The 115,343-nt window shown below is 71.7% G+C and carries 100 protein-coding genes and 3 pseudogenes (2 of these 103 cut by a window edge); 38 read left to right on the plus strand and 65 right to left on the minus strand.

Going from position 1 to position 115,343, the window contains the following annotated elements; all coding sequences use genetic code 11:
* Positions 1-428, plus strand: the 3' end of a protein-coding gene (locus tag ADK66_RS32275; RefSeq protein ID WP_231639999.1) for a MerR family transcriptional regulator. It extends 664 nt beyond the left edge of the window; the window shows 428 of its 1,092 coding nt (coding positions 665-1,092); its start codon lies beyond the left edge, outside the window; its stop codon occupies positions 426-428.
* A gap of 32 nt (positions 429-460) precedes the next feature.
* Here ADK66_RS32275 and ADK66_RS10865 read toward each other — a convergent pair whose 3' ends face one another.
* The 9 genes from ADK66_RS10865 to ADK66_RS10905 all read right to left on the minus strand — a co-directional run bounded on the left by ADK66_RS10865 (position 461) and on the right by ADK66_RS10905 (position 9,920).
* The gene (locus tag ADK66_RS10865) at positions 461-1,720 is read right to left on the minus strand and encodes an MFS transporter (RefSeq protein WP_053654012.1); all 1,260 of its coding nucleotides are present in this window, start codon (positions 1,718-1,720) and stop codon (positions 461-463) included.
* A gap of 143 nt (positions 1,721-1,863) precedes the next feature.
* Positions 1,864-2,739: a zinc metalloprotease HtpX gene (htpX, locus tag ADK66_RS10870; RefSeq protein ID WP_053654964.1), complete on the minus strand. Its 876-nt coding sequence runs from the start codon at positions 2,737-2,739 to the stop codon at positions 1,864-1,866.
* Between the two features lie 125 nt (positions 2,740-2,864).
* Complete coding sequence (locus tag ADK66_RS10875) at positions 2,865-4,346, minus strand: NADH-quinone oxidoreductase subunit N (RefSeq protein WP_053654014.1); 1,482 nt, start codon at positions 4,344-4,346, stop codon at positions 2,865-2,867.
* A 55-nt stretch (positions 4,347-4,401) separates the two neighbouring features.
* Positions 4,402-5,910, minus strand: coding sequence for a NuoM family protein (locus ADK66_RS10880; protein WP_053654016.1), 1,509 nt, complete (start codon positions 5,908-5,910; stop codon positions 4,402-4,404).
* On the minus strand, positions 5,907-7,832 hold the full coding sequence (locus ADK66_RS10885) for an NADH-quinone oxidoreductase subunit L (RefSeq protein ID WP_053654018.1): 1,926 nt from the start codon (positions 7,830-7,832) through the stop codon (positions 5,907-5,909). The genes ADK66_RS10880 and ADK66_RS10885 overlap by 4 nt, the downstream gene beginning before the upstream one ends.
* Entirely contained in the window at positions 7,829-8,200 is a 372-nt protein-coding gene (nuoK, locus tag ADK66_RS10890; RefSeq protein ID WP_053654020.1) for an NADH-quinone oxidoreductase subunit NuoK, read from the minus strand. Before nuoK ends, ADK66_RS10885 begins: the two co-directional genes overlap by 4 nt.
* Positions 8,197-8,766 (minus strand): NADH-quinone oxidoreductase subunit J, encoded by a 570-nt coding sequence (locus ADK66_RS10895; RefSeq protein WP_053654022.1) that lies wholly within the window; start codon positions 8,764-8,766, stop codon positions 8,197-8,199. The genes nuoK and ADK66_RS10895 overlap by 4 nt, the downstream gene beginning before the upstream one ends.
* A gap of 37 nt (positions 8,767-8,803) precedes the next feature.
* Positions 8,804-9,403 (minus strand): NADH-quinone oxidoreductase subunit I, encoded by a 600-nt coding sequence (locus ADK66_RS10900; RefSeq protein ID WP_369814776.1) that lies wholly within the window; start codon positions 9,401-9,403, stop codon positions 8,804-8,806.
* Between the two features lie 85 nt (positions 9,404-9,488).
* Positions 9,489-9,920 (minus strand): ester cyclase, encoded by a 432-nt coding sequence (locus ADK66_RS10905; protein WP_053654026.1) that lies wholly within the window; start codon positions 9,918-9,920, stop codon positions 9,489-9,491.
* Between the two features lie 86 nt (positions 9,921-10,006).
* Here ADK66_RS10905 and ADK66_RS10910 point away from each other — a divergent pair, with 86 nt between their 5' ends.
* The gene (locus ADK66_RS10910) at positions 10,007-11,026 is read left to right on the plus strand and encodes a glutathione S-transferase family protein (protein ID WP_053654028.1); all 1,020 of its coding nucleotides are present in this window, start codon (positions 10,007-10,009) and stop codon (positions 11,024-11,026) included.
* Between the two features lie 120 nt (positions 11,027-11,146).
* Here ADK66_RS10910 and nuoH read toward each other — a convergent pair whose 3' ends face one another.
* Positions 11,147-12,109: an NADH-quinone oxidoreductase subunit NuoH gene (gene nuoH, locus ADK66_RS10915; protein WP_053654030.1), complete on the minus strand. Its 963-nt coding sequence runs from the start codon at positions 12,107-12,109 to the stop codon at positions 11,147-11,149.
* Positions 12,110-12,345: 236 nt separating this feature from the next.
* Positions 12,346-12,942 (minus strand): annotated as a pseudogene (locus ADK66_RS10920) (NADH-quinone oxidoreductase subunit C); the annotation flags it as partial.
* Between the two features lie 117 nt (positions 12,943-13,059).
* Between ADK66_RS10920 and ADK66_RS10925 the strand changes: the two are divergent.
* Positions 13,060-14,106, plus strand: coding sequence for a glucose 1-dehydrogenase (locus ADK66_RS10925; RefSeq protein ID WP_197281483.1), 1,047 nt, complete (start codon positions 13,060-13,062; stop codon positions 14,104-14,106).
* 15 nt (positions 14,107-14,121) lie between these two features.
* On the opposite strand, the gene ADK66_RS10930 is transcribed toward ADK66_RS10925, so the two are convergent.
* Positions 14,122-15,438: a DUF2252 domain-containing protein gene (locus ADK66_RS10930; protein WP_053654037.1), complete on the minus strand. Its 1,317-nt coding sequence runs from the start codon at positions 15,436-15,438 to the stop codon at positions 14,122-14,124.
* A 36-nt stretch (positions 15,439-15,474) separates the two neighbouring features.
* Positions 15,475-16,056 (minus strand): NADH-quinone oxidoreductase subunit B, encoded by a 582-nt coding sequence (locus ADK66_RS10935; RefSeq protein ID WP_053654965.1) that lies wholly within the window; start codon positions 16,054-16,056, stop codon positions 15,475-15,477.
* A 199-nt stretch (positions 16,057-16,255) separates the two neighbouring features.
* On the opposite strand from ADK66_RS10935, the gene ADK66_RS10940 reads away from it, so the two are divergent.
* Positions 16,256-16,807: a SigE family RNA polymerase sigma factor gene (locus tag ADK66_RS10940; RefSeq protein WP_053654039.1), complete on the plus strand. Its 552-nt coding sequence runs from the start codon at positions 16,256-16,258 to the stop codon at positions 16,805-16,807.
* Positions 16,800-18,005, plus strand: a complete 1,206-nt coding sequence (locus tag ADK66_RS10945; protein ID WP_053654041.1) for a hypothetical protein — start codon at positions 16,800-16,802, stop codon at positions 18,003-18,005. The genes ADK66_RS10940 and ADK66_RS10945 overlap by 8 nt, the downstream gene beginning before the upstream one ends.
* Positions 18,006-18,048: 43 nt before the next feature.
* Here ADK66_RS10945 and ADK66_RS10950 read toward each other — a convergent pair whose 3' ends face one another.
* Genes ADK66_RS10950 through ADK66_RS10960 form a run of 3 tightly spaced genes read right to left on the minus strand, consistent with a single transcriptional unit; the run spans position 18,049 to position 21,389 of the window.
* Positions 18,049-19,605: an aminotransferase class V-fold PLP-dependent enzyme gene (locus ADK66_RS10950; RefSeq protein WP_053654043.1), complete on the minus strand. Its 1,557-nt coding sequence runs from the start codon at positions 19,603-19,605 to the stop codon at positions 18,049-18,051.
* Between the two features lie 21 nt (positions 19,606-19,626).
* Entirely contained in the window at positions 19,627-21,042 is a 1,416-nt protein-coding gene (locus ADK66_RS10955) for an MFS transporter (RefSeq protein ID WP_053654045.1), read from the minus strand.
* 32 nt (positions 21,043-21,074) lie between these two features.
* Positions 21,075-21,389, minus strand: a complete 315-nt coding sequence (locus tag ADK66_RS10960) for an MGMT family protein (RefSeq protein ID WP_053654047.1) — start codon at positions 21,387-21,389, stop codon at positions 21,075-21,077.
* 61 nt (positions 21,390-21,450) lie between these two features.
* Between ADK66_RS10960 and proB the strand changes: the two genes are divergently transcribed.
* On the plus strand, positions 21,451-22,560 hold the full coding sequence (gene proB / locus ADK66_RS10965; RefSeq protein ID WP_197281484.1) for a glutamate 5-kinase: 1,110 nt from the start codon (positions 21,451-21,453) through the stop codon (positions 22,558-22,560).
* A 29-nt stretch (positions 22,561-22,589) separates the two neighbouring features.
* On the plus strand, positions 22,590-23,867 hold the full coding sequence (locus ADK66_RS10970; RefSeq protein ID WP_255353028.1) for a glutamate-5-semialdehyde dehydrogenase: 1,278 nt from the start codon (positions 22,590-22,592) through the stop codon (positions 23,865-23,867).
* Positions 23,868-23,876: 9 nt separating this feature from the next.
* On the opposite strand, the gene ADK66_RS10975 is transcribed toward ADK66_RS10970, so the two are convergent.
* The 6 genes and pseudogenes from ADK66_RS10975 to ADK66_RS11000 form a co-directional block, all read right to left on the minus strand.
* Positions 23,877-24,917 carry a prenyltransferase/squalene oxidase repeat-containing protein gene (locus ADK66_RS10975; protein ID WP_369814777.1) on the minus strand — a complete coding sequence of 347 codons (1,041 nt, stop codon included), beginning with the start codon at positions 24,915-24,917 and terminating at the stop codon, positions 23,877-23,879.
* A gap of 200 nt (positions 24,918-25,117) precedes the next feature.
* The gene (gene moeZ, locus ADK66_RS10980) at positions 25,118-26,299 is read right to left on the minus strand and encodes an adenylyltransferase/sulfurtransferase MoeZ (RefSeq protein ID WP_053654053.1); all 1,182 of its coding nucleotides are present in this window, start codon (positions 26,297-26,299) and stop codon (positions 25,118-25,120) included.
* Between the two features lie 122 nt (positions 26,300-26,421).
* Positions 26,422-27,249: a DUF3152 domain-containing protein gene (locus ADK66_RS10985; RefSeq protein WP_053654055.1), complete on the minus strand. Its 828-nt coding sequence runs from the start codon at positions 27,247-27,249 to the stop codon at positions 26,422-26,424.
* Positions 27,250-27,352: 103 nt separating this feature from the next.
* Positions 27,353-28,192, minus strand: a complete 840-nt coding sequence (locus ADK66_RS10990) for a DUF3152 domain-containing protein (RefSeq protein WP_053654056.1) — start codon at positions 28,190-28,192, stop codon at positions 27,353-27,355.
* Between the two features lie 5 nt (positions 28,193-28,197).
* On the minus strand, positions 28,198-29,172 hold the full coding sequence (locus ADK66_RS10995) for an alpha/beta fold hydrolase (protein ID WP_053654058.1): 975 nt from the start codon (positions 29,170-29,172) through the stop codon (positions 28,198-28,200).
* Between the two features lie 23 nt (positions 29,173-29,195).
* A pseudogene (locus ADK66_RS11000) lies at positions 29,196-30,893 on the minus strand (hypothetical protein); the annotation flags it as partial.
* Positions 30,894-31,125: 232 nt separating this feature from the next.
* Here ADK66_RS11000 and ADK66_RS31850 point away from each other — a divergent pair.
* The 6 genes from ADK66_RS31850 to ADK66_RS11020 all read left to right on the plus strand — a co-directional run bounded on the left by ADK66_RS31850 (position 31,126) and on the right by ADK66_RS11020 (position 37,174).
* Positions 31,126-31,695 (plus strand): hypothetical protein, encoded by a 570-nt coding sequence (locus ADK66_RS31850; protein ID WP_167942858.1) that lies wholly within the window; start codon positions 31,126-31,128, stop codon positions 31,693-31,695.
* Positions 31,696-31,814: 119 nt separating this feature from the next.
* Positions 31,815-32,069 carry a hypothetical protein gene (locus ADK66_RS31855; RefSeq protein ID WP_167942857.1) on the plus strand — a complete coding sequence of 85 codons (255 nt, stop codon included), beginning with the start codon at positions 31,815-31,817 and terminating at the stop codon, positions 32,067-32,069.
* Between the two features lie 747 nt (positions 32,070-32,816).
* A complete protein-coding gene (locus ADK66_RS11005) occupies positions 32,817-33,455 on the plus strand; it encodes a TetR/AcrR family transcriptional regulator (RefSeq protein WP_053654060.1) in 639 nt (212 codons plus the stop codon).
* Between the two features lie 64 nt (positions 33,456-33,519).
* Entirely contained in the window at positions 33,520-33,747 is a 228-nt protein-coding gene (locus tag ADK66_RS11010; RefSeq protein ID WP_053654062.1) for a DUF3107 domain-containing protein, read from the plus strand.
* Between the two features lie 490 nt (positions 33,748-34,237).
* The gene (locus ADK66_RS11015; protein WP_197281485.1) at positions 34,238-35,923 is read left to right on the plus strand and encodes a DEAD/DEAH box helicase; all 1,686 of its coding nucleotides are present in this window, start codon (positions 34,238-34,240) and stop codon (positions 35,921-35,923) included.
* Positions 35,924-36,010: 87 nt separating this feature from the next.
* Positions 36,011-37,174, plus strand: coding sequence for an SAM-dependent methyltransferase (locus ADK66_RS11020; RefSeq protein ID WP_053654064.1), 1,164 nt, complete (start codon positions 36,011-36,013; stop codon positions 37,172-37,174).
* A 13-nt stretch (positions 37,175-37,187) separates the two neighbouring features.
* Here the strand turns inward: ADK66_RS11020 and ADK66_RS11025 are convergent, their stop codons facing one another.
* On the minus strand, positions 37,188-37,592 hold the full coding sequence (locus ADK66_RS11025) for a hypothetical protein (RefSeq protein ID WP_231640001.1): 405 nt from the start codon (positions 37,590-37,592) through the stop codon (positions 37,188-37,190).
* A gap of 279 nt (positions 37,593-37,871) precedes the next feature.
* Between ADK66_RS11025 and ADK66_RS11030 the strand changes: the two genes are divergently transcribed.
* A complete protein-coding gene (locus ADK66_RS11030) occupies positions 37,872-38,288 on the plus strand; it encodes a helix-turn-helix domain-containing protein (protein WP_053654068.1) in 417 nt (138 codons plus the stop codon).
* A gap of 17 nt (positions 38,289-38,305) precedes the next feature.
* Here the strand turns inward: ADK66_RS11030 and ADK66_RS11035 are convergent, their stop codons facing one another.
* From ADK66_RS11035 to ADK66_RS11045, 3 genes are all read right to left on the minus strand, one after another.
* The gene (locus ADK66_RS11035) at positions 38,306-39,244 is read right to left on the minus strand and encodes a hypothetical protein (RefSeq protein WP_053654071.1); all 939 of its coding nucleotides are present in this window, start codon (positions 39,242-39,244) and stop codon (positions 38,306-38,308) included.
* A gap of 196 nt (positions 39,245-39,440) precedes the next feature.
* Entirely contained in the window at positions 39,441-41,585 is a 2,145-nt protein-coding gene (locus tag ADK66_RS11040) for an ATP-dependent DNA helicase RecQ (protein WP_053654073.1), read from the minus strand.
* A 56-nt stretch (positions 41,586-41,641) separates the two neighbouring features.
* Positions 41,642-43,333 (minus strand): AfsR/SARP family transcriptional regulator, encoded by a 1,692-nt coding sequence (locus ADK66_RS11045; protein ID WP_053654075.1) that lies wholly within the window; start codon positions 43,331-43,333, stop codon positions 41,642-41,644.
* 143 nt (positions 43,334-43,476) lie between these two features.
* Here ADK66_RS11045 and ADK66_RS11050 point away from each other — a divergent pair, with 143 nt between their 5' ends.
* The gene (locus tag ADK66_RS11050; RefSeq protein WP_053654077.1) at positions 43,477-44,286 is read left to right on the plus strand and encodes a hypothetical protein; all 810 of its coding nucleotides are present in this window, start codon (positions 43,477-43,479) and stop codon (positions 44,284-44,286) included.
* Between the two features lie 70 nt (positions 44,287-44,356).
* Here the strand turns inward: ADK66_RS11050 and ADK66_RS11055 are convergent, their stop codons facing one another.
* The 6 genes from ADK66_RS11055 to ADK66_RS11080 form a co-directional block, all read right to left on the minus strand.
* Positions 44,357-45,103 (minus strand): SDR family NAD(P)-dependent oxidoreductase, encoded by a 747-nt coding sequence (locus ADK66_RS11055; protein WP_053654079.1) that lies wholly within the window; start codon positions 45,101-45,103, stop codon positions 44,357-44,359.
* A 98-nt stretch (positions 45,104-45,201) separates the two neighbouring features.
* The gene (locus tag ADK66_RS11060) at positions 45,202-46,299 is read right to left on the minus strand and encodes a branched-chain amino acid ABC transporter permease (RefSeq protein ID WP_053654081.1); all 1,098 of its coding nucleotides are present in this window, start codon (positions 46,297-46,299) and stop codon (positions 45,202-45,204) included.
* Entirely contained in the window at positions 46,296-47,186 is an 891-nt protein-coding gene (locus ADK66_RS11065) for a branched-chain amino acid ABC transporter permease (RefSeq protein WP_053654083.1), read from the minus strand. Before ADK66_RS11065 ends, ADK66_RS11060 begins: the two co-directional genes overlap by 4 nt.
* The gene (locus ADK66_RS11070) at positions 47,186-47,956 is read right to left on the minus strand and encodes an ABC transporter ATP-binding protein (RefSeq protein WP_157552402.1); all 771 of its coding nucleotides are present in this window, start codon (positions 47,954-47,956) and stop codon (positions 47,186-47,188) included. The genes ADK66_RS11065 and ADK66_RS11070 overlap by 1 nt, the downstream gene beginning before the upstream one ends.
* Positions 47,956-48,699: an ABC transporter ATP-binding protein gene (locus tag ADK66_RS11075; RefSeq protein ID WP_053654088.1), complete on the minus strand. Its 744-nt coding sequence runs from the start codon at positions 48,697-48,699 to the stop codon at positions 47,956-47,958. The genes ADK66_RS11070 and ADK66_RS11075 overlap by 1 nt, the downstream gene beginning before the upstream one ends.
* Positions 48,700-48,702: 3 nt before the next feature.
* A complete protein-coding gene (locus tag ADK66_RS11080) occupies positions 48,703-49,902 on the minus strand; it encodes a substrate-binding domain-containing protein (RefSeq protein ID WP_053654090.1) in 1,200 nt (399 codons plus the stop codon).
* A 335-nt stretch (positions 49,903-50,237) separates the two neighbouring features.
* Here ADK66_RS11080 and ADK66_RS11085 point away from each other — a divergent pair, with 335 nt between their 5' ends.
* Both ADK66_RS11085 and ADK66_RS11090 read left to right on the plus strand, forming a co-directional pair.
* Entirely contained in the window at positions 50,238-51,572 is a 1,335-nt protein-coding gene (locus tag ADK66_RS11085) for a TrkH family potassium uptake protein (RefSeq protein WP_053654091.1), read from the plus strand.
* 17 nt (positions 51,573-51,589) lie between these two features.
* Complete coding sequence (locus tag ADK66_RS11090) at positions 51,590-52,258, plus strand: TrkA family potassium uptake protein (RefSeq protein WP_053654971.1); 669 nt, start codon at positions 51,590-51,592, stop codon at positions 52,256-52,258.
* A 47-nt stretch (positions 52,259-52,305) separates the two neighbouring features.
* On the opposite strand, the gene ADK66_RS11095 is transcribed toward ADK66_RS11090, so the two are convergent.
* From ADK66_RS11095 to ADK66_RS11125, 7 genes are all read right to left on the minus strand, one after another.
* On the minus strand, positions 52,306-53,931 hold the full coding sequence (locus tag ADK66_RS11095) for a serine/threonine-protein kinase (RefSeq protein WP_053654093.1): 1,626 nt from the start codon (positions 53,929-53,931) through the stop codon (positions 52,306-52,308).
* Positions 53,932-54,002: 71 nt separating this feature from the next.
* Positions 54,003-55,565 carry a fused MFS/spermidine synthase gene (locus ADK66_RS11100; RefSeq protein ID WP_053654095.1) on the minus strand — a complete coding sequence of 521 codons (1,563 nt, stop codon included), beginning with the start codon at positions 55,563-55,565 and terminating at the stop codon, positions 54,003-54,005.
* A 36-nt stretch (positions 55,566-55,601) separates the two neighbouring features.
* The gene (locus ADK66_RS11105; protein ID WP_369814783.1) at positions 55,602-56,576 is read right to left on the minus strand and encodes a coiled-coil domain-containing protein; all 975 of its coding nucleotides are present in this window, start codon (positions 56,574-56,576) and stop codon (positions 55,602-55,604) included.
* A 226-nt stretch (positions 56,577-56,802) separates the two neighbouring features.
* On the minus strand, positions 56,803-57,612 hold the full coding sequence (locus ADK66_RS11110) for an inositol monophosphatase (protein ID WP_053654100.1): 810 nt from the start codon (positions 57,610-57,612) through the stop codon (positions 56,803-56,805).
* Positions 57,605-58,057 carry a response regulator gene (locus ADK66_RS11115; RefSeq protein ID WP_053654102.1) on the minus strand — a complete coding sequence of 151 codons (453 nt, stop codon included), beginning with the start codon at positions 58,055-58,057 and terminating at the stop codon, positions 57,605-57,607. Before ADK66_RS11115 ends, ADK66_RS11110 begins: the two co-directional genes overlap by 8 nt.
* The gene (locus ADK66_RS11120; protein WP_231640002.1) at positions 58,054-59,796 is read right to left on the minus strand and encodes an ATP-binding protein; all 1,743 of its coding nucleotides are present in this window, start codon (positions 59,794-59,796) and stop codon (positions 58,054-58,056) included. Before ADK66_RS11120 ends, ADK66_RS11115 begins: the two co-directional genes overlap by 4 nt.
* Before the next feature lie 5 nt (positions 59,797-59,801).
* Positions 59,802-61,001 carry a PP2C family protein-serine/threonine phosphatase gene (locus ADK66_RS11125; protein ID WP_231640003.1) on the minus strand — a complete coding sequence of 400 codons (1,200 nt, stop codon included), beginning with the start codon at positions 60,999-61,001 and terminating at the stop codon, positions 59,802-59,804.
* A gap of 277 nt (positions 61,002-61,278) precedes the next feature.
* On the opposite strand from ADK66_RS11125, the gene ADK66_RS11130 reads away from it, so the two are divergent.
* Positions 61,279-63,699 (plus strand): M28 family peptidase, encoded by a 2,421-nt coding sequence (locus ADK66_RS11130; RefSeq protein ID WP_053654106.1) that lies wholly within the window; start codon positions 61,279-61,281, stop codon positions 63,697-63,699.
* A gap of 46 nt (positions 63,700-63,745) precedes the next feature.
* Here ADK66_RS11130 and ADK66_RS11135 read toward each other — a convergent pair whose 3' ends face one another.
* Together ADK66_RS11135 and ADK66_RS11140 are read right to left on the minus strand one after the other, a co-directional pair.
* On the minus strand, positions 63,746-64,687 hold the full coding sequence (locus ADK66_RS11135) for a threonine/serine dehydratase (RefSeq protein WP_053654108.1): 942 nt from the start codon (positions 64,685-64,687) through the stop codon (positions 63,746-63,748).
* A 40-nt stretch (positions 64,688-64,727) separates the two neighbouring features.
* Positions 64,728-65,747, minus strand: coding sequence for a hypothetical protein (locus ADK66_RS11140; protein WP_053654975.1), 1,020 nt, complete (start codon positions 65,745-65,747; stop codon positions 64,728-64,730).
* Positions 65,748-65,925: 178 nt separating this feature from the next.
* Here ADK66_RS11140 and ADK66_RS11145 point away from each other — a divergent pair, with 178 nt between their 5' ends.
* Positions 65,926-66,285, plus strand: a complete 360-nt coding sequence (locus tag ADK66_RS11145) for a hypothetical protein (RefSeq protein WP_053654110.1) — start codon at positions 65,926-65,928, stop codon at positions 66,283-66,285.
* Between the two features lie 79 nt (positions 66,286-66,364).
* Here the strand turns inward: ADK66_RS11145 and ADK66_RS11150 are convergent, their stop codons facing one another.
* On the minus strand, positions 66,365-67,942 hold the full coding sequence (locus ADK66_RS11150) for an ATP-binding protein (protein WP_231640004.1): 1,578 nt from the start codon (positions 67,940-67,942) through the stop codon (positions 66,365-66,367).
* Here ADK66_RS11150 and ADK66_RS11155 point away from each other — a divergent pair.
* Positions 67,923-68,372, plus strand: coding sequence for a GNAT family N-acetyltransferase (locus tag ADK66_RS11155; RefSeq protein WP_082377423.1), 450 nt, complete (start codon positions 67,923-67,925; stop codon positions 68,370-68,372). The genes ADK66_RS11150 and ADK66_RS11155 overlap by 20 nt on opposite strands.
* A gap of 24 nt (positions 68,373-68,396) precedes the next feature.
* On the opposite strand, the gene ADK66_RS11160 is transcribed toward ADK66_RS11155, so the two are convergent.
* The 3 genes from ADK66_RS11160 to ADK66_RS11170 all read right to left on the minus strand — a co-directional run bounded on the left by ADK66_RS11160 (position 68,397) and on the right by ADK66_RS11170 (position 69,998).
* A complete protein-coding gene (locus ADK66_RS11160; protein ID WP_007465523.1) occupies positions 68,397-68,651 on the minus strand; it encodes a Smr/MutS family protein in 255 nt (84 codons plus the stop codon).
* A 118-nt stretch (positions 68,652-68,769) separates the two neighbouring features.
* A complete protein-coding gene (locus ADK66_RS11165) occupies positions 68,770-69,138 on the minus strand; it encodes a M48 family metallopeptidase (RefSeq protein WP_053654116.1) in 369 nt (122 codons plus the stop codon).
* Positions 69,139-69,227: 89 nt separating this feature from the next.
* Positions 69,228-69,998, minus strand: coding sequence for an ROK family protein (locus ADK66_RS11170; protein WP_053654118.1), 771 nt, complete (start codon positions 69,996-69,998; stop codon positions 69,228-69,230).
* Between the two features lie 62 nt (positions 69,999-70,060).
* On the opposite strand from ADK66_RS11170, the gene ADK66_RS11175 reads away from it, so the two are divergent.
* The 3 genes from ADK66_RS11175 (at position 70,061) to ADK66_RS11185 (ending at position 73,303) form a co-directional block, all read left to right on the plus strand.
* A complete protein-coding gene (locus ADK66_RS11175) occupies positions 70,061-71,698 on the plus strand; it encodes an ABC-F family ATP-binding cassette domain-containing protein (protein ID WP_053654121.1) in 1,638 nt (545 codons plus the stop codon).
* Positions 71,699-71,736: 38 nt separating this feature from the next.
* Positions 71,737-72,057 (plus strand): hypothetical protein, encoded by a 321-nt coding sequence (locus ADK66_RS11180; protein ID WP_053654123.1) that lies wholly within the window; start codon positions 71,737-71,739, stop codon positions 72,055-72,057.
* Between the two features lie 520 nt (positions 72,058-72,577).
* The gene (locus ADK66_RS11185) at positions 72,578-73,303 is read left to right on the plus strand and encodes a methyltransferase domain-containing protein (protein ID WP_053654125.1); all 726 of its coding nucleotides are present in this window, start codon (positions 72,578-72,580) and stop codon (positions 73,301-73,303) included.
* 31 nt (positions 73,304-73,334) lie between these two features.
* Here the strand turns inward: ADK66_RS11185 and ADK66_RS11190 are convergent, their stop codons facing one another.
* Positions 73,335-74,372 (minus strand): LacI family DNA-binding transcriptional regulator, encoded by a 1,038-nt coding sequence (locus ADK66_RS11190; protein ID WP_053654128.1) that lies wholly within the window; start codon positions 74,370-74,372, stop codon positions 73,335-73,337.
* Between the two features lie 144 nt (positions 74,373-74,516).
* On the opposite strand from ADK66_RS11190, the gene ADK66_RS11195 reads away from it, so the two are divergent.
* The 5 genes from ADK66_RS11195 to ADK66_RS11215 are packed head-to-tail and all read left to right on the plus strand — an operon-like array spanning position 74,517 to position 80,284.
* Positions 74,517-76,031, plus strand: a complete 1,515-nt coding sequence (locus ADK66_RS11195) for an alpha-N-arabinofuranosidase (RefSeq protein ID WP_053654977.1) — start codon at positions 74,517-74,519, stop codon at positions 76,029-76,031.
* A gap of 59 nt (positions 76,032-76,090) precedes the next feature.
* Entirely contained in the window at positions 76,091-77,425 is a 1,335-nt protein-coding gene (locus ADK66_RS11200) for an ABC transporter substrate-binding protein (protein ID WP_053654130.1), read from the plus strand.
* A gap of 6 nt (positions 77,426-77,431) precedes the next feature.
* Positions 77,432-78,397, plus strand: a complete 966-nt coding sequence (locus ADK66_RS11205) for a carbohydrate ABC transporter permease (RefSeq protein WP_053654132.1) — start codon at positions 77,432-77,434, stop codon at positions 78,395-78,397.
* A 10-nt stretch (positions 78,398-78,407) separates the two neighbouring features.
* Positions 78,408-79,262 (plus strand): carbohydrate ABC transporter permease, encoded by an 855-nt coding sequence (locus tag ADK66_RS11210; RefSeq protein ID WP_197281487.1) that lies wholly within the window; start codon positions 78,408-78,410, stop codon positions 79,260-79,262.
* Entirely contained in the window at positions 79,259-80,284 is a 1,026-nt protein-coding gene (locus ADK66_RS11215) for a glycoside hydrolase family 43 protein (RefSeq protein WP_053654134.1), read from the plus strand. Before ADK66_RS11210 ends, ADK66_RS11215 begins: the two co-directional genes overlap by 4 nt.
* Positions 80,285-80,339: 55 nt before the next feature.
* On the opposite strand, the gene ADK66_RS11220 is transcribed toward ADK66_RS11215, so the two are convergent.
* Positions 80,340-81,836, minus strand: coding sequence for an amino acid permease (locus ADK66_RS11220; protein ID WP_053654136.1), 1,497 nt, complete (start codon positions 81,834-81,836; stop codon positions 80,340-80,342).
* A gap of 302 nt (positions 81,837-82,138) precedes the next feature.
* Between ADK66_RS11220 and ADK66_RS11225 the strand changes: the two genes are divergently transcribed.
* Together ADK66_RS11225 and ADK66_RS11230 are read left to right on the plus strand one after the other, a co-directional pair.
* A complete protein-coding gene (locus tag ADK66_RS11225; RefSeq protein WP_053654139.1) occupies positions 82,139-83,797 on the plus strand; it encodes a glycoside hydrolase family 10 protein in 1,659 nt (552 codons plus the stop codon).
* A 177-nt stretch (positions 83,798-83,974) separates the two neighbouring features.
* Positions 83,975-84,511: a phospholipase gene (locus ADK66_RS11230; RefSeq protein WP_053654141.1), complete on the plus strand. Its 537-nt coding sequence runs from the start codon at positions 83,975-83,977 to the stop codon at positions 84,509-84,511.
* Between the two features lie 97 nt (positions 84,512-84,608).
* Here the strand turns inward: ADK66_RS11230 and ADK66_RS11235 are convergent, their stop codons facing one another.
* Complete coding sequence (locus ADK66_RS11235; protein WP_053654143.1) at positions 84,609-87,452, minus strand: adenylate/guanylate cyclase domain-containing protein; 2,844 nt, start codon at positions 87,450-87,452, stop codon at positions 84,609-84,611.
* Between the two features lie 150 nt (positions 87,453-87,602).
* Entirely contained in the window at positions 87,603-87,824 is a 222-nt protein-coding gene (locus tag ADK66_RS11240; protein ID WP_053654145.1) for a zinc ribbon domain-containing protein, read from the minus strand.
* 56 nt (positions 87,825-87,880) lie between these two features.
* Between ADK66_RS11240 and ADK66_RS11245 the strand changes: the two genes are divergently transcribed.
* The 3 genes from ADK66_RS11245 (at position 87,881) to ADK66_RS11255 (ending at position 93,729) form a co-directional block, all read left to right on the plus strand.
* On the plus strand, positions 87,881-89,269 hold the full coding sequence (locus tag ADK66_RS11245; RefSeq protein WP_053654147.1) for a lytic transglycosylase domain-containing protein: 1,389 nt from the start codon (positions 87,881-87,883) through the stop codon (positions 89,267-89,269).
* A gap of 72 nt (positions 89,270-89,341) precedes the next feature.
* Positions 89,342-90,358: a GNAT family N-acetyltransferase gene (locus tag ADK66_RS11250; RefSeq protein ID WP_053654149.1), complete on the plus strand. Its 1,017-nt coding sequence runs from the start codon at positions 89,342-89,344 to the stop codon at positions 90,356-90,358.
* A 92-nt stretch (positions 90,359-90,450) separates the two neighbouring features.
* Positions 90,451-93,729, plus strand: a complete 3,279-nt coding sequence (locus ADK66_RS11255; protein WP_053654151.1) for a lamin tail domain-containing protein — start codon at positions 90,451-90,453, stop codon at positions 93,727-93,729.
* Positions 93,730-93,794: 65 nt separating this feature from the next.
* On the opposite strand, the gene ADK66_RS11260 is transcribed toward ADK66_RS11255, so the two are convergent.
* The 6 genes from ADK66_RS11260 to ADK66_RS11285 form a co-directional block, all read right to left on the minus strand.
* Positions 93,795-94,310 (minus strand): helix-turn-helix transcriptional regulator, encoded by a 516-nt coding sequence (locus ADK66_RS11260; protein WP_053654153.1) that lies wholly within the window; start codon positions 94,308-94,310, stop codon positions 93,795-93,797.
* Positions 94,311-94,855: 545 nt separating this feature from the next.
* The gene (gene hemB, locus ADK66_RS11265) at positions 94,856-95,839 is read right to left on the minus strand and encodes a porphobilinogen synthase (protein ID WP_053654155.1); all 984 of its coding nucleotides are present in this window, start codon (positions 95,837-95,839) and stop codon (positions 94,856-94,858) included.
* Between the two features lie 19 nt (positions 95,840-95,858).
* Positions 95,859-97,439 carry a uroporphyrinogen-III synthase gene (locus ADK66_RS11270; protein WP_053654157.1) on the minus strand — a complete coding sequence of 527 codons (1,581 nt, stop codon included), beginning with the start codon at positions 97,437-97,439 and terminating at the stop codon, positions 95,859-95,861.
* Entirely contained in the window at positions 97,436-98,404 is a 969-nt protein-coding gene (hemC, locus tag ADK66_RS11275; RefSeq protein WP_053654160.1) for a hydroxymethylbilane synthase, read from the minus strand. Before hemC ends, ADK66_RS11270 begins: the two co-directional genes overlap by 4 nt.
* Entirely contained in the window at positions 98,401-99,798 is a 1,398-nt protein-coding gene (locus ADK66_RS11280) for a glutamyl-tRNA reductase (RefSeq protein WP_053654162.1), read from the minus strand. The genes hemC and ADK66_RS11280 overlap by 4 nt, the downstream gene beginning before the upstream one ends.
* Complete coding sequence (locus ADK66_RS11285; RefSeq protein WP_053654163.1) at positions 99,795-100,565, minus strand: redox-sensing transcriptional repressor Rex; 771 nt, start codon at positions 100,563-100,565, stop codon at positions 99,795-99,797. Before ADK66_RS11285 ends, ADK66_RS11280 begins: the two co-directional genes overlap by 4 nt.
* Before the next feature lie 451 nt (positions 100,566-101,016).
* Here ADK66_RS11285 and ADK66_RS11290 point away from each other — a divergent pair, with 451 nt between their 5' ends.
* Positions 101,017-102,321 carry a sensor histidine kinase gene (locus tag ADK66_RS11290; protein ID WP_053654166.1) on the plus strand — a complete coding sequence of 435 codons (1,305 nt, stop codon included), beginning with the start codon at positions 101,017-101,019 and terminating at the stop codon, positions 102,319-102,321.
* Between the two features lie 50 nt (positions 102,322-102,371).
* The gene (locus ADK66_RS11295; protein ID WP_053654167.1) at positions 102,372-103,025 is read left to right on the plus strand and encodes a response regulator transcription factor; all 654 of its coding nucleotides are present in this window, start codon (positions 102,372-102,374) and stop codon (positions 103,023-103,025) included.
* On the opposite strand, the gene ADK66_RS11300 is transcribed toward ADK66_RS11295, so the two are convergent.
* The 3 genes from ADK66_RS11300 to ADK66_RS11310 are packed head-to-tail and all read right to left on the minus strand — an operon-like array spanning position 103,006 to position 105,636.
* Positions 103,006-103,671 (minus strand): HAD family hydrolase, encoded by a 666-nt coding sequence (locus ADK66_RS11300; RefSeq protein WP_053654169.1) that lies wholly within the window; start codon positions 103,669-103,671, stop codon positions 103,006-103,008. The two genes, ADK66_RS11295 and ADK66_RS11300, sit on opposite strands and share 20 nt — an antisense overlap.
* Positions 103,672-103,691: 20 nt before the next feature.
* Entirely contained in the window at positions 103,692-103,946 is a 255-nt protein-coding gene (locus tag ADK66_RS11305) for a glutaredoxin family protein (protein ID WP_053654171.1), read from the minus strand.
* Entirely contained in the window at positions 103,936-105,636 is a 1,701-nt protein-coding gene (locus ADK66_RS11310) for an AMP-binding protein (protein WP_082377424.1), read from the minus strand. Before ADK66_RS11310 ends, ADK66_RS11305 begins: the two co-directional genes overlap by 11 nt.
* Positions 105,637-106,208: 572 nt before the next feature.
* On the opposite strand from ADK66_RS11310, the gene ADK66_RS11315 reads away from it, so the two are divergent.
* The 3 genes from ADK66_RS11315 to ADK66_RS11325 all read left to right on the plus strand — a co-directional run bounded on the left by ADK66_RS11315 (position 106,209) and on the right by ADK66_RS11325 (position 109,350).
* Positions 106,209-107,171, plus strand: coding sequence for an ECF subfamily RNA polymerase sigma factor, BldN family (locus ADK66_RS11315; RefSeq protein ID WP_053654173.1), 963 nt, complete (start codon positions 106,209-106,211; stop codon positions 107,169-107,171).
* Between the two features lie 279 nt (positions 107,172-107,450).
* Complete coding sequence (locus ADK66_RS11320) at positions 107,451-108,341, plus strand: DUF5667 domain-containing protein (RefSeq protein ID WP_369814778.1); 891 nt, start codon at positions 107,451-107,453, stop codon at positions 108,339-108,341.
* Positions 108,342-108,474: 133 nt separating this feature from the next.
* On the plus strand, positions 108,475-109,350 hold the full coding sequence (locus tag ADK66_RS11325; RefSeq protein ID WP_053654175.1) for an HAD family phosphatase: 876 nt from the start codon (positions 108,475-108,477) through the stop codon (positions 109,348-109,350).
* 9 nt (positions 109,351-109,359) lie between these two features.
* Here ADK66_RS11325 and ADK66_RS11330 read toward each other — a convergent pair whose 3' ends face one another.
* From ADK66_RS11330 to ADK66_RS11355, 7 genes and pseudogenes are all read right to left on the minus strand, one after another.
* Positions 109,360-110,169, minus strand: a complete 810-nt coding sequence (locus ADK66_RS11330) for a lysophospholipid acyltransferase family protein (RefSeq protein WP_053654985.1) — start codon at positions 110,167-110,169, stop codon at positions 109,360-109,362.
* A 245-nt stretch (positions 110,170-110,414) separates the two neighbouring features.
* Positions 110,415-111,491 carry an NAD-dependent epimerase/dehydratase family protein gene (locus tag ADK66_RS11335; RefSeq protein ID WP_053654992.1) on the minus strand — a complete coding sequence of 359 codons (1,077 nt, stop codon included), beginning with the start codon at positions 111,489-111,491 and terminating at the stop codon, positions 110,415-110,417.
* A 121-nt stretch (positions 111,492-111,612) separates the two neighbouring features.
* Complete coding sequence (locus tag ADK66_RS30710; RefSeq protein ID WP_007465623.1) at positions 111,613-111,714, minus strand: 30S ribosomal protein bS22; 102 nt, start codon at positions 111,712-111,714, stop codon at positions 111,613-111,615.
* 306 nt (positions 111,715-112,020) lie between these two features.
* The gene (locus tag ADK66_RS11340; RefSeq protein WP_007465625.1) at positions 112,021-112,230 is read right to left on the minus strand and encodes a helix-turn-helix domain-containing protein; all 210 of its coding nucleotides are present in this window, start codon (positions 112,228-112,230) and stop codon (positions 112,021-112,023) included.
* Between the two features lie 206 nt (positions 112,231-112,436).
* A complete protein-coding gene (locus ADK66_RS11345) occupies positions 112,437-113,621 on the minus strand; it encodes an ABC transporter permease (protein WP_053654177.1) in 1,185 nt (394 codons plus the stop codon).
* A gap of 119 nt (positions 113,622-113,740) precedes the next feature.
* Positions 113,741-114,616 (minus strand): annotated as a pseudogene (locus tag ADK66_RS11350) (ABC transporter ATP-binding protein); the annotation flags it as partial.
* Positions 114,613-115,343 carry the 3' portion of an efflux RND transporter periplasmic adaptor subunit gene (locus tag ADK66_RS11355; protein WP_053654178.1) on the minus strand. 652 nt of this gene lie beyond the right edge of the window, so 731 of the gene's 1,383 nt are visible here — the last part of the coding sequence; the start codon falls outside the window, past its right edge; the stop codon is at positions 114,613-114,615. The pseudogene ADK66_RS11350 and the gene ADK66_RS11355, both read right to left, overlap by 4 nt.

The raw sequence follows: 115,343 nt of genomic DNA on the forward strand, positions 1-115,343 counted from the left end.
GCCCACGCGACGGGTTGCGCAGTGGACAACTCGCGGACGCTGCCGGGGTGAATCCGCAGACCTTGCGCTACTACGAGCGTCGTGGGCTGCTCGCCGCGCCCAGGCGCTCGCCGGGCGGGCATCGGCTCTACCCTGCGGAGTCGGTCACCCGGATCCGGGTCATCAAGACCGCACAGCGTCTCGGCTTCACCCTCGACGAGGTGACTGACCTGCTCGGCGCGGGCCGGCGTCCCCACGCACGTACCGGCCTGTCGGCCCGGGCCACGGCGAAGCTGGCCGAGGTGGAACGCAGGCTTGCCGACCTCACCGCCGTCCGGGACTCCCTGCTGGCGGCGATCTCGGCCGGCTGTGACGATCTGGTCGCCTGCGCGGGCAGCGCCTGCTGTCCGCTGCCCTTCGCTGAGGCTCAGCCAGCCCCGCGTGGGTGAGGTCGACGACCACAACAAGAGCCGGCACACGGTCAGACGGTGATCGGCTCTTCGACGCGTACCGTCGCGGTTTCCGCTCGGGCGATGGGCCCGGCGGGCAGTGCGGCTACCACGGCCGCGACGGCGACCGCCGCACCGGCGAACACGAAGGCCCACGGCACCCCACCGGCGTGATCCACGATCAGGCCGGCTCCCGCGCCGCCGACGGCGCTCGTCGCCACGGCCACGGTGACCACCCAGGTGTACGCCTCGTTCAGCATGCCCGTCGGGGCGATCCGGCCGACAAGTGTGTTCTCCAGGGTCAGCGCGGGTGCGATGGTGGCCCCACCGATGACAAGCGCGACGCCCAGCGCCAGGGGCGTGGGCATCAGCGCGAACACCACGAACGAGCCGGCCACCGCGGCGAGCAGCAGCGCGAACTGTCGGGTCATGTTCGCCGCCGGCCGGCGGACACCGAACCAGAATCCGCCGATCGCGCTGCCGACACCCCAGACCGCCAGCAGGATCCCGGCGAGGCTCTCCGGGTCGTCGGCGGTGGAGTTGCCGGCGTACGCGGGGACTGTCACACCTGCGGCGCCGAACGCGATGCCGAGGCCTGCCACGCAGACCAGCAGTGCCGGGAAGCCGGCTACACGCAGCGGGCCGAGCCCTCGGGCATGGTGCTCACGCGGGTGCGGTCGCCAGCCGCGCATGACCCGACCGAGGGCCACGGCGGTCGTGCCGACAAGGGTGACCACTGCCGCTCCGATCAGCGCGGCGGCGGCGTCGGCGAAGATGACGAAGCCGGCCACGAGCAGCGGCCCGAGCACGAAGACGATCTCGAAGAGCGAGGTCTCGGCGGCCAGTGCGGTGTTGCGCAGGGCGTATCGGCCGGAGTTGAGGCTTGTCAGCTCGTTCCAGGCCCCGCGGATGGCGGCGCTGAGCGGCGGGTACGTCGCACCGGCGACGCCGGCCGCCAGGTAGATGACCGGCAGGCCGTCGTCGCCCGCCCGGCTGGCCAGCAGCAGCCCGGTGAGCGCCAGCGGGTGGGCGACGGCGGTGACCAGCAGGACGGGGGTCGGGCCGACCCGGTCGGCGATCCGCCCGGCCACGGGGCTGAGCGCAGCGCCGGAGACGGCGTAGATCCCGCCCGCCGCGGCGGCGAGGGCGTACCGCCCGGTCACCTGCTCGACCACAAGCAGCAGCGCCAGCGGGGTCATGCCGATCCCGAGCCGCCCGATGATGCCGGCGACCAGCAGCATGGGAGCACCGGGAATCCGCCAGACGCCCAGGTACTGACGCAGCGCTGCCACCGTGGAACCTCCGAGATTGTAATGAGCGTGAGCCGTTACGACCCTAACGCCGCCGATCGGTGGGCTGGTACCGGATATCGGCCGCGACACAGCTCCGCCCGCACCCGGTGATGGGTGCGGGCGGAGTGTCGAACGTCAGCGGGTCAGCGCTGGAACTGCACAGGCCCCGAGTTGGCGGCCATCTTCTCCAGCCGGGCGACCCGGTCCTCCATCTTCGGGTGGGTGGCGAAGAGCGCCGAGACACCACCACCCCGGAACGGGTTGGCGATCATGAGGTGTGCGGTGCTGGTGAGCTGCCCCTGGGCCGGCAGCGGTCGACGCCGCGCCACCGCATCGATCTTGCGCAGGGCGCTGGCCAGCGCCAGCGGGTCACGGCTCAGCGCCGCACCCGAGGCGTCCGCCTGGAACTCGCGGCTCCGGCTGATCGCCAGCTGGATGATGCTTGCCGCGATCGGGCCCAGGATCAGGGTGAGCAGCAGCACAGCCGGGTTGGGCCTGTCCTCGTCGTCCCCGCCGCCCAGCGGGAGGAAGAACGCGAGGTTCGCCAGCAGCGTGATGATGCTGGCCAGGCCCGCCGCCACACTGGAGATCAGGATGTCCCGGTTGTAGACGTGTGACAGCTCGTGCCCGATCACACCGCGCAGCTCGCGGTAGTCGAGGATCTCCGTGATGCCCTGGGTGACGCAGACAGCGGCGTTCTGCGGGTTACGACCCGTGGCGAACGCGTTGGGCTGTGCCGTGGGGCTGATGTAGAGACGCGGCATCGGCTGCTTTGCCTCCGCCGCCAGCTCCCGCACCATCCGGTACAGCTCGGGGAACTGTGCCTCGCTGACCGGTTGCGCCCCCATCGAGCGCAGTGCGATCTTGTCGGAGTAGAAGTAGGAAACGCCGTTCATGACGAGCGAAACGACGACAGCGATGACCAGGCCGCCACTGCCGCCGAACCAGTAGCCCACCACGAGGATCAGCGAGGTGAGCAGGCCGAGCAGCGCGGCGGTCTTCAGACGGTTGTGGTGCACGATCTCTCCTTCGGTGCACGGATCGCCGGGATCCGTCGACCGGTTCAACAACCCGGTACCCACCAACCATCCATCTCAACGCTGAGAGTTCACTGAGACATGCCCAGGTCGGAGCAGGTTTCGGGTCAGCGACCGGCCAGGTCGAGCACCAACTGAGGGGCGAAGCCGAGCACCACGGCGGCCACCGTCGCCACCGCCAGCACCACGCCCACCACGGGTACGGCCGCCACGCCGCTCGGACCCGCGGGTGCGGCCAGGCGCGGCGGCGCCCAGAGCGCGGCGGTCACCCGCAGGTAGTACGCCAACCCGATCACCGCGTTCACCGCCACCACGAGCGCCAGCCACGCGCCGCCGCCGTCCAGCAGCGACCGGACCACAGTCACCTTCGCGAACAACCCGGCCAGCCCTGGCGGTAGGCCGGCCAGACCCACAAGCGCGAGACCGAGAGCAGCGCCCCGCCACGGGTGCCGGCGGGCCGCCCCGCGCAGATCCTCAAGCGTGCCGCCGTCCGCCCCCACCGGGCGCAACGCGACCACCCCGGCGAACGCCGCCAGCTCCAACACCACGAAGAAGACCGCGTACGCCATCGCGGCGGCGTACGCGGCGGACCGGGCCTCGTCCGTGCGGCCGGCGACCAGGGCCAACGCGCCGAGCGGGGCGAGGATGTAGCCGGCCTGGGCCACCGACGACCAGGCGAGGAGCCGGACGGTACGCCGCTGGCGCAGCGCCACCAGGTTGCCGACGGTCATCGTGAGCACCGCCAACAGGGCGAGCACCGGGCCGGTCTGGTCCGCCGGCAACGCCCGCTGCACCACTGCCAGCAGCGCCACCAGGCCACCCAGCTTCGACGCCGTCGACAGGTACGCGGCCACCGGCAGCGGCGCCCCGTCGTACGTTGCCGGCGCCCATGCGTGGAACGGCACCGCCGCCACCTTGAACGCCAGCCCCAGCAGCAGCAACGCCACGGCCGCGGTGGTCAGCGGCAGGTCCCGCAACTCCTGCCGCTCGGCGAGCAACGCGCCGAGCCGGTCCAGGTGCAGCCCGCCGGTCACCGCGTACAGCAGGGCCGCACCGAGCAGGGTGAGGGTGGTGGCCACCACACTGACAACGAAGAACGTCACCGCCGCCTCGGCACTGGCGAGGCTCCCCCGACGCAGGCCGACAAGCACGTACAGCGGCAGGGTCAGCGTCTCCAGTGCCACGATCAGGGTGATCAGGTCACCGGCAGCGCCGAGCACCACGCCGCCGGTCATCGAGCAGGCGAGCAGGAAGCAGAACTCCCCCACCGGCGACCGCCCGGCCCGAAGCGCCGGCACCGACAACCCGAGCACCGCAAGGGTGAGCAGCGCCACCACCGCGCCGACCAGAGCCGCCCGCCCGCCGAAGATCCAGGAGCAGTCGGCGCCGACGCAGAACGTCCGCCGCGGCTCCCCCGCGCCGACCAGAGCGGAGCCGACGGCGGTGCCTGCCGCGCCGAGCGCTGCCACCACCATCGTCGCCCGTGGCCGGGCCAGCAGCAGATCGGTGAGGAGGACGAGCACGGCGGTGCCGGCCGCCAGGTACGCCGGCAGCAGCGCCACGCTGTCCACGCTCTGCACCATGGTCACTGAGCCACCTTCGTTCGCGACTGCGGGGCTCGCAAACCCGGCTCACTCCTCGCGCTCACGGAGCCACCACCGCGATCAGCGCGTCGACCGGCGCCTCGGCGACGCCCAGGACCAGCGCCGGGACCAGCCCGATGGCAAGCGCGAGCAGCACCAGCGGCGCCCACGCTGTCACCTCAGCGCCAGCGAGGCCGGGGCCGGCCCGACCCACCGCCGGGCTCGGCCGGCCGTGGGTGACCTGACGCAACAACCGCAGGAAGTACGCGGCAGTGAGCGCGCCACCGACCGCCGCCAGCACCCCGAGGGTGGTCCACAGCGGTCCGCCCACCTGCACCGCCGCGACCACAGCGAACGCCTCCCCCCAGAAGCCGGCCAGCCCGGGCAGGCCGAGCGACGCGACCGCCGCGAACGCGAGCAGACCGGCCAGGCGGGGCGCGGTCTCCCGCAGCCCGGACAGGTCGGCGAGAGTGCCAGTGCCGGTACGGTCCTTCACCGCCCCGGCCAGGAAGAACAGCAGGCCGGTGATCACCCCGTGCGCGATGTTGCCGATCAGCGCCGCCTGGATGCCAGTGGCCGTCAACGTGGCGACGCCCAGCAGCACGAAACCCATGTGCCCCACGCTGGAGTACGCGATGAGCCGCTTCACATCGGTCTGGGCCAGGCAGACGAGCGAACCGATCAGGATGGCGGCGACGGCAAGCACGCCCAGCGCCGGCGCCGCCCACCGCGCACCCTCCGGTGCCACCCCCACCGCCACCCGGATCAGGCCGTAGGTGCCCATCTTGAGCAGCACCCCGGCCAGCACGACGCTGCCCACAGTCGGCGCCTGCGTGTGCGCGTCGGGCAGCCAGGAGTGCAGCGGCCAGAGCGGGCTCTTCACAGCGAACGCCAACGCGAGCAGCGTGAACGCGGCCAACTGGGTGCCCCGGGACAGCCCGCCGCCACCGGTCAACGCCACCACGTCGGCGGTGCCGGCGGCGGCGACCACGACGTACACGCCGACCAGCAGCAGCACCGACCCGAACAGCGTGTAGAGCGCGAACTTACGGGCTGCCCGCCGCCGGTCCGCGCCGCCCCAGCCGGCGATGATCGCGTACATCGGCAGGAGGACGACCTCGAAGAACAGGAAGAACAACACCAGGTCCAGGGCGAGGAACGTGCCCAGGATGCCCACCTCGACCACCAGCAGCAACGCCACGAGCGCCCGGCCGCTGCCGCCGTCGGGCACCCGCCACATCGTGTACGCGCAGCACAGCACTGTGAGCAGCGCCGTCAACACCACGAGCGGCCAGGAGATCCCGTCGACGCCGATGTGGAAGCGCAGGTCCAGGCCGGGCACCCAGGGCAGGTCCACCTGATGCCACGGGCGCACCGCGGGCGTGCCCGCCGACCAGGCGAACCACCCCCGGCCCCCGAACACCAGCGGCACCGCGGCCAGCAGTGTCAGCGCCGCCGCGACCGTACCCACCAGCCGGGCCGCCCGGTCCCGGGGCGTCGCCGCCACCGCGACCGCGCCGAGCGCCGGCACCACGAGCACCGCAACAAGCAACACCTGGCCAATGCTCATCGGGTAACCCCCATCAGGGCCGCCGCCAGGCCGATCAGCAGCGCACCGGCAAGCACCCCGGCGGCCGCTCGGGGCAACGCCGCGCGGTGCAATGCGGCCAGCCCGGCACCCAGCCCGGACGCGGCCCGCCCACTGCCCTCGACAGCGCCGTCCACTACCGACTCGTCACCGGTACGCGCGGCGCGCGCCAGCGCCCGGACCGGACGTACGACAAGGGTGTGCTGGACGTCGTCGAGCCGGAACGCGCTGGCGAAGACCGGCCGCAGCGGACCCAGCGCGCCCGCCGGGTCGGCTGTGGTGTCCCGCCGCCAGCCCAGCCACACCAGCCCCGCCCCGACCAGCAGCAGCGCCAGCGGCAGCAACAGCCCCGGCCCGATGTGGACCAGACCGTCCTCGGCGCCGGCCACCGGCACCGTGGCGAACCGCAGCCGGTCGGCGAACGCCCCGACGAACCCGGCGAGGCCGAGCAGCGCGGCCGGCACGGCCAGCAGCAGCACCGGCCACCGCATGACGGCCGGCGGATCGTGCGGCTGGACCAGCGGCAGCCGGGGAGCGCCGAAGAAGGCTCGCAGCAGCAGTCGGCCGGCGTACCAGGCGGTGATCGCCACGCCCACGAGCCCGGCGAGCCAGACCAGCCAGCCCACCCACGACGGCGCCGGGCCGGTGCCCTCCAGCGCGGCCGACTCGGCGACCGCAAGCACGCCGTCCTTGCTCCAGAAGCCGGCCAGCGGAGGCACCCCGGCCAGCGCGCCCAGGCCCACCACGGTGCACCAGAACGTCACAGGCATGCTGCGGCGCAGCCCACCCATCTCCGACATGAGGGTGCTGCCCACCGCGTGGATCACCGCGCCGGCCGCGAGGAACAGCAACGCCTTGAACGCCGCGTGCGTGAGCAGGTGGAACAGCGCCGCCGACGGCGAACCGACAGCCAGCGCGCCAGTCATGTAACCCAGTTGGGAGACCGTCGACCAGGCCAGCACCCGTTTGATGTCGTCCTGCGCGGTGGCTGCCAGCGCGCCGAGCAGCAGTGTGATCGAACCGATCACGCCGAGCACTGTCAGCGTCACGGGCGCGGCGGTGAACAGCGGGTAGAGCCGGGTCACCGCGTACACCCCGGCGGCGACCATCGTCGCGGCGTGGATCAGCGCGGAGATCGGCGTCGGACCGGCCATCGCGTCCGGCAGCCAGGTGTGCAGCGGGAACTGGGCGCTCTTGCCGGCCACCCCGGCCAGCAGCAGCAGACCGGCGGCGGTCACTGTCACGCCGGAGTGGTCGTGGGCGAGCACGTCGGCGATCCGGAAACTGCCCGCCGACACGCCGAGCAGCGCGATGCCGAGCAGGAAGCCCACATCGCCGACCCGGGTCACCAGGAACGCCTTCATGGCGGCGGCCGGCGCGCCGGGCAGTCGCCGGTCATGGGCGATGAGCAGGTACGAGCAGAGGCCCATCACCTCCCAGCCGACAAGCAGCATCACCAGGTCCCCCGCGACCACCACAAGCAACATGGCGGCGGTGAAGAGACTGATCTGCGCGGCGTACGGCGGGTAGCGGTGGTCGACGTCGACGTCGTCGTGTGGACCGCGCCGCAGGTAGCCGATCGAGTAGACCTGCACTGCCAGCGCGACGGCTGTGACAGCGACGGCGACGAGCGCGGCGGCGCCGTCCAGCCGTACGCCGAGGGTCACCGTCAACCCGCCGAGGTCGATCCAGGTCGTCGACGTCTCCGTCGGAGAGTCGACTGTGACAAGCAGCGCGACGGCAAGCGCCAGCGCGCCGGCAGCACCGGCGACCCCGAGCGCCACTGCCACCCGCCGCGCCCGGTCGCCTCCGCCCGGGTCGCGCGGGGCCGGCGGCAGCAACAGCCCGACCAGACCCGCCACCAGCGGTACGGCGGGCAGCAACGCCCCGAGCAGCCCGCTCACCTGCCCACCTCCGGGCCTGCGGTCGCCGGCTCCCGCCCAGCGCCGACCTCCGGCGGGTCAGCGGGCTCGGTCAGCGGCACCTCGTCCACCGCCACTGTCGCCCGCAGCCGGTAGAGCTGAAGGACGATCGCCAACCCCACTCCGATCTCCGCGGCGGCGAGAACGATGACGAACAACGCGAAGACCTGACCCGAGTGCGGCAGCACCGCGCGGGCAGTCGTGTCGGCGGTGACGAGGATGAGGTTCACCGCGTTGAGCATCAGCTCCACCGACATCAGCACCAGCACGGCGTTGCGACGGCGGAGTACGCCGTACACGCCGAGGCCGAAGAGCAGCGCGGCGGTGACGTACGGGATGACCGGCCTCACCGGCGACCCCCGGAGTCCACCTCGGCCGCCGTGCGGGTCGGCGTACCCGTGCCGTCGCCGCGCGGGGCCGCCCGGCCGATGTCCGGCCGGGACAGCACCACAGCGCCGACGAGAGCGGACAGCAGCAGCACGGACAGCACCTCGAACGGCAGCACCCACGCCCCGAAGATCTGCTCGCCGAGCCGTTCGGCAGTACCAGTGTCGGGAAACTCGACAGTGCTCCACCGGTACGCGTCGACGAGCAGGACGCTCAGGCCCAGGCCGGCGCCACCGCCGATCAGCGCGGCCGGCCAGCCGGGCCGGTCCAGATCGTCGGACGCGCCGATCGGAGCCCGGGTCAGCATCACCGCGAACAGCAGCAGCACCACCACCGCGCCCACGTAGATCAGCACCTGCACCCAGGCGACCAGCTCGGCACCGAGCACCAGGTAGTCGCCGGCCAGCGCGCCCAGACACACCACAAGGTAGAGCCCGGCCCGCACCAGGTGTTTCGTGGTCACCACCAGCACCCCGGCACCGACCGCGACCGCGCCCAGGGCGAGCAGCAGCACGTCCGCCCCGGTCACCGGGCCACCCTCCTGCCGCCATACCCCGTCTGCGGTGTCACGACGCGGAACCCGGCTCGGGGCGTACGGCGGAAGGGGCCGGACGCACGGCGGCCTTGCGGGCCGCCGCGGTCTCCTCCTTGGCGGGCTCGCCGTTGGGGTCGTGCGCGGGCGGCGGCGGAACCGTTGCCATCCACTGGCCGAGGTGGTCCTTGTCGTGCAGCAGGTCCTTGATGTCGTACTCGGCGTACTCGAACTCCGGCGACCAGTAGAGCGCGTCGAACGGGCAGACCTCGATGCAGATGCCGCAGTACATGCAGAGCGAGAAGTCGATGTCGAACTTGTCGAGCACGTTGCGCTGGCGGGGGCGGGCGGCGCCGGGCACCGCCACCTCCTCCTTGTGGGAGTCGATGTAGATGCACCAGTCCGGACACTCGCGGGCGCAGAGCATGCAGACCGTGCAGTTCTCCTCCGACAGGGCGATCACTCCACGCGAGCGGGGCGGCAGCTCGGGGGCGACGTCGGGGTACTGCTGGGTGGTCGAGCGGCTGGTCATCGTCTTGAAGGTGACCGCCAGCCCCTTTACCAGGCCCGCGCCGGGCATGCCGCGCTCGCTGGCGCCACCGGCCGGGTCGCCGTGCTCGCTGGGGTCGGTCATGTCGACCATCCTGCCCTGTGGCCCGGGCGCGCGCGACCACCCCCCGCAGGTCTGCGGCGGGACTGTGGCCGACGCCGAGAGCGGCTCACACCCCGGGGGCGGTGAGCCCGCCGATCGGCGGCAGCATCTCGACGCCGAGTTGCTGGAGCAGTTGGAACAGCTCGGTGCAGCTCCACACCTCGACGATCCGGCCCGTCGCGTCGAACCGCAGGAACGTCGCGCCCGAGTAGCTGACCACCTGACCGGTCGGAGGCACCGGCCCGAACTGGCCCGCGTGGGTGCCGGCCGCCCGCCAGTGCACGGCCACCCGCTCGCCGGCGGCCACCACGTCCACGATCTTGTAACGCAGGTCCGGGAAGGCCGCCCGCCGCTCGTGATGCCAGGCCAGCGTCGCCTCCGGCCCGGTGCCGCCCAGCCCGGGGCACTCGTCGGCGATCAACTCGTACGCCGATTCCTCCTGGCGGGCGTTCCACACGTCGGCGACGAAGCGGCGCGCGGCCGCCTCCACATCCGTCATGACGGCAGGGTAGCCGGGCTCACCGCATCGGCAGGTTGGAGATCCGTAAGGATAGGGACAGACACTGACCTGACCAGGAGGGTGACGTGGGCGAGGAAGCAGGCGGCAAATACGTCGAGCCGGGCGGCGAGTTCACCCGGGACCAGCGCTACATCGCCACCCGGATCACCATGGACGGGCGGGACGGCTACCCGGTCGAGCCGGGCAGGTACCGGTTGGCGGTCAGCCGCGCCTGCCCGTGGGCCAACCGCCTGATCATCGTGCGGCGGCTGCTCGGCCTGGAGGACGCCATCTCGATGGCGGTTGCCGGCCCGACCCACGACGCCCGCAGTTGGACCTTCGACCTCGACCCGGGCGGGCGGGACCCGGTGCTCGGCATCGAACGCATCCAGGAGGCGTACTTCAAGCGCTTCCCCGGCTACGAGCGGGGCATCACGGTGCCGGCGATCGTCGACGTGCCGACCGGGCAGGTGGTGACGAACGACTACGCGCAGATGAGCCTCGACCTGTCCACCGAGTGGACCGCGTACCACCGCGACGGCGCACCGCAGCTCTATCCCGAGCACCTGCGGGCGCAGATCGACGAGGTGAACGACGTGGTGTTCGCCGACGTCAACAACGGTGTCTACAGGTGTGGCTTCGCCGGCAACCAGGAGGCGTACGACAAGGCGTACCACAGGCTCTTCGACCGGCTGGACTGGTTGACCGCGCGGCTGACCGACCAGCGCTATCTGGTCGGCGACACCATCACCGAGGCCGACGTGCGGTTGTTCACCACACTGGTTCGCTTCGACCCGGTCTACCACGGCCACTTCAAGTGCAACAGGCAGAAGCTGAGCGAGATGCCTGTGCTGTGGGCGTACGCCCGGGACCTGTTCCAGACCCCCGGGTTCGGCGACACCATCGACTTCGACCACATCAAGAGGCACTACTACGAGGTGCACAGGGACATCAACCCGACCGGCGTCGTGCCGCTCGGTCCTGACCTGTCCAACTGGCTCACCCCGCACGGTCGGGAAGCCCTCGGTGGCCGCCCCTTCGGCGACGGCACCCCACCTCCACCCCCCGCCGAGCCGGTAGACCCGGCACACACCCCGCTGCGCTGAGCCACCCCGGGCCCCCGACCCCGCCACCCCCGGGATCTTGCACTTTGTGACGCCGGTATGCCCGGTTAGCCACGTTCGTCGGGGCAGAAAGTGCAAGGTCGGCGCGGTGGGGGGCGGGCTCTACAGGGCGACGCGGACCGCTGCCGTGAGGACCAGTTGCGCCAGGGCGGCCGGCACCAGCACCAGCCAGCAGAGCCGCTGGAGCTGGTCCTCACGCAGACGCGGGTAGGACACCCGCAGCCAGATGATCACGAACGCGACGGCGAACACCTTGAGCAGGGTCCAGAGCCAGCCCAGCTGATCGTCGGCGAACGGGCCCTGCCAGCCGCCGAGGAACAGCACCGTGGTCAGCGCGGCGATCACCACGATGCCCACGTACTCGGCGAGCAGGAAGAACGCGAAGCGCAGACCCGTGTACTCGGTCATGTAGCCGAACACCAGCTCCGAGTCGGCCACCGGCATGTCGAACGGCGGCCGGCGGATCTCGGCCAGCCCGGCCACGAAGAAAATGATCATCGCGGGTGCCTGCCAGATGAGCCACCACGGCTGCCACGCCTCGACGATCCCCGACAAGCTGAGCGTGCCCGCAGCCATCGCCACCGACGCCGCCGCCAGCACCAGCGGCAACTCGTAGCCGAGCAACTGGGCGGCACCGCGCAGCCCACCGAGCAGGCTGTACTTGTTTGCCGACGCCCACGCCGACATGAGCACCGCCACCACACCCACGCCGACGACGGCCAGCACGAAGAACAGGCCGATGTCCAACGGTTGCCCGACAAGGTCGTTCGGGCCGAGCGGGATGACAAGCAGCACCAGCAGGTAGGGCACGAGCGCCACCGCCGGCGCCAGCCGGAACACCGCCCGGTCCGCCTCGCGCGGTGTGATGTCCTCCTTCTGGACGAACTTGACGCCGTCGGCCACGAGCTGCGCCCAGCCGTGGAAGCCGCCCGCGTACATCGGGCCCAGGCGACCCTGCATGTGCGCCATCACCTTGTGCTCGGCCTGACCGACGAGCAGCGGCAGCGTGAGGAACGCGACCACCACACCGCCGATCCGGAGCACCAACTCCACCCAGAGCGGCATCAGGGCGTACCCCCGTCTTGGTCGCCCGTCGCGGGCCGGCCGGCCGGGCCGGCGTCGGGCGCGGGCTCATCGGTCCGAGCCGGGCCGTCGGCGGGCGCGGCCTTGTCGGTCCGAGCCGGGCCGTCGGCGGTGCCGGCGACCCGGGGAGTACGCGCCGGACGGGCCCCCGGTGCCGGACGGGCGGGACGCTCACCGGCCGGACGCGCCGGGGTGCCACCTCGCGGCCCCTCCCCCATGCCGCCCGCACCCGCGGGCGTGGGAACCGTCCCCCACTCGCCCGGGGCGGGCACGCCCGGCGGGCGGATCGGTCGACGGCCACCGCCTGCTTCCGACTCGCCCGGTTCCTTCGCGCCCGGCCAGGGCTTTGCCACCCGCGAGGCGAGTACGAACTCCTTGCGCAGCGGATGGCCCTCGAACTCCGGCGGCAGCAGCAGCGGTCGCAGCTCCCCGTGGCCGTCGAAGCCGATGCCGAACATCTCGTGGGTCTCCCGCTCGTGCCACGCGGCACCCGGGTAGACGTCGACCACCGAGGCCACAGTCGGCGCGCCGCGCGGCAACCGGGTGCGCAGCAGCACGCCGTGCCGCAGCCGCGTCGACCAGAGGTGAACCACCACGTCGAAGCCCTCGGCCAGCTCGTCCACCGCCGACAGCCAGTCGAAGTAGTCGCAGGCCAGCTCGGTGTCGTCGCGTGCCGCGCGCACCGCGGCCGACCAGCTCGACGGGGGGACGTCGACGGTGGCCCGGGCGTACTGCTGCCCGCCGGAGACCGACGGGGTCGCCTCGACCGGCGCGAGCAGCGCGACCAGCCGAGCGCCGACCTCTTCGGGAGTCATGCCGCTGATCCTAGGGCGTCGGTCCGGCACTGGCCCGGCCCGCGCCGCACCACAAGCGCCCCGGCGATCTGCAGGCTTTGCCGGGCGATGCGACGACCGACGGGGAAAGATGAGGGTGTGCGCGCTGTGACTGTGGAACCCGGAGTCGCCAACTCGCTGAGTCTCATCCAGGATCAGCCGGAGCCGGCGCCCGAAGAGGGCGCGGTCCTCGTCGAGGCGCTGTCGGTAGGCATCTGCGGCACCGACCACGAGATCATCGCCGGCCTGTACGGCGAGGCGCCGCCCGGCGCGGACCGGCTGGTCATCGGGCACGAGTCGTTGGGCCGGGTGCTGGAGGACCCGACAGGCACCCTGCAGCCCGGCGACCTGGTGGCCGGGATCGTCAGGCATCCCGATCCGGTCCCCTGCTCCAACTGCGCGGCCGGCGAGTGGGACATGTGCCGCAACGGCCTGTTCACCGAGCACGGCATCAAGGCGCTGGCCGGCTTCGCCCGCGACCGGTGGCGGATCCAACCCCACTTCGCCGTCAAGCTCGATCCGGCGCTGTCCAGCGTCGGCGTGCTGTTGGAACCCACGAGCGTCGTGGCCAAGGCGTGGGACCACATCGAGCGCATCGGGCACCGGGCCGAGTGGCAGCCGCAAACCGTCCTGGTGACCGGGGCCGGGCCGATCGGGTTGCTGGCCGCTCTGCTCGCCACCCAGCGCGGCTTCACCGTCCACGTGCTGGACCGGACGACCGGCGGGCCGAAGCCGGAGCTGGTCGCCGCGCTCGGCGCCACCTACCACACGGTGTCGGTGAACGACCTTCAAGTCGAGCCGGACGTCGTGGTCGAGTGCACCGGCGCACCCACCGTGGTCCTCGACGTGATGTGCAAGGCCGCCCCGACCGGCATCGTCTGCCTTGCCGGGGTGTCCAGTGGTGGTCGGCGCATCAACTTCGACGCGGGCGCCCTCAACCGGGAGTTGGTGCTGGAGAACAACGTGGTGTTCGGCTCCGTCAACGCCAACCGCCGGCACTGGGACCTCGCCGCGCAGGCGCTCGCCCAGGCCGACCAGAACTGGCTCAGCTCGCTGATCACCCGGCGGATGCCTGTGGAGAGGTACGCCGAGGCGTACACCGCCGGGCCGGACGACATCAAGGTGGTGCTGGACTTCGCCTCCTGAACGGCGGGCTGCCGCTCAGATGCCGGGCAGCCGACCGTTGCGGAACAGGTCCACGAAGAGCTGGTGATCCTGCCGGGCACGCACCCCGTACGCGTGCGCGAAGTCCACCAGGTGGGTGACGAACCCCGACTCGTCGGAGCCCACCGCCGCCACGATCGCCTCCTCGGTGGAGTAGTCCACCAGGTCGTGACTGGACTCGTCGTCGGCGACCGAATGCATCCGGGCCACCGCCCGGCCCAGGTCGGCAAGGATCCCGGTCAACTCCTCCGGCTCGTTGACGTCCGCCCAGTCAAGGTCGGCGGCGTACGGGGAGACCTCCGCGACGAGCTGGCCCACCCCGTCCAGCTCGGTGAAGCCCAGCCACGGGTCGGCGTGCGCCTGCAACGCCCGCTGCGACTCGGCGGTCCGGTGCCCCTGGTGCCGGAAGTAGTTCCGCACCGACTCGTCGGTGCTGTACCGGGCCACCGCCGGCACCTGCGCCTGCTTCATGTAGATCACGACGTCGTTCTCCAGCGCCTGGGTGTGCCCCTCCAGCAGCAGGTTGTACGACGGCAGCCCGGCCGACCCGATGCCGACACCCTTGCGCAGCACCACGTCCTTGATCTGTGCGGCAAGCGGGCGGGGCCGGGTCGACGTGGCGGGCAGGGTGCCCAGGTACTCCTGGAAGGCCGCCACGACCTTGCCCCGGGTGTCGCCGTCGACCTCGAAGACCCCGTCGCCGATCGAGAACCGCCGCTCGTAGTTGTCGACGGTGGTCTGCGTGGCCAGCAGGTCGACCCGCGTGTTGAGCCGGGCCTGCTGGAGCACCCGACGCAGCACACCGTCGGCGTTGTCCAGGGTGATCGAGCCGATCGCGTCGTCCCCGCCGTCGGCGATCGCCCGCAGCTCGGTCAGGTACGACCCGGCGAAGCCGGCCACCAGCTCACCGATCACCGCATCCGAGAGCGCCTTGCTGTAGCCCAGCAGCGCCACGCTCGCCGCGAACCGCCGCAGGTCCCAGGTGAACGGCCCCACGTACGCCTCGTCGAAGTCGTTGACGTTGAACACGAGCTGCCCGGAGGCGTTCATGTAGGTTCCGAAGTTCTCCGCGTGCAGGTCACCGTGGATCCACACCCGGCCGGTCCGCTCGTCCAGGAACCGGTCGTCGGCGAAGTCGCCGCGCTGGTCGGCGTAGAACAGCGCGGCGCTGCCCCGGTAGAAGGCGAACGGTGACGCGGCCATCTTGCGGAACTTGCGGCGGAAGGCGGCCGGGTCCATCGCCATCGACGCGCCGAACTCCTCGGTGAGCACGTCGATGATGTGGGCGGATCGCTTGTCCACGGAGTTGCTCATGCTGCGCAGGCTAGCCCCGCCCAGCCACCCTTGGCGTCAATCAGCCGCTGGTGGGCGTACCGGCGGGGCGGTGAGCGAGTCGACGGAGCGCGGCGCGGCGGCTTCGCGGGGTGCGGTGTCCAGTGGCGCGGCGAGCAGGTCTGGGCGGGACACGCCGCCGATACCGGCCTGCTCGGCGGCGATCTTCTCCTGAAGGCGCAGGATGCCGTGCAGCAGCGCCTCCGGCCGGGGCGGGCAGCCGGGCACGTACACGTCGACGGGGATGATCTGGTCGACGCCCTTTGTCACCGAGTAGGAATCCCAGTAGGGACCGCCGCAGTTGGAGCAGGCGCCGAACGAGATGACGTACTTCGGCTCGGGCATCTGGTCGTAGAGCCGCTTGATCGCCGGAGCCATCTTGTCGGTCACCGTGCCGGACACCACCATGAGGTCGGCCTGCCGGGGGCCGTGGGCGAACGGGATCACCCCGAGGCGCATGAAGTCGTGCCGGCCCATGCTGGTGGCGATGAACTCGATGGCGCAGCAGGCCAGGCCGAAGTTGAACACCCAGAGCGAGTAGCGTCGCCCCCAGTTCAGCACGAACCGGATCGGCTCGCCGAGCACTGCCGGTAGCTGCACGACCGCCTCCCTCATGTCCTCACGGACAGTCAACCACAGCTCGGGCCCCGGACCCCCGGGGGCGCTGTCGGCACCGGCCGATGGTCGGAACAGTCGGGTTCGCGGCAGGAAACCACGCAACCACACCCGCTGCTGTGGAGTGTTACCGGCGCCTAGGGCATCGGCCCGACGGCTACGGGGAGGGGCAGTGACAGCAACGATGGGAGCCCGTGCCAACGAACCACCTGCGGCGTTGACCGCCAGCAGGCTGGACGCGGTGACGATCACCTTTGACGACTTCTACCACGCGCACTTCCGGAGCGTCACCACACAGCTGTGCGCGTACACGGGGGATCTGGGCCACGCGCAGGACCTGACCCAGGAGGCGTTCTGCCGGGCGTTGGCCCGCTGGGACCGCCTCGTCCGCTACGACGATCCGGTGGCCTGGGTGCGGCGGGTCGCCTGGAACCTGGCCCGCAGCCGCTGGCGCCGCCTGCGTACCGCCCGGGACCACCTCATGCGGCAGCGACGGGTCGAAGCCGAGGTGGACGGCCCTACGCCGGACCGGGTAGCCATCGACGCGGCGCTTGCGAAGCTCCCCGCCAACCATCGGCGGGCCGTCATCCTGCACTACCTGGCCGACCTGTCGGTCAACCAGATCGCTCTTCAGGAAGGGGTGGCCGAGGGCACCGTCAAGTCCTGGCTGCACCGTGGCCGGACAGCCCTGGCCGGACTGCTCGACGAGAACACCGAGGGGGTGTCCGATGTCTGATCTCGAACCCCGACTGCGTGAGCGGTTCACCGCGTACCGCGTCGATGTCACCACCCAGGTCGCCGGTCCCGGCCCCGACCAGGCCCGGCGCACCCTGCGTCGACGTCGGCAGACGAGGGCGGTGGCCGTTGCCGCCGCAGCCGTCGTCCTGGTGCTGGCGCCTGTCGTCGCGAACGCCGCGCTCAACAGTGAGCGGAGGACACCGGCCCCGGCGGAGACGGTGAGTCCGACGGACCCGCCGACGACCGGGCCGCTGCCGACGCCATCGATCACCGGGACACCGAGCGCGACACCGTCGACGGCTCCCAGCGCGCCGGACGGCCGGATCAGCCGGGCGCAACTGCTCGCCGCCCGCGTCGACCTGCCGAAATGGCCGTCGGAGACACCCGAGCGATGCATCACCTCGGACGTGCGGCTCCGGGGCGACGCGAAGCCGACCGACGTTCCATGGTTGAGCGGCGTCGCGATCAAGCACGGAGACCTCGACGGCGACGGCGCCGACGAGACGGTAGCCCTCATCGGCTGCCGTGGGTACGGCGAGACATGGGCGAAGCAGGTAGTCGCCTTCGACCGGGATCGGGACGGCCGGATCGTGACGATGGGCCGGGTGGTACGCACCGGCGACGGCTTCGACGACATCCTCGGCACGGAGATCGCCTCCGGGGCGGTGCAGGTGCGGGTGGGCGACATCCAGCCGTGTTGCAGCACCCCCAAACACCTGGTGCGGGAGCAGGTGCGGACGTACCGGTGGACCGGGGAGGAGTTCCGCCAGACCGACGGCCCCACGAAGTTCGGCAAGGATCCCCGCCTCACCGACCTGCGGTTGACCATGAACCACGAGTTCGTCGACGCACCGGGTGGTCGCAAGTTGACCACCGTCCTCACGGTCACCAACGCGGGGCCGGTCGACGCTCCGAAGATCCAGTTCAACGGCCTCGACGTGGGTGAGCCGGCGGGTGGTGACTGGTCCAGGTGCGACCGGGACGCGGCGGCGGCGGATGACAACCTGTCGTGCCGGCTACCGGGGGTGCCGGCCGGTGAGTCGCGGCGCTACACATTCGTCTACCTGGTGCCCGACCGCTCGGGTGCCGACGCGAGGGCCCGGAGCTTCTTCGTCTTCCACTACGACGACCAGGGTCGGGAGTGGCCCGACCTCAAGAAGGACGACAACAGCGCGAGACTGCCCGGCCAGCTCTGAAACGCCGGTGCCCCACCTCGCCAGGGTGGGGCACCGCTCGATTTCAGTCGGCCGAACCCCAGTCCGGGCGTTGCAGCAGGCCGACGAACTCGACGAGCAGCCGCTCGCGGAGCGCCGGGGGCGCGGCGTCGAGCAGCGTGTTCACCAGCGCCATCCGCTCCGGCAGCGGCCCAGAGCCCGGCCCGCTGCCCGCGCCCGGCCCGTTGCCCGCGCCCGACTCGTTGCCCGCGCCCGGTCCGCCCAGGCCCAGTCCGGCGGCCAGGCCGACGACCAGTTCCGGGGTCAACGCCTCCGGGGTCAGGGCGCCGACCAGGGCTGCCAACTCGGCCGGCAGCCGCACCGGGCCGGCCGCCCGCGCCGCCGCCACGGCTTCGGCGAGGTCCGGGCCGAACTCGGCCACCCGGGGGGCCACAGCGGCCGTCACCGTGAGGTGCACGCTTGCCGGCAGGCCGGCGTACGACAGTTGGGGTTGGGTGTGCCAACCACGCTCGGTCAACTCGTCGACCAGGACGAACAGGTCAGGCCCGCCCTCGGTGGCGGTGAAGCAGACCACTGTGGACTCCGGCTCGGCCATCAGCCGCAGGCCGTCGACGGCGCGGACGGCGTCGGCGAGGCTGGCGACAGCGTCCCGGGTGACGGTGGCCAACCGCAGGTAGCCGGCGTCGCCGATGTGCCGCAGGGTCGCGTACGCGGCGGCGATCGGCCCGCCCGAACGGGTGGACGCGATCACCGGATTGATCATCGTGTAGCCGGGCCAGTCCGCGTACGCGAAGTACTGCGGAGCGCGTAGCGCGGCATTCCGGTGCAGCAGCACCGACACGCCCTTCGGGGCGTACGCGTACTTGTGCAGGTCCACCGAGATCGAGGTGACACCGGGTACCGCGAAGTCGAACGCCGGCACCGGCTCACCGAGGCGGCGCAGGTACGGCAGGGTCCAGCCACCGAAGCAGGCGTCGACGTGGCAGCGCACCCCGGCGTCGGCGGCCACTGCGGCGATCTCGGCGACCGGATCCACCACCCCGTGCGCGTACGACGGCGCGGAGCAGGCCACAAGCACCGTCTCCGGGCGGATCGCGGCGGCCATCGCGGCCGGATCGGGGCGCAGCGTGGCCACCGGTACCGGCACCACGTCCAGCGCCACCCGCAGGTAGTGAGCCGCCTTGGCGAACGCGGCGTGCGCGGTCGACGGCACCACGATCCGAGGTGCGGTGATCTCCGGGTGCGCGTCCCGGGCCGTCTTGACGGCGAGGATCAGCGACTCGGTGCCGCCACTGGTGACGCTGCCGACCACGTCCGGCGCTGTCGTTCCCGGCCCACCACCGAGCACCCGCCCGGCGGCGCCGACCAACGCGTTCTCCATGGCCAGCAGGGACGGGAACGCGGTCGGGTCGAGCCCGTTGACGTGCGCGCTCTCCCGGTGCGCGGCGGCGGCCAGCTCGTCCAGCCCCGGCACGGCCGGGTCGTAGACGTAGGCGAACAACCGCCCCCCGTGCGTAGGCCGATCAGCAGTACGCAACCGACGAACCGAAGCCAAAACGTCCTCAGCAGCCACCCCGTCAGGCGACAGTGCCCCGCCCGCAACCCTGCTCTCGTCGATCATGGAGTCGTGGTGCCTTTCTTGTCATCGTTTACCGCTTTCATCCCCCACCACAACTCCATGATCGACGCCTTCGTGGGGAATGGCGGCGGCTAGGACTTCGGCAGTCAGGTTGTAGCGGCGTAGGAGCAGGAGAGGTGGGGCTATCAGTAGTGCTGGCAGGACTGTGAAGCCGAGCAGGACGCCGAGCCTCGCTGTGTCGGACTGGCTCGCCGCCGTGCCGGTGTCGGACGAGACGTAGCCGGAGAGCTGGAGCACCAGCCCGTAGATGCCGGGGCCGAGGGCCAGACCGAAGGTCTCCCCGGCGGTCCAGAGGCCGGTGAAGACGCCAGCCTGTCGCCGGCCGGTCCGCGCCGTGTCGTACGCGATGCAGTCCGGCAGCATGGCCAGCGCGAACACCTGCTGACCCGCGTACCCGACGCCGATCACCGCGACCACAAGGTAGACGGCGACCGCTGGCAGCACCGGTGCGGCGACCAGGCCGAGCGCCCCCGCGGCGAGGATCAGCGCGGCGGCGACCAGCGCTGCCCGCTTGCCCACCCGGGCGCCGACGCGGGACCAGAGCGGCATCACCAGCAGCGCCGGCCCGACGAAGCAGACGAACAGCAGGGTCGGCCCGCTCCGCTCGTCGCGCAGGATCTGCCCGGCGAAGTAGTTGACCCCAGCGAGGATCGTCGCCACCCCGGCGGACTGCACAACGAAGCAGATCAGCAACGCCCGGAACGGTCGATTGGCGCCGGCCACGGCTAGCTGGGCGCGCAGTGTCGGCTCGCTCGCCCCCACCACACCGCTCGGCGCGGACCGGGTGCCGAGGAACGCGCCGACCGCGCCGACGGCGATGAGCACCGCCACGAACAGGCCCATCCACCGGTGCCCGGGCACACCGTCGCCACCGGCGGTCACCACAAGCGGGGCCACCGCGCCGGAGACCAGGATGGCGAGCGCCAGTACGGCGATCCGCCAGGTCATCAGCCTGGTGCGCTCGGTGTAGTCGTCGGTCATCTCGGCCGGCATCGCCACGTACGGCACCTGGAAGAAGGCGAACGCGGTGGCCGTGGCCAGGAAGGCGAGCGCCACGTACGCCACGGCGGCCGGGCCGTTGCCGAACGGTGCGGCGAAGATGCCCGCGAACAGCACGGCGAGCGCGAGGCCTGCCACGAGCAGGTACGGCCGGCGGGCGCCCCAGCGCGACCGGGTGCGGTCGGAGATCCGTCCGGCGACCGGGTTGACCAGGACATCCCACGCCTTGGGCAGCAGCACCAGCAGGGCGGCCAGGCCGGCGGCCACACCCAGTGTGTCGGTCAGGTACGGCAGCAGCAGCAGACCGGGCACGGTGCCGAACGCGCCGGTGGCAAGCGATCCGAGCGCATATCCGGCGTGCACCGGACGAGGCAGCGGACCTGCGGCGGGCGGGCTTGCGTCACCCGGCGGCTGGTTCATGGGGCCGAATGTTACTCACGTTATGGCGCGCGTCACATCCCCTCATCCGGCGACCAGCCCGCCGCCGCGATGTCCACACCTTCGCCGCGCAACGGCACCCCCTCGGCCCGCAGCCGCGCCCGCGCCTCCCGCTCGTGCCCCGGCGGCAACCGACCGGACGAGGTCACCACACGGTGCCAGGGCACCGAGCCACCGTGCCGGGCCATGATGTTGCCCACCAGCCGGGCCGAGGCTCGCCCCGACCGCTCGGCCAGGGCGTCGGCGACCGCCCCGTACGACATCACCCGACCCTGCGGGATCCGCTCAACCAGGTCGAGCACCGCCTCGACGTACTCGTCAGGTGTCACAATCGGCCACCATATGGGAAGGCCGCCGGGCGACGCTGCCCTGACCACGCAGAATGGGCGGGTGCGTGACGCAGTCACGGCGGCCCGGCGGGTCGTCGTCAAGATCGGTTCCTCCTCGTTGACCACCGCCACGGGCGGGCTGGCCGACGAGCGCGTCGACGCGTTGGTCGACTCCCTCGGCGGGCTGGCCGCCCAGGGCCGCGAGGTGGTGCTCGTCTCCTCGGGCGCGATCGCCGCCGGCCTCGTCCCGCTCGGGCTGACCCGACGCCCGCGCGACCTGGCCACCCAGCAGGCCGCCGCCAGCGTCGGCCAGGGCCTGCTGATCGGCCGGTACGCCGCCAGTTTCGCCCGCCACGGCCTGACCGTCGGGCAGGTGCTGCTCACCGTCGACGACGTGACCCGGCGGGCGCACTACCGCAACGCGTACCGCACGCTGCGCAAGCTGCTCGACCTGCACGCGGTGCCGATCGTCAACGAGAACGACACTGTCGCCACCGACGAGATCAGGTTCGGCGACAACGACCGGCTGGCCGCGCTTGTGGCCGCGCTTGTGCACGCCGACCTGCTGGTGCTCCTCTCCGACGTGGACGCGCTCTGGACCGGCGACCCGGCCCGCCCGCAGTCGACGCGGATCGCGGAGGTCCGCGGCGACGAGGACCTCGCCGGCATCACCATCGGTGGCGCCGGCCGGTCCGGGGTCGGCACCGGCGGCATGGTGACGAAGGTCGAGGCGGCCCGGATCGCCACCGGCTTCGGCATTCCGGTGGTGCTCACCTCCGCCGACCTGGCCGGACCGGTGCTGGCCGGCGAACCGGTCGGCACGCTGTTCCATCCGCAGCGCCAGCGCCCGACGGCCCGGCTGTTCTGGCTTGCCCACGCCACCTCGCCACGCGGCCGGCTGCACCTCGACCCGGGTGCGGTGGCCGCCGTCGTCGGGCGACGCAAGTCGCTGCTGCCCGCCGGCATCACCGCCGTGGACGGCACGTTCACCGCCGGCGACCCGGTCGACCTTGTCGACACCGCTGGCGCTCCGGTCGCCCGTGGGCTGGTCAACTACGACGCGGTGGAGTTGCCCGGGCTGCTCGGTCGCTCCACCTCCGAACTCGCCGCGGCGCTCGGCCCGGCCTACGAACGGGAGGTCGTCCACCGCGACGACCTCGTACTGCTGTAAGCAAGGGCACCTTGTTAACGCCTGGCGTTGTGAAGGGGCCCCTTCCTAACACCGAGGAGTGCAGAATGAGCGTCGCCGAGCAGGCTCGACGGGCGCGGGACGCCGCCGCGACCTTGGCAGTGGCCACCCGTACCGCCAAGGACGCCGCGCTTGTCGCGATGGCCGACGCGCTTGTCGCGCGTACACCGGAGATCCTGACCGCGAACGAGGCGGACCTCGCGGCCGGCCGCGACGCCGGGCTGAGCGCGGCCGTGTTGGACCGGCTCGCGCTCGACGCGGGCCGGGTGGCCGGCATCGCGGACGCGCTGCGCCAGATGGCCGCGCTGCCCGACCCGGTCGGCGAGGTGGTCCGGGGCTCGACACTGCCCAACGGCCTGGAGCTGCGCCAGATCCGGGTGCCGTTCGGGGTGGTCGGCATCATCTACGAGGCGCGCCCCAACGTCACAGTGGACGCCGCCGGCATCTGCCTGAAGTCCGGCAACGCCGCCCTTCTGCGCGGGTCGTCGTCGGCCGCGCACTCAAACGCCGCGCTGGTGGCAGTGCTGCGGGACGCGGTCGCCGGTGCGGGGCTGCCGGCCGACGCCGTGCAACTGCTCGACGCCAGCTCCCGCGAGTCGGTCAAGGAGCTGATGCGCGCCCGAGGGCTCGTCGACGTGTTGATCCCGCGCGGTGGCGCCTCGCTGATCCGCACTGTGGTCGAGGAGTCGACCGTGCCGGTGATCGAGACCGGGGTGGGCAACTGTCACGTCTACGTCGACGCCGCAGCGGACGTCTCGCAGGCCGTGGCCGTGACGCTGAACGCCAAGACCCAGCGGCTGTCCACCTGCAACACCGCCGAGTCGCTGCTGGTGCACGCCGACGTCGCCGACGCGTTCCTGCCGCCGATGCTCGCCGCGTTCGCCGAGGCCGGGGTGACGGTGCACGGCTCCCCCGAGGTAGCCGCGTACTCCCCGGCGGTGGTCCCGGCCACCGAGGAGGACTACGCCGCCGAATACCTGTCGGCCGACATCTCCGTCGCGGTGGTCGACTCGCTGGACGCGGCGGTCGCGCACATCCGCACGTACGGCACCGGGCACACCGAGGCGATCCTCACCGACTCGGCGAACGCCGCCCGCGACTTCGTGGCCCGTGTCGACGCGGCGGCGGTGATGGTGAACGCCTCCACCCGGTTCACCGACGGGGGCGAGTTCGGCTTCGGCGCGGAGATCGGCATCTCGACGCAGAAGCTGCACGCCCGTGGCCCGATGGGGCTGCCGGAGCTGACAAGCACCAAGTACGTCGTCACCGGCAACGGCCACCTGCGCTGACGCGGCGGCTCAACCGGCGGTCTCGGCCAGCCCCGGCGGCGCGGTCTCCTGCCAAACGGGCGGCACGGCAGCCTGGCGGGCCGGCGGCACCGCAGCCGGACGGACGGGCGGCACGCCTGTCTGATGGACAGGCGGCACCGCAGCCGGGCGGGCCGGTGGCCTGGCCTCCGGACGGACGGGTGGCCCGCCGGCCTGGAGGGCGGGCCGCTTCTGGCCGGGCACCGTCGCCGGACGGCAGGCCCGGATCGCCGACAGCGTCGAGTGCACGTCGAACTGGTGGCCGTCCTCGCTCTCCCAACCGCCGTCGCTGCGCTGGGTCTCGGCCAGTCGCCGCAGGGCGCGGACCATGATCCAGTCCTGGAGGTCGATGCCGACCCGGCGCAGCGTGGCCGCCAGCCAGGCGACGTCGCCCGGGGACATCTTCGGCATCCGTTCGGCGAGCACCACCTGGATCCGCGCGGACTCCTGGAACATGTCCTGCCGGTGCAGGACGGCAGCGCTCAGCCACCCGGCGGCGAGGAACGACGGCCAACTGCCGTCCGGTCGCAGCCGCGCGGCGATCGAGTGGGCCGCCGCCTGCACCACCCCGGCGTACGCCCCGCCGACTCGGTGATCGAGCGGGCCGGAGGCTCGGGCGTCCAGGCCGGCGACAGTGAGCCAGAACCCGGCGTTACTGGTGAGGAAGAGCTTGGCCTCCGGGTCGCCGGGGCGGGCCCACTCCGGCGCCGAACCGGCAAGCGAGGCGTCCTCGTCCCAGCCGCCGTCGGCCTGCTGCCGGGACGCCAGCCAGTCGAGGGCGCGGCGTGCGGCGGGACGGGCGAGCGCGCCCAGGTCGTCCAACTCGGCGAGCCGGAAGCAGGTGGCGTCGACCGAGGCGATCTCGCCGCCCCACGTCGCGGGCCATCCGCCGTCGGGCGACTGGCCGATCTCAGCGGTGTCCAACACCTCCGGAGGCGGGGGTGTGCCGTTGCGCAGCCAGGAGAGGCGGGCACGCTCCACCGCATCCCCATGCGCCACGACGAACCCGATCGCGGCATTCAAGTCGACCACGGCAGAGACGCTACCTGCGCAGACGTGATACCGCCTCGGGGAATCGGCCAGGCCGGTATGGCTGCGACGCTCCGGTCACAGGGCTGCTCGGAGCGCTTTCGCGTCGATTTGCCGCACTGTCGACGGGCTTGCCGTGCGGGCGCTCGTCGTACCGGGGGCGGCTCGGGGCGCGGCGTGCACCGCAGCCCCGAGCCGGCCGGTCAGTACGCGGGCAGCGACGGGTCGATCTGCTTGATCCAGGACAGCACGCCGCCCTGCACGTGCACGGCGTCACGGAACCCGGCCGCCTTGAGCGCGGCGAGAGCCTCCGCCGAGCGGACACCGGACTTGCAGTGCAGCACGACCTGCCGGTCCTGCGGCAGCTTCACGAGGGCCTCACCGGAGAGGATCTCGCCCTTGGGGATCAGGGTGGAGCCGGGGATCCGGACGATCTCGTACTCGGCCGGCTCGCGCACGTCGACGAGGAAGATGTCCTTGCCGGCGTCCTGCCACTCCTTGAGCTCCAGGGCGGTGATCGTCGAGTCGAGGGTGGCCTCCTGGGCCTCCTCGGAGACCGCGCCGCAGAAGTCCTCGTAGTCCTCCAGCAGGTCGGTGACCGTCGGGTTCTCGCCGCAGAGCACGCAGTTCGGGTCCTTGCGGACCTTGATCTTGCGGTACTCCATCTCCAGGGCGTCGTAGACCATCAGGCGGCCGACAAGCGGCTCGCCGACGCCGGCGAGCAGCTTGATCGCCTCGTTGACCTGGATCGACCCGATCGACGCGCAGAGCACCCCGAGCACGCCGCCCTCGGCGCAGGACGGGACCATGCCCGGCGGCGGGGGCTCCGGGTAGAGGCACCGGTAGCAGGGGCCGTGCTCGGCCCAGAACACCGACGCCTGGCCGTCGAACCGGTAGATCGAGCCCCAGACGTACGGCTTGCCGAGCAGCACCGCCGCGTCGTTGACCATGTAACGGGTGGCGAAGTTGTCGGTGCCGTCCACGATCAGGTCGTACTGGGCGAAGATCTCGCGGACGTTCTCCCGGTCCAGGGCGGTGTTGTGGATCTCCACGTTGACCAGCGGGTTGATCTCGCGGATCGACGCGGCGGCGGACTCGGCCTTGGACCGGCCGATGTCGGACACGCCGTGGATGATCTGACGCTGGAGGTTCGACTCGTCGACGGTGTCGAAGTCGATGATGCCGAGGGTGCCGACACCCGCGGCAGCGAGGTACATGAGGGCGGGCGAGCCGAGGCCACCGGCGCCGACACAGAGCACCCGGGCGTTCTTCAGCCGCTTCTGCCCGGTCACCCCGACGTCCGGGATGATCAGGTGGCGTGAGTAGCGGCGGATCTCGTCAACGGTCAGCTCGGCGGCGGGTTCGACGAGCGGGGGCAACGGCACGGTGGACTCCCCGGGATCGGCGGTGCGAACCGCGCCATTGTTGCTCGCCGGAGCCCGTGTCGGCCATGAGGGAGGACACTGGCCCGCGATGCGGGAGCGGGAATAACGACGACCGGGGTCGATCAGGGCACGATGTCGCCCGAATAGCGGCGGCCGTCCAGGTACGGCCAGGCGTTCGCCACACAGCCCTGCAGCCCGTACGTCTGCTGCTGCATCACCGGCGCGGGCTCCCCCGGGCCGGGGCACGCCTCGTGCTCCTCACCGAACTCGTGGCCAACCTCGTGGTTGATCACATATGTGCGATACGTCTCCAGCGGTGCCCCGTAGTCAGGCACCGCCTCCTGCCAGCGGGCGAGGTTGATGATGACCTGGCCCGGCAGCCGACAGGACGTGTAGCGCTCGGTGGTCAACCCGCCCTCGGCGCACATCCGCTCGGAGGTGACAGGCGTGGCCAGGTAGATGGTGAAGTCGGCGGCTCCGGCGTCGGCGACCCGCTGGATCCGCAGCTCACCGGAGGCGATCCAGCTGCGTGGGTCGGTGAGCACCGCGTCCACCCGGGCGGCGAACGCAGCGGCGTCCTGGCCGGTCCCGCGCTCCACGACCACCCGGTAGCGGCGCAACGGCCCGTCCTTGCCGTGCACGGGGGTCTCACCGTCGGCGGCTGTGAACCGGCCCGCGCCGACCGACGGATACCCGGTGGGCTCCGGGTGCGCGCCCAGCCCGCCACCGTGCCCCATCCCGCCCTGGGTGGTGGCCGGCGCCTCGACCGGGTCTTCACCGCCGCGGCTCACTGTCACGCCGATGGCGGTGGCGAGCAGGAGTACGCCGAGAAGCAGGCTGCGGCGTCGCCGCCGTCGCATCCGGACGAGCGTGGGACGCGCGCCCTCGTACGCCGGCTGGTCCGCTGGGTCGTGCGGCTCGGGCGGGCCGTAAGGGGCAGACGGCATCATGGTGTCAGCCTGCCAGATTATTCGGGCATATCTCCGCTTTTACCGCTATTTACGCAAGACGACCTGAAGGCGGCGAACCCGGTCGGCGTATCGGAGCAGCAGCTCAGAGCGGAGGGCCGGAGTAGCGCCGACCGTTCAGGTACGGCCACGGGTTGGCGCGGCACCCCTTGAGGAAGATGGTCTGCTGCATCATCACCGGCGCCGGCCGGCCCGCACCCGGGCAGCGCTCATGCCGGTGCCCGAGCTGGTGGCCCACCTCGTGATTGACCACGTACGTCCGGTAGACCGAGAGCGGCACACCAGCCGACACGAAGTGCGGCACGGACAGCCGCCACCGATCCAAATTGATGATCACCTGACCGGCCGCACGGCACGACGTGTACGGCCGCCCGCCGATGGAGATGTTCACCCCACCGGCGGCACACATCCGACCCGCAGTACGGGCGGTAGCCAGGTAGACGGTGAAGTCCCGGGGCCTGTCCCCCGGCACCTGCCGCAACCGCAGCCGACCGCTGTCGACCCAGCTGCCCGGCCCGGCCAACGCCGTCTCGACCGCCTGCCCGAACGCGGCGACGTCCTCGTTGCTGCCCGCCTCGACCGCCACCCGGTAGTTGCGCAGCACACCCGCACGGCCCAACACGGGACCGGTGCGGTCGTCGTAGCCGAACCGGCCGGTGCCCGCTGTCGGCACCGGCCCGGGCATCCGCAGCACCGGCGCCGGGCTCGACGGAGTCACCGCCGTCACGGACGGGGACGGCTCGACAGACGGTGGCAACGGCCCGGCCACGAGCGGCGGCGGGCCGACCTCCTCGGCGGACAACTGGTCGGGCTTGCGGCCCGGCCCCTCGGCGACGACTGTCACCGCCGCGACGACAGCCACCACCACCGCCACCAGCTGGGCGATCAACGCGAAGCGCCGGCGACGGCGAGCAGACGTGGGCATCCGGCTCAGCCTGCCAGATCAGACCGCCGCCCGGACTCCTCCGTTTCGGCGAGCAGACCGACCACCGCGCGGGCGACCAGCCGGGGCACCTCCAACTGCGCCACGTGACCGACCCCGTCAAGCATCAGCAGCCGACTGTCCGGGATGACACGGGCGGTCTGCGGCGCGACACGTACGTCGACAAGGCGATCCGCCCGGCCACCCACAACGAGCGCTGGCGCGCGTACCGACGCGGCGAGCCGCCACAGCGAACCCGGCCCCGGCAGGTACGACCGCAGGAAGCTCGACACCAGACCCCGGAACGTCCGGACGTACGCGGCCGCGTAGTGCGCCGCCTCGTAGCGCACCCGGATCTCCTCCAACGCCTCGGCGCGGCGCTGCGCACCGATACGGCTCAGGTCGGCGACACAGGCCTCCAGCACCTGCTGGGCCATGATCTCGGGCGCGAGCTGGGTGAGGTACCGGGCGACCAGCCGCTCGCCACCGGGAATCGCCAGCACCGGCAGCATCCGACCCTGCAACGAGCGCCGGAAGTCCAGGAACGGCAACGCCGGAGAGATCAGCGTGAGGGTACGGACCAGGTCGGGTCGGAGCCCGGCCACCTGCACCGCGATCGCGCCGCCCAGCGAGTTACCGAACAGGTGGACCGGCCCCCGGTCGGAGTGCTCGATCCATCTGATGACCAGGTCCGCGAAGGCCGGAATTGTGTAGCGGCGACCCGGCTCACTACGGCCGAAACCCGGCAGGTCGATGGCCTGACCGTCCAACCGGTCGGCCAGCAGCCCGGCCAGGTCCGTCCAGTTCTGCGACGAGCCTCCCAGCCCGTGCACGTACAGCGCCGGCTCCGCACCGGCGGACGTGGCGGGGGTGTCCCGGACGTACAACGCCGAACCGCCGAAGCGGACCTCCCGGCCCGGCCACGGCGGCGGAAGGTCGGCCTCGGGAAGGAGATGGTCCGGCCAGAGGGTCGCGCGCTTCATACCTCCAGTCTGCCCCGGACCGTTCAGGACAGCAGCGCCTCCAGCCGACGGTTGACCGCCGCGAGCGTGGCCCGTACCACCGCCTGCCGGGGGTCGCCTGCCACAAGGGCCGAGCCGGCGAGCTGCTCGACCCAACCGTCGCAGACCAGCAGCACCACAACGGTTGCCACCTCGCAGTTGCCGAACGGCACCACTGCGGCGTGCTCGACGAAACAGCGCCCACGCTCGGCGTTCTCGGCGCCGCTCAGCAACTCGTCCACGGCGGCGCCCGCAGCCACCGCGCAGAGACGCAGCACGTAGCCGTCGACCGCCGGACCGGTGGCGTACCCGGCGGCGCTGTCGTCGCCGGCCAGCAGCCGGACCTCCACATTGGCGTCCAGGCCGAAGGTGCTGACCTGCACATGGTCGATGACCACCCGCGGCCCCGGCGTACCGCCGGTGTCCAGCGGGCGGGAGGGCGCCGACTCCGTCGTGGTCACCTGACCACCGGAGTACGACGTACCCACCGTCGCCGGACTGCCGGTGGCTGCTCCGGTGGGCGCGGACGAGACCGAGCCGGGCTCCTCGACTGTGGCGCGGCCCCGGTGCGGGGCGGCTGCCCGCCGTCGACGCGCGGCGTCCGGGCCGGACCACCGCTCCGGTGCCGCAGGCGTGGCCTCGACCCTGCTCCCCGTTGGGCGACCGGCCGCCGCCTCGGTGGCCGGTCGCGCCTGCGCGAGGGTGTCGCGCGGCTCGATGCCAGTGGGTTCGACGGCACGCGGGTCGGCCGCACGGCGGCGGACCGGTGGCGGCGGGGCGGTTGGCAGGCCTGGCACGTTCTGTGGGGCGGCGGCAAGCCCCATCCGATCCTGGAGCAGCCGTGCGACCTGCCGACTCACCTCGGCCGGGTCGGCTCCGTCAGCCAGGTCCAGTCGCAGGCTGTGCGCGCCCGCCGGGGTACGGCGCAGCGCGGCATCGCGGACGCCGGCCACCTCCCGTACGGCGTCCAGGATGGCGTTGACGTCGAACCCTTCGGGACGCTCCCGCAGCGGTGCGGGCTCGTCGTCGCGTCGCAGGTGGGTGGCGATACGGGCGAGTTCGGGAGTTTCGGCAGGTGGTTCCACGGCTGGCGGCTCCGGCACGACGGGCACGTCCGGTTCCGCGGGGACGCGCTGCGGCAGCACCGCGGTGTCCGGCAATCGGCCGCTGCCGGAATCGGCCGGCGACGCCAGGTCGGGGGCGGATCGGCGAGCGGCGTAAGGAGGGACGGACGTGGATGAGGGCCGGTCGTGACGCCCGGACCCACTGTTGGCAGAGGCCGGAACGGCACCGGCCGAGGGCTGCGGGCCGGCGGACGGACCGGTCGCCGGGAAAGCGGTGCGGGACGACTCGGCGGAAGGCGGACCGGACGGCTCGGGCGGCTCCGGCCTGAGCCGGAACGGTGCGACCGGGCGTGCCTCCGGCCGGAGCGGCCCGGCCGACTCCCCCGCGTCGCTCGCGCGGGGTGCGCCGGGCAGACGGGCAGCCGGCCAGGACGGCCGATCGGTCGAGGTCGTTGGTAGACGCCCCTCGGACCAGTCAGGCCGGTCGGTGCCTGCGCTCGCCGGGGTCGTCGGCGCTCCGCCGGCCCAGGAGGGGCGCTCCGCCGGTGGTACGGGTTCCCCCAGCGGCGGAGTCGCCGGCGGTGCGATCGGTGGTGGTGGCGCGTCGGTAAGCGTCGGCGGTGGGCCGGCGGGCGCAGACGGCAGGTCGGCCGGCGTTCGGTTGCCGGTCCGCACGGGGCCGTCGGTCCGCACGGGGCCGTCGGTCCGCACCAGGCTGTCGGCTTGCGGTGCGATGTCGGTTCGCGCTGGACCGTCGGTCGGCGCTGGGCCGTCGGTTCGCGCTGGGCCGGCCCAGGACGGCCGCGTACCGGCAGGCGGGCTGACGGGGGTCGGGTCGCCGGGCCACGCCGGACGGGACGGGGGACCGCTGGTGGGCGCCGGGTCCGAACCGGACCAGGGCGGACGGGACGGGGGACCGCTGGTCGGCGCTGGATCCGGACCGGACCAGGGCAGCCGGGATGGCGGGCCGCTGGTGGGCACCGGGTCCGACCCGGACCAGGGCGGACGCGACGGCGGACCACTTGTCGGCGCCGGGTCCGAACCGCCAGCCCAGGACGGCCGGGGCGGGGACGGGATGGTCGACGCCGGGCCGGCCCACGACGGGCGAGGAGGCGGACTGACCGGGGCCGGATCGGACCCACCGGTCCACGACGGGCGGGACGGCGGAGCACTGACCGGTGCCCGATCCGAACCACCCGCCCACGACGGACGGTCGGCCGGCGGGCCGCTGGTGGGGGCGGGGCCGTCTGCCCAGGGCGAGCGGGCGGCCGCGCCGGACTCGGTCGCATCCTCGGCGTCCGGGTCGTCCCGGGTCGTGTCGTACGCCTGCGGCAGGTCGGCACGCACCGGCTCGTACGGGCGCGGTGACTCGACAGGCACCGGCTCGTACGGGCGGTTGGGCTCGGCGGCCCAGCCCGGCGCGGACTCGTCCCGGGCCTGACGACCGGCAGGCTCACCGGCCTGGCGTGACCAGGGCGGCTCCCAGCCACTGCCCCGACTCGGGTGGTTCCAGCTCGGCCCGGACCAGTCCGGTTCGATGGTCGCCGACTCCCCGGCCCGGTGCGTGTCCCCAGCGGGGCGGTCGGGCGGACCGTCGAGACCACGTTCAGCATCGAACCCGCGCTCATCGTCAAAGCCGCGCTCAGCGTCAAGCCCGCGCTCATCGTCAAAGCCGCGCTCATCGTCAAAGCCACGCTCAGCATCGAACGCACGCTCGGCGTCGGCGGCTTGCCGCTCGCCGGTCGGCGCGTGGAGTCCGGGCGGCACCTCGAAGCCCGAGGCGGCGGTGCCGACGGGCGGCACCTGGACGGGTGACGGCGTCGAGGTGGGCAGCCCGGGGTCGGCCCAGCGGGCGCTACGCGGGCCCGTCGGATCGGCCGTGGAGTGCCGCACGGCGTCGGTGTCGCCGGCGGTCTGCTCGCCCGGCGGCGCGGGGCGCTGGGCCGGCACCACCAGACGGTCACCGGAGGCGTCGGACCGGGCCTCCGCGGTCAGCCCGGGCGGCGCGCTCACCGGCGCGGGACGGCTCGACGGAAGATCGGCGCCGGGAGGGCGTACACCGTGGGTTTCGGCGTCGGCGCGTCCCACGCCGTTGGTCTCCAAGTCGGCGCGGCGGACGCCGTTGGTGTGGTGACCGTTGACCCGCGCCGGGGGCTCGGGCTCGGGCTCCCCGGGCCTGCCGCCCAGCGGGGCGGGCAGATCGCCGTGCCGCGCGGAGGCGGCCCGCCAACCGGACGCGGGGTCGGGCTGCCAGCGTGCCGCCTGCTCCCGGGCGGCCTCGCGCTCGGCGGCTCGGGACCACCCGCCCGCCGGGGGCGCCCACCCGTCGCCGGAACGGCCCGGGTCGTCGTGCTGACCCGTTCCGTCACCGTGCTCTCCCGGGGTGGCGGCTCCGGGTTGCCCTGTTTCACTCACCGCGCGCTCCTTGGTCGCCCCCGCTGAGGCTACCGTGTGGGGAGAGTGGCGATAAGTTACAGCGGCGGGCCATTTCCACGACGCGATCGCGGGCCGCCCCGTCTTGGGGGGAAAATGCCGGCTCGTACGGAGAACTCGGAGGATCCCATGACCGCTGTGGGGAACGGTGCACAGACCGCTGGCAGGCCCACCCGCCTGCCCCGTTCGGCGCGCCGTAAGCAGCTGCTCGCGGCGGCGCAGGAGGTGTTCGTCGCGCAGGGTTACCACGCTGCGGCGATGGACGACATCGCCGAGCGGGCCGGGGTTTCCAAGCCGGTGCTCTATCAACACTTCCCGGGGAAGATGGAGCTCTATCTCGCCCTGCTCGACACGCACTGTGATGCCATCGTTGCCAAAGTGCAGGACGCGATGCACGGCACGAGCGACAACAAGGAGCGGGTCAGCGCGTCGGTGCGGGCGTACTTCGACTTCGTCGACCACGAGAGCGAGGCGTTCCGCCTCGTCTTCGAGTCGGATCTGCGCAACGACCCGGCCGTACGGCAGCGGGTGGAGCGGGTCGAGCAGGGCTGCATCGCGGCGATCACCGACACGATCATCTCGGACACCGGCGTGAGCAGGTCGCACGCCGAGTTGCTCGCCTCCGGCCTGGTGGGCGCGGCGGAGACGGCCGCGCAGTTCTGGCTGGCCCGGGGCCGGCAGGTGCCCAAGGCCGAGGCCGAGGCGTTGGTGGCGGCGTTGTCGTGGCGGGGCATCGCGAGCTTCCCGCTGCAAGGTGAGTCAGCCTGACCACCGCCCCCGTGATCGGATAGCCTTCGCAGGGCGGTTCTTTCGCCCCAGTTGAGGAGGCACAGTGGAGGTCAAGATCGGCGTGCAGTACGCGCCGCGCGAGCTGGTTCTGGACAGCGCGCAGTCGCCGGCCGAGATCGAGCAGATCGTGACCGACGCCTTCGCCGGCGATGGCGGCACGCTCTCCCTGACCGACGAGAAGGGCCGGCGGGTAATCGTTCCGGTCGAGAAGGTCGCCTACGTCGAGATCGCCGAGGCGTCCCCCCGATCGGTCGGTTTCACCGTCCGCTGACTGGTCCGGCCATTGCGGCAGGTCGGCGTCGCCCACCTGCCGCGGGCCGGGACCGCACCATCCGGCGCGTAGGTCGCCTGCTCAGCCCGACGGTTGCCATTCGTCCGGTGTGCGCCGCAGTGAGCCGCCTGGACAACCCGACACATCCGGCCCGGACGCCCTGCGCGATGAGCGCAGTGAGCGCGGGCCGCTCGACAGCCTGGGGCAACGCGTAGCCGACCCAGGAAGCCGTTCGACAGGCCCTGTGGCGCAGGTCACAATCAATGCCCCCGCGTGGCGGCTGGCCGCCCGGGAATCGGGACGTGAGCTTGCCTGTTCAGGTAGCATGGAGCAGTTGCCGTGGGCGCCGATCTGATCGAAGCTCAGCCCGCGGCGCGCGTGCGGCCCGGTCCGGCTCGGCAGTCTGCCCCCGACCGTGTGGCCCGCGTCATACCGAACGCGCCCTGAGGACATGACGGGCGCACCCACGAGAGGGCACCCCCAAATCCACATGAGCGAACTGATTGAAGAACTGATGGACGGCCAGGAACTGGCACCCACAGCCCCGGTTCGGCCGGAGGCCCCCACCTTCGCCGCGCTCGGCGCCCGCGACGAGACCGTCGAGGCCCTGGCAGCGGCCGGCATCACCCGCGCGTTCGCCATCCAGGAGTACGCGATCCCGATCGCCCTGCGCGGCGTCGACCTCATCGGCCAGGCCCCCACCGGCACCGGCAAGACCCTCGGCTTCGGCGTTCCGCTGCTGGAGCGGGTCTTCGCGCCGAGCGAGGGCAGCGACGGCGTCCCCCAGGCGCTTGTCGTCGTCCCCACCCGTGAGCTGGGCATCCAGGTCGCCAAGGACCTCGCCGCCGCCGGCCGCACGCGCGGCATCCGGGTGCTGCCGATCTACGGCGGCGTGGCGTACGAGCCGCAGATCGACGCGCTGCGCAAGGGCGTCGAGATCCTGGTCGGCACCCCCGGCCGTCTGATGGACCTCCAGAAGCAGAAGCACCTCCGACTGGACCGGGTGCGCGCGCTCGTCCTCGACGAGGCTGACCGGATGCTCGACCTGGGCTTCCTCGACGACGTCGAGAAGATCCTCGCGATGCTCCCGGAAGACCGGCAGACGATGCTGTTCTCGGCCACCATGCCGGACCCGATCGTCACCCTGTCCCGGCGCTTCCTGCGCCAGCCGATGACGATCCACGCCGGGCACACCGCCGAGACCGGCCCGTCGCCGCAGACCCAGCAGCTGGTCTACCGCACCCACTCGATGAACAAGGTCGAGGTGGTGGCGCGCATCCTCCAGGCGGAGGGTCGCGGGCTGACCATGATCTTCACGCGTACCAAGCGGGCTGCCGACCGGGTCGCCGAGGACCTCGACTTCCGTGGGTTCGCCGTCGCCGCGGTGCACGGTGACCTGGGCCAGGGTGCCCGCGAGCGGGCGCTGCGGGCCTTCCGGGCCGGCAAGATCGACATCCTGGTCGCCACCGACGTGGCGGCCCGAGGGCTGGACGTCACGGGCGTCACCCACGTCATCAACTACGACTGCCCGGAAGACCAGGACACCTACACCCACCGGATCGGCCGGACCGGCCGGGCCGGAGCGACGGGCGTCGCGGTGACCTTCGTCGACTGGGACGACATGCCCCGCTGGCGGATCATCGACAAGACCCTCGGTCTGGACATGCCCGAGCCGCCGGAGACGTACCACACGTCGCCGCACCTCTACACCGACCTGCACATCTCCACCGAGGTCAGCGGCACGCTGCCCACGGCGGAGCGCACCCGGGCCGGGCTGTCCGCCGAGATCGAGGAAGACCTGGGTGGGACGACCCGTTCCCGCCGGGGCGACAGCGGTGGTCGCGGTCCGCGTCGCGGTGAGAGCCGTAGCGAGGGGCGGGGCGAGCGCCGTGGTCGCAGCGACGGCCGCCGCGACCGCACCGACGCCGCCGCGCCGGCCGCCGAGGTGCCCGTGGACGCGGCTGGCGACGAGGCCACCCGTACTCCCCGCCGCCGTCGTCGCCGCCGGGCCGGCGAGCCGGTCGCGGGCGAGGCCACCGCGGTGATCTCCGCCGACGCGGCACCGGCCGAGCCGTCCGCGGCCGCGGACGGCGACCCGTCCAAGCCGCGTCGCCGCCGGCGCCGCCGTTCTGGCGGTTCCGGCGCGGGTACGCCGGCCGAGGCGACCGCGGACTGACTCACAGACCCACCCGACATCCCCCGGACCGCCTGAGCGCGGTACGGGGGATGTTCCCTTCCCGCCCCACCTGCCGAAGATGGAACGATGCCGGAACCACTGGACGCCGCCCTCACCGAGGTCCGCACCCTGCTCCTCGACCCCACCCTGACCCGGGCTGTCGCCGCCGGCCGCCGACGGGGTCGCCGTCCCACTGTGGCCCGCGCCGAACTGCGGCCGGTGACGCTCAAGGCCGGGCCCCGGCTCCAGATCGCCACCTCCGACGGTGTACGCCCGTACACCCGCAATGTCGCCCCCGGTGCGGAGTCGGCAGCGGCGGTCGACGAGTTGCTGGCCGAGCCGTTCGGCAACTGGCACGTCGAGACGGCCGACGCGACGCTCCAACTGCGGGTGACCAAGTCCGGCGAGGCGCAGGTGCACCGGGCGGCGACGGCCCGACCAGCGGCGGCGCCAGCCGGGCACGACCGGGCGAAGGAATACCTGCTGGACCCGGGTGACGAGATCTTCGCCGAGATCGGCGGCTCGGCGGCCAAACGCCGCCAGGTGGACGCGTTCCTGCGGGCCCTGGCCGCGACCCTGCCCGACGAGCTGACCGGCTCGTTGCGGGTTGTCGACCTGGGCTGCGGCAACGCCTACCTGACCTTCGCCGCGTACCGGTACCTGTCCAGGCGGGGGCTCGACGTCGAACTGATCGGCGTCGACGTCCGGGAGGACCAGCGGCGGCGCAACACCGAGCTGGCACAGCGAATGGGCTGGGCCGACAAGGTCAGCTTCGTGGCCGGGACGATCGCCGACGCGGTCGTCGATCCCGCCCCGGATCTGGTGCTGGCGCTGCACGCCTGCGACACCGCCACCGACGAGGCGCTGGCCCGCGCGGTGCGCTGGGAGGCCCGCTGGGTGCTTGCCGCGCCCTGCTGCCACCACGACCTCGCGAAGCAGCTACGCGCACAGCCCGCACCAACCCCGTACGACCTGCTGACCCGGCAGGGCATCCTGCGCGAGCGCTTCGCTGACGTGCTCACCGACGCGCTGCGCGCCGGGCTGCTGCGGGTACACGGCTATCGGTCCGAGGTGGTGGAGTTCGTGGACTCCCAGCACACCCCGCGCAACCTGCTGATCCGTGCCCGCCGTACCGGCACCGAGGCAACCGGGGCCCAGCGTGCGGAGTACCGCGAACTGGTCGACCAGTGGCGGGTCACGCCCCGCCTGGAGACCCTGCTGGCCACCGCCGAGCAGCCGCCCGTCGCCTGACCGGTACGGCGGTTCAGCGTCGCCGGCCGCCGTTGCTGCCCCGGTCCCGACCGCCGAGACCACGGCCGAACGCCGACGCCCGGTCCCCGTCGGGCCGTTGGCCAGCGCGGTCGCCCCCGACCGGGCTGATCGGGAAGGGCACCACCTTGCCCGCGCCCTCGGCGTTGCCGGCCGCCGCGAAGGCGTTCCACGAAATGTCGACGAGCAGCTTCTTCGTCTCGGCGTGCCGGATGGCGGCGTTACGCTGCAACGCCATCCGGGCACCCAGCACGACGGTGACAAGCGTCGTGGTGATGGCACCGGTGGCGGCGAGCACGTCCGCACCTGTCGCCTCGTGGGTGCGGAGCACCATCCACAGCAACCAGATCCAGAACGCGGCGGCGAAGACGCCAGCATTGGCGACGAAGAAGAGGCTCACCGCACCAGGTTGGTACGGCCGCGGACGACTCGATTCGGCCATGGTGCTCCTCGGCGGTGGTCCGATCGGAGGCGACAGGCGAACAAACGCCCTGCCGGGACGGGCACCGAGCTTAGTAGAAGAACGACGATGATCGCTCGGTGGTGGTACGGGTACAGCGGGAGACGGAGTCTCATCGATGGGACGGTTTGTGTGGTCAGTCAGTGGTTTCCGCCTGCGGGCGTACTACTCTCGTGATGCATCGCCCAGTGCCCAGCCGGGAGGGATCAACACACACGGATGGGTTCCTCAGACGTTACACCGCAGATGGCCTTCGCCCGCTTCGTCCGTCGCGCCATCGACGACGCGCGCGACGAGCGCGGCTGGACCGTGACCGATCTTGCCTCACACACGGGCGTGGGTCGCTCCACGGTGTTCCGTTGGCTGGCTGGCGACTGGCAGGATTACCCCGAGCTGGCAAAGGTGCGCGGTTTCTGCGCCGCACTGGATCTGCCGGTGGCCGCCGCGTTCCGGGCACTCGGGCTGCCCGACGCGGGGCCGGCACCCCGCAAGCGCGGCGACGACGGTCCGGTAGAGGCGGACGTCCGCGTCATCCTGGACCGGCTGGCCGACCCCACGGTCCCGGCCGAGGAGAAACACCACATCCGCGACCTTCTCCGCTACCTGGCCCGCCGCCCCATCCGCCGAGCCGGCTGACCCCGCCGCGAGGCGGGTCAGGGGATCGTCAGTGTGAACTCGGCGGTGTGCACATTCGCGCCGACCTGGAAGTCCAGGTAGAGGCGGTAGCGCCCCGGGTCGGGAACGGTCAGCCAGAACTTCACCTGGCCGTCCACCAGTTCGAGCTCCGGGTGCACGTGCAGGTAGCCGAGGTCGCCCTCGCGCAGCGCCACCAGGTGCCCGTACGCGCCGAGGTAGCGCTCCAGCGCCGCGACACCGCCGACGCCGTCGACCCGGAACGTCAACGGCACAGTCGCCCCGGCCTGCGGGCTGCCCTGGTAGCTGACGGTGAACCCGTCCACAGTCGTCGACGTGGCAGGCTTCGGCAGCGGGCGCGGCTGGTAGCCGCCTGGCGCGACGAGGTCCACGCCGACGGTCACGGCCGTCTGGCCGCCGTCGTCGGCCACCGCTGTGAAATCGGCGTACGCCCGCCAGACGCCCGGCTGGGCGAGGGTCAGCGGCACCGACCAGGTGCCGTCGGGCGCCATTGTCGGATGCAGGTGCTGGTAGCCGGTGAGGTCCCGACGGACCACGATGAGGTGCATGGGCTTGTCGTGCACGACGGCGAAGCGGGTGACCGGCCGGCTCTGCGCGTCCCGCACCTGGAAACGCAGCTGCCCCGGCTGGCCGGCCGGGAACTCGGTGGCCAGCGGCGCGAACGTGTAGCCGGACGAGCTGACCGACAGGCCGCCAGCTTCGGCGCCCGCCTGCCCGTCGGTGCCCGTCACGGCACCGTGATCGTGGACTCCGGTGCCCGGCGGGTGGGTGTGCCCGCCGGTCGAGGACGACACACCGGCGGTGGCGGTGCCGCCGGTCCCACCGCCGTTGAGACGGCCGAGGCCGAACCCGAGCAGCACGGCGAGCACCAGGCCGCCGACCACCAGGGCCAGCCGGATCGTGCTCCGGTCCGCCACGGCGGAGACCTGGTCAGACACCGCAGGCGTCCAGCACGTGGCCCGTCGCGGCGGCACCGGCGTCCAGCGGGCGCGCGCGGGGGACGGGGTGCGGATCGGTCATGTCGCCCACGGTACCGTCGCCGCTGGCCAGCCCTGGTCGACGTCGCGACGGCGTGGCGACCGTCGCAATCCGCCCGCCTCGGGAACTTTTCCGCTCCGGCCGGGGAGCGACAGGTCAGCCGGCCACCGCGAGGGCGAGGGGCAGCACGTCCGGTGCGCCGGCCCGGCGCAGAGCCCGGGCCGCGATCGTCATCGTCCAGCCCGAGTCGACGAGATCGTCGACGAGCAGCACCGGGCCGTCCAGGGCGGTCAGTGCGTCGGCCAGGTCGGCTGGCACCGTGAAGGCGTCGTGCAGCGCGCGTACCCGCTGGGCGCTGTTGCCGCGCGGCCCACCGGGGCCACCCGGACCTGTCGAGGCAATCTCGCCCAGCAGTGGCAGCCGACCCACGGCCGCGATCCGCTCGGCCAGCGAGCCGACCAGCCGGGGCCGTCGCCGGGACCCGACCGCGACCACCGCCACCGGCCGGCGGGGCCACGGGTCGTCGCCGTGCGCCCACGCCTTCAGCACCTCCACGACGGCCCCGGCCACGTCGTCGGGCACCGCCGTGTCGAGGGCCTCCGGGCCGACCAGCTCGCGCAGCCGGCCACCCCAGCCCAGGTCGGAGAGGCGGCCCACGGCGCGGCCCGGCAGCGTCTGGTCCGCCGGGGCGATCCGGCCCTTCAGGGGTACGCCCACAGCCTCCAACCCGGTCGGCCAGAGCTTCTTCGGCGCGATCTCCACGCCGGGGCGGCCCAGGAACGCCTGCGCGGCGGTGAGCGCGGCTGTGGACACGTCGGCGGAGAACAGCGGCTCGGCGCACGTGTCGCACCGGCCGCAGTCGGTCGCCCCGGTGTCGTCCAGGCGCTCCCGCAGATATCGCATCCGGCAGTCGGGTGTCGACGCGTACTCCCGCATGGCCTGTTGCTCGACGGTGCGCGCCTCGGCGACGCGGCGCAACCGGCCCTCGTCGTAGACCCAGGGCTCGCCCGTGGCGAGCCAGCCACCGCGCACCCGGCGGACCGCGCCGTCCACGTCGAGGACCTTGAGCATCAGCTCCAACCGGGCGCGGCGCAGGTCGACAAGGGGTTCGAGAGCCTGGGTGGAGAGCGGGCGGTCGGTGTGCAGGGCTGCCAACACGGCCCGGACCTGCTGCTCGGGCGGGAACGCCAGCGAGGCGAAGTAGCGCCAGATCGCGGCGTCCTCGGCGCCGGGCAGAAGCAGCACCTCGGCGTGCTCGACGGCGCGGCCGGCGCGACCGACCTGCTGGTAGTACGCGATCGGTGAGGGCGGCGCGCCGAGGTGGACGACGAAGCCCAGGTCGGGCTTGTCGAAGCCCATGCCCAGCGCACTGGTCGCCACCAGCGCCTTGATCTTGTTGTCCAGCAGGTCCTGCTCGGCGGCTCGTCGGTCGGCGTCCTCGGCCTGCCCGGTGTAGGACGCGACCGGATAGCCCCGGGAGCGCAGGAACTCGGTCGTCTCCCCCGCTGCCGCCACGGTGAGCGTGTAGACGATGCCGGAGCCGGGCAGCTCGTCCAGGTGGTCGGCGAGCCAGGCCAGCCGGTGCGCCGGTGTGGGCAGGTCGAGCACACCGAGGCGCAGCGACTCGCGGTCCAGGGTGCCGCGCAGGACGAGCGCGTCGCCCAACTGCTCGGCCACGTCCTGGGTGACCCGGGCGTTCGCGGTGGCGGTGGTGGCCAGCACCGGGGTGCGCTCCGGCAGCTCGGCGAGGAACGTGCGCAGCCGCCGGTAGTCCGGCCGGAAGTCGTGCCCCCAGTCGGAGACGCAATGCGCCTCGTCGACGACCAGCAGGCCGGTGGTCGCGGCAAGCTTCGGCAGCACGCCGTCGCGGAAATCGGGGTTGTTGAGCCGCTCCGGGCTGATCAGCAGCACGTCCACAGCGCCGGCCTGGATCTCGGCGGTGATGGCGTCCCACTCGTCGAGGTTCGCGGAGTTGATCGTGCGCGCCCGGATGCCGGCCCGAGCTGCCGCCTCCACCTGGTTGCGCATCAGCGCCAGCAGCGGCGACACGATGACGGTCGGGCCGTGCTGGCCGCCCTGTGCGCCGCCCTTGTCGCTGTCGCGCAGCAGCGCGGTGGCCACGAAGTAGACAGCCGACTTGCCCCAGCCGGTGCGTTGCACGCAGAGCACCCGCCGCCGGTCGACGACAAGCGCCTCGATGGCCCGCCACTGGTCCTCACGCAGCCGGGCGTGCTCACCGGCCAGCCGGCGCAGCACCGCCTCGGCCCGCTCCCGTACCGCCGCCCGCTCTGCTGTCTCCACCCGACATGTCTACCAGCGCCGTGCGTCAGAACCCCGGCCCGCGCGGGAGGTGGCGGTCACGATCCGTGCGCCCGCGCCTCGTCGGCCAGTACGGCTGGAGGGAGGAACAGCAGCAGGTCGCGCAGGGGCTCGGTGGCCGTCGGCTGCAGCAGGCAGCGCGCGGCAAGTTCTTCCATCGATGTGTACGGGCCGCGCAGCCACCGGTCCACAGCGATCTGCCGGCACTGCTCGGACGTCAGGCCGGGCAGGCCGGTGAGCACCTGCTCCGGGACCGCGTTGACGTCGATCAGACCGCCGTCGTCGAAGGTCCGGGGAAGGTCGGGCCGCCCCACGCGCAGTTCGTCGCGAGCCGCCGGGTGGTGGTAGAGCAGGTAGCGGGCGTGCTCACGACGGATGCGCCGCTCCTCCTGGGCGCGTTGCTTCGCGCTGCCGCCCAGGTTTCCGGTGATCGCCGCCCAGAGCCCTCGGCTGAGCAGGATCACGTGCACCGCTCCGAGGATCCAGGTGACGACGGCCAGCCCGAGGAACGTCACCGCCTCAAGGCCGGGCACCTCGGCGTCCGGGTGCTCGATGTCGAGCAGTGCCACCTCGACGACGACTATCGCCAGGTAGCCGATGCCGGCGACGGCGAGACGCCAGCTACGCCGCCAGACCGCGTAGGCCAGGATCACCAGCCAGGTCAGACAACCGAAGGAGAACAGGACGAGCACCGTACCGGCGAAGGTGGCGGCCCTGCTCGCCCAGGGCGGCGACTGCGGTCTCGCAGGCCGGCTGTCCGCCACCGGTTGCGGGAGCAGGATCGGCGGCGGATAGCCGACGTCGCTCGGGAACCGATCCGACGTGGTCGGCGACTCCCAGGGGCCGGACCTGAGGCCGGCGGTCGGGGACGGCGCCAACGCGGGCGGCTGCCGATCGTCCGACGGCTTCGCCGGTGCTGCGAGCGCCTCCGCCGGTGCCGTGAGCGGCATCGCCGGTGCCGTGAGCGTCGGGTCGGAGCGCAGGATGCGCCTGTGCAGTTCCTGGAGGGCTTCGCCAGGCTCGATGCCGTACTCCTCCCGGAGCAGGCTGCCGAACTCCCGGTAGGCGGCGAGCGCCTCGGCCTGCCGCCCGCTGCGGTGGAGCGCGAGCATGAGGTGGTGCCGCAGCCGTTCCCGAACGGGGAACTCCGCCACCAACTCCCGCAGCTCGCCGATCACCTCCCGGTGCCGGCCGAGGTCCAGTGTCAGCTCGGCCCGGGTCTCCAGCGCCACGGCCCGCAACTCGACAAGCCGCTGGCGCGCGGCATCGAAGATCGGCCCGGTGAACCCGACGAACGGCTCTCCCTGCCACAGCTCCAAAGCTGCGGCCAACTCGCTCAGCGCCTCGGTGGCGCAGCCCTCCGCGTGGCGTTGCCGGGCGCGGTGCACCGCCCGCTCGAAGCGGACCGCGTCCACCCCCTCGGGGTCGACCCGCAGCAGGTAACCGGCGTCGGTCAGGCTGAGCACCTGCCCCGGCGTACGCGGTGACCGCTCCGGCTCCAACACCCGGCGCAACCCGGCGACGTGCTTCTGCACCACGTTGGGGCCGTTCGCGGGTGGATCCTCCGGCCAGACCGCCTCGACGATCTGCCCCGTGGGCACCGGACGGCCGACGGAGAGCAACAGGACGGCAAGCACGGCACGCTGCTTGCCGGGGCCGAGGTCGATCTCCCGGTCGGCGTACCAGGCCCGCTGAGGCCCGAGGATCTCGAAACGCAGCGTTCCTGACATGCGAGTTTCCGCTCCTGATACCCCCGTGGGGCACCGGACGGCAGTGCCCGGCAGCCGGACGGCAGCATATCGGCAGTCGGACCGCCGCGGCGGCCGGCAGCATCGTCGTCGGCAAGAGCCACGCATCGAGAAAGAGAAGTGTGATGACACAGGCAACGGGCACCGCCGGCACCATCCGACGGACGTTCGGCACGGTCGCCGCTGTGCTGGCCACGGCCAGCCTGCTCGCGGGTTGCGGGTCGAAGGACGAGCCCGCAGCGGCGCCGCAGGACGCCCCGAGCGTCAGCCCCAAGGAGGCGCTCGTCGACGCCGTACCCGACGGCACCGAGGGGACGTTCCGGTTCAGCGGCAAGGATGCGTCCAGCACGCTCACCGGCCTGATCGACCACGAGTCGAAGGCGTTCGAACTCCACACCACGCTGCCGCCGGACTCCGACGGCATCGCCGTGAAGATGTCGTTCCTCGTGATCGGTGACGACACCTGGATGAAGGCGAAGTTCACCGGCCGCCCGGGCCTGCCGAAGCTCCCGGACAAGTGGATGAAGCTGGACCCCGCGAAGCTGACCGACGCCGCCTCCATCCCCACCTACGACGGCGCGGACCAGGGCAACGCCGGGCCGCTCCTTGAGGCGGCCACCTCGGTGGAGGAGCAGAGCCCCGGACGGTACGTCGGGTTCATCGACGTGAGCGGGGGAGAAGCGGCGAAGTCGCTTGAGGACGGTGAGGCCGCGGCGCTCGGCGAGGCCGCCAAGAAGGTGCCGTTCACCGCAGTGGTCGGCGCGGACAAGCACCTGACCTCGCTGACGCTGAAGATCCCGGCCGCCGGCAAGGCGAAGGCGTACGACTACGTCGTCAAGTACACCGACTACGGCACCGCGCCGAAGATCAGCGTGCCGACCGGTGCCGCCGCCATCAAGGCACCAGCGATGGCGTACGAGTTGCTGAACGGCTGAGTCACGACGCAGGGGGCGGCGGTCGCACGGGGGGCCGCCGCCCCTTCGTCGTGTCTGGACGGTCGCGTGCTCAGCGACCGAGGACCGAACCCCCGTTGACGCCGAGCACCTGACCGGTGACGTAGCCGGCGGCCGGACTGGTGAGATAGCGAACGGCTTCGGCGACGTCGTTCGGCACGCCGGCCCGCCCCACGAGGGTCGCCGCCACCCGCTTCGCATGCCCCTCGGCTGTCATCCGGTCGCCGAAGAACTCGGTTTCGGCGACATAGCCGGGGCTCACCACGTTCACCGTGATCTGCTCTGGGCCGAGCTGCGCTGCCAGGTCGTACGACCAGCCGTGCAGGGCCGCCTTCGCCGCCGAGTACGGCCCACCGCCGCCGCGTTGGGCGGAGATCGAGCTGATCAGGATCACCCGGCCGCCCGGTCGGCGAAGGGCAGGCCGCAGCGCCTCGGTGAGCAGCACTGCGGTGAGCACGTTGGCGTCCAGGTTGGCCCGCCAGTGCGCGGCGGTTCCGGCGAGCGTGCTCGTGTCACCGGCGAGGTAGCCGCCGGCGTTGTTGACCACCACGTCGACCGGCCGGTCACCGATCGCCGCGAGAACCCGGTCGAGGTGCGCCGGGTCGGTCAGATCGGCGGTGACGGCGGTCACGGCGTCGGTACGACCACATTCGACAGAGAGTCGCTCCGCGGTATCGGTCAACACGTCCGCCCGTCGGCCGACGATCAGTACGTCGTAGCCGTCCCCGGCGAGCACCCCCGCGACGGCGGCGCCGATCCCGGTCCCGCCCCCACTGACAACCGCAAGTCGCCCAACCATGTCCCCGACCTCCCCGTGCAGAGAATCCCGTCGATCATGAAGTTACCGCCCTCAACCACGGCGTGGCGTAGCAATAACTTCATGATCGACGGGAAGCCCTAGCGGGAGCGGAGGGAGCGGGTCAGGTGGGATACGCGGGGGGCCAGGCTGGTCAGGCCTCCTGGGAAGAAGTAGACGGCCAGGATGAAGACAGTGCCGAGGACGAAGAGCGGCTGGCTCAGCGGGTTGCTGAGGAAGGCCGGCAGGTTGTCCACCGCGTCGCTCGTGCCGAACGCGGTGAGCCGGTGGTCCAGGTACATGTAGAGGATGCCACCGAGCACCGGCCCCCACCGGGTGCCCGGCCCGCCGAGCACCACCATGACCAGCAGCGAAAGGGTCAGCTCGGACGACGTGATGTGCGGTGACGCGCCGCCGACGATGAGGACGTAGACCACCCCGCCCGCCGACGCCAGCCCGCCGGCCAGGGTGAACGCCACAAGCTTGTAGCGGTACGGGTCGAGCCCGAGCACACCGATCCGCCGCTCGTCGTCGCGGAGGCCGGCGAGCACCCGACCGGTGGGTGAACCGCTCACCCGGTGCACCACGAAGACCACGAGCGTCAGGTACGCCAGCGCCAGCCAGTACAGGTTCACCGTGTTGGTCACCCCGACCAGCCCGGCGGGCAGCCCGGACACGTCCAGCGGCAGACCTTCCTCGCCGCCGGTGAGCCCACCGAAGTCCCGGGCCACCAGGATCGCCCCCACCTGGGCGAAGGCCAGCGTCACCATGGCGAACGCGATGCCCACGGTCCGCAGCGCCACAGCGCCGAGCAGCGCGGCGAGAATCGTGCCGCCGGTGATGGTCAGCAGCGCCGCCTGCCACAGCGGCAGGCCGGCCCGGGTGATGAGGATGTCCGTGCCGTACACGCCTGCCGCGAAGTAGAGCGCGTGCCCGAAGGAGAGCATCCCGGTCCGGCCGAAGAGCAGGTCGTACCCGGCGGCCAGCCCGCCGAAGATCAGGCAGATGGCGAGCAGTTGCAGGGTGCCCGGTGAGTTGATCGGCCCCTCGAAGATCCCCGGCAGGGAGAGCGTCGAGTACGGCAGGATCACCAGCACCGCCAACGCCACGAGCGGCAGGAACGGGCGTACGCGGTGCACACGGCCCGGTTTCGGAGCGGGAGGTGCTGCCGCCGCCGGGGTCACGTCGAGGAGCGTCATGCCGTTGCCACCTTTCCTGCGATGCCCTGCGGGCGCAGCAGCAGCACCACGGCCAGCAGCCCGACCACGCAGATGTCGCCGAGCCCGGACGTGCCGTAGTAGTTGACGAACTGCTGCACCAGCCCGACGACGACCGCCGCGTACGCGGAGCCGACCACCGAGCCCATCCCGCCGATCACCACCACGATGAACGCGAAGATCAGCAACGAGCCGCCCTGACCGGGCGAGACGGTGCCGAAGTAGACACCGCCCAGCGCGCCGGCGAGCGCGGCGGCCGCCCCACCGATCGCGAAGACCAGCGTGAACGCCTTGCGGACGTCGATGCCGAGCGCCGTCACCATCTCCCGGTTCTCCACGCCGGCCCGGATCACCAGGCCGTACCGGGTCCAGCGCAGGAAGGCGAGGATCGCGCCGAGCACCAGCACCGCCGCGATGATCAGCAGCAGGCCGCCGTTCGGCACCTGCGCGCCGAGGATCCCGGTGACCTGTCGGGTCCAGTCCGGGCGCGGGAACGGTCGGGCGTCAGCACCCCAGGTGGCCTGCAACAGCGCCACCCCGGCCAGCGACAGGCCGACGGTGACGAGCACCTGCTCGATGGTGCGGGAGTAGAGCGGGCGGATCAGCACCAGCTCGACCAGGATCGCCACGAGCGTGCCGGCGGCCACCCCGAACGCGACAGCGAGCACGAAGCCCCAGCCGTCGCCGCTGGCGCCCGGCAGGTTGCCCGCCGCCCACCAGGTGCCGTAGGCGCCGACACCGAGGAACAGCCCGTGCGCGAAGTTGAGCACGTCGGCCAGGCCGAAGACCAGTGACAGGCCGGAGGCGACGAGGAAGTACAGCGCCGCCAGGCCGAGCCCGGTCAACGCCAACAGGATCACGGTCCCCATCAGCCTGCGTCCTTCCCGGCCACGGCAGCCCGGTCCGCGCCGGTCGGACGGTGCGCCTCACCGGTGCCCACGCCGAGCAGCGACTTGGTAAGTGCCGTCTCCAGCAGCAACTCGCGGGCGTCGCCGGTCCAGGCCACCTTTCCGGCGGCGAGCACCACGGCATCGCGGGCCAACCGTCGTACCACCGCCAGGTTCTGCTCCACGAGCAGCACCGGCACCGACTCCGCGACCCGTTCCAGGACCTCGGCCACCTCGGTCACCACCTTTGGTGCCAACCCCTTGGTCGGCTCGTCGATCAGCAGCAGCCGGTTGTCGTTGAGCAGCACCCGCCCGATCGACAGCATCTGCTGCTGCCCACCGGAGAGCGACCCCGCCCGTTGCCGTCCGCGCCGGTCCAGCTCCGGAAAGAGCGCGAAAACCTTGTCGTACGCGGGAGTCGTGCCGCGCCGCTCGGCGAGCCGCAGGTTCTCGGCGACGGTGAGACCGGCGAACACGTCGCGGTCCTCGGGCACGTAGCCCAGCCCACCGCGGACCAGCCGGTGGGTGGGGCGGGCCAGCAGGCTCTGCGCGCCCATCCGGATGCTGCCGCGCACCTCACCGGCCGGCGGCGTGAGGCCGAGGATCGCGCGCAACGTGGTGGTCTTGCCGACGCCGTTGCGGCCGAGCAGGACCGTCACGCCGCTCGGGGCGACAGTGAAGGACACCCCCTGGAGGATGTGCAGCCCGGAGATCCGGACCGACAGGTCCTCCACACTGAGGATCGGTTCCATCAGAGCGACTCCCCCAGGTAGGCCTCTTGCACAGTGGCGTTGGCCATCACCGTCTCCGGGGTGTCGCAGGCCAGCAGCGCGCCGTGGTGCATGACGGCGATGCGGTCGGCCAGTTCCAGGATGACGTCCATGTGGTGCTCGACCATCAGCACCGCCCGGTTGCTGTCCCCGGTCAACGACTTGATCACCGCGACCAGTTCGGGTACGTCCTCGGCGCTGACCCCTGCCATCGGCTCGTCCAGCAGCATCACCCGCGGTTCACCGGCGAGCAGCAGGGCGATCTCCAGCTTGCGTTTTTCGCCGTGGGCCAGGGTGCCGGCCAGCGCCGTACCCCGGTGGGCGAGGCCGACCCGGTCGAGCGCCGCGTCGGCGGCGGCGGCCACCTCCCGGTCGGCCGCCGCCCGCCGCCACAGTGCCATCGAGCCCCCGCGGTGCGCCTGCACGGCGAGCCGGACGTTCTCCCGCACGCTCAGCGAACCGAAGACCGAGGATGCCTGGAAGGTACGGCCCAGACCGAGGCGAGCCCGCCGGTGCGGCGGGAGCGCCCCGATGTCCTGCCCGTCCAGGGTGATCCGGCCCTCCGTGGCCCGGCGCAGGCCGGTGATCAGGTTGAACAGTGAGGTCTTGCCTGCGCCGTTCGGCCCGATCACGCCCAGGAACTCTCCGGGCGCGAGGTCGAGGTAGACGCTGTCGACGATGGCGACCTCACCGATCCGCCAGGTCAGACCGCGGGTGGCGAGCATTTCTCAGCCCTTCATCGCCACGGCCGGCGGCGCCGACTCGTCACCGGTGAGGCTCTTCTGCGCGGTGGCCGAGAAGGCGGTGCCGCTGCCGGTGAGCTTGGCCTGGTACATCGGCTGGAGCAGCGCGTGGTCCTCGGCTCGGATGGTCATCTTGCCCTTGACCCCGTCGAAGCTCCAGCCCTCCAGGGCGGTGACCATCTTGTCGACGTCCTCCCCGCCCTCCTGCACGGCACGGACCACCATCTGGGCCGCGGCGAAGCCGTCCGGGTGGAACAGGTCGACGGTGCCGACCTTGGCCTTCAGCGCCTTGCTGGCCTCGGTGTCGGAGGCGCCGTCGAAGTAGTGCGACAGGAAGGAGATCTTCGTGCCGGCCGCGCCGAACGTCGGCCAGGAGGCGCGGATGTCGAGGCCGGTCACGACAGTGGTCGACGAGAGCACGCCCTGCTGGTCGAGGGTCTGCCACATGGCCGGGGCGGTGGTGCCGGCCCAGGCCACGAAGAGCAGATCCGGCTTCGCGGTCTTGATCTGGCTGGCGAACGGCGTGAACTCGGTGGCGCTGGCCGGTGCCCGTACGCTGCTGACGGTGGCACCCGCGCCGCCGATGACCGCCTTGACGGCTGCCTCGTTTGCGTCGCCGAACGCGCCGTCCTGGGCGAAGACCACCACCTTCTTGCCGGTGGGGTCGCCGATGAACGACTTGGCGGTCACCACGTCCTGGTAGGACTGCCGGCCGGAACGGAACGTGTACTTGTTGGCGCCGGTCACCGCGTCGGTGGCGGCCGGCCCGGAGATGAACAGGACCTTGTTCTGCGCCGCGATCGGGGCGACCTGCAGCGCCACGCCGGAGGCGGTGGAGCCCGCGATGATCTTCGTACCCTTGCCGATCAGGTCCTTGGCGGCGGACACCGCCTTGGCGGGGTCTCCCGCGTCGTCGACCTCGCTGATCTCGATCGTGCGGTCACCGACCTTGCCGGTGCCCTGGGTGGCGAAGTCGAGCCCCGCCTTGAACCCCTCGATGTACTGCTTTCCGTAACTGGCCAGCGCACCCGACTGGGAGTACACCAGGCCGACCTTTACCGGCGCGGCGCTGTCGCCGCCGCCGGTGGCGGTGTCCTGCGGGCTGCCACAGGCCGTGGCGGCCAACGCCGCGGCCATCATCGTGGCGGCGGAGAGGAACACCCGCCGCGTCGTCCGGACCGTCATTGCGACTCCACATGAGGACTCGGAGGGAGAGAACTTCTTTGTGACGGCCCACGCTAGAAGTGACGTCACCCACGAGCTATGTGGCAGAAACACACAAGTAACAGGAATGAGGTGGCCGGAGGTTACAACGGGCCGCCCTGCCACCCTCGGACCCGCCCTTCCGATGGCGTCGACCCCCACGGCCCGCCCGGCGCCTGTGTCGCCCCACGCCATCCATCAGCAACCTTCAAGATCGTGCTCGATCCTGGAACGGTGGCAGGGGGCCGCGCGGCGGGCGTGTCCTTGGAATGGGCCGTTCTCACTCGGGAAGTCGCCCGGAAACGGAAGATTGTCTGGTGCGCCGGTTCTTCCGCAACCCCGTGCGGCTGGTGCCGTTCGCCTTCCTGGTGCCGATCCTGCTCGGCACCGGACTACTCATGACGCGCTGGGCGACAGTGCAGCACCAGCGCCCGCCCCTGATCACCGCGCTGTTCACCGCCACGTCGGCGGTGTCGGTCACCGGCATGGCGGTCACCGACACCCCCAACTACTGGTCCGGCGGGGGCCTGCTGGTGATCACCCTGCTCACCCAGCTCGGCGGTCTCGGCATCCTCACCGCGGCGGCGCTCGTCATCCTCGTGGTCTCGCGCCAGTTGGGGCTGCGCAACCGACTGCTCGTGCAGGCCGAGACGGCGGAGTTCGGCCTCGGTGACGTCGGGCGGTTGCTGCGCCGGATCGCGGTGACCGTGTTCGCCTGCGAGGCCGTGATGACAGCGGTGGTCGCCGGCCGGCTCTGGCTGACCTACGACTACAGGCCGGGGCGAGCGCTCTGGTCGGGTGTCTTCCACGCAGTGCAGGCGTTCAACAACGGCGGCTTCGCGCTCTACTCCGACGGTCTGATTGCCTTCAATCGCGACCCGTGGGTGTCGCTGCCGTTGGCGTTCGGCGCGATCGTCGGCGGGCTCGGGTTTCCGGCCCTCTTCGAGGCGGCCCGCGAGTGGCGTCAGCCGACCCGTTGGGCGGTGTCGACAAAGCTGACCATCTGGGGCACTGTCGTGCTGCTGCTGCTCGGCTTCGCCGGCCTGCTCGCGGCCGAGTGGACAAACGCCGAGACAATCGGCGCGTACGACGCCCGGGGCAAGGCGCTCGCGTCGTTCACCCAGATCGCGATGAGCCGCACCGGCGGCTTCAGTGTGCTGGACATCAGCGCGTTGCAGGAGGAGAGCTACCCACTGCTGATCGTGCTGATGTTCATCGGAGGCGGCAGCGCCAGCACGGCCGGTGGAATCAAGGTCTCCACGTTCTTCCTGCTCGGGTTCACCATCTGGGCGGAGCTGCGCGGCGAGCCCGACGTGACGGTCGGGCACCGCCGGGTGGCCACCGCCAGCCAGCGGCAGGCCGTCACTGTTGCCCTGCTCAGCGTCGCGCTCGTCACTGTCGGAACGATGGCGCTTCTGCTGCTCACCGAGGGCGTCCCCTTCGTCTCTGCCCTGTTCGAGATCACGTCCGCGTTCAGCACCACCGGCCTGACCGTCGGGCTGGCCGGCACGCTGCCGGAAAGCGGCCAACTGGCTCTGACCGTGCTCATGTTCATCGGTCGGGTCGGGCCGCTCACCCTCGGCTCGGCGATCGCCCTGAACACGCGGCGCCGGCTCTACCGCTACCCCCAGGAGCAACCCGTTGTCGGCTAGAAGTGGGAGAGGCCGAGGTGTCGACTAGGCGCGCGGACGGCGAAGGCGTCGTGGTGATCGGGCTGGGTCGGTTCGGGTGCCACCTGGCTGGCTCGCTGACCCGGATGAACTACGAGGTGCTGGCCATCGACAAGCACCCGGAGCGGGTGCAGCGCTGGTCGGCACAGCTCGACCGGGTGGTCCAGGCCGACGCGACCGAGGACGGGTCACTGCGGCAACTCGGTGTCGCGGGCTTCGGGCGGGCCGTGGTGGCCATCGGCGCCTCGGTGGAGGCAAGCGTGCTCACCGTGCTGGCGCTTGTCGAGCTGGGAGTGCCGCAGGTCTGGGCGCGGGCCACCTCACAGAAGCACGCGAAGATCCTGTCGTCGGTGGGCGCGCACCACGTGATCTTTCCGGAGGCGGAGACCGGCGAACGGGTGGCACACCTGATCGTCAGTCAGCTGCTCGACTTCGTCGAACTCGACGACGACTTCGCGATCGCCGCCGTCCGGGTGCCGGAGTCCCTTGCCGGGCGGACCCTGCTCGACCTGCGCCCGGACGACCGCTACGGAGTCCGCGTGGTCGGCCTCAAGGTGCCGGGGGAACACTTCCGGTCCGCAGCGGACGACACACCACTGCCCCGGGAAGGGGTGCTCGTCGTGGAAGGTGGGATCGACCAGGTGCACCGGTTCGCGAGGCTCCGCTGAGGTTGCTCACTTCTTTCCGCCGCCCGGACCCTTCCGTTCACCCTTCGTCACCTTTCCGCTTTTCCCGGGCCACCACCCGGTCCCTTCCCCTTGCCGGGCTTCTCGGGCTTCGGCGCGGCCTTCTTCGGTGCCTTCGGCGCGGTCTTCGTCGTCTTGGCCGGGGTCTTCGTCGTCGCCTTGGGTGCCGGCGCCTTGCTCGGCGGGACGACGGCCGGGGCCGTGCCCGCCACACCGGAGACGCGTACCCCGCAGGGCGCGTCGCCGAGGCGGAACTCCACAGGCAGCGGGTTCGACCCGCTGTACGAACCGGTCAGGGTGACCTTCTCGGCCGCGCCCGGCGCCAGGCTCGTGCGGTGCTCTGCCGGCCGGATCTGCACCTCGCCGCCGTCCTGCCGCACCGGGGCCGGCTCCGCCTTCGTCACCTTCTGCTGACCGGGGAAGGTGAAGCTCATCGTCCAGTCGCGCAGCTCACGCTCCCCGGTGTTGGTAAGCGTCAGCTCGGCGGTGAAGTCCTTGCCGGAATCCGTGCGCAGCGCGTACGACACCTCGCACGGCGCGACCTGCGGCAGACCCATCCGCGCCTCGGTGGGGCGCTCCTCGCCGCTGGCCGGGCTGCGGGAGGTGAACCCCCACATCGCCCCGGTGACAGCGATCAGCCCCACGGCGGCCACCGAGGCCTCCACCTGCCGGCGCCGGCTCACCCGCCGAGCCCGGTTACGGGTACGCGACAGCGGCAGCGCGTCGGTCGCCGCCGACCAGGGCAGGATCGTGGTGCCCGCGCTGGCCAAGGCGGCCGGGTCCAGATGGGCCGCCGGTGACACCGGCACGGCCGCCGGCATTCCGGCCGCCTCGGCGAGGGTACGGGCCAGCTCGGCGGTGGCCGGCCGGTCACCGGGTCGCTTGGCGAGGCAGCGGCGCACCAGGTCGGTCACCTCGTCGGGCAGCCCCGGCACCGACGGCATCGGGTCCGGGTCGCTGTACATGTGCGCCCGCAGCATCTGCGTGGTGGTGGTCGCCTCCCACGGCAGCCGGCCCGTGAGCATCCTGTAGAGCAGCAGCCCGACTGCGTACACGTCGGTGGCCGGGGAGACCTGGCCGTTGTCGAGCCGCTCCGGTGCGAGGTACGCGGGCGTGCCAAGCAGTGCGCCGTCAGGGCCCTTCTCGCTCTCCCCCACCAGCGCGGAGATGCCGAAGTCGACGACCTTCACCCCGGTCGGGGTGAGCATCACGTTGCCCGGGGTGACGTCGCGGTGCACGACTCCACGGCTGTGCGCGGTGGCAAGCGCCGAGCTGACCTCGGCACCGATGGCCACCGCCTCCCGCCACGGCAGCTGCCCCTCGCGGCTGAGCCGGCCGGCAAGTGAACCGCCGTCGACGAGCTCCATCACCACGTACGGCACTGTCAGGCCGACCTGCTGGGACTCGCCGTAGTCGTACACGTTGGTGATGTTGGGGTGACACAGCCGCGCGGCGGCCTGCGCCTCGATCCGGATCCGGTGCCGGAAGGCCCGGTCGCTGGCCAGCCGGGAGGCCAGCACCTTTACCGCGACCTGGCGGCCGAGCACCTCGTCGTAGCCACGCCAGACCACCGACATGCCGCCCGCACCGAGCTGCTCGACCAGCCGGTACCGCTCATCGAGGAGTTGTGCACCGTTCCGATCCTCACCACCCATGGTGGCCGTTGTTGCCCGTACGCCACCGGACTACACCTGACCGATCGGAATCGGTCACGAGTTTCACCCGATCAGGCGGTCGCCAACAGTTGGTCCACCGGGGCGTAGTCGTCAGTCAACACCAGCGCCCCGCCGACGAATTCCGTCAGCTCCGCGCCGGAGATCAGGCTGACGGTGCGGTCGACCTGCTCCAACCGGGCGCTGATGGCGGCTAGCGGCAGCGGCGCTTCCGAGGCGACGATGAGGAAGTTGCTGCCGCGCTCCTCGGCGAGCGCCTCCGGCGGGGCCACCAACGCGACGTGCGGAAACTCGGCGGCGACAGTGGCCAGTTCGGCACGGATGAACCGCAGCGGCGGATAGTCGATGACGTTCTGCACGTACACGCCGCCGGGGCGGGTCACCCGGCGGACCTCGGCGGCCATCTCCCGGGTGGCCAGGTGCCAGGGCACCACGAGATGCCCGAACGCGTCACCGACGACCAGGTCCCGGCTGTCCGCCGGCTCGCCGACGACAAGCATCCGGGCGTCGCCCACCTCGGCCCGCAGGCCCGGCCCCGGGCGTACGCCCAACTCCCGCTTGCCCAGCTCGACGAGCCCGCCGTCGATCTCGAACACGACATTGTCGGTGCCCGGTCGGGTGGCGGCCAGGTACATCGGCACCGTGAATCCGCCGCCGCCCAGGTGCAGCGCGTCCAACCGCTGCCCGGCCGGCGCGGCCACGTCGGCGACCGCGCCGATCCACTTGGTGTACGCGTACTGAAGGTGCTTCGGGTCGGCCAGGTCCACGTACGAGTGCTGGGCCGAGTTGAGCAGCAGGACCCGACCGCTGGGCCGGTCCGGGTCCGCTGTCACCTCGGCACAGTGGTAGGCCGTCTCGATGTCGCACGGGTTCGGCGCGACGGTGCTCAGTCCCGCCCCGATCAGGCCGAGCACGGCCAGCGCGGCCCGGGTGCGGGCCGGACCGGGCAGTTCGGTGGGCGCCTGGCGGCGCAGGTACCAGCCGAGGCCGACGCCGACAAGCCCGAGCGACACCGCCAGTGCGAGCAGGATGACAGTGCTGCGCAGTGCGGCGACCAGCACGAAGCCGGTGAGCAGGGTCGCGGTGATGCCGCCGAGCGTGCCGATGCCGGACAGCCGGCCGACCACCTGGCCGGTGCGGCGCAGGTCGGCGAGTTGGAGTTTCACCACAAGCGGGGTGACAGCGGCCAGGAGTGCCGCCGGCACGAACACGGCGAGCGCCACAAGCAGCAGGATGGCGCTGGCCGCGCCGCCACGCAGCACCTCACCTGCGTACCGGACCACCGGCAGGGTGATCGCGGTGGCGATGCCGGCCAGCACCAGCGCCGGCGCCAGCAGGCCCCGCGGGTCGCGTCGGTCGGCCAACCAGCCGCCGGACCACGCCCCGTACGCGATCGCGGCCAGGGCGATGCCGATGACCGAGCTGGTCACCTGGAGGGTCACCCCGACGTAGGGGCCGACAAGGCGCAACGCGACGGTCTCCAGCACCAGCACGGCGCCGCTGGAGAAGAAGACCAGGAACGCGGCCAAGCCGTTGGGCAACGCCCGGCCGGTGACCGGCACGGGCGGGGCCGCGGGGGCCGGCGGGGTCGCGATTTCGGACGGTGGGGAGCTCATCGTCGCGATGGTACGCAGCGAAGCTGGCGTTCCGGGTCAGTACATCGAGAGATGAACATGGTTCGTGTGGCTCGCGGCAGGGCTGCCGCTGCCGCTGTACGACCGCCACCCCGTCCCCGGATGCCAGATCTGCCGATACCAGATCACGTAGAGCACGCCCAGCCGGTCGGCGTTGCGCACGTGCCAGGCGGCCAGGCTGTCCCCGTACGCCTTGTCGCCGCCTGTCGCGTTGCGGTCCTCGAAGCCGTTCGTGGCGGCCGAGAAGTCGCAGGCGCGACCCTTCGGGTGCTCGCCGCTGCCGCCCTCGCGCTTGCAGGAGACGTGCCGCTTGTAGCCGGCCGCCTGGGTCTGCTTGAGCGCGTTGAGGGTGCGCGGGGTGATGCAGCCGGAGGTCGTCGGGTCCTTCACCGAGCAGGATTCCGACGGCCAGGACCCGTCGGAGTTGCGCGGCGCAGGCTTCGCCGAGGCGGAACTGCCGCCGCTGAAGCCACCGCTGCCACCCGAGCTGACCTCGGCGAGGGCCGCCTCGGCCTCCTTCTTCTTCTTCGCCATCACGGCGAGCTGCTTCTGCTGCTCGCGGACCTCGGCGTCCACAGCGAGTTTGGCCTGCTGTGCCTGCTGCTGAGCCTCGGCGAGATCACGCAACCGCTTGCTGTCGCGCTGGGCCATCAGGTCCAGGTCGGCGGCGCGTTGCAGGAACGCCTGCGGGGTGGCGGTGTTGAGCAGCATTGCCGTCGGAGTGATCCGACCGACGCGGTACGACTGCGCGGCCACCTCGCCGACCTGCTCGGTGAGCCCGACGAGCCGCCCCTCGACGGCCTTCAGCTCGCCGGCCAGCGCGGTCTGCCGACGCTTGGAGGTGTCCAACTTGGCCTTGGCCTCAATGTGGCCCTTGGCCGTCGACTCCAGCGCGTCCTGGAGCTTCTTGCTGCCACCCTCGTTGGGCTCGGCGTACGCGGGCACGGCCGTACCGGTGAGCACCAGCAGCACGGCGAGCAGCGGGAGCAGCACGCGGCGACCGCGCTGGGCGAGCCTGTTCCTGGGCACGAAAGCGTCCTTCCGTCGACCGCCGGCCCCCGGTGAACCTCGCGCGGCGGCGTCCCCGCCGGCGCCGGTCGGCGGCCTGCTGGCGGAGACCGCCGGTCACGATACCGGAACACGCCCGGGTGGCCAGTCCTGTGACCGCCCGGCCGCTGCGATATCGACGCAGCGTGTCGCGGCCGTCGCCGTACGCCGGTCAGGCGCTGAGCAGGGCGTCGTGCACGTCGGCCCAAACCTGCTCGTTGGCGGCGACGAGCAGCCCGCGGCCCTCGTCGGCGGGGTGGTAGTCGACGCCGTCGAACCGGCGGGCGACACCACCGGCCGCGCGGACCAGCAGGGTGCCCGGGGCGTGGTCCCAGGGCAGGGTGCGCCAGAAGAGGGTGAACTGCTGCTCGCCGGTGAGGATGTCCAGGTATTCCCGGCCGGCGCAGTGCTGGCCCGGCAACAGTTCGCCGAGCCGTCGGCCACCGGCACGGACCCGCTCCCGGGCCTCCGGCGGCAGGAACCGGGTCATCGCCGCGCCCCGCAGGTCGCCCACCGGCGGCACCGTCGCGGCGGCGCCCACCGGCCGACCGTTGAGCAGGGTGCCGTCCTCGGCCCGCCCGACGGCAATCGTCTCGGCCAGCGGGTCGAGGATCCAGCCTGCGGTCGGGCGGCCGTCGGTAAGCAGCGCCACCATCAGGGCGAACGGGCGGCGGCCTGCGGCGAAGTTTGCGGTGCCGTCGACCGGGTCGACCAGCCAGACGTCCCCGCTGTCGCGCAGGTGCCGCAACAGCCCCGGGTCGTCGGCGACGCCCTCCTCACCGACGACCACCGAGCCGGGCCGGAGCCGGCGAAGCCCTGCCGAGATCAGCTCTTCGGCGCGACGGTCGGCGACGGTCACCACCTCGCCGGGTGCCTTCTCCGACACGTCAGCCTCGTCGAGCTTGCGGAACAACGGCAGCACGACCTGGTCGGCGGCCTCCAGGAGCAGGTCGCCGACGTCGTCGAGCAGGGTGTCAGCCACGAGGCGGCAACTTGACCACGCTGACGAAGAACTCGTCGATCTGGCGGACCACCGAGATGAAGCGCTCGAAGTCGACAGGCTTCGTCACGTAGGCGTTGGCGTGCAGCTGGTAGCTGCGCAGGATGTCCTCGTCGGCCTGCGAGGTGGTGAGCACGACCACCGGGATGCGGCGAAGCTCATCGTCCTTCTTGATCTCTTCGAGCACCTCCCGACCATCCCGGCGGGGCAGGTTGAGGTCGAGCAGGATCAGATCGGGCATCACCACGTCCGCGTACTGACCCTCCCGCCGCAGGTAGGCGAGCGCCTCAGCGCCGTCGGAGACGACTGTCAGCCGATTGCGCAGCTTGTGCTCCTCGAACGCCTCCTGGGTCATCAACACGTCACCCGGATCGTCCTCCACGAGCAGGACCTCGATCGGGCTCTTGCCGTCGGCCGGCGCGGTCATCCCACCGTCTCCCTCATGTCACCCGTTCTACCGCCTTCCGGCGACCCGTCGGCCCCGTCCTTCCGGTCCGACCCGGCGGACTGTTCCGGCAGGGCATCCGGCGACTCGTCTGCGGCTTTTGTCTCGTCAGTAGCGATCGACTCCGGCTGGTCCGACCGCTCCGGCTGCTCCGCCGGGTCGGCGGCGACGGTCGCCTCCAGGTCCTCGGGCCGTACCGGCAGGGTGAACCGGATCGCCGTACCCTCCGGCACGTCGGTGTCCACCCAGACCCGGCCGCCGTGATATTCCACGATCTTCTTGACGATCGCCAACCCGATGCCGGTGCCCGGGTACGCGTCCTTCGAGTGCAGCCGCTGGAAGATGACGAAGATCTTGTCGGCGAATTCGGGCTCGATACCGATGCCGTTGTCCTGACAGGTGATCTCCCACTCGCCGTCGACCAGGCGGGACGAGATGTGCACCTTCGGCGGCACGTCCGGACGACGGAACTTGATCGAGTTGCTGACCAGGTTCGCCAGCAGGTTGGTGAGCAGGGGCTCCTCGCCCCGGATCACCGGCATCTCGGTCCAGGTCAACTCCGCGTCGGCGTACTGCCGGGCGGCCTCGGTCTGCCCGGCCACGTCCCCCATCACCTTGTTCAGGTCGACGTCGACGAAACCGGTGGTGAGCCGACCGATCCGGGAGAACGCGAGCAGGTCGTTGATCAGGCGCTGCATCCGCTGCGCGCCGTCGACCGCGAAGGCGATGTACTGGTCGGCCCGCTCGTCGAGCTGCCCCGAGTAGCGGCGTTGGAGCAACTGGCAGAAGCTGGCCACCTTGCGCAGCGGCTCCTGGAGATCGTGCGAGGCGACGTACGCGAACTGCTCCAGGTCGCGGTTGGACCGGGTCAGCTCCTCGGCCTGCTTCTGGAGCTGGGTGTTGACCCACTCGATGCGCTCGCGGGCCTCCCGCACCTCGGCCAGGTCGGCGGCGATCTTCTGGCGCATCGCGTCCACGTCCTCGCCGAGCCGGACGAACTCCGGTGGGCCGGTGGTGGCGATGCGGTGCTGGTAGTCACCGTCGGCGACCTCACGGACCTGGGCGGCCAGCCCGATCAGTGGCCGGATCACCATCCGGTCCAGGGACAGCAGCAGGGCCGAGCCGGCCACGACCACCACCAACGCGGCGACGATCAACAGCACGACCAGCAGGTTGCTGCTGCGACGTACGTCGCCGGCGGACTGCTCCCGGGCGCTCAGGATCTCCTCCTGGAGATCGCCGACCGCAGCCCGCAACTCGTCGAACTGCTGCCGAGCGCCGTCGGTGACCAGTTCCTGGCCGGCCCTGGTGCCCCTCTCCTTGGTTGCCGTGATCACCGGCTCGGCGACCGACCGCCGCCACTGCTCGGTACGCTCCTCGACTATCCGCAGCTCCTGGCCGATCTGCGGGTAGTCGTGGAGCAGCATCTGCATCGAGGCGATGGTGTCCCGCTCCTGGTCGAGCCCGACCTGGTACGGGCCGAGGTCGGCCGGGTCACCGCTGACCGCGTACCCGCGGACCGCCGTCTCCTGGTCGAGCAGCGCGTTGAGCAACTCCTGCGACTGCACCCGCAGCGGGGCGGTCTTGTTGAGGATCGCGTCGATCTGCGTGCGGTTGCGGGCGGCCACCGCCGCCTCCGCGCCGGCCAGTCCGATCAGCAGCAGACCCACGACGACGAGCATGGTCATGACCCGGCGGCGCAGATTCCAGCCGCCAACCATCGACTTCACCTGCCACCGCCCCGGCTGACCAGCAGCATGGCCACGTCGTCAGCGAGCGGGCCGCCGTTGATCTGCTCGGCCCGACCCACCAACCAGGCCGGCAGCTCGGGCAGCGGCACCTGACGGTTGGCCGGCTCGTCGAGCAGCCCGCTCAGGCCCGGCACGTCGAGCCGATCGTCGCTCGCGCCCACCCGCCCCTCGATCAGGCCGTCGGTGTACATCAACAGGGACCAGTCATCGGTGTCGAACTCCAGGTCGTAGGCGATCGGCCGGCGGGGTCGTACGCCCAGCAGCAGGCCGCCGGGCGCGGGCACCGGAGTGACCCGCCCGCCGGAAAGCAGCAGCGGTGGCGGATGCCCGGCGAGCCGGACGGTCGCCCGGTTGGCATCCAGGTCCAGGCGGACGGCGGCCACCGTCGCGAAGATCTCCTGAAGGCGGCGCTCGCTCATCAGCACCTGCTCCAGCGCGGGCAGCACCTCGTCGTCCGGCACCCTGGCGAGCACCAGTGCCCGCCAGGCCACCCGCAGCTCCACGCCGAGCGCGGCCTCGTCGACCCCGTGCCCGCAGACGTCGCCGACGATCAGGTCGAGACGGTCCGGGTGGGTCTGCACCACGTCGAAGAAATCTCCACCGATCAACGCGGCGTGCCGGCCGGGTCGGTAGAAGGTGTGCACCGCCACCTGGTCGGTCGTCATCAGGGGCTGGGGCAGCAGGCCACGTTCGAGCCGGGCCGACTCGGCCTGGCGCAACTCGACCTCGCGCAGCCGGCGGGCGTTCACGTCGGCGCGCTTGCGCTCCACCGCGTAGCGCAGCGCCCGGGTCAGCAGGACACCGTCCACCTGACCCTTGACCAGGTAGTCCTGTGCACCCTCGGCGACCGCCACGATGCCCAGGTGTTCGTCTGAGCGGCCGGTCAGGACGCACACCGCGGCGCCGCTGGACATCTCCAGCACCTGGCGCAGCCCGTCCAGGCCCTGCGCGTCGGGCAGGCCGAGGTCGAGCAGGACGCAGTCGACGTTCGTGATCCGCTGACGCGCCTCGCTGAGGCTGGTGGCGACCAACAGGTCGATCATCGAGTTCGTCTCGGCGAGCAACTCACCGACGAGGAAGGCGTCGCCCTCGTCGTCCTCCACCAGCAGCACCCGCAACCGTTCACCGGGCGGCAGGCTGGCGTGTCGCCCCAGGCCACCGTGGGGGTACGGCACCACTGGGGAACCGGCAATGCCGGCTCCCCGCTGCGGCCGGGTCACCGCCGCGAGACGCGGGAGTTCGCTGGTGATGTCGCTCTCCTTCCGAGTGCCCCGCTGATCCTGTATTAGACAACGGTCGCACACAACACGATGGGCGCGGCACGGGTGGGCATGGGCCGGGTCACTGCTCGCCGCCGGGCCGAAGATAGATGGACGTTCGGCCGTGCCATCCGGGGAGTCGGAAGGCAGGATGATGCCACCCCTCAGGTCCCACCATCCCCAAGGAGTTCCCGTGGGCGCACCTTCCACAGCCGCCACGGCCGACACACCGACCCGCCCGAAACGCGGCGTACCCGCTGCCGACCGTGCGTTGGCGCGACCGCGCCTGCGGCTCCTGGCTGCCGCCGCGGCGCTCGTCGCGCTGGTCGCCGTCGGCGCCAGCAGCCTGCTCGACCTGCGCACGCCGACGCCACGGCCGGCGGACGCTCCGACGGGCGAGTTCAGCGCCGCCCGCGCGTTCGAGGACGTGCAGGTGATCGCTGCCCGGCCGCACGCCGCCGGCAGCCCGGCCAACGACCAGGTCCGCGCGCACCTTGAGCAGCGGCTACGCGGGCTGGGCCTGGAGACCGAGGTGCAGGACACCGTGGCACCGGAGGCAGGTGAACTCAGCGGGGCGGCGGGCGGGACGGCCCTGGCCCGGGTCCGCAACGTGGTGGCCCGGCTGCCCGGCACCGACCCGACGGGCCGGGTGTTCCTGGTTTCCCACTACGACTCGGTGCAGACCGGGCCGGGTGGCAACGACGCCGCCGCCGGCACCGCTGCCGTCCTGGAGGTGGCCCGCGCCCTCAGCGTCGGCCCGCGGCCGCGCAACGACATCGTCTTCGTGCTCACCGACGCCGAGGAGGCGTGCCTCTGCGGCGCTGTGGCGTTCTCCGCCAGCCATCCGCTGGCCGCCGACGGCGGCGTGGTGCTCAACCTGGAGGCGCGCGGGTCCACCGGCCCGGTGATCATGTTCGAGACGTCGCAGGACAACGCGAAGCTCGTGGACGTCTTCAGCCGGGCCGCCCCGCACCCGGTCGGCACCTCGTTCGCAGTGGAGATCTATCGAGCGCTGCCCAACGACACCGACTTCACCGCCTTCCTCGACCAGAAGTTCGTCGGGTTGAACTCGGCGTACATCGACGGCGGCGCGGTCTACCACACGCCGCTGGACACGCCTGCGGCGGTGAACCAAGGCAGCCTCCAGCAGCACGGGGACAACGCGCTGGGCCTCGCCCGGGAATTCGGCAGCACCGACCTGACCGCCCTGCGTGCGGGCGACGACGCGACCTACTTCCCGGTCCCCGGCGGGCTGGTCCGCTATCCCGGCTGGCTCACCCTGCCGCTGGCCCTGCTCGCGGTGCTCGCGGTGGCCGCGCTGGGCTGGCTGACCCGCCGCCAGGGCCGGGCCAGCACCGGCCGCCTGGCCGCCGGCTTCGGGCTCGCCCTCGTGCCGATCGTGGCCGCGCCGGCCGCCGCGCAACTGCTCTGGCTGGCGATCAGGGCCATCCGACCGGGGTACGCCCAACTGCTCGACCCGTACCGGCCGATCTGGTACCGAATGGCAGTGCTGGCGCTCGCCGCCGCGATCCTGTTCACCTGGTACGCGCTGACCCGCCGCCGGGTCGGCCCGGCCGCGCTCGCCTTCGGCGGGCTGGCCTGGCTGGCAGTGTTCGGGGTGCTGCTCGCCGTCGCGGTGCCCGGTGGGGCGTACCTCACCACACTGCCGGCCCTGGCCGGTGGCATCGCCGGGCTCGTCGCGCTGCGGACCCGGCAGACCGGGCCGTGGCCGGTGGTCGCGACGACCGTCGCCGCAGCGGTCGGCGTGATCATCCTGCTGCCCACGGTGACTCTGCTCTTTCCCGCGCTGGGTATGGCGAAGGGCGGAGTTGCCGCGCTCGTCGCGGTACTGCTCGGTCTGACCGCCCTACCGGTGGTCGACCTGCTGCACCCGCAGGCCGGCGGCCAGCGAGGGCTGGTGGCCCTGCGCGCCCGACGGCTCGCCGTCCTGCCGGCCGTGGCCGCCGCCCTGGCGGCGGTGGTGCTCGCCGGGGTCGGGCTCGTCGTGGACCGGTTGGACGCCGACCACCCCGCGCCAACCCACCTGATGTACGCCCTGGACGCCGGCACCGGCCAGGCCCGCTGGCTCAGCCGCGAGCCCGATCCGCAGCCGTGGACCGACGGCTACGTGGGCGGGTTCACAAGCGTCGAGGACGACTTCCCCGGGCTGGGCAAGGCCAAGCTGCGAACCGGGCCGGCACCAGTGACGAACCTGCCGGCGCCGAAGGTGGACGTGCTTGCCGACAGCACCTCCGGCACCGAGCGCACCCTGCGGCTGCGGCTCACCCCGCAGCGGCCGGCCCGGCTGGCCACCCTGCACGTCGACACGTCGACCGCCACGGTGCTGCGCGCCGAGGTCGCCGGCCGACCGGTGCCGATGGAGCCCCGGAAGGGGAAGTGGGGCTTCGGGCTGGTCTTCCACGCCCTGCCGCCGGAGGGCTTCGAGGTCACCCTGACAGTGAGCCCGAAGGGCGGGCCGGTAGTGGTGCGGGCCATGGACGCCAGCGACGGCCTGGACGCGCTGCCCGGCTTCCGCCCCCGACCGCCGGACGTCGGCATCGTCGGGTCGCACAGGTCCGACATGCTTGCGGTCGCCCGCACCTATCCCCTCTGACCCACCCGCCGCTGGTCCGGCGGGGGGTGCTCCCCGCCGGGCCAGCTCAGTGCGGCGCGGCCGGTCCCAGGTCACTCGGATCGGTGTTGCCGCCGCAGACGATCACCGCCACCCGCTCCCCCGCCTGCGGCACGTACGCCCCGCCGACCAGCGCGGCCAACGCGGCAGCACCACCGAACTCGGTGGCGACCCGCAGCTCCGACCAGAGCAGCCGACGCGCCCGCACCAGATCCTCGTCGCGGACCAGCACCGAAACCACCCCGGTACGGCGGGCGGTGTCGAAGGCGATCTCACCGATCCGTCGGGCACCCAACGAGTCGGTGGCGACGCCGCCCACAGCGATGTCGACCTGCCCGCCCGCCTTGAGAGCGGAGTGCAGCGTGGGGATCTGCTCGGGCTCGACGGCGACGACACGTACCGACCCGTCGAACCAACTGGCGATGCCGGACACCAACCCACCACCGCCGACCGCCACCAACACGGTGTCGACGCCGTCCACCTGCCGTTCCAGTTCCCGCCCGACGGTGCCCTGACCGGCCACCACCTCCGGCTGGTCGTACGCGTGCACGACAAGCGCGCCCGTCTCCTCCGCCCGTCGGGTGCTCGCCGCCAACGCCTCCGCGTAATGCTGACCCACCTGCCGCACCTGGGCACCCAGCCCGGCGAGCCGCTGCACCTTCACCGGCGAGGAGGTCACCGGCACGAAAACCTCCGCCGGTACGCCCAGCGACCGGGCCGCGTACGCGACAGCGAGACCGTGGTTTCCGCCCGAGGCGGCGATCACCCCAGCCGGCGGCAGCGCCCCCTGGAGCATCCGGTTGAACGCGCCGCGCGGCTTGAACGAGCCGGTGTGCTGGTGCAGCTCCAGCTTGAGACTGAGCTGACCGGCCACGCCCAGGTCTGCCCCGTCGACAGCGATGACCGGGGTTTCCCGGACCCGCCCGGCGACCAGCGCGGCGGCCGCCTCGATGTCGTTCCTGTCCACCATGGAAACGCCCCCTCGCTAGGACCGTGGTCGGTGAGCCATCCTAGGGAGCGCCGAGGAGGGCACCCTGGTCGGCGGCGCGCCGCAACCGGCGGTGCTCGGCGGTGACCACCCCCAGCAGGGCCAGGTCGATCGCGACCACGGCGACCGCACTGAACTGGTTGACAGTGAAGTTGAAGATCTGCCCGAACAGCAGGTCGACGAGCAGTGCGAGCTTGAACAGCCGGAACGCGTCGAGCCGGTTCGGGCGCAGCAGCCACGCCGCCCGCAGACCGAGCACCGCAGTGACAAGCGCGGTGGCGGTGACACCGAGCACCGCGCCCCACTCGCGCTCCTGGTCCAGCTCTCCGGTCACACCGTCCAGCAGCACCGCCACAACGACCAGCACCGGCTCCACCACCAGGTAGATCACCACCAGCCAGACCAGCCAGCGCTGCCGGGTCGCCCAGGCGGCGAGACGCCGGGCCCCCTCCGCCGCCCGCTGCCAGAACCGGACCGGAGGCGGCTCCCGTCGGGGCATCGTGTCCAGCAACTGCTCCATGGCAGCCTCGACGGCAGGCCCGGTGCCCCGCACGAGACGCCGCACCTCCGCCCGGCGCCGGTCGGTCAGCCCGGCAGGCTGACCGCTGAGCACCACGTCAAGCGCATTGGCCGTACGCTCGGCCGGGGTCAACTGCGATCGGCCGGTACGCCCCCGTACCGCCTGGGTGAGCAGGACGAGCAGGGCGAACGCGACGTAGATGATGGCGGCGGCCGGGGCGTAGAAGTAGTCGGTGCCGGTGGTGACGAACTTGCCCACCTCGTCGATGAACAGCCCGAACCCGATGCCGCCGACGATCGCCCCGGCTGTGCGTGGCCCTTCGCCAAGGAAGACCAGCGGGATCCCGAGGCCGACAGCGAGCAGCAGGCCGCCCCAGAGCACATGGGCGATGTGCAGCCCGCCGCCGCCGATCTGCGGATAGTCGGCCGCCTCAAGGTACGCCCGCACGGCCAGCACCGTGACCACGCCGGAGAGCACGAAAGCCTGGAGGTGGGACGCCGCCTCGACCGCCCGGGTCGGCAGCCGGCGAACCAGCCAACCAACTCCGGGACGGTGGCGCGAAGGTCCAGATGACATGTTCCGAAACCTAGTAGCCGCCCACGGCTCGCGGACGTGGTCCCCGTCGACCCGACGATGCCAGCCCGTTCCAGCGGTACGCCACGGGGCTGACGCCGCTCGCGCGATGTCGGATACTTCGGCGATGACGCTGTCGGCGACACGCCCCGCCCGCGCCGGGACGGGCAGGGCCGACCCCCGCACCTCGCTCCTGGTGCTTGCCGGCTGGTACGCGGCAGTCGTCGTGGCGTTCGGCCTGTTCCTCGGCACGCGCTCCGGAACTGTTCCCGCCGGCTGCGGCGAGGGGTGCGACTCCGAGCGGTCCAGGATGCTGAGCTTCGGGCTCTACGTGGCCGCGCCGGCGCTCTTCCTCGCGCTGCTGGTCAGCCTCACGCTGCTCGCGGCGCTCGTGTCCCGTACCCGGATCCGTTCGTCGGCACTGGTGGGCACGCTGAGCGCGGTGCTACCGCTGGCCGCGTGCGGCGTCCTCACCACGAGCCTCTGACCGGTGGATGCTGGCCTTCGTCGCGTCCATGCGACCGCTGGCGGGGAGAACGTCGCACCCATCGCAACGTCTGCCTGCATCAGGCCGACCACGTCTGGACGATGTCGTCAGGTCCCCAAACAAGATCCACAGAGTCCGCCGGGAGGTCGACTCCAGAACGGCTGACGACGACCAGGCCGCTGACGCCGAGCTGAAAACCCGGGATCAGCGGGGCGTCGCGCCGCAGTTCGTCGAGATGGCGCCTGTCGAACGGGCCCTCCTGCCATTTGATGGAGCCGGCGAACGCGATGCGGGAGGCGACCGGGGTGCGGTCGACTCCCACAAGATCGATCTCCGGGTTGAACTGCCGGTTCCACCAGGCGCCAACTTCCCACGTGTCGGCCCAGGGCAGGCGTCCGGCACCGGCGGAGATGGCCAGCGCATCGCGAATGATCGGCTCGACGGCGTTGCCCCGCCAGGTGGACCACCGACTGTCAAGGACAGCGCGGGCGGCCGCTGTCCGGTCGCGCAGAACCAGTTGATGCACGTCGCGCAAGATGGCCAGGTAAAGGCGCAGGTTGCTGTCGGCGATTCGGTACTGGGCCAGTTTGCTGGGCTTGGTGGACAACGGCTTGTCGACGGTGAGGATCTGCTTCTCCTCGACGAGCCTGTGCAGCAGCGGGGACAGGGTGCCGGAACTGACCGGGCCGCCGCGGTCGCCGGCGGCTGCGGCGATGTTGCTGAACGTGCGACCGCCTGCGCCGCCGACCGCTTCCAGAATGCGCCGGGCGGTGTCCGGTGCGGGAAACTCCGACGCCAGGGACTGCTCGGGGACGGTGAACAACGCCGAGGTCTTGTTGGAGATCTCCTGTCGCAAGAAGTCGGCGGGGGGCGTTCCCGGGGCCCATTCCAGGGCGACACCGGGCAAGCCACCAGTGATCAGGTGCGCATCGATCGCATCGGCGCCGCTCAGCCCGGTCACGGCGGCGGTTTCGCCAAGGTTGAACGGGCCGAGGACCATGTTCGTGGCCCTGCCGTAGAACGGCCGGTCGTACTCGGTGAACCGCTGCATCATGTGCAGATCACTGCCCAGCAGCAGTAGTAGCACCGGCTTGCTGGAGAGGAGCCTGTCCCAGGCGACCTGGAGGTGCCCGTCGAACGTCGCGTCCTGCTCGGAGATCCAGGGCAACTCGTCAAAGACGACCACACTCGGCGTGTCGGGCAGGACGCCCGCCAGGACCCGCAGCATGTCGCCCCAGCCACCGGCCGTCGGTTGGGACGGCAGGAGGTCACGACCGCCGGAGGTGAGCAGCGACGAGTCGCGCAGCGCGCCGAGAAAGTGGCCGACCGCTTCGACGCTCGACGCGCCCTTGACGGCGGTGTAGAAGCAGTACGGCAGTTCGACCTGATCGCACAGCTCCTGCACGAGCCGCGACTTGCCCACCTGCCGCCGCCCGCGGATAGCGACAGAGCGGCCACCGCCGGTGCGCTTCACATGATCAAGCTGCTTGGTGAGCAGGTCAAGTTCAGTGCGCCGACCGACGAACATAGCCTCTCCAAAGCTAGATCGGATCTTACTTCGATCCAATCTACCAGCCGGGAGCCGCTCCGGCCTAACCCAGTCGCTTGTCCAACCTCCGCCCGCTATGGTCCGCGACATGCGGCTGGAGAAGATCACCCCGGAGAACTACGAGGCGGCCCTCGAACTGTCGGTGCGCCCCGATCAGGAGGATCTGGTCGCGCCGGTGGTCCAGTCGCTGGCCGAGGCGTACGTCTTCCCTGACCACGCCTGGCCCAGGCTGATCTACGACGGCGACCGGCTGGTCGGCTTTCTCATGGCCTTCCTCGACATCCCGTGGGGCGACAATCCGGACGACCTGCGCTCCGGTCTGTGGCGGCTGAACATCGCGGCCGACGCACAGGGGAAGGGTTACGGCCGGTTCGCCACCGCGGCCGCCTGCGGGGAGATCCGCGCCCGGGGCGGCACCCAGGCATACGTCACCTGGGAGCCCCGGGCAGGAGGGCCGGAGGAGTTCTATCTGAAGCTGGGCTTCCGGCCGACAGGCGAGCAGAGTGGCGGCCAGACGGTTGGCGTCCTGGACCTCTGAACCTGCCTCGCGGGCAGCACGACACTACTTCCAGCGGAAGTGCACGAAGAGGCGGCCGAAGTTCTTCGAGTCCTTCTCCACCCGGTGGTAGAGCTGCTTGACGTCCTTCTGGTCGAGGAACCGCAGCACCCGCTTCTTGAGCTGCCCCGACCCCTTGCCGGGGATGATCTCGACGAGGGTGGCCTTCTTCGCCACCGCCTCGTCCATGATCCCGCGCAGCGCCCGGTCGATGTCCTGGCCCTTGTTGAAGATCTCGTGCAGGTCCAGCTTGAGCTTCATGCCGCAGCCCCCGGCCGGTCAGGTCCCATGCCCGCCATCCTAGGCATGCTCGGCGGGCACCCCGCCGTACGACGAAGGGCGGCCCCGCAGGACCGCCCCTTGCTCGTCGCCGGTTCGTTCAGCGCGTGCCGCCGACACGGGCCTCGACCCGATCCAGCGCCACCCGATAGTCGTCGTTGGCCGCGTACATGGCGGCGGCGATCCGCAGGTGCCGCAGCGCGTCGGTGTGCCGGTTCAGCCGCTCCAGCGTCCGCCCAAGCACGTGGTGCGCGTAGTGGTCGCTCGGGTCCCGGTCGACCAGCTCCCGCAGGTGCGCCTCGGCCCGGTTGAGCTGGGCCGACTGGAAGTATGCCCGGGCCAGCAACTGCCGGACCGCCGCGTTGCCGGGCTCGGCGTCCACGATCGGCTCCAGCAGTCGGGCCGCCCCGCTCGGGTCGCCGGTCTCGAAGAACATGGTCGCCCGCCGGTAGTCCGCCAGAAGATCCATCTGTCCACCTCCTCGGGTCGTACCGTCACCTGTCCCGACGCTGGCACAACGCTGTGAGTTTGGCGACTGTTCCCGATGTCGAGATCGGGTCAGGTTCGGGCGTTCCGGCGGCCGGTGGACAGCTCCCAGGCGCGGACGCCACCGACGATGCCTGCGGTGTTCGGCACCACCACCACGTCGTCGCCCATCCGGGCCAGTTGCTCGGGCCGGATCAGCCGCGAGTTGCCTCCGCCCAGATAGAGGCGGTCCCAGCGGAACACGGGACGGAGCCCGTCCACCACCTGTCGGATCCGGCGGGACCAGAACGCGTCGCCGAGTCGCCGACGCTCCGGCTCACCGACGTACGTGTCGTAGGTGGTTCCCCACCGCACCGGCGCGTGGGACAGCTCAAGGTGCGGCGCGAGCCGACCGCCGTCGAAGAGGGCGCTGCCCAGCCCCGTCCCCAGGGTCAGCACCAGCTCGCAGCCGGTGCCGGCGACCACCCCGGCGCCGTGCACCTCGGCGTCGTTGAGCACCAGCGCGGGCACCCCGAACGCGTCGGCCAACGCGCCGCGGGCGTCCCAGCCGGACCACTCGGCAAGCAGGTCCGGGTCGACGCGGGTGCGCGGACCGTTCCTGGTTACGTAGTGCGGGGTGGCGACCACCACTCCGTGCCTGATCATGCCGGGTACGCCTACGGTCAGCCGGTCCGCCGTCGGCAGCCGCGCGCCCAGGTCCAGCAGCGTCTGGACGAACAGTGCGGGCGGCAGCGGGTACGGAGTCGGCACGCGCAGCGGCCGGGCGCGCATCGTGCCGGCCTCGTCGAGCACCGACGCCTTGATGCCGCCGCCACCGCAGTCGATCGCCAGTGTGGTCACCACGCTGTTGAGTCTGCCCGCTGCCGTCGGTTCGTATGCGGGCAGCCGGATAGGCTGCCGTCCTGATGAGCGCCACGATGATCGTCAAGGACCTGGCCGCCGGGCACGGCGACCGACCACTGTTCGCTGGCCTGGACCTGGTGGTCGCCCCCGGCGACGTGGTCGGCCTGGTCGGGCCGAACGGCGCCGGCAAGTCGACGTTGCTGCGTACCCTCGCGGGGTTGCTTCCGGTGGAGGCCGGCAGCGTCCGACTCAGCCCGCCCACCGCAAGCGTCGGACACCTGCCGCAGGAGCCGGAGCGGCGGCCGGGCGAGACGGTACGTGACTTCCTGGCCCGCCGGACCGGGGTGACCGCCGCGCAGGCCGCGTTGGACGCGGCGGCCGAGGCGCTGACCGCCGGGGCGGTAGGGGCCGACGACGCGTACGCCGACGCCCTGGAGCGCTGGCTCGCCCTCGGCGGTGCGGATCTGGAGGAGCGCGCCGAGCAGGTAAGCGCCGACCTGGGGCTCGCGGTGGCTCTGGACCACCCGACGACCGGGCTCTCCGGCGGTCAGGCCGCCCGCGCCGGGCTGGCGTCGTTACTGCTCAGCCGGTACGACGTGTTCCTGCTCGACGAGCCGACGAACGACCTGGACCTGGCCGGGCTGGAACGGCTTGAGGAGTTCGTCACCGGGCTGCGGGCCGGCACGGTGCTTGTCAGCCACGACCGGGAGTTCCTCACCCGCACGGTGACCCGCGTGCTGGAGCTGGACCTGCCCCAGCAGCAGATCAACCAGTACGGCGGCGGCTACGCGGCCTACCTGGAGGAGCGCGAGGTGGCGCGCCGGCACGCCCGCGCCGACTTCGAGGAGTACGCCGACACCCGAGCCGGTCTGGAGGCGCGGGCGCGTACCCAGCGCTCCTGGATGGAGAAGGGCGTGAAGAACGCCCGGCGCAAGGCCACCGACAACGACAAGATCGGCCGGAAGTTCCGCAGCGAGGCGACCGAGAAGCAGGCCTCCAAGGCGAAGCAGACCGAACGGCTTATCGAACGGCTCGACGTGGTCGAGGAGCCCCGCAAGGAGTGGGAGCTGCGCATGGAGATCGCCGCCGCGCCCCGCGCCGGCGCCGTCGTGGCCACGCTTCGAGGTGCGGTGGTACGTCGTGGCGGCTTCACCCTCGGCCCGATCGACCTCCAGATCGACTGGGCGGACCGGGTCGCGGTCACCGGGGCGAACGGCTCCGGCAAGTCCACCCTGCTGGCCGCGCTGCTGGGCCGGCTGCCGTTGGACGAGGGCACCGCCTCGTTGGGGCCGGGTGTGGTGGTCGGCGAGGTCGACCAGGCCCGAGGGCTGTTCCTCGGCGACGCCCCGCTGATCGACGCGTTCCACGCGGCCGTACCCCACATGTCGCCGGCGGACGCGCGGACCCTGCTGGCCAAGTTCGGATTGCGGGCGGCGCACGTCCCGCGGCCGGCAGCCACCCTCTCCCCCGGAGAGCGGACCCGCGCGGCGCTGGCCCTGCTCCAGGGTCGGGGCGTCAACCTGCTGGTGCTCGACGAGCCTACGAACCACCTGGACCTGCCCGCCATCGAGCAGCTCGAATCGGCCCTTGCCAGCTACCCGGGAACACTGCTGCTGGTCACCCATGACCGGCGGATGCTTGCCGCCATCGAGACGAACCGTCGACTGCGGGTGGACGCCGGGCGGATCGCCGAGGATTGATCCGTGCCGGCGGACCGTCGCGGGGTGAGAATGTCGCCATGCTCAAGTGGGAGTACGCCCTGCTGGTCCGCCGCCGTCAGGCCGCGACCACCGACCTCGGCTGGGAGGTCGTCTTCGTCTGGTACGGCCCGGACGGCTCGATGGTCGACGTGACGCCGTACGGCGACACCTCGCTGGCCCACCTCAACAGGGCCGGGGACCAAGGCTGGGAACTGGTCTCCATGAGCGAGGACCCGTCCCTGCCCGGCAACAACGAACTGCACCGATACCACCTCAAGCGGCCGAAGGCCACCGATCCCCCACCCCGGCAGCGGATGCGCGGCGCGGGCCGACCGGGCCGCCGTACCCTCTCGGGCTGACCTGCCGCACCCCTGCTCTGGCCGGCCCCGGCGCACCCTGCCGCCCGGTCCGATTCGCCGCACCCGGACGCGGCTCAGGGCTCACGGCTCACGGCTCGTGGTCAACGGCTCGCAGCCACGGCCCGGGATCGAGGGCGTGGCTGCGGAGGCGCGGGGCGTGGCGCGGAGGCGCGGGGCGTGGCGCGGAGGCGCGGGGCGTGGCGCGGAGGCGCGGGGCGTGGCGCGGAGGCGCGGGGCGTGGGGAGGCGCGGGGCGTGGCGCGGAGGCGCGGGGCGTGACGCGGAGGCGCGGGGCGTGACGCGAAGGCGTGGGTGCGGGTGCGGGTGCGGGTGCGGGTGCGGGGCCCAGGGCTCGTCGAGGCGTGATACCTCTGAGGAATTTTGATGACTCTCAGGTATCACGCTCGCCGCAGTGTCCCCGTCGGTCCTGCGACACGCCGACTGGACGGCACGCCGAGGCTGTGGACGAGTGGGGCATACCGGGCGCGGATGCGGGTAACGCGCGGCGGGAGGTGGCCCCAATGGTTGCTTTGGCACAGACTCCACCCTCGGCCGACCGGCTGCGGGCGATCGACGAGTTCCTCGCGCGGGCCTGGGCGGACCAGGTCCGGCACGACGACCGGCTGCGCGGCTTGGCGGTCGAGGTGCGGTTCGACCGGGGGGTGGCGCACCTCAGTGGTGAGGTGCCCGAGCAGGAAGACCTACGGCTGGTACGCGACATGGTGGGCCGGCTGGCCGGGGTCTACGGCGTCTGGTGCCGGGTCGGCGTCGGCGGGCGGAAGCCGGTGGTGGTGGATCTCGGCTGCGGACCGACGAAGCAGTGGCAGGGCAACCTGGGGTTGGACATCTATCCAGCGCCGGGTGTGGACGCGGTGGCGGACCTCTCCGGCTCGCTGCCCCTGGCCGACAACTCGGTGGACGTCCTCTTCGCCGTACACATCCTGGAGCACCTGATCGACTTCCTACCGCTTGTGGACGAGTGCCACCGGGTGCTCCGCCCGGGTGGCGTGCTCCACGTGATGAGCCCCTGGTGGGGGCACGTGAACGCGGTGGCGGACCCGACACACGTGCGGCTGATGGACGTGCAGACGTTCAAGGGGATCTGTCAGCTACGGCCGCCGGGCACGCCGCGTTGGTATCCCCTGCACGCCGGCTGCGACGGCGCCTCCATCTTCGCCGACCTGACCCCACTGCCCCCCGACGAGGACCCGGCACCCCAGTCCCACCTGGCCCGCTTCTTCGACTGATCCGCCCGCCCCAGCCGGCTTGGTCAGGACGTCATTGCGGCGGTACGCCGGCAGCGAGGGCACTGACCTTCTGGGTGGATTCTCGTAGTTCCACGCGGTAGGGGGCGGAGAGTTCCCGGGCGGGAGCAGCCCGGTCGCCGTCGAGACGGTTGGCGAGCAGTTCGACGGCGAGACGGGCGATCCGCTCCTTGTCCGGCGCGACGGTGGTGAGCGTCGGGATCGAGAACCGGCCGTCCTCGATGTCGTCGAAACCGACGACCGCCACGTCGTCGGGCACCCGTAGGCCGGCCTCGTGCAGGGCACGCAGGGCACCAAGTGCGAGCGTGTCGTTGAAGCAGAAGACGGCGTCGGGGCGTACCCCTGAGGTGAGCAGGCCCCGCATGGCGGCGGCACCGTCGGCGCGGTGCCAGGCCGCCGCGGGCGCCACGAGGGTCTCGTCGAAGTCGAGGCCGGCGGCGCGGTGTGCGTCGGCGTAGCCGGCGAGGCGCAGCCGGGCGCTGGCGCCCTCGTCGGTGCGCTGCGAGCCGATGGCCGCGATCCGGCGGTGGCCGAGCTGGATCAGGTGGCTGGTGATCTCGCGGGCGGCCGCCACGTTGTCGATGACGACGCGGTCGGCGGGGCCGTGGTCGACCCGCTCGCCGAGCAGCACCATCGGGGCGCCGTCCAGACCGGTCAGGTCCTCCGCGGTGAGTGCCAGCGGGCTGAAGATGAGCCCGTCGATGAGGTGGTCGGTGATGCCGGACGCGACAACCCGTTCCTGCTCGCGCCGGCCGCCGGTCTGGTCGATGAGCACAGTCCAGCCGTAGTCGGCGGCGGCGGTGACGACGTGGCGGGCCAGTTCGGCGAAGTACGGGATGTCCAGTTCCGGCACGGCCAGGGCGATCACACCCGTGCGGCCCTTGCGCAGGTGGCGCGCGGAGAGGTTCGGCCGGTAGTTGAGTTCGGCGATGGCCTGCTCGACCCGGGCCCGGGTGTCGGGCCGGACGTGGACATAACCGTTGACCACGTTCGAAACGGTCTTCACCGACACGCCGGCCCGCTCGGCCACGTCCTTGAGCCTGTGTCGCACTGCGAAACCTCCCCTGTAACCAAGCGCACCATACCTCGTCATCAGCTCTTTACAACGTTGCCTACAACGTTGTAGAAACGAGGGACACCGGGGTGGCCCGTGACTGCGGTCACCCGGTCCAGCACCGAGGAAAGGTGGCATCCCTTGCGGACGGCACAGCTGACGATCGATCCGGCCTTCGCGATCGGCCCGGCCGACCGACGTCTCTTCGGCTCGTTCGTCGAGCACATGGGGCGGTGCGTCTACGGCGGCATCTACGAGCCCGGCCACCCCAACGCCGACTCCCGCGGCCTGCGCCGAGACGTGCTTGAGCTGACCCGCGAGCTGGGCGTATCGGTGGTCCGCTACCCCGGCGGCAACTTCGTCTCCGGCTACCGCTGGGAGGACGGGGTGGGCCCGGTCGGTGACCGGCCGCGCCGCCTCGACCTGGCCTGGAAGACGATCGAGACCAACGCGTTCGGGCTGGACGAGTTCATGACCTGGGCCGCCGAGGCCGGCGTCGAGCCGATGATGGCTGTCAACCTGGGCACTCGCGGCGTCCAGGAGGCCCTTGACCTGCTGGAATACTCCAACCACCCGGGCGGCACCGCGCTTTCCGACCTGCGTCGCAAGCACGGCGCGGAGGACCCGTACGGGGTGCGGCTGTGGTGCCTCGGCAACGAGATGGACGGCCCGTGGCAGGTCGGCCACAAGACCGCCGACGAGTACGGGCGCCTGGCCGCCGAGGCGGCCCGCGCGATGAAGATGATCGACCCGTCGATCATCCTGGTCGCCTGCGGCAGCTCCAACCGGCGGATGCCCACGTTCGCCGCGTGGGAGGCGACAGTGCTGGAGCACACCTACGAGCACGTCGACTACATCTCGGCGCACACCTACTACGACCCGTCCGACGGCGACCAGGCCAGCATCCTGGCCTCAGCCGTCGACATGGACAACTTCATCACCGAGGTGGTGGCCACCGCCGACCACGTCGCTGCCAAGCAGCGGCACAAGCGCAAGCTGAAGATCTCGTTCGACGAGTGGAACGTCTGGTACGAGTCCCGCCTCCAGGCCGACCTGGACCGGCGTGGCTGGGTCGAGGCGCCGGCGCTGATCGAGGACGACTTCACGGCTGTCGACGCGGTTGTCGTCGGTGACCTGCTGATCACCCTGCTGCGCCACGCCGACCGGGTCGGGGTGGCCGCTCAGGCCCAGCTCGCCAACGTCATCGCGCCGATCCGCACCCGCAACGGCGGTCCCGCCTGGCGGCAGAGCATCTTCCACCCGTTCGCGCTCACCGCCCGGTACGCCCGGGGCACCGTCCTGCGTACCGAGCCGGTGTCGCCGCGCTACGACACGAAGAAGTTCGGGGACGTGCCGGTGCTCGACACCGTCGCCGTACACGACGAGGAGACCGGCGAGCTGACCGTCTTCGCAGTCAACCGTGACCAGACGGACCTCGCATTGGACATCGACCTGCGCGGTCTGCCAGGACTATCCGGTTATTCCTTCCAGAGCATCGCTGCCGGGTCTGACCCGTCGGCGACGAACACCGAGGCCGAGCCCGACCGGGTGACGCCCCGGGAACTCCCCACACCCACCACCGACGGCGGCCGGTGCACCGTACGCCTCCCCGCCGTGTCCTGGAGCGTGCTGCGCTTCGGCCCGGCCGCCGTCTGATGTCGTACCGGGCTTGACCAGGCACAATTCATTCCGTCCCCCCAAGGAGAGATACCAGCATGATCCAGAACGACATGAGCCGGCGCCGCCTGCTCGGCCTTGGTCTCGGACTCGGTGCCGCGGCTTCGTTGACGCTCGCCGGTTGCGGCGGCGGCGACGATGACGGCGCCTCCGGGCCGGCCGCGGGCAACGGCGGCAAGGAGTACACCGGACCCAAGGTCGACCTGAAGCTGTGGAACGGCTTCACCGGCGGCGACGGCGAGATCTTCAAGACTCTGGTGAACCAGTTCAACACCGAGCACCAGAACATCGCCGTCTCGGTGGCCACGTACCAGTGGGAGGACTACTACAACAAGCTCCCCGGTGCGGCCTCCAGCGGCAATGGCCCGGACATCGCGGTCATGCACATGGATCAGCTCGCCACCTTCGCCGCCCGTGGCGTGATCAGCGAGCTGGACGACGTGGCCAAGAACCTGGAGCTCTCCGAGGGCGACTTCGCCCCGACCGTCTGGAAGGGCGGGCTCTACAACAACAAGCGGTACGGCATCCCGCTGGACATGCACCCGCTGGGCTTCTACTACAACAAGTCCGTCATGGAGAAGGCCGGCCTCGACCCGAACAAGCCGCCAACCACCAAGGACGACTTCACGGCGGCTCTTGTCGAGCTGAAGAAGTCCGGCGTGCAGGGCTTCTGGGTCAGCCCGTTCCAGTTCACCGGCGGCATGACCTTCTACTCCCTGCTCAACCAGTGGGGCGGCACCCTCTTCGACGCCGACGTGGCGAAGGCCACGTTCAACTCGGACCCGGCGGTCGAGGCGTGCACCTGGTTCGTCGACATGATCAAGCAGGGCCACTCACCTGCGAACGTCGGTCAGGACGCCGAGTACCTGGCGTTCAAGAGCGGCAAGAACGCCTTCACCTGGAACGGCATCTGGCAGATCAACGATCTGAAGAAGAGCCCCGAGGTGCAGTGGGGCGTCGCCCCGCTCCCCCAGATCGGCAGCAAGCCGGCGGCCTGGGCAAACTCACACAACTTCACGATCGTGAAGCAGCGGGCCAACAACGCCAACAAGGTCTCGGCTGCGAAGGTCTTCATCAACTGGCTGAGCCAGCACTCGCTGGACTGGGCCAAGGGCGGTCAGATCCCGGCCCGTAAGGATGTCCGCGAGGGTGCCGAGTTCAAGGCGCTTCCGGAGATCTCGGCGCTCGCCCCCGAGCTGGACTACGCGGCCTTCCCGCCGGCGGCACCGGGGCTGGGCGAGGTCATCACGACCTTCTACAACTCGTTCAACGAGGCCGCGCTGGGCAAGAAGACGCCGAAGCAGGCGCTTGACGACGGTGTTGCCAAGGCCAACAAGCAGCTCGAGGACAACCGCAAGAAGTACGGGAGCTGATAACCCGTGGCGGACGTGATCGAGGTCGGGGCGGCGCGCGATGACGCGCCGCCCTCGGCGGCCAAGGCTCCCCGCCGGGGCGCCACGGCGGGCCGGACCGGACGGGCGACGCCGTATCTGTTCCTCGCCCCCTACCTGATCCTGTTCGGGGTGTTCGGCCTGCTGCCGATCATCCTGGGCGTGTGGCTCAGCGTGCACCAGTGGGACTTCCAGCTGCCCAACCGCCCGTTCGTCGGGTTGGACAACTACAAGCAGCTCTTCTCCAGCGACTCCGCCGTCTTCGGCGACTGGTGGCAGAGTGTCCGGGCGACCGCGATCTTCACGCTGCTGTCGGTGCCGCTGCTCGTTGTCGTACCGCTCGGGTTGGCGTTGCTGTTGAACCGCTCCTTCCCGGGTCGGACCTTCTTCCGGGCTGTGTACTTCGCGCCGTACGTGCTGGGTGTTGCGGTGATCGGCCTGCTCTGGCGCTTCCTGCTCGACGCCAACCTGGGCCTGGTCAACCGGCTCCTCGGCGTGGTCGGGCTGCCGTCGGACACCCCGTGGGTGACGAACATGCCGTGGGCGTGGATCTCCCTGGTCGGGGTGACAGTCTGGTGGACCTCGGGCTTCAACGCGGTGATCTACCTGGCCGGCCTTCAGGACATCTCGCCTGAGCTGTACGAGGCGGCCCGGATGGACGGCGCCAGCGCGTGGCAGCGGTTCCGCAACGTCACACTGCCCGGCCTGCGGCCGGTGCTGCTCTTCGTGATCACCACGACAGTTCTCGCCTCGGCGAACATGTTCGGCCAGTCGTTCCTGATCACCCAGGGCACGCCCGGGACGGAAACCCGCACCGTGGTGTGGTTCATCGTCGAGGAGGGCCTGCGGAACAACAACGCCGGCCGCGCCGCCGCCATGAGCCTCGTGTTCGCCCTGATGCTGGTGGTCGTGAGCATCGCCAACTTCCGTCTCTTCCGCTACAAGGAAGACTGAGGGGTACGCCATGACGACGCCCACTCCGACCGCCCGCCGTTCCGCTCTCACGGGCCGGGTCGTGCTCTACGCCACCCTTGTGGTGCTGGCCCTGATCTTCCTGGTCCCGCTGGCCTGGATGGTCATCACCTCGCTGAAGACCTACACGGCCGCCCAGCAGATCCCGCCGAGTTGGCTGCCCAACCCTGTCGCGGGCTACGGCTACGAGCAGATCCTCAACAACTCGGCCAACCCGGTGCTGCGCTGGTTCCTCAACAGCATGGTGGCCGCCACCCTGCACTCGCTGCTGGTGCTGGTGACCGCCTCGATGGCGGCGTACGCCCTGGCCCGTCTGCGGTTCCGCGGGCGCGGGGTGACCTTCGCGCTGATCGTCGGGACGCTGTTCATCCCGCCGACCTCGCTGATCATCCCGAACTTCCTGATCGTCGACCAGCTCAGCTGGATCGACACCCTCGCCGTCGTGGTGGTGCCCGGCGCGGCCAGCGCGTTCGGGGTGTTCTTCCTGCGGCAGTTCTTCCTGTCTCTGCCGAACGAGTTGGAGGAGGCCGCGACGCTTGACGGCGCCAACCAGTGGCAGATCTTCTTCCGGGTGGTGCTGCCGCTGTCCAAGCCGGCCCTGGCCACCCTGGCGGTGCTGTCGTTCCTGACCAACTGGAACGACTTCCTCTGGCCGATCTTCGTGCTGTTCAGCCCGGAGAAGCTCACCCTGCCGCCGGGCCTGGGCCTGCTCCAGGGCTCGTACGTCACCGACTACCCGGTGATCATGGCGGGTGCGGTGCTGGCAAGCGTGCCGGTGCTGATCCTCTTCGTGCTCGCTCAGCGGCACATCATCCAGGGCGTCTCCCGCAGCGGTCTGAAGGGATGACGCGGGCGACAACCCTGCGACGTGGCGCGGCGGCGGTCGTTCTGGCCGCCGCGCTGCTCGTTTCGGGCTGCACCGGAGACAGCGAATCCACCCCCACGAGCAGCGGGAGCGACTCAAGCATGTTCACCAACCCGGTCGTACGCACCGACGCCCCGGACCCGCAGGCCATCCAGGTGGGTGACACCTGGTATCTGTTCCACACCAACTCCGGCGGCCGCAACGTGCCGGTGCTGACGTCGGCGAACCTTGTCGACTGGGCCGAGGCGGGGGACGCCCTGCCTGCGCTGCCGGGCTGGGCGGACGCCGGCAAGACCTGGGCGCCCGAGGCGATCCAGTTGGCACCGGAGGAGTTCCTGCTCTACTACACGGTTGCCGGCCGGGAGTCCGGGCGGCAGTGCGTGGGTCGCGCGGTGGCAAGTGCGCCGCAGGGCCCGTACCGGGACGACTCGACAGGTCCGCTGATCTGCCAGGCGGACCTGGGCGGGGCGATCGACGCGAGCCCGTTCCGGGACACCGACGGCAGCCTCTGGCTGCTGTGGAAGAACGACGGCAACGCGATCGGGGTGGACACCTGGCTCTGGTCGCAGCGACTCTCCGACGACGGCCTGACCCTCGTCGGTGAGCCGACGAAGCTGCTCAAGCAGACCGAGCCGTGGGAGGGGACCCTGATCGAGGGGCCGTTCTTCCACCGTCAGGACGGCCGGCTGCTGTTGTTCTTCGCTGCCAACGCCTACGACCGGGCGGAGTACGCCGAGGGCTACGCGGTCTGCGAGAGCCCGACAGGCCCGTGCGTGAAGGCGGCGGAAAACCCGATCCTGAAGAGCACCGACGCCGCCTCCGGCCCCGGTCACGCCTCGATGGTGGTCAAGGACGGCCGCACGTGGCTGCTCTACCACGCGTGGCCGCCCGGCCTGGAGGGCAGCACCGACCCCGGTCGGCAGGTCTGGCTCGACGAGGTGACCTGGGTCGACGGCAAGCCTGTCGTCAAGGGGCCGACCGCCTCACCGCAGCCTCGACCCTGAGCGGATCGCATGGAAGGGCCCCCGCCGGAGCGGGGGCCCTTCCGCACGTGTCGGGTCAGGCGGACGGCTCGCGGGGCGCCGGGGCGACGGCGGGCTCGTGCTGGGCAAGCCGGTTGCGGCGGTAGCCGTAGCCGAAGTAGATCACCGCGCCGAGCAGCATCCAGGCCAGGAACCGCAGCCAGGTCTCCACCGACAAGTTGAGCATCAGGTAGAAGCAGGCAAGCGCCGACACGATCGGCAGCACCGGCGAGAACGGCACCCGGAACGGACGCTCCAGGTCAGGCCGCTTGCGGCGCAGGATCGGCACGGCGATCGAGACAAGCACGAACGCACAGAGCGCGCCGATGCTGACCAGGTCGGCCAGGGCGGACAGCGGCAGGAAGCCGGCCAGCAGCGCGACGACCACCGTCATGATCGCTGAGATCCGGTACGGCGTGCCCCAGCGCGGGTGCACAGTCGCGATCGAGGGCGGGATCAACCCGTCGCGGGCGATGGCGAACCCGATCCGGCCCATCGCCACCAGGTCGACAAGGATGACGCTCGTCAGACCGGCGACGGCGGCGATGGAGACCAGCACCGCCGCCCAGCCGGCGCCGACCGACTCGAAGGCCGACGCGATGGGCGCGCCCCGGTCGATCTCGGTGTAGGGCACCATGCCGACAACCACAAGCGAAACGCCGATGTAGAGCACCGTGGAGATCAGCAGCGTGCCGAGCAGACCCAGTGTGAGGTCCCGCTTGGGCTTACGGGTTTCCTCGCCGAGGTTGGCCACTGCCTCGAAGCCGGTGTACGCGAAGAAGACGACGGCTGCGGCGCTGAGGACCCCGACGAAACCGAAGACCGACGGTTCCAGCCCGAACAGCGCCTGGGTGACCGGCTGCTTGATGCCGTCGTCGCCGCTGCCTGCGGGCTCGGCCGGCGGGATGAACGGGGTGAGGTTGGTGGCCTTCACGAAGAACAGCCCGGCGACCACCACGAAGACGCAGATGGACACCTTGACCAGCACCAGCAGGTTGGTGATCCGGGCGGACTCGCGGATACCGACGATCGCCACGACGCCGAGGATCAGCACGACGGCGATCGCGCCGATGTTGACAGTGCTGCCCTCCTCGCCGAACCACCGGGTCGGCAGGTCGAGCAGTTCGGCGAGATAGCCGGACCAGCCTCGGGCCACCACCGCCGCGCCGAGCGCGAACTCCAGCAGCAGGTCCCAGCCGATGATCCAGGCGACGATCTCGCCCATCGTCGCGTACGCGTAGGTGTAGGCGCTGCCGGCTGTCGGCACGCTGGAGGCCAACTCGGCGTAGCAGAGGGCGGCGAGCAGGGCGGCCACCCCGGCGATGCCGAAGGAGATCACCACGCCCGGTCCGGCGCTGTCGCGCGCCTCGATGCCGGTGAGCGTGAAGATGCCGGTGCCGATCACGATGCCGATGCCGAAGCCGGTGAGGTCGACAGCGCCGAGCCGCCGCTTGAGCCCCAACTGGCCCTCGCTGCCGTCGGCTTCGCCCTGGGCTATGACGTCCTTGATTGGTTTGGTTCGCAGCATCGACATGCGCTCACCCCTCCCACCGCGCGACCACCCCCGTGGCGGCCGGTGACCGGCGTTGCTACCCACCGACTGGTACCGTCAACCGCTCTGGAAATCTGACGTTCGGTATGCGAAACATCACGGGCGGCAACCCGGCAATCGACGCCGGACACCCCGAACTCCGACTGTCGGCCAGATGTGGTGTGAACCCCTTGCGGCGGTGGGCCGGAGTGTGAAAATTTCCTTCCAGCGACAAATAGTCAGCGGCGAATCTTGCCGAACCTGTCGCTCGGAGCACCGGTAGCCCCAACGAAGGGACACACCGCATGAAAGCACCTCGACTAGGAGCTGCCGGGCTGGTCACTGCCCTGCTCGGCACGCTCGTCGCCGCCACTCCCGCCAGCGCCGCCCCGGCGAGCGTGGAGACCTCCTCGACCACCACCTGCGTCACCGATCCGGCCACGCCGAAGAGGCAGTTCCGGGCAATGTGGATCTCGTCGGTCGTCAACATCGACTGGCCCAGCAAGGCATCCCAGAGCAGCCCGGACCGGGTCGCCGCCCAGCAGGCCGAATACCGCGACCTGCTCGACCTCGCCGAGCGACTCAACCACAACGCCGTCGTGGTCCAGGTCCGGCCGACCGCGGACGCCCTCTGGCCGTCGCCGCACGAGCCCTGGTCGGAGTACCTGACCGGCGTCCGTGGCCAGGACCCCGGTTGGGATCCGCTGGCGTTCCTCGTCGCCGAGGCGCACCGCCGCAACCTGGAGTTCCACGCCTGGTTCAACCCGTACCGCGTCTCCATGCCGGCCCCCGGTGGTGCCGGCGCGGACCTCACGCAACTCGCGCCCGGCCACCCGGCGCAGCAGCACCCGGACTGGACCTTCGCGTACCCGCCGGCCGGCGTCGCCGGCAGCCGGCTCTACTACAACCCCGGCATTCCCGAGGTACGCGAGTTCGTCCAGACCGCGATGATGGACGCGGTCAAGAGGTACGACGTCGACGGGGTGCACTTCGACGACTACTTCTACCCCTACCCCAGCGGCACCTACCAGGTGCCTGACGACGCCACCTTCGCCGCGTACAACAGGGGTTTCACCGACCGGGCGGACTGGCGGCGGGACAACATCAACCTGCTCATCCAGGAGATGAACGCCAAGATCAAGGCGGCGAAGCCATGGGTGAAGTTCGGGGTCAGCCCGTTCGGCATCTGGCGCAACCAGACCGCCGACCCGCTCGGCTCGGACACGACCGGCAGCCAGTCGTACGACATCATCTCCGCCGACACCCGCAAGTGGATCAAGCAGGAGTGGATCGACTACGTGGTGCCGCAGCTCTACTGGTACATCGGCCAGTACCCGGCCGCCGACTACGCGCGGCTGGTCCCGTGGTGGGCCGAGACGGTACGCGGCACCCGCGTGCAGCTCTACATCGGCCAGGCCGACTACAAGAGCGGCGACCCGGCGTACGGGCCGTTCTGGCAGAACCCGCGCGAGCTGTCCGATCATCTGACGCTCAACCGGTCGTACCCCGAGGTGCAGGGCAATGTGCACTTCTCGGCCGTGCAGGTCCGGGCCAACCGGCTCGGCGCCACCGACATCTACGCCGCCGAGCACTACTCCCGGCCGGCGCTGGTGCCGTCAATGCAGCACCTGCCGGCCAAGCCGCTGCTCTTCCCGGTGGTCACCAAGGCCGTCCGGGAGGCCGAAGGGGTGCGGCTGACCTGGCGTCAGCCCGCCGACGGCGTCGGGCCGCTGGGCACTGCCACCTCGTACGCCATCTACCGTTTCGACGGCACCACGCTGCCGGGCCCGTGCGGCATCGCGGACGCCGCCCACCTGATCGACACCGTCCGGGCCACGCCCGGAGCGCAGTCCTGGGTGGACACGTCGGCCGAGCCCGGCCAGCGCTACACCTACCAGGTGACCGCGTTGGACCGGACCGCCAACGAGAGCCCGGCCAGCCCGCCGGCCTTCGTCCTCCGCTGACCGTACGATTCTGCTGAACTGCCCCGGGTGCCACGGCACCCGGGGCATTCGTCTGTTTCGACGCATGTCACCAATAGTTGGTGGGACGCATACCGACAAGTTGATCAGTTGATCGAGACTTGTCGACACCCGGTAACCCGCCGGTAACATCCCCGCTCACCCCCGCGGAGGTCACCCGTGCCCCGACGTCTCACCACAATGCTCGCCTCGGGCGCGCTCGCACTGCTCGCCAGCCTCGCTGTCGCCTCCCCCGCCGCAGCCGTCACCCCCCAGCAGAAGCTGTCGGTGCTGTCCAGTTGGACGCAGACAAGCGCGTCCAGCTACAACTCGTGGAACAGCGCCCGGGTCAACAGGGCACCCTGGGCCGACTACAACTTCAACTGGTCCACCGACTACTGCTCGTCGAGCCCGGACAACCCGCTCGGGTTCACCTTCAACCTGAGCTGCTACCGGCACGACTTCGGCTACCGCAACTACAAGGCCGTCGGGCAGTTCTCCGGCAACAAGGCCCGTCTGGACAACGCCTTCTACGCCGACCTGAAGCGGGTCTGCGCCACGTACAACGCGGTCGTCCGTCCGGCCTGCAACAGCCTGGCCTGGACCTACTACCAGGCGGTCAACATCTTCGGGTCGGTCGCCGCCGTCCAGCAGGCGGACATCGACCGCGCTGCCCGGATGAAGGCCGACGCCGAAGCCCGCGCCGCCGCCCGCTGAGCATCGCCCCACTCTTCGGTGCGGCCATTCAGCGATACCGGATGGCCGCACCGAAGATCGCCAGCGACACCATCTCGTGCGAGATCGGGCGTGACGATCAGGCCCGTTCGGTGCGACCGGCCGGACGCCGATCCTGCTCCGCACCGGCCTGCTGGGGCGCGGAGGCCGCCGGCATGGTGCTGAAGCGTGTCGAATCCGCCGCCAGGTCCGGGTGTTCCACGTCGAGCGCCAGCGCGACAGCCTCGTCCAACCCCAACTCGGCACCCTCGCCGTACGCGTCGTCGAACGCCGCGTCACCCAACACCCCGCGCAGCTCCGCCTGCTGGTCGGCCCAGTAGCCGCCGTAGATGCCCGGCGTACCCCGCATGCTCGCCCGCGTCACCTGCGCCGCTCCGAACAAGCGGGCGGCGGTCGTCCGCTCCCCACTCAGCGCGCAGCGCACAGCTATCGCGTTCAACGTGTCGCACGCTCGGCCGTGGTAGCCGTGGTACATCCGGGAACGCAACGCCACAAGCAGGTGCTCGTGCGCGGCGATCACGTCGCCCCGGGCCAACGCGACCATCCCGAGCAGCATGTCCACCGAACGCCGGCCCCGCTCCACAGGCCGCGCCGCCTCCACCGGCCGCGCCGCCCCGAGCAGTTCGGCCGCCTCCTCCAGCTCGCCACGCCGCCACAGCAACTGGGCGAGGCTGAACACGGCGAACAGCGCCTCGCCGACGACGTCCTGCCCGTGTGCCCAGTCGATGACCTCCCGGCACACACGCTCGGCCTCGACGAACTGCCCCATGTCGACAAGCGGCGCCGCCCGGCCGGCGAGCACCCGGGCCAGCAGCCCGGCGTCACCGGCCTGCCGCGCCGCCGCCTCCGCCCGCTGCGAGTAGCGCAGCTCCTCGGCGAACTCCCCGTCGGCACCGGCGTGCAGCGAATGCATGTGGTACGCCGCCGCCAGCTCCGCCTCCGGAATCCGCTCGCCCGTCTCGGCGATCCGCCCGTACAGCCGGAACAGCCAGAGCCGCCCCTCCCGGGCCAGCCCACGCTCGCGCCACCACTGGTCCAGGCCCCCGGCCAGCCGCAGGCCGGCACGGGCGCTGCCGCCGGTCGCGCACCACCGCAGCGCGGCCCGCAGCTCGTCGGCGAGCGGGTCCAGCGTGTACAGCGACAGCGTCACCGGCCGACCGTCCGGGCCCAGATGCGCCCGCTCCAACGCGTGCACCGACCAGGCCACGTGCCGGTCCCGGGCCGCCTGTTCCTCACCGGCCTCGACCAGCCGCCGCGCCGCGTACGCGCGGATCGGGTCGAGCATCCGGTACGAACTGCCGGTCGCACGCGGCTCGGCAAGCACCATCGACTTGTCCACGAGCACCGACAGCGGATCCAGCGGGTCGTCCCCCAGCAGCCACTCCACGGTCGGAAGGTCCACCGGCCCGGCGAACACGGCAAGCCACCGCAGCAGCCGCGCGGCCCGGGGGCCCAACGTCCGGTACGACCAGGTGACTGTGGCCTGCATCGTCAGGTGGCGTTCGGTGGCGGAACGCTGCACAGCCCTGCTCGCCGGGGTGGGCGGTGGCGTACCGATCGCCGCCGCCACCAGGTCCACGGTGTCCTGCTGGTTACCCGACCAGCCCCGCTCCACCGGCGGCGGCTCCGGATCCTCCCGACCCGCGTCCAACGTGCCGAGCACGTCCTCCAGCCGCTCGGCGAGCTGACCTACCGAGAGCACCCGCAGCCGGGCCGCCGCCAACTCGATGGCGAGCGGCAGCCCGTCCAACCGCTGCACCACACGGCGCAGATCGGCCGACTCGGCGGCCTCCGGTTGCCGGCCGCCGCGCGCCGCCGCCGTACGGTCCAGCAGCAACGCCACCGCGTCGCTCTCCGCGCCGTCCGGACGCGGGTCGACCGAGAGCGGCGGAATCCGCCACACGACCTCACCGGGCAGGCTGAACGATTCGCGGCTGGTCGCCAGCACCCGCACGCCGCCCCCGCCGGACAGCAGCCGCGAGATCACCTCGGCGCAGGCGGACGGCTGCGCGTCGCAGGTGTCCAGCACGACGAGCATCCGGCGGCCGGCCGCGTACTCCACGAGGGTGTCCATCATGGGCCGGCCCGGCTCGGGTCGCAGCCCGAGCACGGCGGCGACCGCGAACGCCACCAGCCCCGGGTCGGTCACCGCCGCGATGTCGACGAACCACACCCCGTCCGGGTACGCCTCGACGACCCCACCGGCCAGCTCGACGGCCAGCCGGGTCTTGCCCGCGCCACCCGCGCCCAGCACTGTGACCAGTCGATGCTGCTCCACCAGCCGACTCAGTTCGGCGCGTTCGACCTGCCGGCCGACGAACGACGTCACCTGGGTAGGCAGGTTGTGCGCCACAGCGTCGGCGGTGCGGGGACGAGGGAACTGCCGCTCCAGCCCCGGTGCGACGAGCTGAAACAGCCGCTCCCGGTCGTCGAAGCCGCGTAGTCGGTGCAGGCCCAGGTCGAGCAGTGTGGCACCGGGCGGCAACGGATCGGCCCGGCGGGCAGTCGACGCCGAACAGAGCACCTGCCCGCCGTGCGCCGCCGCGGCAACCCGCGCGGCGCGGTGCACCTCGGGGCTGGCGTACTCCCCGTCGCCCGGCTCGGCGTAACCGGTGTGCAGGCCCATCCGCACCCGCGGGGCGGCCTCCGCCGTGGGCCAGTCGTGACTCGCCAGCGCCCGCTGGGCCGTCAGGCACGCGGTCAGCGCCGCCGCCGGGTCGTCGAAGGCCAGGAAGAACGAGTCGCCCTCGGTCAACAGCTCCGCGCCACCGGTGGCGGCGAGCGTACGACGCAACAACCGGCGGTGCTCGGCGAGCACCGGACGGTAGTCCGCGCCAAGCAGCTGGGCCAGTCGGGTCGAGCCCTCGATGTCGGTGAACACGAAGGTCACCCAACCGCTCGGGAGCTGGATCCGTGGCGACATGCGTGGAACCTCCGCCCGTAACGTCGGGTTCATGCTGCCTGAGTCCGAGCAGTCACGCATCGTGAGAACGGCCGGGCACGTGCCGCCTCAAGGTGCCACTCGGGCCCGCTCCCGGCAAGGCCCGCCCACCGGTCGGACGCGAACGGCCGATCAGCAGCCGCAGGCGCCGCCGCAGCAGCCACCTCCGGCGGGCGCGGGCGCACCACCGGCGGAACCGCCGGCACCGCGGCCGGTGACCGCCACAGCGGACAGCAGCTTGACAGTGTCGGCATGACCCTGCGGGCAGGCAGCCGGCGCGCCGGCCTCGACCATCGGGCGGTTGACCTCGAAAGTGTCGCCGCAGGCGCGGCAACGGAACTCGTACCGGGGCATGACAACCAGGGTACGTGGACCTGACGCCCACCGGGGACATGAGTGATACTCGACGGGTGGTGGACGGCGAGGACGAGACGCGTGTGCGACCGCTGCGACCCGCCGCGCCGCTGGACGGGCCGCTCGAAGGCTCGGGAGCGGCACCGGACCCGGCGGCCCGGGTCGTGCCCCGCCCTCGCCGGCCCTGGTTGAGCGGCAGAAGACCGGACGCGAAGACCAGCCCGACCCGCGACGCCGCCCCAGCGGCCGACGCGGCCGACCCGGCAACCATCCCGACCAGCGACGCCGGCCCGGCGAGCGGCGCGACCGTCACCGACTCCCCGCCGACGGATGCCACCGTCGCGGACCCGAAGACGACCACCGTCGCGGACCCGAAGACGACCACCGTCGCGGACCCGAAAGCGGCCACCGTCGCGGGCCCGGCCGCGACCATCGTGGACGGCGTGGCCGTCCCGCCGGCGCCCCAGAGTGGCCGGCGGCGACGCGTGCCGTTCGCGCACGCTGTTCGCCTGCCCCCGCGCCAGGCCGCGGCGACCGCCGTTCAGGTGACCCGCGACTGGTCGCGCCGGCCCAGCGGCCGACTCGCTCTTCCCGGCCTCTTCCTGTTGGCTCTCGTGGCGGCGACGGCCGCGGCGGGTGCGCTGCTCGTTCCCGCGACCATCCGCGCGCCCCGGCCCGTGGCCGTCGACGCCTCGGTCCCGCCGACCGGGGCCGTACCACGGTTGACACCGCCCGGCCCGGCGCCCACCGGCCCCCTACCGACGGGGGCACTGCCGACCGCTCCGCTGCCCACCGGCCCGCTCCCCACCGCCCCGCTGCCCGGCGGTGGGTTGCCAGGTGGGCCGGGCGGTGGGCTGCCGGGCGGCGGTGGCCGCCCCTCGGACGCCCTGGCCGGCTGGGCCCAGCAGGTCGGCGCCAAGGTCGGCATCCCCCCGGTCGCCATGCAGGCGTACGGGTACGCCGAGTGGGTGCTCTCCCAGACCAACCGCAGCTGCGCGTTGAGCTGGACCACGCTCGCCGCGATCGGTCAGGTCGAGTCCGGCCACGGCTCGGCCAACGGCGCGCGGCTCGGGCCGGACGGCAGGGCCCTGCCGGAGATCATCGGTTTGCCGCTGGACGGCAACGGCGGCCGGATGCGGATCATCGACACCGACCGTGGGGTGCTCGACAAGGACACCACCTACGACCGCGCGATCGGGCCGATGCAGTTCATCCCGACCACCTGGCAGGAGATCGGCGCAGACGCCGACGGCGACGGCGTCAAGAACCCGCACGACCTGGACGACGCCGCGCTGGCGGCCGGCAACTACCTGTGCAAGGGCGGCCGGAATCTCAGCATCCCCGGCGACTGGTGGAACGCGATCCTGTCGTACAACGACGTACGCCGGTACGCCCAGGCCGTCTACGACACGGCGAACCGATACGGACAAGCCAGCCGCACGTGAAGTGATCGTCCGCATACATTGGAGAACTGGACACTTCCCCCGGGCAGCTGTTAGCGGCAAGCTAGACGAGTGATGGTGCGCGAGTGGGACCCCAGGACCGCGTCGTCCGCCGAGATCGCGTCGCTGCTGTCCACGCTGAACGCGGTTCTGGCGGCCGATCTTCCGCAGGACCCGCCCTGGCGGGAGACCTCCCTGCGGGAATACCTCGCTGAGGTGATGCCCGGCGAACGGCGAATCTCCTGGATCGCCCAGGCCGAGCCGACCGGCCCTGACGAGCCTGGCGCGGTCCTCGGGCAGGTGCATGTGCTGCTCCTCGGTGACATCGGCGTGATCGAGGTGCTGGTCCACCCGTCCGTACGCCGCACCGGTCTCGGCCGTGACCTGGTGTTGCGGGCCGCCCGGCGGGTCTACCAGGAGGGCTTCCAGTCGATCGGCGTCGAGGTGGTCGGCGACACGCCGGCGGTGGGTTTCTACGAGTCGCTCGGCTTCACCAAGGAGTACGTGGAGACGCGCAGCGTGCTCGACCTGGCCACTGTCGACTGGGCCGAGTTGACCGAGATGGCAAACGGGCTCGGCTCGGGCTATCACCTGGAGTTCTGCCCTGGCGGCCCACCGGACGACCTGATCGAGTCGTACGCGCGGGCCAAGGCCGAGGTGCGCGACGTGGACGACGGCGAGCTGCGCCCCAGCTCGTACGACCCCGAGCGGCTTCGGGACAGCTTGAACACCCTGCACCGCCGGGGCATGAAGCCGTACATCGTGCTCGCACAGCATGAGCAGAGCGGCGAGGTGGCGGGGCTGACCGAGGTGGTGGTGCCGGCGCAGCACCCGACCCGCGCCGACCAGTACGACACGATCGTCGTGCAGAGTCACAGGGGCTACGGCATCGACCGGGCGATCAAGGCCCGGATGCTGCTGGAGCTGCGTTCCGCCGAGCCTGAGCTGGCCGAGGTGCAGACCTGGAACGCGCAGGCCAACGAGGCCATGCTCAAGGTCAACGCGGAGCTTGGCTACCGGCCCGACCGGGACTGGTGCGAATACAGCGTCGATGTCGCCGAGTTGGTGCACCGGCTCGATCCGCCGCGCTGAGGAATTCACGAAACTGTCCAATGAGGGATGGACGGTGGACAGCCGCGCACCTTAACGTGCGTTGACTCCTGTCCACCCATCGTGGAGGCCCTATGCGCCCGCGCCGCACCATGGCTGTGCTCGCGACCGCCACCGCCGCTGTTACCGTCGCGGCTCTCGGCGTCGCACCCACCGCGGCCAGCGCCGCGCCCACCGACCTTTTCATCTCCGAGTACGTCGAGGGCTCGTCGAACAACAAGGCGATCGAGCTGTTCAACGGCACCGGCGCGGCCATTGACCTGGCCGCTGGCGGCTACCAGCTCCAGCTCTACTTCAACGGTTCCACCACGGCGACCACCATCGCGTTGACCGGCAGCGTCGCAGCCGGGGACGTGTTCGTGTTCGCCAGCGCCTCGGCCGGGGCCGCGATCCTCGCCCAGGCCGACCAGACCACCGGTGCGGGCCTGTTCAACGGCGACGACGCGATCGTGCTGCGCCGGGGTGCCGCAGTGCTCGACTCGATCGGCCAGGTGGGCGTCGACCCCGGCACCGAATGGGGTGCCGGCGTCACCAGCACTGCCGACAACACGCTGCGCCGGCTGCCGTCGGTGACCGCTGGTGACACCGACCCGTCGGATCCGTTCGACCCGGCCGCGCAGTGGGCCGGCTTCCCGGTCGACACGTTCGACGGGCTCGGCGCGCACACCGTGGACGACGGCGGCCCGGTCGACGTACCGGCCACGCTGACCTGTGGCGGACCGCTGGTGACGGCCTCGGGAACCGCGGCGACCCGTGAGGTCACCGCCACCGACCCGGACGACACGATCGTCGACCTGGCGGTGACCGGGGTCAGCCCGACGCCGGCCACCGGGTCGATCACCCGTACCGCTGTCACCCCCGCCGACGGGGTTGGCGGCACCGCCCGCGCCACGATCGGCACGAGCGCCGACCTCGCCGCCGGGGCGTACACCGTCACCGTCACCGCGACCGACGCGGACGGCGGCAGCGCGAGCTGCGCGCTTGCCGTGCAGGTCACCCGGGAGCTGACAGTCGGCGAGGTGCAGGGCCCGACCACCGACGCCGAGTCGGGGCCGACCGACCGGTCACCGCTCGCGCCGGCGAGCGGCAACGGCACGAGCAGCACGATGTACGACGTACGCGGCGTGATCACCCAGTTGACCCGGGCGCGTACGTCGGCCGGGGCGGAGCAGCATGGTTTCTTCCTGCAGAGCCGCACCGGTGACACCGACGGCGACCCGACCAGCTCCGACGGCATCTTCGTGTTCATGGGCACGTTCACCTCGTTGATCGGCGGCTACGTGCCGACGGTCGGCGACGAGGTGGTGCTCCGGGCACGGGTGTCGGAGTACTTCAACTTCACCCAGCTCTCCGGTGCCTCGCTGGTCCGCCGGATCGCCACCGGTCTGGATGTGAACTCGGCGGTCGCGGTGACCGACGCGGTGCCGCCCGTCGAGTTGACCGACGCGCAGCGCTTCTGGGAGCGGCACGAGGGCTCCCGGATGCGGGTACGCGCGGGCAGCGGCGCGGTGAGCGGCCGGGACGTCTTCTCGTCCACAGCCGACGCCGAGCTGTGGGTGGTCGACCGGGACGACCCGCTGTTGGACCGCGCCGACCCGTACGCCCGGCGGGTCTTCCGGGACTCGCACCCGCTGGACAACGACCCGACCCGGCGCTTCGACGACGGCAACGGGCAGCGCGTGCTGCTGGGCAGCATGGGCGTGAAGGCCACCGCCGGGGACAGCGCCGCGCTGCTCCCCCCGGTACGCACGTTCGACACGCTGCGCGCGGACGCGGTGGGCGGCGTCTACTACTCGTTCGAGAAGTACGGCGTGCAGGTCGAGCAGGCGGACTTCGCCGCCGGGGCCGACCCGTCGCGGAACAGCCCGCCGAAGCCTGCCGACCGCTCGCAGGAGCTGGCGGTCGCCACCTACAACGTGGAGAACCTGTACGACTACCGCGATGACCCGTTCGACGGCTGCGACTTCGCCGGTAACGCCGGCTGCACCGGCGTCACCCCGCCGTTCGACTACGTGCCGAGCAGCGAGGCGGACTACCGGGAGCACCTGACCGCGCTCGCCGACCAGATCGTCAAGGATCTGCACGCACCGGATCTGATCCTGGTGCAGGAGGCCGAGGACCAGGACATCTGCACGGTGTCCGGGACGGTGCTGGCCTGCGGTGACACCGACAACGCCGACGGCGCGCCGGACAGCATCCAGGAGCTGGCGCTCGCGGTGGCGGCGGCCGGCGGGCCGGCGTACGCCGCTGCCTATGACCGGACCGGCGCGGACGCCCGCGGCATCACCGCTGCCTTCCTGTACCGCACCGACAGGCTCTCGCTTGCCGCAGCGACGGCTGGCGACCCGCTGTTGGGGTCGGCGCCGACCGTCCAGTACCGCGCTGCGGGGCTGCCGGGCAACGCCGACGTGCAGAACCCGAAGGCCCTCAACGCGGTGCTGCCGGCAGACGTGGACACCTCCACCGGGCGGGACGGCAACAACGTCTTCACCCGCGCTCCCCAGCTGGGCAAGTTCAGCGTGGCCGCGGCACCCGGCTCGACCGAGCGGTTCACCCTGTACGCGCTGAGCAACCACTACTCCTCCGGCCCCGACAGCCGGGTGGGGCAGCGTCGGGAGCAGGCGGCGTACGGCGCGGCGATCGTCACCGCCATCGAGGCGTCCGACGCGCACGCGCGTGTGGTGTACGGCGGGGACCTGAACGTCTTCCCGCGTCCGGACGACCCGATCGCGACGGGCAGCCAGCCCACCCCGTCGGACCAGCTCGCCCCGCTGTACGAGGCGGGCCTGCACAACCTGTGGGACAACCTGGTCGCGGACGTGCCGTCGTCGGCCTACTCGTACAGCTTCGAGGGGCAGGCGCAGACGCTCGACCATCTGTTCGTCAACGACGCGCTCTACGGCGATCTGGTGCAGGTGCGGGCGGCGCACATCAACGCCGACTGGCCGGCCGAGTTCACAGCTGACGGGTCGCGCGGTTCCAGCGACCACGACCCGCAGGTGGCCCGGTTCCGCTCGCGGGCGTCGTTGACGGTGGCCGACACGGCTGTGGTCGAGGGCAACCAGGGAACCCGGCAGCTCACCTTCACCGCCACCGTGTCCCGGCCGCTGTCCCAGCCGGTGCTGGTCTGCGCCGCCACCGTCGGTGTGACCGCGCAGGTCGGCTCGGACTTCGACCCGTACGTCGGTTGCCGGACCCTTGCCGCCGGGCAGACGTCGGTCGCCTTCCCGGTGACCGTGCGCGGTGACCGCAAGCGGGAGTCGGACGAGAAGCTGACGCTACTGGTGGCGGGTGTGCCCGGGTTGCGCCTGGCCGATCCACTGGCGGTGGGCACCATCACCAACGACGACTGACGTCGCGCGTTCCCGGTGAGGCCCGCAGGTCCGTTCCGGACCGGCGGGCCTCACTGGTGTCAAGGTCAGACCACCCCGCGCGGGGGCCACGGCGGTCGGGGCAGGTGCCGGTGTTGGGCCACACGCACCTCCCACTGGCTAAGGCGCCGCATCGCGTCCCGAATTGCCCGGTCGCGGTAGAACGTCTCAGGCGGGCGGGCCAGCCCGTAGATGTCCGCCCACCACTCACCCAGCTCAGGGTCGAGAATGGTGTCGAGGTGCGACGGGTAGCGACGCTCGGCGCCGTTGTACGTGTCCTGCCAGTCCCGCATCGGTTTCAGCACCCGGCCGAACTCGTCCACCACGGCCAGCCGGCAGCCCACCACACCGATGATGCGCCGGAGCAGGACGATGCTCGGCACCATGCGGCCGGCCTCGATTCGGCCAATGGTGGCATGGTGCACACCCGCCCACCTGGCCAGCTCGCGCTGGCTCAGGTCGGCGCGACGGCGGACCGCCCGAACGATGCCGGCGGCCGGCCAGGGCGCATCGGAGGGCTCGGTGAGGAGGGCCGGCTCGGGTGCGGCAGACGAATCACTCATGCCGCCACCGTCCCGCCTGGTGGAGTTGGCCGCAATCCCGCTTGCCGGGCCTGTGGACAACTAGCTGACCTGTGGACAACGCCTGCGGCTCGGCGGGTAACTTTCCGTGCTTGCGGCGCCAATTACACCGCCGCTACAGCGCGTCACAGGGCTGCACGCTGCCCCCGTCGGGCAGCCAGACCAGGCCAGGCCCACCACCGGACTGACCAGGAAGGCTCCGATCCTCGTCAGCAGACACACCACCCCACGCCCGCCCCCTTTGCTCTGCAGCTCAATATGCGCCGAAAGCGGAGGGTGAGCGTCGCCGTCATGGGTGCAAAGCAAAGGCGGGAGGAGGCGTGGTGGCGGCTCGTCATGTGGTTACGCTCCGCAAGCCGTTATTGCCGGTGGGTCCACAGGTCGGTCGGTCCGCGGGCCGGCACGTCCGGGAATCTCTACCGCGCCGCCCGTCGACGGGATACCCGGTCAGGACGCGCTAACCGTGCGCGAGCCGGTACCGCCCCCACACGCTCGGAAGACAGCGTGGCCGGGGTCGGACCTCGGGGTCAGTATCGCTCGCGCAGGAGCTGGGCGGCCTCGACCGCCCAGTACGTGAGGATGATCTGGGCTCCGGCCCGCTTGATCGAGGTCAGCGTCTCCAGAATCACCCGCTCGCGGTCGATCCAGCCGTTCGCGGCGGCCGCCTCGACCATCGCGTACTCCCCGGAGACCTGGTAGGCGGCGACCGGGACGTCCACCGCGGCCCGGACCGCCGACACCACGTCGAGGTACGGCAGCGCCGGCTTGACCATCACCATGTCGGCGCCCTCGGCGACGTCAAGCGCCACCTCGCGCAGCGACTCGCGCAGGTTGGCCGGGTCCTGCTGGTAGGTGCGTCGGTCCCCCTCCAGCGCAGACTCCACAGCGTCCCGGAACGGACCGTAGAACGCCGAGGCGTACTTCACGGCGTACGCCAGCACTGCCACGTCCTGGTAGCCGGCCGCGTCGAGCGCCCGGCGTATGACGCCGACCTGGCCATCCATCATGCCGGACGGCCCGACCACGCCGACCCCGGCGGCGGCCTGGGCCACCGCCATCTCGGCGTACGCGGCCAGGGTGGCGTCGTTGTCCACCTCACCGCCGGGGGTGAGCAGCCCGCAGTGCCCGTGCGAGGTGAACTCGTCCAGGCACAGGTCGCCCATCACTACGGTGTTGTCGCCCACCTCGGCCACCACGTCGCGGATGGCGACGTTCAGGATGCCGTTCGGGTCGATGCCGCCGGAGCCTGTCGGGTCACGCCGCTCGGGCACCCCGAAGAGCATGATCCCGCCGACACCGGCCTGGACCGCCTCGGCGGCAGCCTTGCGCAGCGAGTCCCGGGAGTGCTGGAGCACCCCCGGGAGCGACGCGATGGCCCGGGGCTCGGTCAGCCCCTCCTTGACGAACATCGGGACGATCAGCTCGGCCGGGTCGACCCGGGTCTCGGACACCAGCCGCCGGATCGCCGGGGTGCGGCGCAGCCGGCGTGGCCGGATCTCGGGGTACGACATGTTCGGCCTCCTCGGACGGCTACCGGAAGCGCAGGGCGGTCGGCCCCTGCACCTTCGAGCCGCGGCGCTGCTTGGCTGGCATGGCGGCCAGCTTCTCGCGCAACTCGACGGCGTAGGCGGCGAGCGCCTCCACCAGGTCGGGCACCGAGGCGTGCGGCGGCTGGACGTCGACCCGCAGGCCGAACTCCGTCGCGGTCTCCGCCGTCTTGGGCCCGATCACAGCAACAACGGTACGGGCGTGCGGCTTCCCCGCGATACCGACGAGATTGCGCACTGTCGAGCTGGACGTGAAGAGCACGGCGTCGAATCCGCCCGACTTGATGGCGTCCCGGATCTCGGCGGGCGGCGGCGCGGCCCGCACCGTCCGGTACGCGGTCACGTCGTCGACCTCCCAGCCGCGCTCGGTGAGCCCGGCGGCGAGCGTCTCGGTGGCGATGTCGGCGCGCGGCAGCAGCACCCGGCCCACCGGGTCGAGGATCTCGTCGTGCGGCGAGAACTCGGCAAGCAGCCCTTCGGAGGACTGCTCCCCGGCGGGGATCAGCTCCGGCTGGATGCCGAACGCGCGGACCGCGTCCGCAGTGGCCTCACCGATGCAGGCGATCTTGACGCCGCCGAAGTGCCGGGCGTCCAGCCCGTGCTCGGCGAACTTCTCCCAGACCGCGCGGACCGCGTTGACCGAAGTGAAGATCACCCAGGCGTATCGGCCGTCGACAAGACCCTTGACGGCCCGCTCCATCTGCGCCGGGGTACGCGGCGGCTCGACAGCGATGGTCGGCACCTCACACGGGATCGCCCCGTACGCCCGCAGCCGGGCGCTCATCGCGCCGGCCTGCTCCTTGGTACGCGGTACGAGCACCTTCCAGCCGTACAGCGGGCGGTTCTCCCACCAGCTCAGCTTGTCGCGCTGCCCCACACCGGCACCGATGGTGAGCACCACCCGGCCGGTGAAGCCGAGCGCGGCGGCCACGAAGCTGTCAACTGTCGACGTCGTCGTGTACTGGGTCTCGCCGGTGCCGTCGCCGGTCACCCCGACGCCCGTGGTGCCGTCGATCCCGGCGGCCAGCAGACCGTCCCGGACGGCGGCGAGATCACCGGCGTCCACAGCGAGCGCGAGCGAACCCCGACCGACGGCAGCGGCCAGCGCCTCGAAGTCCAGCGCTGTGACGTCCTCGACGTCGGCGGCCGTACGCACGCCAGGCAACGGAACACCCGCGTAGGTGGCCACGCCCTCGGCCTGGCCGACACCGGGCACCACCTCGAAGTGGGCGGCGGTGCGGGCCACCGCCTGCACCTCCTTGACCACCGAGTCGTGGCCGAACGGGTCGCCGGCCACCAGGTGCACCGCGTTCAGCCCGGACCGGGCAGCGGAGATCAACACCTTCGCCACGTCCCCCGGTGCGCCTTCGGCAGGCGTGAACTGGGCGTCGTCCCTGGCCTCGGCGCGTACGACGGCGAGCAGGGAGTCGGGGACTCCCCGGTCGTAGATGACCTGGTCGGCGTCTACCAGGGCGTCGTGCGCCCGACGGGTCAGCAGGCCCGGGTCACCGGGGCCCGCCCCGACGAATGCGATACGACCGACGGGCTTACGGGTGCGGGTCATTCTGTGCTCCCAAATTCCTGGGTCCCCGGGCCGGTGTGTCCTTCGTGGCCGAGGATCGAGTCGGCGCCGAGTTCGAGGAGTTCGGCGGCGAGTGCCTTACCGATCTCCGCCGCGTCGGCGGGCGTTCCGGTGCGGGACAGCCGAAGGTCACGAGTGCCATCCGGACTGATCACCGCCCCGCGCAGGTAGATCTCATCGCCGGTGTCACCTTCGGCGAGTTCCGCATAGGCGGCGACGGGTGCGCTGCACCCGGCCTCCAGGGTTGCCAGCAACGCGCGTTCCGCGGTGACCGCGGCGTGCGACGGTGCGTGATCGAGCAGCGCGAGCAGCTCGATCAGGTCCTGATCGTCGGCCCGGCACTCCACGGCCAGCGCGCCCTGGGCGGGTGCGGGCAGCATCAGCATCGGGTCCAACGTCTCGGTGATCACATCGGCCCGACCGAGTCGGGCAAGCCCGGCCCGCGCCAGTACGACGGCGTCCAGGTCGGCGTCGGGGCCGAGCACCCGGGCCAGGCGGGTGTCCACGTTGCCGCGGATCGGTGTGACCTCAAGTTGCAGGCCGAGGGCGTTCAACTGGGCGATGCGACGCAGCGCGCCGGTGCCCACTGTCGCCCCGGGTGCCAGTTCGGTGAGCGTCCGACCGTCGCGGGCGATCAGCGCGTCGCGCGGATCCTGCCGGGGCGGAACGGCCGCGACGAGCAACCCGCCGTCGCTCGCGGTGGGCAGATCCTTGTAGGAGTGCACAGCGAAGTCGATGGTCCGGGCGGTGAGCGCGTCGCGCAGCGCGGAGACGAACACCCCGACGCCGAGCCGGTGTACAGGCGCGTTGGACTGGTCGCCGGCGGTGAGCACCTCGACCAGCTCGACCGGCCGGCCGGTGGCGGCGGTCAGCGCCTCGGCGACCTGACCGGACTGGGCCATCGCCAGGGCGCTGCCCCGGGTGCCGAGTCGCAGGGGGGCGGTCATCGGGCACCTCCGGTGGGCGGGGCGGGGTCGGGGGTGTCCGCGCCGACCGTCGGGTCGACGCCCGCGAGCGCCGCACCGAGGTCGGGGGTCAGCACGTCGGGGACGGTGTCCACCGGCGAGGTCTGCGGCACCTGAAGGTCGAACAGCTCACGCAGCAGTGCCGCGTACTGGTCGCCGCCGGGCTCGGCGGCGAGCTGGCGGACCTTGACGGTGGGCTGGTGCAGCAGCCGCTGCACCACCCGGTGCACGGTGCGGGCCACCTCGGCGCGCAGGTCGTCGCCGAGGTCGGGGCGACGCTGGGCCAACCGGCGTAGCTCGGCGGTGACGACGTCGTCGGCCCGGCCGCGCAGCGCGGCCACGGTGGGTGCCACGTCGGCGCCGCGCAGCCAGGTGAGGAAGCTCTCCACCTCGCCGAGCACGATCTGCTCGACGGCGGCGGTGTCGGCGGCGGCGGGACCGTCGGCGAGCAGCCCTGCCATCCGGTCGATGTCGATCACCTCGACGCCGGGCAACTCGGCGACGCCCTCCTCGACGTCGCGCGGCACGGCGAGGTCGAGCAGGACCAGCGGGCCCCGGCCCAGATCCCGCTCGGCAAGCGCGGCGGTGACCACCTGGCGGGTGAGGACCGGTTCAGCGGACGCGGTGGCGGCCACTACGATGTCCACTGTGGAAAGGGTGTCGGTCAGCTCGGTCATCGGCGCGGCGCCCGCCCCGTACGACTGGGCGAGCCGGACGGCCCGGTCGAGGCCCCGGTTGGTGACGGTGAGCGGCCCCGCACCCAGGCGCGACAGCGTGGCCACCCCGAGTGAACCCATCGCACCGGCACCGATCACCAGGGCGGGACGGTCGGCGAGGTCGCCGTCGAGGTGCCCGGCGGCCAGCTCCAGTGCGGCGGTGACCACGCTCTGGCCGGCCCGGTCGATGCCGGTCTCGGAGTGGGCCCGCTTGCCGACCCGCAGCGCCTGCTGCATCAGCTCGTGCAGCAGACGGCCGGCCGAGTCGGCGCCGCTGGCCCAGTGGTAGGCGTCACGCAACTGGCCGAGGATCTGCGCCTCGCCGACCACCATCGAGTCGAGACCGCTGGCGACCCGGAAGACGTGGTCCACGGCTGCGGTGTCGTAGTGCACGTACAGGTGACTGGCGAGCGCCGCCGGCTGGCAGCCGGCCTGCTCGGCCAGGACGGCGCAGATGTCGCCGAGCCCACCGTGGAAACCGGACACGGCGGCGTAGACCTCCACCCGGTTGCAGGTGGAGACGAGCACCGCCTCGCTCACGTACGGCTGAGCGACCAGGCGGTCGAGGGTGCGGGTGAGGTCGGCTGGGGGTACGGCCAGCTGCTCCAGCGTGGCGACCGGGGCGGTCCGGTAGGACGCGCCGACGACAAGCAGTTTCACGTGCCGATCGCCTCCTGGGTGTCGGTGGTCGCGAGCCCGCCCGGCAGAGCGGTGAGGGCGGACCCGCCGGTGGCGGGCAGCGCGATCAGCGACGCCTTGCGGTGCTCGTGGAAGGACAAAATCTGCAGCTCGATGGCGAGGTCGACCTTGCGCACGTCGACTCCCTCCGGCACCGAGAGTACGCACGGCGCGAAGTTGAGGATGCTCGTCACGCCGACCGCGACAAGCTGGTCGGCGACGCTCTGGGCGGCCGCGGCGGGGGTGGCGATCACGCCGATGGCCAGCGATTCCGCAGCGGCGACCGCCGGAAGCTCGTCGACATGTCGGACAGTCAGCCCATTGATCTCTTCGCCGACACGGGACGGGTCGGCGTCGAGCAGCGCCACGATCCGGAAACCGCGGCCCGCGAAGCCGTCGTAGCCGGCCAGAGCGTGACCGAGATTACCCACGCCCACCAGAGCGACGGCGCGACGTTGGGTGAGCCCGAGCACATACTCGATCTGTTCGATCAACAACGCGACGTCGTAGCCGACACCCCTGGTGCCGTACGAGCCGAGGTGCGAGAGGTCCTTGCGGAGCTTTGCGGAGTTGACCCCGGCGGCGGCGGAGAGGCCCTCGCTGGAGACCGTCTCGTGGCCGGCGTCGGCGAGGTTGTGGAGCGCGCGCAGGTACTCCGGGAGCCGAGCGACGGTCGCCTCGGGTAGGTCCGGGAGCGTCGGTACGGCACCGGCGCGGCCGGACGCGCCTGGGTGACGGTGCTGACTCATGAGACTCCGTGCGGTGCGATCCTCGGCCAACGTCGCAGGTCGGCCGCTTGTGGACTCCCGCTGGCGACCGAGATTGCCGGCTGTGCTAGCAGGGCGCGTCGGAACTACAGAGTAGGCGCTTGTGAAGACGTGCACAAATCGCGATCTTGTCGCCCCGTGACGCGGCCTCACCAGCACCTCCCTTTCGCAAGATCGATTCAGCAGCCAACCGACTGTCGGCCGCTCGGGGCGATTATTGCTCAATCCCGACTTCTCTGACTAATTCCGCGCCGTGCGTCACTAACTCCGCGATCTTGCAGTTGCTGCCCCCGCAGTAGCCCCATACCGGGCAATCTGGCGACCACAAGTGCAAGATCGACGCGCCGGAGGAGGTCGGGGTAGGGACAGCACTACGGGAGAGAGGCTGGGCTTCGGGATGGGGACGGGCAGCCTCGGTGCCTAGCCTTTTGGCATGACCGCCGCTACCGCCGCCAGCGATCCCCGGACGCTGGCACCCAGCATTCCCCGCCAGCTCTTCGTCGACTCCGGGTACGTGCTGCTCGGCCTCCCCCTGGCCGTGGCCAGCTTCGTCGTCCTCGTCGTGGGCCTCGCGGTCGGCGTCGGTCTGGTGGTCACAGTGATCGGCCTGCCGATCCTCAGCGGCACCCTGTACGCCGCCCGTGGGCTCGCCGACATCGAGCGGCTGCGGCTGCCCGCAGTCCTCCGGCAGCCCCGGATCCGGCCGCACTACCGGCTACCCGAAGCGGGAGCGAACGCCTGGCGGCGGATCTTCGTACCGATCCGGGACGCCCAGTCCTGGCTCGATCTTGCGCACGGCATCCTGCGGCTGGTCGCGGCGGTGGGCACCTTCGTGGTGACCCTGGTGTGGTGGGCCGCCGCGATCGCAGGCTCCCTCTACTGGGCGTACGACTGGGCGCTGCCCCAGGCCGACGCCGACGGAGACAGCGACCTGGCACAACTGCTCGGCCTGGGCGACTCGACAACCGCCCGGATCGGGCTGTACACCGCGCTCGGGGTGTTCTTCCTGATCACGCTGCCGATCGTGGTCCGGGGCTGCGCGCTGCTCCAGGCCAGCTTCGCCAAGGCCATGCTGACCGGGGTGGCCGAGATGCGCGACCGGATCACAGTGCTGGAGGAGCAGAAGCGCGCAGCCGTGTCCGCCGAGGCGTCCGCCCTGCGTCGGCTGGAACGCGACATCCACGACGGCCCCCAGCAGCGCCTGGTCCGGCTGGCGATGGACCTCAGCCGGGCCCGGCTCCAGCTCGCCTCCGACCCGGAGGCCGCCGGCCGGACCATCGACGAGGCGGTCACCCAGACCCGGGACACCCTCGCTGAACTGCGGGCGTTGTCCCGGGGCATCGCCCCGCCGATCCTGGTCGACAGAGGGCTGCCCAGCGCCCTGGCCGCGCTCGCCGGCCGAGGGCTGATCCCCATCGAGCTACAGGTGGACCCGCAGCTCGGCACGCCCGGCGGGCGGCTCGACCCGGCGGTGGAGAACACCGCGTACTTCGTGGTGGCCGAGGCGCTGACGAACATCGCCAAGCACAGCCGGGCCACCGAGGCCACTGTCGCCGTGACCCGGCACGGCACCCACCTCCAGGTACGGGTGGGCGACGACGGGCAGGGCGGCGCCGACCTGGCCAAGGGGCACGGTCTGGCCGGCATCGCCGACCGGGTCCGGGCTGCCGGTGGCGAGCTGACAGTGATCAGCCCCACCGGTGGGCCCACCGAGATCCGGGCCGATCTCCCACTGTGAGCGAGCATCGAGACCCGCACGGGAGTCCCGACGTGGTAGACACCACACCCATGCGCATCGTGATCGCGGACGACGCCGTCCTGCTCCGGGAAGGGCTGGTGCGGCTGCTGACCGAGAGTGGGCACCAGGTGGTGGCCGCCGTCGGCGACGGCGACGCGCTTGTCGAGGCGGTGGTGGAGCACCGGCCGGACGTGTCGATCGTCGACGTCCGAATGCCACCGACACACACCGACGAGGGGCTGCGGGCGGCGGTGGAGGCCCGCCGGCTGGTGCCGCGTACGCCGATCCTGGTGCTCTCCCAGTACGTCGAGGTGTCGTACGCCGACGACCTGCTGGCCACCGCGGGCGGGTCCGGCGGCGGGATCGGCTACCTGCTCAAGGACCGGGTGGCCGCTATCGAGGAGTTCCTGGACGCGCTGCGCCGGGTGGCGGCCGGCGGCACTGTGCTCGACCCGGAGGTGGTGAGCCAGCTCTTCGCACGCCGACGCCGGGACGACCCGCTGCGCGAGCTGACCCCGCGCGAACGCGAGGTGCTGTCCCTGATGGCCGAGGGGCGGTCCAACACGGCGATCGCCCGCGCCCTCGTTGTCAGCGACGGCGCGGTGGAGAAGCACGTGCGCAACATCTTCACCAAGCTCACCCTCCCACCGGACACCGAGCAGCACCGGCGGGTGCTTGCCGTCCTCACGTACCTGCGGAACTGACCTTGCCGGTGGCCAGTGCCACCGCGTCGGTGAGGGTGTCGGCGACCGGGTGGCCGGAGGCGCGCAGCCGGGCCGGGTCGGTGAAGCCGCCGGTGTAGAGCACCGCCCGGCCGCCGACGGCCAGCGCGGCGTCCGCGTCGTCGATGGAGTCGCCGATGAGCACCACCGAGCTGCCGTCCACGCCCAGCTCGGCCAGGTGCCGTTCGAGCGACTCGGCCTTGCGTCCGCCACCGACCGTGGCCCGCAGCCCGTCCACCCTGATGAACCGGCCGGTCAACCCGTAGGTGTGCACTGTCGGCACCAGCTCCTCGTGGAACCACATGGACAGCAGGCTCTGGCTGCCGTCCCAGCTGGCCATCGCCGTCTGCGCGTCGGCGGCAAGCTCGCAGGTGGTCAGACCGGTTCGGTACGCGTCGTGGAAGATCCGGTCCAGCCGGCCGAACGCCTCGTCGTCGACGGCCTTGCCGAGCACCTCGGCGTAGTAGTCGGCGATCGGCCGGCGGAACCTCGTCCGATGCTCCTCGGAGGTGACCGACGGCCCTCCCACGCTTGCGAACGCGGCGTTGGTGGCGGCCACCACCAGGCTGAGATCGTTGAGCAGGGTGCCGTTCCAGTCCCACACCAGGTGGGGGTGCGCAGGGCTCATCCGAGCACCATAGGTGCGATTCAGAGCTGGGGGGTGGTCAGGTCCCGCAGCAGCCGGTCCTCCTCCACCCGCCAGTAGCCGTGCTCCTTGCCGTCGAGCATCACCACCGGCAGCCGGTCCCCGTACTCCCGTTCCAGGTCCTGGTTGTCGCTCACGTCCCACTCGACCCACCTGTCGCCGGTGACCGCCACCACCCGGTCGAGCGCCGCCTTGGCGTCGTCGCACAAGTGGCAACCGGGCCTGGTGATCAGAGCGAGCCGGGCGTCACTGGCCATCGGTTACCTCCGTGCGGGTGTCGGCGGATGCGGGCGGGCCGGCTGGCGTCGCCGACCGGAGCTGGATCTTGCGTACCTTGCCGATCGCCGAGTGTGGCAGGGCGTCGACGAACTCGACGGCGGTCGGGCACTTGAACCGGGCCAGGTTCCGTGCGCAGTGGGCGAGCAACTCCTCGCTTGTCACCGGCCGCCCCTGTGCCGGCACCACGTACGCCCGCACAGTCTCGCCGGTCCGAGGGTGCGGCACACCCAGTACCGCCGACTCGGCCACCCCGGGGTGCCCGCCGAGCACCAGCTCCACCTCGCGCGGATAGACGTTGAACCCGTTCACCAGGATCAGCTCGCCGAGCCTGTCGACGAGGAAGAGGTCACCGTCGGCGTCGGCGTAGGCGACGTCGCCGGTAGGCCACCAGCCGTCGGCGTCCGGGCCGTCGCGGCCGTCCGGCCAGTAACCGGCGAACAGGTTGTCGCCGGCCACGACGATCTGCCCCGGGTCGGTGCCCGGCGCGATGTCGGAGATGTCCAGCTCATCGAGGTCGTCGTCGGGCACGGCCTCGCCGTCGCGCCACAGGTCCACACCGTCCGGGTCGACCAGGCGCAGCCGCACGCCGGGTAGCGGTCTGCCGATCGAGCCCGCCTTGGCCACCCCGCCGACGAGGGTCGTGGTGAGCATCGGCGCGGTCTCGGTGAGGCCATACCCGATGTGCACAGGGTGTCCGGTGGCCTCGGCGAAGCGCGCCGCGACCGCGCGCTCCAGCGGCGCCGCGCCACACACCGCCACCCGCACCGACGCCGTCGCCGCGCGGGCCTCCGGCGCGTCGGCCCAGGTCAGAAACATCGACGGTACGCCCGCCAGCACGCTGACCCGGTGCCGCGCGATCTCGTCCAGTCCCGCGGTGGGCCCCAGCTCGTCGAGCAGCACCCCTGTCGCGCCATGGCGGACGACAGCGCCGAGCCCCGAGTTGAGCCCGTACGCGTGAAACAGCGGCAGCGCCAGCAGCACGGTGTCCGTGGGGCCGACCACCGGCGGGTCGATCCGGTCGACCTGTTCGTGGTTGGCCAGCAGCGCCCGGTGGGAGAGCATCGCTCCCTTCGGGCGGCCCTCGGTGCCGGAGGTGTAGAGCAGTACGGCCAGGTCGTCGCCGCCCCGGGACGGAAGCGCCGACGGCCCGGGCGCCCCGGCGGTCGGCGACGTGGCGTGCGCAGCGGCTGGCGGCGTGCCGTACGCAGCGGTCGGGGGCGTGGCGTGCGCAGCGGTCGGCGGCGTGCCGTGCACAGCGGTGAGCACCGGCAGCTCGGCAGCCACCTCGGCGACCAGGCTCCGGACCCGGTCGGTGCCGATCAGCACCGACGCGCCGGAGTCGGCGAGCACGTGCCGCAGTTCCGGCGCGGTGAGGCCGGGGTTGACCGGGACGGCGACCAGCCCCGCCCGCAGGGTGCCGAGCAGGCCGATCACGAAGTCGGGGGTGTTGGGCAGTGCGATGGCGACGCGGGGCGGTGTGCCGCCGGGCTCGGTGGGTGGCGCGACGGCGGCCAGGCCGTGCGCGGCGGCGGTCACCGCGACGTCCAGTTCGGACCAGTTGATGCTCTCGTCCCGCCAGTGCAGCGCGGGCTTGTCGCCGTGGTGGAGAGCCGCCCCGCGGACCGGGTCGGCGAGGTTCGGCGCGGAGTCTGCCGCTGCGTCCTGCACGGTGATCGAGTCTGGCACAGCGGGCGGCGACAGACCATGCGCGACAGTCGATCGCGAGCACCGCTCAGGTCCCGCCAGCGGGACCGGATATGTGCCGTCCACGGTGCTGACGGGTCCCCCTGATGGGACGTGCGTTGCCCCCGGTCGACGGGCCGGACACACACCATCCACCGTCGGTCGTGGTGAAGCGGCCGACCGGCCAATGTGCTCCGAGCAGGGACTTCGTCCTGGATCACCGGCCCGGCGGAAAGTCAACCGCACACGACGGACAAGCGGTCCGCCATGTGTGCGACACAGGGGGAAATACTTCCGCCCTGTGTAACGGACTTGCCACGCGCGGGTGACGTTGGCCCTATTATCACTCGGGTCGGCTCACCCCATTTGCCGTGAGTCGACACCCCTCAGCCCGAGGAGGCCCCCGTGCCTGTGAGCGCATTGGACCAGCACCTCAAGGGGAACTGCCGCCTGTCGGCACACCCCGGAACCGTCCTACCCGACCGGTTGCCCGGTCGGTCCGCACCGACGACGCGCAGACCGGCCCGCCCGGCGAACGACGGGACGGGGGCGGCGCGGTGACCGCCTTCGGTTACGCGGAACGCCCGGTCGGCCTGACCGGTCAACAGACCCGCGCCCAGGTCAACGAGCGTCCGGCGGCCCGTGCGCCGCTCGACGACCAGCACGGTGCCACCATTCGGGGTGACACTGCGGCGCAACGGACCCGCAATCGTCCACACACGAACGAGCCGCCACCGAGACCAGCGGTCCCCGGCGGCAACGCGATGCCGACGGGTGGCCGGGTCGTCGCACCGGCCCGGCCGACAATGCCGGCCCAGGGCCGCCGCGTCGGCGACACACCTGCGGTGACAAGCGATCCGGCAGCGGGCGAGACGGCGGTGATCCCGGCCGTTCAGGCCACCACCACCACGACGACGACCCCTACCGGGTTCCCCAGCCGACCGGACCCGTCCGACCCGGCCACCGAGGTCTGGACGCTCATCGAGCGCGCCCAGGCCGGCGAGTCCGAGGCGTTCGGCCTCATCTACGACCGGTACGTGGACACCGTGTTCCGGTTCGTCTACTTCCGGGTCGGCAACCGCCAGCTCGCCGAGGACCTCACCTCGGACACCTTCCTGCGCGCCCTCAAGCGGATCGGCAGCTTCACCTGGCAGGGCCGCGATCTCGGCGCCTGGCTGGTGACAATCGCCCGCAACCTGGTCGCCGACCACTTCAAGTCCGGCCGGTACCGGCTGGAGGTCACCACCGGCGACGTACTCGACGCCGATCGGGAGGACCGGGGCCCGGAGGGCAGCCCGGAGGCGGCGGTGGTGGAGCACATCACGAACGTCGCGCTGCTCACCGCCGTGAAGCAGCTCAATCCGGAGCAGCAGGAGTGCATCGTGCTGCGGTTCCTGCAGGGCTTCTCGGTGGCCGAGACGGCACGTGCCATGGGCAAGAACGAGGGCGCAATCAAGGCACTCCAGTACCGGGCTGTCCGGGCGCTGGCGCGGCTCCTGCCGGACGGCTTCCAGCCGTAGTGGTTCGGCGGGCGGTCGGAGCGCTGATCTGCGTTTGCGCAGCTCAGAGCCGCTTTCGCGTGGTGACGGCCATCACTTTCGGTGATTTCCGCTCCGCCCGGCCCGTAACCCGTGCCCCGTCCGCCGCGTTTCTCCGGGTGCGACCGGTGGTTGTCCCGGCAGGCCCGGGACACCGAGGTCCGACCGGTACGCCGGACGGCACCTCACCTCCGTGGTGTCACACTGCCGACCGGTCGCTGGCAACGACGGCGGCCGACCGGCCGTGACCAGCGAGAGGAGGTGCCAGCGGTGGACAACATCCTCTTCTCCCGCCGGCGTGCCAAGCGCTTCGCGCAGCTTCTCGACGAGGCCAACGGCGGCCGGCGGCACCACGTAAGGTCCCGGGTGGACGGCCAACTGGCACCGCTGGTAGCGGTGGGCCAGCGGCTCAGCGTCGATCCCCCCGCGCCCGAGGTGGATCCCGAATTCCGCACCGGCCTGCGGGCGATGCTGCTCGCCACCGCCGAACGCGACGGGATGGGCACCACGCCGGCGACCGCCGAACCGTCCGTGGCGCGTCCGGCCGCCACCACCGCCCGCGGGTCACTGCTTCCGGCGGCCACCGCCCGGCGCGCCCGCGCCCGGGGCGCGATCCTGATCGGCATCGCCGCCGGCGCCGTCGCTGTCTCCGGGATCTCCGCAGCCAGCGAGAACGCGGTGCCCGGCGACGCGCTGTACGGCATGAAGCGGTCGACCGAACGCGCCCAGCTCGCCCTGGCCAGCTCGGACATCAGCCGCGGCCAACTCTTCCTTGACTTCGCCCGGACCAGGCTCGGCGAGGCCGCCGAACTGCGCGGCGATGCCATCGGTTACAGCGCCGTCCTCGACGACATGGACGCCGACACCCGGCAGGGCATCCGCCTGCTCACCGCTGCCGCCTTGCAACGGGCCGAGCCGAGCAGCCTGGACACCGTCAACGCGTTCGTCGCGAGCCAGCACAAGGCGGTGAGCAAGCTGCTCGACGGGGCCAACCGGGCCGACCGGGAACGGACCCGACGGTCGCTGGCGCTGCTGGACACCATCCGGGAACGCTCGGACGCGCTGCGCGACGCGATCGCCTGCGGCCTGCCGGCACCGGCCGGTAGCGACAGCCTCGGGCCCGCGCCGACCACCTGCCCCGGCGACCGCTGACCTGCCGGAACGCTTCCTTTCCGCTCGTTCCGACCGACCACGCCACAGTTCCCTGTGTGAGTGGTCGGTCGACCGTTGCCGCCGGATACCCTCGCTGGAGACATCCGTCGCGCCTGGTCAGGAAGGGGGTCGCGTGGCACGCAGCCGCAAGGTGACGGTCAGCACCGACGCCCACGGTCACACCGCCGGTTGGGCGGAGACCGAACTGGCGCCGGTGACCCCACCCTCACCGGACCCGACCGCCGCCGCCTTCTTCGACGTGGACAACACGATGATGCAGGGCGCGTCGATCTACTGGTTCGCTCGCGGGCTCGCCGCCCGCAACTACTTCACCACCACCGACCTGGCGCGCTTCGCCTGGCAGCAGCTCCGGTTCCGGGTGCTCGCCCGGGAACACGCCGGTGACATGTCCCAGGCCAAGGAGGCCGCACTCGCCTTCGTCGAGGGTTGGCGGGTCGACGACGTCGAACGGCTCTCGGAGGAGATCTTCGACGAGCTGATGGCACCGCGGATCTGGAGCGGCACCCACCAGCTCGCCCAGGCCCACCTGGACGCCGGTCAGCGCGTCTGGCTGGTGAGCGCCGCTCCGGTGGAGATCGGCCGGGTGATCGCCACCCGACTAGGCCTGACCGGTGCGATCGGTACGGTGGCCGAGGTGCTCGACGGGGCGTACACCGGACGGTTGGTGGGCGACCTCATGCACGGGCCGGCGAAGGCCGAGGCGGTCACCCAGCTCGCCTCCGTGGAAGGGCTGGACCTGTCCCGCTGCGCGGCCTACAGCGACTCCGCGAACGACCTGCCTCTGCTCCGCGCGGTCGGTCGGGCGGTGGCGGTCAACCCGGACGGCACCCTGCTGCGGCAGGCCCGGCAGGACGGCTGGGAGGTGCGGGACTTCCGCACCGGCCGGCGAGCGGCAAAGATCGCCGTACCGTCGACGGCGGCAGCCGGTCTGGTCGCCGGAGCGGTGACCGCCGGCCTGGCGCTCCAGCGCCGGCGCCGCGACAGCTGACGCCGCGCCTCAGGGGCCGAACGGGTCCGGTCGCCGCTCCAACAGCGAGTGCAGCGTCTGCTGGATGGTCTCCCGCACCTGGTCGGCGAGGTTGAAGACCACCAGCGGGTCGTCCGCCGAGTCGGTCAGGTGCGCGGTGGGGATCGGCGGGCAGAACTCGATCAGCCACTTGCTGGGCAGCGGCACCATGCCCAGCGGCCCGAGCCACGGGAAGGTCGGCGTGACCGGGAAGTAGGGCAGCTTCAGCAGCCGCGCGAGGGGCTTGATGTCGGCGAGCATCGGGTAGATCTCCTCGCCGCCGACGATGGCGACGGGCACGATCGGGGTGCCGGTGCGCAGCGCCGCCGACACGAACCCGCCGCGTCCGAACCGTTGCAGCTTGTAGCGGTCGGCGTAGAGCTTGCCGATGCCCTTGAACCCCTCGGGGAACACGCCCACGAGGTCACCGCCGCCGAGCAGACGCTCGGCGTCCGGGTTGCAGGCCACCGTACCGCCGGTCTTGCGGGCGATCTCGGACACCACAGGCATCCGGAAGACCAGGTCCGCGCCGAGCAGGCGCAGGTAGCGGTGTGCGGGGTGCTTGTCGTGCAGCGCCGCCGAGAGGATCAGCGCGTCCAACGCCACGGTCCCCGAGTGGTTGCCGACCACCAGGGCCGGCCCGTCGACGGGCACGTGCTCCACGCCGCTGACCTCGGTGCGGAACCAGTCCCGGTAGAGCAGCCGCAGCAGGGGGTGGAAGACCGCGTCGGTCAGCTCCGGGTCGAAGCCGAACTCGTCGACCTCGTACTCGCCGGACAGCCGCCGGCGCAGGAACGCCAGGCCGTCGGCGACACGCCGGTCCCACGGGTCACCCGGCCGGTCCGGAACGGCCGCGCCACTGGCGGTCGCGGGCTCGTCGGTGGCCGCGGTGTCGACCTCGTCGGCCGGCGTCGGGGTCGGGGTCGGCGCGACCTGTGCCGCCGGTCGGTGCCCGTTACGCCGCGCCGGCTCCACGTCCGGCGTCACCTCCGGGGGTACGTCGAATCGCCCGTTGCCCGTCGGCTCACGACCCGTTTCCGGCCCGCTCACGACGACCGCTCCCGCACCGCTGAGCGGACCTGCCGGATGCCGTCCAGGACGAGCTGCTCGGCGGCGGCCAACTGACTCCGGCTGAGCACGACCCCGCCGTGGTGGGCGCGGATGAAGTCGTCGAACGCGGCGGCGGTGGAGCGGGGCGTGAAGCCGTACTCCTGCTCAAGCCGGGTGGTGTCGACGACCCTGCCGTGCACGAAGAGGTCGACCTGGTCCAGGCCGTAGCGGCCGAAGCCCATGTTGCGGGCCAACGCGGCCGCGCCGGAGAGGCCCGGCTCCAGCACCGGCACCGCTACCCGGCCGGCCCGCCGGATCGCCTGGGACAGCGACAGGACGCCCGGACCGGCGACGTTGTAGGTGCCCGGGTGGTCCTCGACGATCGACCGGTGCAGCACCTCCAACGCGTCGTCGAAGTGCAGGAACTGCAACCGCGGATCGCGGCCGAAGACGGTGGGCACGAACGGCTGCGCGAAGTAGCGGGTCAACGTCGTGTCGGCGTTGGAGCCGATGAACGGGGCGAACCGCAGCACCGTCGCCGTGACGTCGGGTCGGCGACGCCGGAAACCACGGACGTACCCCTCAAGGTCGAGGATGTCGCGGCCGAAACCGCCGCGCGGCACCTCGCGCGGTTCGGTCTCCTCGGTGAAGACCGCCGGGTCCCGGAACGACACCCCGTACGCGGCGGTCGAGGACCGGACCACGAGCTTGCGCAGCCGGGGCGCTCGCTGGCAGGCGGCGAGCAGTTGCATGGTGCCGATGACGTTCTGGTCCTTCATTGCCGACCGGCCACCGTGCTGCGGGTCGGGGGAGCTGACCAGCGCGAGATGCACGACTGCGTCGACGTCCAGGTCGGCGAGGAGCCCACCGAGTGAGCCGGGGTCGACGCGAACCCGCTCGACACGGTCGAGCAGGTCGGTGAACTCGGCACCGGGCTCCGGCACGTCCACGCCGATGACCCGCTCGATACGCGGGTCGGCCGCCAGTCGCGCCGCAACGTGAGCGCCCAGGTATCGACCGACGCCGGTCACGACGACGACCCCCGGAGCACCTGGGGTGCTACCGGGGGTCATCTGACGCACCTACACCGGCAGGAGGGACCGAGCCGGGACGACCACGGCCTGATCACCTGAGCCTCCGGAAGTCGACAGTTGGCAAGAGTCGCCGAACGCCGGGCCATGAGCCCGGCGGCGATCACTTGCCGAGACGGCGACGCTGGACGCGGGTCTTGCGCAGCAGCTTGCGGTGCTTCTTCTTAGCCATGCGCTTACGGCGCTTCTTGACCACCGAGCCCATACGACAGCCTTTCGATACAACGTGCGGGGCGGACCGAATGACACCACGCTTGTGGCGACGGCGACCGCATGCGGACAAAGGACCGGACCAGTCTGGGCGGCGGGGCGCACCGGTGGGGCCTCGGTCGGGCTCCAGGGTAGCGGGAGAGCGTCAGCAGGACCAACGCGCCCCCGCCGTCGCCGCTTTCGGTACGCGACCACCAGCCCCGCCCGTCCACCTCAGGCGCTCACCGATGCCGCTTCCCGTCGGCACCGACAGGCTCGTACGCGCGCCCGTCACTGTGTGCGCGATCGGCCCGGCGGTGGCTCAGGCGGTTTCCTGAAAGGCGCCCCGGAGATATTCGTGCACGGCGTGCTCGGGCACCCGGAAGGACCGGCCGACCCGCACGGCGGTGAGCTCACCGCTGTGCACCAGGCGATAGACAGTCATCTTCGACACCCGCATGACCGTCGCGACCTCTGCGACGGTCAGGAACTTGACCTCCGACAGCCGTCCGTCGGACTGTGACCCGGCCATGGCTCACCGACCCATCCCATGCCCGGCGCGTGCCATCCCGACGGATGCTCCGGGCCGGGCGGCGACGCGCGTGTTACCAGTACGGTAGCGGGGCGGCTGTGACCGGCGCGATCCCTTCTTACAACTGATCATGTTTGGATCGCTGGTTCACCCGATCCGCGCTCCCGGATTCTCCCCGCCTGCGTCCGCTGTCCGATTGCGCTCACTCACTCGGCGCGCAGCGCCACAACCGGGTCGAGCCTGCCGGCACGCTGCGCGGGGACGACACCGAAGACGATCCCCACGGCCGCCGACACCCCGAACGCGAGTGCCAGCGACCACCAGGTGATCGCCGCCGGAATTGGGGACAACGCGTCGACAAGCAGGGCGGTGCCCACGCCCAGCGCCATCCCGGTCAGCCCGCCGATCGTGGTGAGCAGCACCGCCTCCAGCAGGAACTGCACGCCGATGTCGCGGGGTCGGGCGCCGACAGCCTTGCGCAGCCCGATCTCCCTGGTCCGCTCGCGGACGCTGACAAGCATGATGTTGGAGACGCCGACCCCGCCGACGAGCAGGGAGATGCCGGCGATGGCGGCGAGCACGCCGGTGAGGATGCCGAGGATGTCGCCGAGTACGCCGAGGATCTGCTGTTGCGTGACGGCGCTGAACTCGGTGTCCGGGTGGCGACGGTTGAGTTCGGCGACGATGCGCTCGCCCAGCTCGTCGATCCGTTCCCGGTCCGGCGCCTTCACCGCGATGCCGTCCACCCGCTGGGTGCCCCAGAGGCGCTGCGCGGCTGTCACCGGCACGTGCACCTCGTCGTCGCGGTCGACGCCGAGACTCTGCCCGAGCGGCGTGAACACGCCGATCACCCGGAACCGCACCCCGGCGAGTGTCACCTGCTGGCCGAGGGGGTCCCGGTCGGGAAAGAGCGCGCGGGCCACCGAGTCACCGAGCACCGCTACTCGTCGGCTCGTGTCGACGTCAGTGCCGGTGAGGTAGCGGCCCCGGGCCAGCGACCGCGCGAACACCGCAGGGGTCGTCTCCAGTACGCCCTGCACCGTCGTGAAGTCGGAGTAGGCGCCGGCCCGCGCGGTAGCACCCGAGGCGACGGTGACCGCCACCCGCTCGGGGTCGCCGACCACCCGGGTCACGGCGTCCACGTCCTTGAGGGTCAACGGCGACACGACAGGGGCGTTGCCCACCTCGATCCGGCCGGGGACGACCAGCAGCAGGTTGGAGCCGAGCCCTTCGACCTGCTGTTCCACCTTCTGCTTGGTGCCGGTGCCGATCGCCACCAGCAGCACCACCGAGGCCACGCCGATGATCACGCCGAGCATTGTGAGCGCACTGCGCAGCCGGTTGGCGCGTAGCGCGTCCAACGCCACCCGCCACGCCTCGGCGACCCTCACGACCCGCTCCCGGAGCCTGCGTCCGGAGCGTGGCCAGCCTCGGCGTCGGTGGGCGCGAGCGCCGCGTCGGCGCTGGTCGGTGTGCCCGTCGCGGCGGTGTCCGGGGGCGCGAGCGGAAGGCGCCCGGTGGCTCCGGCGGCGCCACCGGAGCCACCGGGCGGGTGCCCCGGGCCGTTTCCGGACACGGACCGGGGCTCCGCGCTGGGAGCGGGCATCAGTGTCTCAGGTCGACCGTGGCCGTCCGACAGCGGTCGATCATGAAGGCCGGTGGGCTCGGCGGCGATGCTGTCGGCGACCACCACGCCGTCGCGCATGGTGATCCGACGGGCGGCCCGCGCCGCGACCTCCTGGTCGTGGGTGACCATCACCAGCGCCACCCCGGACTCGGCGTTCAACCGCTCCAACAGCTCAAGCACCGCCGCTCCGGTGACGCTGTCCAGGTTGCCCGTCGGCTCGTCGGCCAGCAGCACCGTCGGTTCGGTGACGAGCGCGCGGGCGATAGCCACCCGTTGCTGCTCGCCACCGGACATCTGGTTGGGCCTGTGGTCCAGCCGGTGCCCGAGGCCCACCCGGCCGAGCATCGCCGCCGCCCGCTCCCGACGCTGCCGGGCCGACACGCCTCTGTAGACCAGCGGCAGCGCCACGTTCTCCACGGCTGAGGTACGCGGCAGCAGGTGGAACGCCTGGAAGACGAAGCCGATCGTCTCGTTTCGAAGGGTGGCCATCTCCGGTGGGGAGAGCGCGTTGACGTCCCGCCCGCCGATCACCAGTCGACCGCCGGTGGGCCGGTCGAGCCCGCCCAGCAGGTGCATGAGTGTGGACTTGCCCGAGCCGGACGGGCCGACGAGCGCAACGTAGTCACCCGGCTGCACTGTCAGCGACACCCCGCGCAGCGCTTCGACCGACACGCCGTCCAGTTGGTACGTCCGCGACACGTCCACCGCCTCGATGGCAGCGACGCGCTCCCCCGCCAGCCCCGCTGCCGGCTCGGTCACCGGACTTCCTGGCCGTCGCGCACCTGGTCGGTGCCGCGCACAACGATCCGGTCGCCGGGCTGGACGCCGTCGAGGATCTGCACCAGGTCGGGCCCCTGCACGCCAACTGTCACCGGCGCCCGATCCGCCTTGCCGTCGCGGACCACCCATACCGCGTCCCGCCCGTCGGCGGAGAACACCGCCGAGGCGGGGACGGTCACCGCGTCGGCCGCCTCGCGTACGCGCAGCCGCACTATCGCGTTCATGCCGGGGCGGGGCGTCGGGGCCGGCTCGTTCTCGGCGAGCTTCCCGGCGCCCAGTGCGAGGCGTACCCGGTAGGTGACACCGCCCTGCGCGGAGTTGGTGGGCAGCACGTCGACCGAGCGGACCGTCGCGTCGTAGCTGGCACCGGTGACGGCGTCCAGCTCGACGGTGGCTGTCACACCGGGCTTGACCAGCAGTACGTCCGTCTCGTCCACCTCGGCGAGCAGCCCCAACTGCCCGATGTCGACAACTGTCAGCACCGGCGTGCCGGCGGTTACCTGGCCGCCGACAGCGACCGCGTCGTCGACCCCGGCGGGCGGCCCGCCCTGAGCGGGGGCCAGCACGGACGGGTCGATGCCAGCCCCACCGGCCTGCTCCAGCAGCCCGGCCAGACCGGCGTTCGCGCCACCGCCGGCCCGGGTGCCGCCCGGCTGCACCACACCGGCGAGCGGGGCGCGCAGGGTCAGCGCGTCGACGGTTGCCT

Origin of the sequence: Micromonospora sp. NRRL B-16802 (genome assembly GCF_001279555.1) — a bacterium.
GTDB lineage: Bacteria > Actinomycetota > Actinomycetes > Mycobacteriales > Micromonosporaceae > Micromonospora > Micromonospora profundi.

What these genes read in the sequence shown, in the direction of transcription:
- ADK66_RS10880 (WP_053654016.1), bottom strand. Translation starts at nt 5,910, where the DNA reads ATGAGCATTGGCCAGGTGTTGCTTGTTGCGGTGCTCGTGGTGCCGGCG.
- ADK66_RS10900 (WP_369814776.1), bottom strand. Translation starts at nt 9,403, where the DNA reads ATGACCGACCCCAGCGAGCACGGCGACCCGGCCGGTGGCGCCAGCGAG.
- ADK66_RS10905 (WP_053654026.1), bottom strand. Translation starts at nt 9,920, where the DNA reads ATGACGGATGTGGAGGCGGCCGCGCGCCGCTTCGTCGCCGACGTGTGG.
- nuoH (WP_053654030.1), bottom strand. Translation starts at nt 12,109, where the DNA reads ATGCCGCTCTGGGTGGAGTTGGTGCTCCGGATCGGCGGTGTGGTGGTC.
- ADK66_RS10930 (WP_053654037.1), bottom strand. Translation starts at nt 15,438, where the DNA reads ATGAGCAACTCCGTGGACAAGCGATCCGCCCACATCATCGACGTGCTC.
- ADK66_RS10940 (WP_053654039.1), top strand. Translation starts at nt 16,256, where the DNA reads ATGGGAGCCCGTGCCAACGAACCACCTGCGGCGTTGACCGCCAGCAGG.
- ADK66_RS10945 (WP_053654041.1), top strand. Translation starts at nt 16,800, where the DNA reads ATGTCTGATCTCGAACCCCGACTGCGTGAGCGGTTCACCGCGTACCGC.
- ADK66_RS10950 (WP_053654043.1), bottom strand. Translation starts at nt 19,605, where the DNA reads ATGATCGACGAGAGCAGGGTTGCGGGCGGGGCACTGTCGCCTGACGGG.
- ADK66_RS10955 (WP_053654045.1), bottom strand. Translation starts at nt 21,042, where the DNA reads ATGAACCAGCCGCCGGGTGACGCAAGCCCGCCCGCCGCAGGTCCGCTG.
- ADK66_RS10985 (WP_053654055.1), bottom strand. Translation starts at nt 27,249, where the DNA reads ATGATGCCGTCTGCCCCTTACGGCCCGCCCGAGCCGCACGACCCAGCG.
- ADK66_RS10990 (WP_053654056.1), bottom strand. Translation starts at nt 28,192, where the DNA reads ATGCCCACGTCTGCTCGCCGTCGCCGGCGCTTCGCGTTGATCGCCCAG.
- ADK66_RS10995 (WP_053654058.1), bottom strand. Translation starts at nt 29,172, where the DNA reads ATGAAGCGCGCGACCCTCTGGCCGGACCATCTCCTTCCCGAGGCCGAC.
- ADK66_RS11005 (WP_053654060.1), top strand. Translation starts at nt 32,817, where the DNA reads ATGACCGCTGTGGGGAACGGTGCACAGACCGCTGGCAGGCCCACCCGC.
- ADK66_RS11015 (WP_197281485.1), top strand. Translation starts at nt 34,238, where the DNA reads ATGAGCGAACTGATTGAAGAACTGATGGACGGCCAGGAACTGGCACCC.
- ADK66_RS11020 (WP_053654064.1), top strand. Translation starts at nt 36,011, where the DNA reads ATGCCGGAACCACTGGACGCCGCCCTCACCGAGGTCCGCACCCTGCTC.
- ADK66_RS11030 (WP_053654068.1), top strand. Translation starts at nt 37,872, where the DNA reads ATGGGTTCCTCAGACGTTACACCGCAGATGGCCTTCGCCCGCTTCGTC.
- ADK66_RS11045 (WP_053654075.1), bottom strand. Translation starts at nt 43,333, where the DNA reads ATGTCAGGAACGCTGCGTTTCGAGATCCTCGGGCCTCAGCGGGCCTGG.
- ADK66_RS11050 (WP_053654077.1), top strand. Translation starts at nt 43,477, where the DNA reads ATGACACAGGCAACGGGCACCGCCGGCACCATCCGACGGACGTTCGGC.
- ADK66_RS11055 (WP_053654079.1), bottom strand. Translation starts at nt 45,103, where the DNA reads ATGGTTGGGCGACTTGCGGTTGTCAGTGGGGGCGGGACCGGGATCGGC.
- ADK66_RS11060 (WP_053654081.1), bottom strand. Translation starts at nt 46,299, where the DNA reads ATGACGCTCCTCGACGTGACCCCGGCGGCGGCAGCACCTCCCGCTCCG.
- ADK66_RS11065 (WP_053654083.1), bottom strand. Translation starts at nt 47,186, where the DNA reads ATGGGGACCGTGATCCTGTTGGCGTTGACCGGGCTCGGCCTGGCGGCG.
- ADK66_RS11070 (WP_157552402.1), bottom strand. Translation starts at nt 47,956, where the DNA reads ATGGAACCGATCCTCAGTGTGGAGGACCTGTCGGTCCGGATCTCCGGG.
- ADK66_RS11075 (WP_053654088.1), bottom strand. Translation starts at nt 48,699, where the DNA reads ATGCTCGCCACCCGCGGTCTGACCTGGCGGATCGGTGAGGTCGCCATC.
- ADK66_RS11080 (WP_053654090.1), bottom strand. Translation starts at nt 49,902, where the DNA reads ATGACGGTCCGGACGACGCGGCGGGTGTTCCTCTCCGCCGCCACGATG.
- ADK66_RS11095 (WP_053654093.1), bottom strand. Translation starts at nt 53,931, where the DNA reads ATGGGTGGTGAGGATCGGAACGGTGCACAACTCCTCGATGAGCGGTAC.
- ADK66_RS11100 (WP_053654095.1), bottom strand. Translation starts at nt 55,565, where the DNA reads ATGAGCTCCCCACCGTCCGAAATCGCGACCCCGCCGGCCCCCGCGGCC.
- ADK66_RS11115 (WP_053654102.1), bottom strand. Translation starts at nt 58,057, where the DNA reads ATGACCGCGCCGGCCGACGGCAAGAGCCCGATCGAGGTCCTGCTCGTG.
- ADK66_RS11120 (WP_231640002.1), bottom strand. Translation starts at nt 59,796, where the DNA reads ATGGTTGGCGGCTGGAATCTGCGCCGCCGGGTCATGACCATGCTCGTC.
- ADK66_RS11135 (WP_053654108.1), bottom strand. Translation starts at nt 64,687, where the DNA reads ATGGTGGACAGGAACGACATCGAGGCGGCCGCCGCGCTGGTCGCCGGG.
- ADK66_RS11145 (WP_053654110.1), top strand. Translation starts at nt 65,926, where the DNA reads ATGACGCTGTCGGCGACACGCCCCGCCCGCGCCGGGACGGGCAGGGCC.
- ADK66_RS11155 (WP_082377423.1), top strand. Translation starts at nt 67,923, where the DNA reads ATGCGGCTGGAGAAGATCACCCCGGAGAACTACGAGGCGGCCCTCGAA.
- ADK66_RS11160 (WP_007465523.1), bottom strand. Translation starts at nt 68,651, where the DNA reads ATGAAGCTCAAGCTGGACCTGCACGAGATCTTCAACAAGGGCCAGGAC.
- ADK66_RS11165 (WP_053654116.1), bottom strand. Translation starts at nt 69,138, where the DNA reads ATGGATCTTCTGGCGGACTACCGGCGGGCGACCATGTTCTTCGAGACC.
- ADK66_RS11175 (WP_053654121.1), top strand. Translation starts at nt 70,061, where the DNA reads ATGAGCGCCACGATGATCGTCAAGGACCTGGCCGCCGGGCACGGCGAC.
- ADK66_RS11180 (WP_053654123.1), top strand. Translation starts at nt 71,737, where the DNA reads ATGCTCAAGTGGGAGTACGCCCTGCTGGTCCGCCGCCGTCAGGCCGCG.
- ADK66_RS11185 (WP_053654125.1), top strand. Translation starts at nt 72,578, where the DNA reads ATGGTTGCTTTGGCACAGACTCCACCCTCGGCCGACCGGCTGCGGGCG.
- ADK66_RS11200 (WP_053654130.1), top strand. Translation starts at nt 76,091, where the DNA reads ATGATCCAGAACGACATGAGCCGGCGCCGCCTGCTCGGCCTTGGTCTC.
- ADK66_RS11210 (WP_197281487.1), top strand. Translation starts at nt 78,408, where the DNA reads ATGACGACGCCCACTCCGACCGCCCGCCGTTCCGCTCTCACGGGCCGG.
- ADK66_RS11215 (WP_053654134.1), top strand. Translation starts at nt 79,259, where the DNA reads ATGACGCGGGCGACAACCCTGCGACGTGGCGCGGCGGCGGTCGTTCTG.
- ADK66_RS11220 (WP_053654136.1), bottom strand. Translation starts at nt 81,836, where the DNA reads ATGTCGATGCTGCGAACCAAACCAATCAAGGACGTCATAGCCCAGGGC.
- ADK66_RS11225 (WP_053654139.1), top strand. Translation starts at nt 82,139, where the DNA reads ATGAAAGCACCTCGACTAGGAGCTGCCGGGCTGGTCACTGCCCTGCTC.
- ADK66_RS11235 (WP_053654143.1), bottom strand. Translation starts at nt 87,452, where the DNA reads ATGTCGCCACGGATCCAGCTCCCGAGCGGTTGGGTGACCTTCGTGTTC.
- ADK66_RS11240 (WP_053654145.1), bottom strand. Translation starts at nt 87,824, where the DNA reads ATGCCCCGGTACGAGTTCCGTTGCCGCGCCTGCGGCGACACTTTCGAG.
- ADK66_RS11250 (WP_053654149.1), top strand. Translation starts at nt 89,342, where the DNA reads ATGGTGCGCGAGTGGGACCCCAGGACCGCGTCGTCCGCCGAGATCGCG.
- ADK66_RS11255 (WP_053654151.1), top strand. Translation starts at nt 90,451, where the DNA reads ATGCGCCCGCGCCGCACCATGGCTGTGCTCGCGACCGCCACCGCCGCT.
- ADK66_RS11260 (WP_053654153.1), bottom strand. Translation starts at nt 94,310, where the DNA reads ATGAGTGATTCGTCTGCCGCACCCGAGCCGGCCCTCCTCACCGAGCCC.
- hemB (WP_053654155.1), bottom strand. Translation starts at nt 95,839, where the DNA reads ATGTCGTACCCCGAGATCCGGCCACGCCGGCTGCGCCGCACCCCGGCG.
- ADK66_RS11270 (WP_053654157.1), bottom strand. Translation starts at nt 97,439, where the DNA reads ATGACCCGCACCCGTAAGCCCGTCGGTCGTATCGCATTCGTCGGGGCG.
- hemC (WP_053654160.1), bottom strand. Translation starts at nt 98,404, where the DNA reads ATGACCGCCCCCCTGCGACTCGGCACCCGGGGCAGCGCCCTGGCGATG.
- ADK66_RS11285 (WP_053654163.1), bottom strand. Translation starts at nt 100,565, where the DNA reads ATGAGTCAGCACCGTCACCCAGGCGCGTCCGGCCGCGCCGGTGCCGTA.
- ADK66_RS11290 (WP_053654166.1), top strand. Translation starts at nt 101,017, where the DNA reads ATGACCGCCGCTACCGCCGCCAGCGATCCCCGGACGCTGGCACCCAGC.
- ADK66_RS11295 (WP_053654167.1), top strand. Translation starts at nt 102,372, where the DNA reads ATGCGCATCGTGATCGCGGACGACGCCGTCCTGCTCCGGGAAGGGCTG.
- ADK66_RS11300 (WP_053654169.1), bottom strand. Translation starts at nt 103,671, where the DNA reads ATGAGCCCTGCGCACCCCCACCTGGTGTGGGACTGGAACGGCACCCTG.
- ADK66_RS11305 (WP_053654171.1), bottom strand. Translation starts at nt 103,946, where the DNA reads ATGGCCAGTGACGCCCGGCTCGCTCTGATCACCAGGCCCGGTTGCCAC.
- ADK66_RS11335 (WP_053654992.1), bottom strand. Translation starts at nt 111,491, where the DNA reads ATGACCCCCGGTAGCACCCCAGGTGCTCCGGGGGTCGTCGTCGTGACC.
- ADK66_RS30710 (WP_007465623.1), bottom strand. Translation starts at nt 111,714, where the DNA reads ATGGGCTCGGTGGTCAAGAAGCGCCGTAAGCGCATGGCTAAGAAGAAG.
- ADK66_RS11340 (WP_007465625.1), bottom strand. Translation starts at nt 112,230, where the DNA reads ATGGCCGGGTCACAGTCCGACGGACGGCTGTCGGAGGTCAAGTTCCTG.